The organism is Synechocystis sp. PCC 7509, from assembly GCF_000332075.2.
GTDB lineage: Bacteria > Cyanobacteriota > Cyanobacteriia > Cyanobacteriales > Chroococcidiopsidaceae > Aliterella.
Genome location: NZ_ALVU02000001.1, coordinates 4,072,765 through 4,188,107 on the forward strand (window position 1 = coordinate 4,072,765; position 115,343 = coordinate 4,188,107).

Sequence of the window (115,343 nt, forward strand, 5' to 3'; positions counted from 1 at the left end):
CAATACCTCAGATAAAGTAGGATGAGCGTGGACTAGATGCGCTAAAGTATGCACGGTTTGACGATTTGCGATCGCGGCGGATGCTTCATGAATCAAATCTGAGGCGTGTAAGCCAATAATATGTACCCCCAAAACTTCCCCGGTATCTTTGCGGAAAATTAGCTTTGCCATACCGTCGGCTTCTCCTTCGGCGATCGCTTTAGAGTTACCTTTGAAATAACTTCTCACCGCGCCCACTTCAAAACCTTCTTTACTTCCCAACTCTTTAGCGGCGGTTTCAGTCATGCCTACATAGCTAATTTCTGGGTGGGTAAAGGCGGCAGCAGGAACGCTATGATAATCAACTACTCGCTCATTTCCACAAATATTATCTACAGCGACAATTCCTTGACCTGAAGCCGCGTGAGCCAACATCATCTTACCGTTAGCATCGCCAATCGCCCACAAATGCGGTACGACTTCCCCAGCAGATAGCACCGCCATACTATCATTTACAGGAATAAAGCCCCGACGATCTAATTCTGCACCGACGGTTTCTAAACCAAGGTTTTGTGTAGCGGGGATGCGCCCAGTAGCCACTAAACAAGCATCAACTTCAATAGTGTCAATAACTTCTTTAGTTTTAAAATCAGCTAACTCAATTACTACAGGAGTACCAGGAGTAACAGTTTTTGCCATGACTCCTACATGAGTTTCAATATCGCGGGGAGTAATTAAAATTCGCTCTGCTAGTTTAGCAATATCTCTGTCAAAACCAGGCATTAACTGATCTAAAGCCTCAATCATGGTTATTTCGCAACCCAAAGCCGAGTAAATATCGGAAAACTCTAAGCCGATATAACCGCTACCAATAATTGCGATCCAGTTGGGCAAAGATTCTAATTTTACGCCTTGGTCGCTAGTAAAGACAGTTTTACCATCAATTTCAATTCCTGGCGGTACAAAAGGAACTGAACCAGGAGAAAGGATAATATCTTTAGCAGTGATAATCTTTTCGCCATTGTCTGTAGTTATCGCTACTTTTTGCGCTCCAGCTAACTGACCTCTACCCCGAATTATCTCTACATTGAGGCGTTTGAGGCTATTGGTTAAGTCTCCTTGAATTTTGGCTACAAGGTTATTGGCATGATCTGCGATCGCGCTGCGGTCAAATTCCACATTACCGACACTAATACCCAAAGATTTAAGGTGGTGAGCGTTGCGTAATTCTCTAACTCTACCCGAAGCTGCAAGCAGTGCTTTAGAAGGGATACAGCCTCTATTTACACAAGTACCGCCCATATCGGCTGCTTCAATAATTGCCGTTTTCAATCCGCAACTAACAGCGTGTAAAGCCGCGCCATGTCCGCCTACTCCAGCGCCAATAATAACTAGATCGTAATCAAATTCCTGACTCACGGCGATCGCTTCTCCTGGTACTTATATTCTCTATTTTCCTCTTTAGCGTGCGATCGTTGCAAGTACCTGCTATTTATCTCTAGGAAAAGTGGCTTGACTGTATGCTAGGTTTGAAACGCTGATTTCAGTCATTGTAAATATGGTGTTCCAAGTAACGACTCCTAACGCCGAAATCATATATCCCGACAGCGATGGCAAGCCAATGGCAGACAATACCAAGCAATTTCGCTGGATCGTGACTATCAAGGAAAATTTAGAGCTAATCTTTGCCAATCAATCGGATGTTTTTGTAGCAGGAGAGTTGCTTTGGTATCCAGTGGAAGGAAGTAGAACCCTTTGTCAAGCGCCGGATGTGATGGTGGTTTTTGGGCGACCTAAAGGCGATCGCGGGTCTTACAAGCAATGGACAGAAGCAAATATCAATCCCCAAGTAGTATTTAAAATTCTCTCCCCTGGGAATCGCTTGGGTGAAATGGCAAAAAAGTTTCAATTCTACGATCGTTATGGAGTAGAAGAATACTACATTTACGATCCTGATGATATCGATTTAACAGGCTGGCTGCGAAAAGAAGACAAGCTAGAAGTGATTAATGAGATGAATGGTTGGGTAAGTCCCCGCCTAGGGGTGCGGTTTGAAGTCGCTTCTGGGACTCTGGAAATTTTTAGAGCTAATGGTGAAAAATTTTTAAGTTTTATAGAGATAGATAGTTTACGCGCACAAGAACGACAACGGGCTAACCAAGAGCAACAACGGGCTGACGAGGCAGTTACTCAACTAGAAGCCGAGAAAAAGCGTAACGAAGCCTTGGTTGCAAAATTACGTGAAATGGGAATCGATGCAGAGCAAATTTAGCTTTGCTTGTGCTAAAGAGCGATCGCATGACAATCCAACTTGCCTGTTAAGATCGATGCTGATTAACTATATAAAAAATTAATTGTGACTGTTAAACCAGAGTGGTTGCGCGTGAAAGCTCCTCAGTGGGAGCGCGTCGGGAACGTTAAAGAAATTCTCCGAGATTTAAGCTTAAATACTGTATGTGAAGAAGCTTCTTGTCCAAATATTGGCGAATGCTTTAACGCAGGTACAGCAACATTTTTAATTATGGGCCCAGCTTGTACTAGAGCTTGTCCTTATTGCGATATTGATTTTGAGAAAAAGCCCAAACCGTTAGATATCACCGAACCGGATAGACTAGCGCAAGCAGTACAGCGACTAAAATTAAATCATGTTGTTATTACCTCGGTAAATCGGGATGATTTAACCGACGGTGGTGCAAGTCAGTTTGTACGCTGCATTGAGGCAATTAGAGTTACATCACCCCAAACCACGATTGAAGTATTGATTCCTGACTTGTGCGGAAATTGGCAAGCTTTAGAAACAATCTTACAAGCCGCGCCAGAGGTACTAAATCACAATACCGAAACTGTACCGCGTCTGTATCGTCGCACTCGTCCTCAAGGTGATTACGATCGCACCTTAGAATTAATTAGGCGATCGCGCTCTGTTGCCCCAAAAGTTTATACTAAGTCTGGCTTAATGGTAGGTTTGGGCGAAACCGACGAGGAAATTCGGCAAGTAATGGTAGATTTGCGCTCAGTAGATTGCGATATTCTCACCCTAGGACAATACTTGCAACCAAGTCAAAAACACCTGCAAGTTCAAAGCTTTGTCACTCCAGAACAATTTGATGATTGGCGGATTTTTGGCGAAACTATCGGATTTTTACAAGTAGTATCTTCTCCCCTAACTCGTAGCTCCTATCACGCCGAAAAAGTTAGAGAATTAATGCAACGTTACCCGCGTAAATAGCCGTGCGCCAAACAAAAATAACTGTTTTGGGTGCGGGGGCGTGGGGAACAATTTTAGCCAAACTAGCCGCCGCCAACGGTCACAACGTGGTTTTATGGTCGCGTAGCGGTGCAATGGGGTTAGAGGAAGCTATAGACGGCGCTGAGATAGTTTTATCGGCGGTGTCTATGAAAGGAGTAAGAGCCGTAGCTACAGAAATTCAATCATTGCCTATCAAATCTCAAGCAATTTTTGTTACTGCCACTAAAGGGTTAGAACCATCTACAACCTCAACCCCGGCGCAGATTTGGCGCTCTTGCTTTCCTACCCATCCTGTAGTTGTGTTGTGCGGGCCAAATTTATCTAAAGAAATTGAGCAAAACTTACCCGCCGCAACGGTGGTAGCTAGTACCGATATAGGCGCGGCGGAAATAGTACAAGAAGCTTTTTCATCTTTGCGCTTTCGGGTTTATACAAATTTTGACCCCCTGGGAGTCGAACTTGGGGGGATACTAAAAAATGTGATGGCGATCGCATCGGGGGCTTGTGATGGTTTACAACTAGGTACAAATGCTAAAGCGGCACTCCTGACGCGCGGACTTACAGAAATTGTCAGAATTGGTAACAATTGGGGAGCAAAAACCGAGACTTTTTACGGTTTATCCGGTTTGGGTGACTTGCTGGCAACTTGCAATAGTCCTTTGAGTCGCAATTATCAAGTAGGTTATCAATTATCTCAAGGTAAAACTTTAGAGGCAACTTTGGCTAGTTTAGAAGGAACTGCCGAAGGCGTAAATACCGCCAAAGTTTTGATGCAACGCGCTAGGCAACACAATATTTCTATTCCAATTACCACCCAGGTACATCGGTTGCTAACAGGTAAAGTTACACCAAGACAGGCACTAGAGGAGTTAATGCTGCGCGATATTAAGCCAGAAATATGATAGAAGGGCGATCGCGCTTACAAGTAAGTATTCTAACTACAGGGTAGGATAAGGACGAAGGCTAGTTTAGCTTTCAAGTATTCTCCTCACACCTATACCGAATTCAAATGGAATGGCAAATAACTGATGCCCAAAATTTGGCATTAATTGACCGTGAAATTGGCGATTATAAGTTTTCACCCGCCCAGTACGAAATAGTTAGACGGGTAATTTATGCGACGGGAGACTTTGAATATAAATCTTTAATTAGATTTAGCGATCGCGCTTTGCCTGCCGGGGCTGCCGCCTTAGCTGCTCGTAGTACGATTATTGTTGATGTCCCCATGGTACAAGTAGGCATAACTTCCCATATTCAAAAAACTTTCGCAAATCCCGTTTATTGCAGCGTAGAGGGTCATAATTGGAGTACCAAAGAACTATCTACCAGCGCCTCTGGGGAAATTGAAACTTTGGCTAGAAGATATCCCGAAGCCATTTTTGCGATTAGTCAAGGACAAGCAGCATTGACGGCGCTACTAGAATTAATTGAAGCGGAGGAAATTAGACCCGCTTTAGTCATTGGTACACCCGCAGGATTTATAGATGTAGATGTCGCTAAACAGCGCTTAAATGATTCAAACGTCCCTCACATCCGAATCGATGGGCGCAAAGGCAGCGCAGTAGTCGCCACAGCTATTATTAATGGTTTAGTAGAACTAGCTTGGCAGGCTTACGGACACGATGACGATGAAAACTAATTAAAAAGCAAGCAATTTTTGGTCGGAGTAACTACCATAAACCTAGCAGAGCAAATTTAGGGTACAAAAGCGCTCAATTATGGTAGTAACAACTTTCCCACAAACACTACTCCTAAGTACCGAAGAACTACATCAAATCAACGCCTACTGGCGAGCCGCAAATTACTTATCTGTCGGGCAAATATATCTTTTAGACAATCCCTTACTGAAAGAACCTCTCAAGATAGAACATATCAAACCAAGGCTTTTAGGTCACTGGGGAACAACCCCAGGGCTGAATTTTATTTACGTCCACCTCAACCGTTTAATTAAAGCTCAAGACTTAAACGCAATTTACATAGCTGGCCCCGGTCATGGTGGGCCGGGAATAGTAGCAAATACTTACCTAGAAGGAACTTATAGCGAAGTTTATCCCCATATTTCCCCGGATTATGAGGGAATGCGAAAACTATTTAAGCAATTTTCTTTTCCTGGCGGTATTCCTAGTCATGTTGCACCAGAAACCCCCGGCTCAATTCACGAAGGGGGGGAACTTGGTTATTCACTATCTCACGCTTACGGTGCAGCCTTTGACAATCCCGACTTGATTGTTGCTTGTGTTGTGGGTGATGGGGAAGCCGAAACGGGCCCCTTAGCTGCTAGTTGGCATAGTAACAAGTTTCTTAATCCGGTAACGGATGGGGCAGTTTTACCGATTTTGCATCTAAATGGTTATAAAATTGCTAACCCTACCGTGCTGGCGCGAATTAGTCACGAGGAATTAGAAAGCTTATTTATAGGCTACGGCTACAAGCCTTATTTTGTGGAAGGTTCAGAACCGGAAACCATGCACCAATTAATGGCAGCAACTTTAGAAAAAGCGGTTTTTGAGATTAAGGAAATTTGGCACGAGGCGCGGACTAAAGGCTTTACCGTGCATCCTCAGTACCCGATGATTATTCTCAGATCCCCCAAAGGTTGGACCGGTCCCAAAGAAGTCGATGGTAAAAAAACTGAAGATTATTGGCGATCGCATCAAGTCCCATTTGCGGAAATGGCAACCAAGCCCGAACACTTAAATTTGCTCGAACAGTGGATGAAAAGCTACAAACCCGAAGAACTGTTTGACGAAAACGGTTCATTAATGCCAGAACTTGCGGCTTTAGCACCCCAAGGAAGCCGCAGAATGGGGGCTAATCTCCACGCCAACGGGGGTTTATTACTTAAAGGTTTAAAGTTACCAGATTTTGCTAACTACGCGGTAGACATTGAGAGTCCGGCGACAATCATGGCGGAAGCTACCCGCGTGATGGGTGAGTTTCTGCGGGATGTGATGAAGCAAAATATGGAAAGCCGCAACTTTAGAGTGATGGGGCCCGATGAAACTGCTTCTAATCGACTCAATGCTTTATTTGAAGCAAGCGATCGCACTTGGGCGGCGCAGATTCTCCCGGAAGACGATCATCTTGCTCCCGATGGTCGAATTATGGAAATATTGAGCGAACACACTTGTCAAGGCTGGCTAGAAGGCTATTTACTGACAGGGAGACATGGATTTTTCTCTTGTTACGAAGCTTTTATCCATATTATTGATTCCATGCTTAACCAACACGCCAAATGGTTGAAAACTACCCGACATATTCCTTGGCGTAGACCGATTGCTTCTCTCAACTATTTGCTAACTTCTCACGTATGGAGACAAGACCATAACGGTTTTTCTCACCAAGATCCGGGCTTTATCGATCATGTGATGAACAAAAAGCCGGAAGTAATTCGAGTTTATTTACCCCCCGATGCCAATACCTTGCTATCTGTAACCGATCATTGTTTGCGGAGTCGTAACTATGTAAATGTGATTGTTGCCGGAAAGCAACCCGCCTTACAGTATTTGGATATAGATGCGGCAATTAAGCACTGTACTACAGGGATTGGAATTTGGGGTTGGGCGAGTAACGACCAAGGGGTAGAACCCGATGTAGTTATGGCTTGTGCGGGGGATGTCCCAACTTTAGAAACTTTGGCGGCGGTGGATTTGCTTTACAAAAACTTCCCCGATCTTAAAGTCCGGGTAGTAAATGTAGTTGATTTAATGAAACTTTTACCAGAAAGCGAACATCCGCACGGTTTGAGCGATAAAGACTTTGATTCTATCTTTACTCCCGACAAGCCAATTATCTTTGCTTTTCATGGCTACCCTTGGCTAATTCATCGCCTCACCTATCGGCGCACCAATCACCACAACATTCATGTCCGGGGCTACAAAGAAGAAGGAACAACTACTACGCCCTTTGATATGGTGGTGTTAAATGAATTGGATCGTTTTAGCTTGGTAGATGATGCGATCGATCGCGTACCCAAACTTAAGTACACCGCCGCCTACGTCAAACAGATGTTGCATGACAAACTAATCGAACACAAGCATTATATTGACAAGCATGGCGAAGATATGCCGGAAATTCTTAATTGGCAGTGGGGTTATTATAGCGATTCACAAAAAACTACTCCGCCAAAAATTGACAATTCGAGCAGTTCTACGCCTTCTCAAGAAGGTGGCGAAGGTGCGGCTAAGTCTGGCTCTTAGCTTGACCTTAACCCCTTTGCAAAAATCTAGGATACTTACTGATAAGACCCTTTTGCAGGGGGTTTGGGGGAGGCAACTTCCCAATGGGGGACTACCAACCAGACCCCCCATATTTGGTTTTTCTTAAAGTAAGCTAATAAGTTTTATCTAATCTATATAACGCCGCTTTGAAGGCGATCGCGGTTTTTTCTTCTTAGGACGCACTTCGCCTGAATCATCCCCCCCTAGCCGACGGCTAACATCAACAAACATATCTCTTTGCAAACAGGGATAGTCACTTACCCACAACTTGCGACTAGGAATATACAAGTCGGTAACTTCATCAATATCGCTCAAGTCTGGACTGTTTGAAAGCAATACCATTTCTACTGTTTGATTTTTGGCGATTACTTTATGTTCTTTCCGCAATGGCACTTGAACAGTAGTCATAAACCCTGATTCGTCGCCAACTTCTAAGTTTAATCGGCGTTCGCGGTTTTCAATTAATACAAATTCTCCAACCTCATTGACGTTTTCCTCGGTACTAATTAATTCTTCTGTGAGAAATATATCTAAGATCCGACCGCGAAAAAAGCCAGCATAAGGATAGCGGCGATATTTTTGATTGCGTAAACCCGCCCGATATACAGGTTCCCAAAACCAGTAAAGCCCACAAACTAGCCCCACACAAAACAAAACTGCCCCAAAACTCCTGCCTAGTATAAATTCCAGCACTAATACAACTAATACACCCACCACAGAAAATAATAGCCGCCGCAAAAAATCCGCAGATTTGCCCCAGTAGTATTTGTATTGTTCAGCAGAGGCAATTCGAGGGATAACTTGTTCAAATTTCTGGCGCGTGAGAGGAACTAACATTAGGGAGTTTGGTAAAACGGCTTATAGGATCTTTTCTAACCCATAAATCAAGGACTTTAACAGCAGTACCTTACGAATAGCGAGTAATACTCCCGGCATATAACAAGCGCGATCGCTCGTATCGTGACGTAAAGTATAAACTTGACCTGCTGCGCCAAAAATTACTTCTTGATGAGCAATTAATCCTGGTAAACGGATGCTATGAATCCTAATTCCTTCCTTTGCTAAACTACCTCTAGCACCGGGTAACTTTTCGGTTTCTTCTACCAAAGCCGGGTTAAAGGGTTTGCCCATTTCTGCTAATATTTCTGCCGTTTGAATTGCTGTACCGCTTGGTGCGTCGGCTTTTTGATTGTGGTGTAGTTCGATAATTTCCACATGATCGAAGTATTGAGAAGCAGCGACGGCGGCTTGTTGTAGTAAAACCATTCCAATTGAGAAGTTAGGAATAATTAAGCATCCTGTGCTGGCTTTATCAGCAAAATCCGCTAGTTCGGCGATTTGCTCGGTACTTAAACCCGTTGTCCCTACTACTGGACGCACCCCATAAGCGATCGCCGACCGAATATTATTGTAAATAGAGCTTGGGTGAGTAAAATCTACCATCACGGCGGGCTGTTTTTCTTGCGCCGCAAAGGCAAGCATTGGCTCAAACTGATTAGTAATCGGGATTTCTAACGGTTCGCTTAAACCTGCTAATTCCCCCGCGTCTCGATCTTGGTATTGGGGATTGCGGTCAACTGCGCCCACTAAAGTCATATCTGTTGATTGGGCGATCGCGCGGATTACTTCACGTCCCATTTTACCCGCCGCACCGTTGACTAGCACGGGAATCGGAGCTTGTGCCATGTGTTCTAGATTCTCTTTTTATAGATGCTCGTCTCAACTTTAGCAGAAAGAAGACTTTACGCTAATTTTAGGACGGACTTCGCGAGTGTCAATTAAAATCAAATATTGTTACGCTCGAAACAGATAGAGAGTTAAATCATTAATGATGACAATTTTGCGTAAATTTACAATATTGTTTTTGTGCCTAACTTTGAGTGTGACAACTCTTGGCTGTGGTGGCGGTAACCAAACCGTGCGCCAAAGTCCCAACACACCCCAGCAATCGGCAGCACCTACAAAAATTGCTGATGGGAAATATCCCGTACAGCAAGCAAGTTATAGCGATGCAAATGGAGAATACGAGTTATTTTTGCTCAATACTCCCCCCGGTCAACCGCCGAGTTTTCGCACGACAAACTTACAAATGGCAAGGTTAACCGATGAAGAAATTAAAAGCGGTGAAAAAAGCTATCTGAATGTAACCAACGGACAGCCAGCAATGCACCTCACCGAAGACTTCAAAATTGAGTACAACCACGCTGTAACTGAAAATCAAGTCAACCCCCAAACCGGACAACAAGAAACCGTTGTCGTGCGCCGCGAGAATAGCTTTTGGAGTCCCTTTGCTGGCGCTTTGGCAGGTCAGGCGATCGGTAGCTTGCTATTTAGACCCCAATACTACTTTCCACCTGTCTATCAGCCTGGTGGTGGCGGATTAAGAGGTTTTGGCGGTTATGGTAATTCCTACGATCGCGCTGTCACCAGTTATCGGACTCGTTACAATGCGCCACCTTTGGAAGTCAGAAATCGAACTAATTTTCGTACTACTGGCGGGATTAGAAGACCGTCATCTTCAACGGTACGCCGTTCGCCAAGTTCAAATACAGGTAGCCGTTCTAGTGGTTCTGGTTTTGGCTCTAGCACTTTACGTCCTTCTGGTAATTCTAATTCCAGCCGTGTTAGGCGACCTTCGTCGGGTAGTTTTGGGAGTGGGAGTCGTTCTAGCGGTTCTCGCAGTCGTTCTAGAAGTCGGCGTTAAATAATCAAAAAGGGAATAAAACCGTAGGGGCGCAATGCATTGCGCCCCTACTATGTTCACCATTGATTTAGAGAACGCTATATTCCCTTTTTTAATTACGGTGTTTGCCAGATTCTTTGATGATATTGAGCTATATCTGCATAAGGATCGGGGACTGGGTGGCTGTGGTCATGATGGTGATGATGGTGTCCATGACCGTCAGAGTTGTTTACTCCCGCCGCTAGACGAAATTTGCACATTTCACAGTTCATCTGCACTTGACCTAATTGAGTTTCAATTTCTCGCTCTCGCAACACAGAAAATAACTGCGGATGCAAGCCCATTTCTGGCAAACAATCAATTTTTATTTCTGGGTGTTGCTCCTGTTGGGCAAAAGTAAGATCAAAAATCTTTTTGACTAATACCCCTGTAAATAAAAAGTAGGGCAAAACAATAATTCTTTTGGGGTTGTAAAGTCGAGCGCGGCGAAATCCTTCTTCTAGGCGAGGGTGGGTAATGCCGATAAAACAGATTTCGACGGTGGAATAACCGCTACCTTCCCAAAGAATCCGGGCTAGTTTGTACAAGTCGCCGTTGGCATCGGGGTCACTAGCACCACGTCCAACAAATAATAATACTGTATCCGCGCGATCGCTTTTATCCATAGCATCAAGTTCCGCCAGCCGCGATTTCCATAACTCCACAATCCCCGGATTGATGCCAAAATGCCGCCCATAATGAAACTTTACTTGGGGATGCCGAATTCTCGCTCTATCTAATTCGTTAGTAACATCAAATTTGTTATGCCTAGCTGCAAATAACAAAATAGGCAATACAGATAGTTCGGTATAACCTCTTTCTACACAAAAATCTACCCCTTGTTGAATTGTTGGTTCTGTTAGTTCCAAAAAACAAGGCAGTACCGGTCTAGAAATATCTAAGGCTTGATAAGCCGCCGTAAAATCTAAAAAGCTTTGCCGTCCGCAGTCGTCTTTAGTGCCATGACCAATTGTCAGTAAGGGACGATGGAGCGGTAACGGTGGTAATTCTAGAGGTGGCGGAGAATGTTCTAAGTTTGTTGTGTTTATAGCAGTCATTGAAAATAATTATCCTTTCCTGTGCGACGCAGGAAATAAATTGAGCTAGTGACAATTTCGGCATCCTGGCTAACGGTAACTGAATTTAAGACAATTACAGACTCGTTTACAGTTGCGGCACAGCCCCGGACTTGCACCGGAGTTTCCCTAGTTGTCACTGGTAGCGTTTTATTGCTTAGTTATCTTAACCGATTTAGCTTAATTCAAAATCCGGGGGAGGGGGTAAAAAGCTTTATGACCGATTAATTGCAGCGATTAGAGGTTCAACAACTTTAATTTATTTTCTGTGGCGATCGCACATCAGCGACAATTTTTAGTTATCTAAATATGCTGACAGTTGTTTAATAACTAAATTTGTAAATTCAACAACAATTCAGCGACTTTTGAGCATAATTGCGCCTAAATATTTGTTTTACTTATAACTGCGATAATTTTTTATAAACCAGCCCTTGGGGGGAATATTGCTTTAAAGAAAGCAGCGATCATTAGCATAGAAGTAATAAATGTCTCGGCTCAGGGACTTGATTGGTAAAACTTTTAAATCACAAAACAAGTTTTTAAACTGAACTTGCTTAGGAGTAAAGAAAAAATTAGATTATTTCCTCTACATATTAATTGAGCAAATGAAGCGGCGGATTAAATGCAGGTAAAAGTAATATTTTTACCTGCAAAAATCTACAAAAGTTGAACAAAAGGAATCTACAATTTATGAAGTCTTCTAGTCTATCTAAAAATGTCTGGGCAAGTGCTGTTATTTTTGGTTTTGCTACTTTGCTAGTAATGCCTGTTTCTGCTCAAGATAGCCCCAGTACAGGTAGCACGACCGGAACTACTACCACCACCCCCAGTACAGGTAGCACGACCGGAATCACTGAAACCACTCCCAGTACAGGTAGCACGACCGGAATCACTGAAACCACCGAAACCACAAGCCCCAGCACGACCGGAACCGCCACTACAACCCCCAGTACAGGCACGACCGGAACTACTACAACCCCCAGTACAGGTAGTACCGGAATCACTGAAACCACCGAAACCACAAGCCCCAGCACGACCGGAACCACTACCACAACCCCCAGTACAGGTAGCACAACCGGAAGTCCTACAACAGGGACAACGACGATACCTGGAACAAGTAGTACTACGACAGATACAACAACTACAACGACGACTCCTGGAGGTAGTACGACTGAAAGCGTACCAAGCACTACAACGGGTACAGACACAAATACTGGAGCAGCCACTACTTATCAACAAACTAGCCCGACAGCAAGTAGCGATCGCAGTTTTGACTGGGGGTGGTTGGGATTGTTAGGTTTAATTGGTTTAGCTGGTAGGCTTGCTAAACATCAAACAACTACTGTTTATAGCGATCCTTATCAGACAACTGGATCTAAACACTAAAAAATTGCTTTTTTAATAACGCTTCTATTTAACAGCTAATAACTTTATTAGCTGTTTTGAGCGATTACGCCCACCTAGTTTTCGAGCAATTGCTATTATCAGTTTTTGCCAGATCAAAACTAACTGGCGAAGAAAGTTTCTGTGTTGATATCCAAGCCTTGACGACTTCAATAATTTATTAGATACACGTCTTTTTAACCTTTTTTTTGTGCGTCGGCGGAGCATCTGTGCTATTTGGATTGTTTCTCGTTCTTGCTGAAAAAGGTCTATTTTTTTTGTAGCTAGAACAACTAAACCTGGTCTTTTGTAATGAATGTAGGGAATTGCTATTAATTTATGCCTAAATATTTTATGGGAAATTTGCGGCGCGTTTTGGTCGCATTTAATTTCATTAGCTGTGACTTTTAACTCAAATAGTGCTGCCTCTAATTGCTCAGATAGTAAGTTGACTTTTTCTACATTTACCAATAATTTTTGCCAGCCGCTAATTAATTTTTGCGGCTTTTCTCTGTTCAATTGGGGTGACAATGGCTCTATAGAACTACAATGCAATGTTTTTTCTGTACCTATAGCAACAAATTTACGCATGGTTAGACGGCTTGTAAACCAAATACATTTATGCCATTACAATAGTACAAATGAACTATTAAAGCAAGAAGATGTTAGCTAGAAGCCGCACTAAGATCAGCATTGCGAGTCAAATAACCATCTTCCATATCGACAATGCGATCGGCTATATCGAGAATGCGGTTGTCGTGAGTCACCATCAAAATAGTTGAGCCTTGCTCTTTGGCGAGGCGCTGCATAATTTCTACGACATCGCGTCCAGATTTTTTGTCTAAAGCGGCGGTAGGCTCGTCTGCTAGAACAAGTTTGGGATGATTTACCAAAGCACGCGCGATCGCAATGCGTTGTTTTTGTCCGCCCGAAAGGTTGTCTGGATAGTAGTTGATGCGTTCTCCCAAGCCCACCGCTTGCAGCATTTCTGTAGATTTTGCTTCAGCTTGTTGCTTAGAAATGCGATCGTTTAGTTCGATTGACATTTGGACATTTTGCCTAGCACTCAAAAATCCTAGTAAATTATGAGCTTGAAAAATATAGCCAATTTGTCGCCGCATTTGCACTAATTTATCTTCATTAGCGCCGTTCAATTGCCGATCTAGAAGTGTTAAATTTCCCTCTTGAACTGAACGCAAGCAACCAATCAAGCTTAGTAGTGTAGTCTTCCCGGAACCCGAAGGGCCAGTCATAATGACAATTTCTCCAGCATTTATGCTGAGATTAATGTCAAATAAAACTTGTTTTTTGATGTTGCCTTTGCCGTAATAATGATTAAGATTTTCAATTGCAATTACAGGTTCTACCATATTCTTTAACTTTTTTTAACTAGAATATATCCGCAGGATCGGCAGCTTGGAGTTTACGGACGGCGATCGCACCAGAAGCACAACACATAATTATAGTTAAAATTACAACAGTTATCGCCCGTTCTGCGGTCATAGCTATTGGTAACAATGTGGCATTTTTTGCCATAGCATATTGAAACATGGCAAACCCAAACCCTGGAATATAACCTAAAATTGCTAAAATTAAAGCTTCTTGAAATACTACAAGTAGTAAGTATTTTTGAGTATAGCCCATTGCTTTTAAAGTAGCGTATTCTGGCAAGTGATCGGAAACTTCACTATAAAGAATTTGGTAAACAATCACTGTTCCTACAATAAAGCCGATAATTGTTCCTAAAGTAAAAATAAATCCGATGGGGGTACTACTTGACCAGTAAGCTTTTTCAAAATCGGTGTATTCTTGTTTAGTTAAAATCTTGATATCTTTGGCTAAATAGGTTTTTAATTGCTCTTTAACTATTTTTGGATCTGCGCCAGATTTTAATCTGATTAATCCGATATCAATTAATCCGCGCTGCCTTTTATCAGCAAATATTTCTAAAAAATTGCGATCGCTAGTAATTATATTTCCGTCTGCTCCAAAAGACGCGCCTAATTCAAATATTCCACCTACTTTAATTTGCCTGCCTGCGACTTCCGTTGCCACTATTTTTCCCTTATTAAAATCTGTAGTAACATCTCCAAATTCTGGTCTAGAACCGCGATCGAATAACACAACATCCGGCAACTTAACTTTATCTAATTTTTCGGAAACCCCAGGCAAAGCAAACAATCGATCTTCTGGGTTTATCCCAATTACCTGAATATTACGCAGCTTGCGAGTTTGGGGATTTTTCCAGCTAGTAAAATCTAAATATATTGGATGTACAGATTTTACAGATTGCAATCCTAATGCTTGATACAAACGCCTTTGAGAAAAGGGTTCCATTGAAAGTAAAGCATCAGATTGAGGATTAATCAGTACAATATCTGTCTCTAAACTGTCATGCAGGCGGACATTAGAATTAAACAATGCTTCTCGAAACCCAAGCTGCATAAACATGAGAATATCTGCAAAAGCAATTCCTGATAGAGCAATCAAAAGCCGAGGTTTTTCTCTAGTTAATTGCAACCATGCCAAAGGGATTTTTTTAAACATTATTTTTTTAATAGTTAAATATTAATTGCGACAACAACCTTGGCATTAGTCAAACCAGAAACTTTCCGACTAGATTGAGATTCGAGATTAATTTTAACTTCAACAACTCTAGCATCTACATCTGCCGATGGATCACTATCAATTACATCTTGCTTGCCAACTAGCCTACCAATTTCTGTTACCGTCCCCTTAATTTCGCCATTAAAAGCCCGATTATCGCTAGTAACAGTTGCTTTTTGTCCGAGACGAATTTTACTAATATCTTCCTCCAGGACTTCAGCTACTACTACCATTGAATCAGTTCTACCCATTTCCACAATGCCCTCATTACTAATATTTTCTCCGGGCTTACTATGGATTTTCATAATTTCCCCAGTTTGGGGCGCGGTAACATAAGTCAATGCTAATTGAGCTTGAACTTGCTTAACACCAGAAATTGCGCTATTAACTTCTGCTTGGGCTATTTGCACATCTACCGGGCGAACTTCGGTAATTTTATTTAGAGTGGCTTTTGCTTCATTAATTTGCTGAATTAAAGTAGCAATGACTCGCTCTTTATTTGCTCTAGCTTCAATTAGCTGCTGCTGAAGGATTCCGACTCTTTCACGACGGGTAGCTTGACTTTCATTGACTTGTTCAGTAGTAGTTACTGCACTCAATCGTCTTTGTTCTAATTCTTGAGCAGAAATCGCCCCACTACTATATAAATCTTGATAGCGTTGCAGATCGCTTTGAGCATTACGTCGTTCAGCTTCGGTACGCGCTACTGTGGCTTGGAGAGTTTCATTTTGCCCTTGTAGTTCAGCTTGCAAACGGGCAATTGTAGCATCATTGGCTTTATTTTCACCACTCAATTGAGCTTGCAAACGCGCGATGGTTGCTTGCTGTGCTTGGATTTCGCCTATTTGCGCCCCAGCTTTGACTTTGGCTAGATTAGCACGGGCAACTTCTACTTGTTGTTTGACTGCGTCTAAATCCGCCGCCGTGCGATCGCGATTGTCTAAAATTGCCAGTATTTGTCCAGCCATAACTAATTGCCCAACTTTGACTAATACTTTTTCAACCCTAGCTCCCGTACCTTGAGCCGAGCTTGGAGCAGACACCTTAATTACTTCTCCTTGAGGCTCCAGTCGTCCTAAAGCGATCGCCGATTCAATTACAGGAGTAGGGATAACTACAGGGGTTGTAGTAGCTTGTGGCTGCAATGCTTTAAAAGCCACTGCACCAACGATCGCACTAGCGACGACAGCTAAACCTATCTTCCAGCGATTTTTGGGCTTTAAAGACTCTACTTTTTCGATTGGTTGTTCGATCGTGCTAGACATGGCGATCGCTTTTCTATAGATTAAAAACTTTACCTTTCAAACTTTAAAGTACAACTTACGCTAAGTATCCGCAAGCAAAGTAATCTATTACCGATAAATAGTGCATATTTTCTAGTTTGTCGTAATTATCTGCGAGAAATACTATCGATAAATACTTTACTCAAAGTCATCTTACCAAGGAAAAGCCATTTGTTCCGGTCGGTGCAGCAGGAGCTAAACTCATTGATTATCCGGGTATTGGTGAGTCTCAAGAGCGCGACGAAGAATACCGTAAACTGTATAAAAAGCTTCTTCCAGAGTTGGATGTAGTTTTGTGGTTAGTTTAATAGAGATATTTTTCAAATCCCGTGACTTTTGCCAACTACCCAATGACGGCGAAAAAAGCGCGATAAAGCTGTTTCTTCTAACGATAGGTAAATTGGGCGACCGTGCGGACAAGTTCGGGGGTTACGAGTTCTTTGCCATTGGTCTAAAAGAGTCTGCATTTGCTCTAAACTTAAGGTTGTACCATTGCGGATTGCACTGCGACAGGCTACAGCAACTTGCGCCGTTTGTAAATCTCCACCCAAACTAAGCTCTAAAAGTGCCTCAGCGCAGTCTTCACGCTCTACTAATAGTGCTGGTGCGTTACGAACTGCCCACACATTATCACCAAAAGGCTCTATTTCTAATCCAATTCGTTCTAATTGCAGAGTTTGCACTGTCGATAAATTGTTGAGAATAGCTGGCGTTTCTAATTTTACTAACTTCCAGTTGGTCAGCAATTGGTCGTACAAAACCCGCTCGTGAGCAATGTGTTGTTCTACCAGCCACAAGCCCCCCGGATGCTCCACCATAATGTAGGTATTGTGGACTTGAGAAACCGCTTTTAAACTAAAACTTGCTTCTATTTGTGGTACTGGCTTCACGCCATAAGTACCTTGGGCTTCGGCGGCTTTAATTACTTTCCCTACCCGTGCATTATTTACTTGTTCGCCCAAAGTATCGCTATTGAGGCGCAAAACTTGCTCGATGGCTTGGCTAACTTGTTCTTGCCAATGAGTAAGATTATTTAAGTAAATTTCGGTTTTAGCGGGGTGACGATTCCAATTAACTTGATTGGGACTGATTTTGAGGTGCAAAAAACAAACTGGATAGCGATCGCGTGGTAAGGTCTTTGCAGTGGTAGCTAAAATAATTTGCTCTATTTCCGGCAACTTCACCATTCGCCCATTTACAGCCACTTTTACCCAATCTGGGCGATGGCGATGACATCTATCGGGTAAACCTAGTACCAATTGCAAAAGCCCCAGATTTTCTACTCCCAGTTGCGGCACTTCAACTTTTAACTGCTGCAAGTCACCTACTCGCAATTGACGAACAATTTGCGGTAATAGCTGTTGTGTACCTACCCCAGGACTCAGCGCAAACCACTGACGGTCATCTAGCCACACTACCCAAGTTATTTGAGGATGACATAAAGCAATTTGTCCGATAGTTGTTTGAATTGCCTTTGTTTGTTGCGCTAAAGTCGGCAACCCTTCCCGACGTTCCCACCACGTACCAAATAGATTGTCTACTGTAACTACTGTACCCGGTGCGATCGCCACTGTTTCTATTTCTATGGGTTCTCCTTGGGGACAATAAGTAACTCGCCAAGCTTCATCGCTGGTTTGTCCGCGACTGAGAACTTCTAAATCAGCCAGTTGCGCCAAACTATGCAAAGCTTCTCCGCGAAAGCCCAAACTATTAATTTGCCACAAGTCTTCGCAGTTGCGGATTTTGCTAGTGCTATGAGCGGTTGCTGCTTGCTTCAAATCTTCAAGCTTCATTCCACAACCGTTATCAGATACCCGCACCCGCCACTGTTGCGCCCATACAGAGATGACAATCCGCGTTGCACCCGCATCTATAGCGTTTTCAACAAGTTCGCGCACCACCGCCGCCAATGAGTCAATTACTTCTCCAGCAGCGATTAGGTGTACAACTTCTATAGGTAAAGTTTGAATCCCAAAAGTCATTTTATCTAGGTTTACCCATAAAGACAGAAGACACACCAAATTGGTATGTCTTTTGAGTAACACTATTTTTTTATTGTAGTATTTCCGTTAATTCTCTGAAGCGGAAGGGCGGCTAAAAATTGGTGACAAGAAAGCTACCAAAACCCCAATTAAAAAGCCAGAGATATTCCGAACTAATGGCAACCAATCGGAGGTACGGGTAATTACGGGGGCAATTCCAAAGGCTAGAAACAAAATTCCCCATAATGGCGAGAAAATTAACGCCCATTGCCAGGAAAAACCTTGTCCTTTGCTGCGCGATTGTCCTGCAAATCCACAAATTACCCCACCAAGTACCGAAGTAATCAACGTCAAAATCCACTGTTCGCGCGGTAATCCTGGTACAACTCGGCAACCACCTTGACGCAAACAACCTTCAATTGAGCCAATTGCTTGAATAATTGCTTGATCTTCGCCTTCTTCCCGCACAAAATATAAGTTGCCGAAGCGCGTCTGCAATTCTATCCAAAAGGTACGGGGCAAAAGGTCGTAAACCGCATCGCCAATACTAAAATTAAGTATATTTCCGCCTCGTGAATCGGCTACAAGTAATATACTTTTTTCATCTAAACCCCAAAAACTTTTTACAGCAGTTCCCGGCGTGCGATCGTATTGAGTCAAAACCCGCAATTTCCAGCCTGTTTCGGTTTGAAAAGCATCTAATTCTGCGGCTAACTTTTCTTCTTGGACGCTAGTTAAGGATTTTGCTAAATCAATAATTGGGGTTGGTGTTGTGGGAAGTAAATCAGGATTATTAAAGGCTAATGCCGTAGGTGTAAGGTTAGTCCATACTGCCCCTGCTAAAAATATTGCACAAAAATATACGAAAATTCGTTGCCAAGAAAAACGCTGCATGAGCAATTCTATTAAGTATTTTTAATTTGAACTATTTGTAAATAGTCTTCAGTATTGAAAACTAATATTTCTTTACATTTGTTTACTTTACTCTAATGTAGGTATCCTTGGCAAAACTTTACAAACCCAATCAGTGGAGTTTTTTCACGGGTTCAAGGCGCATTAACACTGTAATCAAAGCTACGCCTACCAAAGCGCCGCCAATATGAGCCACATGATCTACCCCGTCAGTAATTCCAGTTTGGCGAAATTCAAACAATATCCGTTCAACTACAAACTGTCCAAGAATGATAACTTCCAAAACTCTGCGCCAATGCCAGCTTAATTTGATTAAAACGCTAACTACAAACAAGCCAAAAACTGCCCCGGATGCTCCCAAAGAGTAACCCGCACTGCTTCCGTGAAATAGAAAGCTCATGACGCTTGCGCCCAAGCCACAGATTAAATAAGAACTAACAACTCCAATAACTCCTTCTTCTTCTTCAACTAATTTGCCAAAGATGTAGAGAAAAAATAGGTTTCCTGAAATGTGCGCCCAGTTAGCATGACAAAACATTGCTGTGAAAAATTGATACCAGGAGGGAGAAGAAAAGTTTAAGTATAAATTACGAATAAAGCCAAGATTTAACCCCTTGTCAGCAATAAAAATAACCAAGTTGATGATAATTAAGGCAAAAACACCGTTATAAGTGTTTTTTAGCTTATTTTTTCCAGTCTGATTGTCGTCTAGCAGCATAAAAGTAATTTTCCTTTAAGATACAAGCACTCATCACAGATTATCGGCAACTACTCATCTTCTGGATCGTTCATGATTGGGGCTTTTGGGCGAGAATTATTAACTATTTCTACATCGTCGCCTAATTCATTTTCTTGGATATATTCAAGGCGATCGCTACTGGCTAACAATTCTCTTTGACTAGGAGAAAGGCGACTAGAGGGACGATTAAAAGTTTTCCAAGCCGTCGTCATCCCCGCAAACACGCTCCGGGTACTAAGTTCAACTTTTTGCGCTTGTTTTTTTGCCCCGTCAATACTGCGATCTACTTGCTTAACTACCTGGCTGGCACTTTTCACCCCATCGCTAACATCGTCGGTTAATTCGCTAATTTCTAAACCTGTAAGCCTGATTGCTTCAAGAGTTGGGGGCAAATCGCGCCTTAAAGTATCAAACAATTTTTCGGCACTACGAGCCGCCCGCGCGACTTCTTGTAATGCCGGAATTGCTGTCACCAAAACCGCCGTAAGACTGACAGCAACTAATAAAATGGACAATCCAAGCCAAAATATAGGATCGATCACAGGATTTTATGCAACTACAGGCGATCTAGCATAGGTGGTTCGGGCGTAACTTCGTTGCCCTTCAAAATTTGACTTTCTTTTTGGCTGGCTTCCACACCCGCAGAAATGGCATCGCGCAGACGTTCTAAAGTGCCATCCCAATTACGCAACGCGGATTCAGAAAGACGATCTGCCTGAATTTGGACGCTGGTGGACAAATCTTCGGCTAATTCTGGCAACGCATCGGCGGATTTTTTTAAAAATTGACGAGTTTCCTTACCTGTGCGAGGAGCCATTAGTAAACCTGTGATAGTTCCGACTGCTGCACCTAGCAATACGCCGCCAATAAATGTTCCCGAACGGTTGTTAGACATTGTTTCGCTCTCTCCTTACACCCATTTTAGGCTGATTTTTTTCTAGTGATGTGCGATCGCATTTCGGCATTCAGTCATTAGGATACTTTAGAGCTACAGTTTACACCCACTATTTTCTAAATCTTGGCGTTTGTCGTCTTATAAAAGCTGTATTTGGAAAAGAAAAACGCTGCCATGCTTGTTGTCCAATACTTAAAAGCGATAAAACTTGTCTTACGCGTTGAATTTGAATCTGTAACGGCTCGTTTCTTTGTTTTAGCTGATAAATCCCCATTTGCCCTTTATAAATAGCATTAGGTGTCCCGGCTAAGGCGGCCCCGGTGCTGCGATTGATAGCAATTAACTTATTATTTAGGCGCTGGAGCTTTTGCCGCAAAAGCCATACACGCCTAGCAATATAGAGTAGTATCAACGCAATTAAAACATTAATAATGACGATAGTTACAACCATAATTTGAGTATTGTTTAGATTAGAATCAGCAATAGCTCTATCAAAATTACAAATAAGTTTCCCCAGGGCGCAAAGTCAGAACTTCTACGCCATCATTGGTTACAGCGATTGTATGCTCAAACTGTGCCGATAAGAGGCGATCGCGTGTCAGCGCCGTCCATTTGTCGCTTTGTACTTCCGATTCCCAAGTTCCTTCATTAATCATCGGCTCAATAGTAAATACCATCCCCGCTCTCAACCTTTTGCCTTTTCCTCTCGTGCCATAATGAGGCACTTGAGGCGCAGTATGAAAAATATTACTAACACCGTGTCCAACAAATTCGCGCACCACCGAAAAACCTTCAGCTTCAGCATATTCTTGAATCGCTGCGCCAATATCTCCAATCCGCGCATCGGGCTTAACTTCCATAATTCCCCGACGCAGACATTCTTTAGTTACTTCAACGAGCTTTTTTGCTATAGGTGAAGGCGTACCAACAAAGAAAGTTTTAGAAGTATCCCCATAATAACCATCTAAAATCGGGGTTACATCTATATTAATAATGTCACCATCAGCAAGAATTTGTTTAGCATTGGGGATGCCGTGACAAATAACTTCATTGACGCTAGTACAAATAGATTTAGGAAAACCATGATAACCAAGCGGTGCGCTTTTGGCATTGTGCGCTTGCGTCCACTTTTCCGCCGCATCATTTAGTTGTAAAGTGCTGACTCCTGGCTTTACCATCGGTTCTAAATAGTCTAATAATTCTGCCGCTAGTTGTCCCGCGCGGCGCATTTTTTCAATTTCTCGATGAGACAAAAGAACGATTGTTTCGCTACCCATGCAATTAATTTCCTGTATTCCTAACTAAATGCTAACTTTTCGAGGCTAGTCTCGGTACAGAAATTTTCTTAGATTGGATAAGATGTACAATGAGAGGTTTGAAACGAAAAAATAATTGTAGGCTGTATGGCTAAAAAGAACATGATCGAGCGCGAGAAAAAGCGCACTAGAACCGTAGAAAAGTATGCTGAAAAGCGACAAGCATTATTAGAACAGTTCCAAAATGCCCCCAACCAACGGGAAAAACTAGCTATCCACAGACAAATTCAGCAGTTACCCCGCGATAGCTCACGCACTCGCCACCGTAACCGTTGTTGGGTTACAGGTCGTTCTAGAGGTGTTTACAGCGATTTTGGTTTATCTCGCAACGTTTTCCGCGAGTGGGCGCACCAAGGCTTATTACCAGGGGTAGTCAAGTCTAGCTGGTAGTTTTAAAACCCCTTTCTGTGCTGGAGAGGGGTTTTATTTATTGTCCACAACAGCGATCTATACCCAGACTATCTAAAAGTAAATCGCTAACAGCATTGGCGATCGCAAACTCTCCATAAAAGCTTTTAGAAAAGTCAAATGCCTGCATCTCTGTAACAATCGCAATTACCAGACTTCCTAGATCGTTTTCCCCTTCCATTCTTTGTCTCACAAAAATCTGCGCCGCTCGCTTTGCGATTTGCTCGTTGACTGGTTCGGGTAAAAATTCTTCATTTAGCCACCGCTCTAGAGAGCTTCGCAGCCATTCCCCCTCTTGTATGGGGTCTTGAGGTGGTGGAAGGGTAATTGCTTGGATTGGTTCAGCCATAGTAAGATCCCAGATTTTGGCTTTTTATACATTATCGTGCCAGGGGCATATATTTTTGGCTCGTAAGTTATAACAATTTGCATTGCAGGTGCGATCGCTCTAACCTTTGCTGGTGGAGATAGAATAAAAACTTTACCTAAATTTCTAGGTTACGCTGAAAGTGCGATCGGTAAAGTAGTCTTATTATGAACATTGTTATCCCTGAAGAAATCTTGCAAGCGTCGCAGCTTACCGAGGGTGAGTTTCGCCAAGAGATTGCTTTGCATATGTTCCAGCAAGGTCGTTTGACGTTGGGTTATGCAAGTAAGTTAGCAGATATGTCTCTCAATAATTTTCGCCAACTCCTTAAACAGCGAAGTATCCCGCTTTACTCTTACGACGTTGAGGATTTTGAACTAGATTTGAAAAATTTACGAGAGTTAGGACGGTTGTGATTGTCATTAGCGATACATCAGCAATTACAAACTTGGCAGCAATTGATTATTTACAACTTCTGGCTCAACTCTACAATCAAGTCACAATTCCTGAAGCCGTGTATCGTGAACTCGCGGATATCGATCCTCCAGTTCCAGGGACTTTAGAAGTCCAAACGGCTAATTGGCTAAAGGTTAAACAAGTCGTTGATCGTGAATTTGTTGAACGTTTAATTGATGAAGTAAGGCTAGATCCGGGAGAATCTGAAGCGATCGCACTTGCCTTAGAAATTAACGCAGATTTATTATTAATTGATGAACGTCGTGGTAGAGCCGAAGCTGACCGTTTAGGAGTCAAGATTACTGGATTATTAGGTATTTTAGTTGAAGCCAAACAGAAAAATTTGATTGTTGCCGTAAAACCTTTGATGGATGCCTTAATTGCTACGTCGCAGTTTAGAGTATCTTCAGCCTTGTACAACCAGATTCTAAATATAGTGGACGAAAATTAATTCACAGTAAAAGCCAGTCTTGGCATACTTGCAACAGTAATTATTAATTTAAAAGCGATCGCCTAAATATTTCAAGAAATACGGACGTTTAGAAAAAAGTTTTAGATGGTTGCGATTGCAAAATAACCGAGAAGGATAATAGAGGATGAGGAACGAAACAGAAAACAATAAATATGAGCTATGGTCGTCTGCAACTGAAGGCTCAGAAACCTTCTTCCCTGCTGATAATAATAGCGTTAAGGCTATTCTAGCGCCCGATGCTAAATTGGTTTGTGTGATCGAAGCAACATCGTGGAACGAAGCTCAACAAAAACGATATGATTTCATGGGTTGGGGTTATTACAAGACTTTTGAAGAACAGGCATAACAGCAAAAAAGACGCAACCGCAAGTGAACCAACTGTAACTGAACAAAGCACTGCACCCGACCGCTAAAAATCCTCCGTTTCGCTTGTGCCTTGCTCCAATTTAGGCTTTGGCAGCAAGTAAGCTTGGTCTTTAGGCTACATATTTTCTGTGTAGAAGCGCGATCGCACTTCTTCCTACAATCGTTAAATTGAGCGTACCGTATTGATAAGCGATCGCAGAAGGAAGCCTATGAAGAATAATTCAGAGTTAGAAGATGAACTCCAGCCGGAATATGACTTAAAGAGTTTAAAAGTCAGAAAGTTAGGGAGTGGACGAAAAAGCTTCGGTGAGGCGGTTGTTCGTCTAGAACCTGATGTAGCGAAAATGTTTCCAAGTGCTGACTCCGTGAATGAAGCGCTACGATTTTTGGTCAGAATTACACGAGAGAATCAGTCTTTTGCACCTATACAGCCGCCTAATTCGGTTGAAGCGGATAGTTAATCATAGATGCGATCGCACTTTGTTAAGCAGAATTAGGCAAGCGCGATCGCATTTACATTAACTACAGTAATAAGCGATCGCATTTGCATTAGTTACAGTAATAAGCGATCGCATTAATGACATAAATACAACGAAAAAGAAAGTGCGATCGCCGGATACTTAATCTCGATTAGTAACCTAGGCTTAAAGTAAGATTTGATTTCAAAGGAGGCTTTCAACAATGCCAGAGCAGATAGAGAAACGCTTAACCCATTTAGAGGCTGAAGTTGCACGACTTAAACACAAAGTAGAAACTGATTTGTCCTCAAAACCTTGGTGGGAAAAAATCGCTGGCACCTTTGCAGATAACTCAGCTTATGATGAGGCGATGCAGTTGGGGCGCGAGTATCGTGAATCTTTCCGCCCAAATTCTACACATCCATCTAACGAGTAATGTATATTCTCGATACGGATCATTTCAGCGTTTTGGATCGTGGAGGAGTTCAAGCCCAACATCTGTTGCAAAAGCTGGCAAGTGTCGATCGCTTGCTGGTGGCAACAAGTATTATTAGCTACGAAGAACAAATGCGAGGCTGGTTAAGCTACATAGGCAAAACCCAGACTATTGAAAAACAAGTTACAGCCTACAGAGAGCTAAAGCGGCAATTAATCAATTACTGTACAATTCCAGTTGTTGAGTTTGATGAGCAAGCAGCCCAAGAATTTCAACGACTAAAGAAGTTGTATCCAAGGCTTGGTACAATGGACTTAAAGATTGCCGCGATCGCACTGGTAAATGAAGCAATTCTATTAACTCGTAACAGTTCTGACTTTGGGCAAATTGCCGGGTTAATTATGGAGGATTGGACGTAAAAATTTCTAAGCAACTTCGCATTGATTCCATAAATACAACAGGGTAGGAAGTGCGATCGCACTATAGGAATAAGCGATCGCATTAATTCCACAAATACAACAATCAATTTTAATTAGCGTACTACAAACAAAGTAAAACTTTCTTAAAGGTACAAGCTATTATGAATATTTGTGATTTACTTTTCGTGTATGACTTTACCTTCTAATTTCGATAAGCTGGTTGAACAACTCAGCAATGAACTAAACAATCTCGATATTGAGTTATACCAAGCGATTGAGTTAGTTAGAGAAAAGATTATTTTATTTCCAGATAATATAATACTGATACAGCTATTTTCTACTCTTAATAACTATGCTATGTTTGCAGAAAATACTAAAAGACAAATTCAAGAAACTCTGCAATTACTCGCGGTCAAAGAAATACCATTTGAGTAAGATATTCAAGAAGCAGGAGAAGATTTATCTGAACAATTAGGTAGAATTTTAGAAGCTAAAGTAGTTGTAAGTAATATCAAAATACGTTTGGAAAATTAGCTATGAATATTGACCCAATGAATGAAACAGAATTAACCGAAATTCTTAAAATTGCTCAAGAGGGAGAAATAAAACTTAAAGAAATGAGTGACTATGCTACGCTCATGGCAGAAAAATGGAGAGCTAAAGCTCACAATCTCGAAAAAAATGTCTCAAAAAAAGATACAAAAGTCTAATAACTATAGCTGCTAGCGATGAAGCGATTAGCCGTTAATATACAAACTTTCTGGGATAAAGTGCGATCGCACTTTATATTAGTTACAACAATAAGCGATCGCATTTGCATTAGTTACAGAATAAGCGATCGCATTCATTCCATAGATATAACGAGAAAGCAAGTGAGAAGTCTTGTACATTGATAAACCCCAGAAGTCAAACACTTAAACTTGATTGAGATACCATAAAATCAATTCCAGTTACATTTTTTTCCTATGACTACATTGCCAGAGATTGAAACAGCTATTAAACAATTACCCGAAGGCGATGTTCGTCAACTCTCCGCTTGGTTACAAGAGTATTTAAACTAGAGGTGGGCTCGGCAAATTGAAGACAATTTAGGCGCGGGTAAACTGGACAAGCTAATTGCTAAAGTAGAGTTTGATATTGCCGCCAATAGAGTCAGGAATATTGATGAAGTCCTTTACAACACCTGATTTTTGGCAAGCATATTCAGAACTAGATCCAGAAATGAAAGCACAAGCTCAAAAAGCTTATCAACTTTGGCAACAAAATCCCCTGTATCCTTCCTTGCACTTCAAAAAGGTTGATAATAATTTGTGGTCTGTACGAATCGGTGAGGGGGTTTGAGCATTAACTTTGAAAAAAGGTAATGATTACTACTGGTTTTGGATTGGCGCTCATGACAAATATGAATCGCTGCTCAATTAATTGTAGGTATAAAATTTAGACTGATTGGCGGCTAGTCTAACTACTTTCTGGGATAAAGTGCGATCGCTTTAATTCCATAAATTCCAGAACGAAGGAAGAAATGCGATCGCACTCCTAGCAAATAAAACTTCCTGAAGCGAGGCGATTGGCATAAAATTTACCCCCCCTCATAACTATTCAAACATCCTTTAAGAACGCTCCACTAGCAACAGCCTCAACCTATAACAGTTGTTTGATTGCTTCAGCTAGCTTGAATTGAGCTTGCCCACTATAAACAGATATCAAGAGTCACACCTGAACATAACAGTAAGACTTTCACCTACATCTGTCTAAGAATTCAACCATTTCTATGTAGAATTGGTTGGAGTAGTTATATACGGGCTAATTACCGTGATTCACTACTCAACAAATCTCATGATTGGATCTAGCTCAACAATTATCTATCAAAATTAAGATATCTAGTTTGACACAGTAAGGAGTACCCACAATTATGCTGGCCTACGTTCTGGCATTAGCAGTCGGTCTTGGTAGCTTTGCATTATACATGGCTGCCTTCTTTTTTCCAGAAGTACACCGCAAAAATGATTTTATTTGGAGTGGGGTAGGGCTATTTTACGCTTTAGTATTATGGGTGTATGGCGATCGCATTAGTGGCGGGTTATTACTCGGTCAAGGAGCGAGTGTCGCTTTGTTAGGTTGGTCTATTAGTCAAACTTTGCAGTTGCGCCGCCAGCTTACCCCTATTGCCCAAAAAACTGATTTGCCAAGTACCGCCAACGTTACAAGTATGGTGCAAGACAAAGTATCAAAATCTGTTCCGGCGGTAACTTCAGGAATTGAAGGTGTTTTTAACAGTTTAAAAACCAAATTTCAGCAGCTATTGAATAAACCGATTCAATCTAAAACTCCTGTTGCCAATAAACCTGTATCGACTCCTAAACCGCAGGTAGAGGCAATAGTAGAAGTAATTGACAATCGCACTACTCCACCAGAACCCACAGTAGGAGTAAAAACAACCCCAGAAGTTGCACCACTTGTTATAGACACGGTAGAAATTACCGAAGCAACTTCAGAAATAGAAACTACTGCGCCTCCTTTAACCGAAGAAGAAGCAATTTCTCAAGCTGTAGAAACTGTTTCCATCCAAATAGAAGAGCAAACCCCCATAGTAGCCGTGCCTCCTCATCCGCCCGATCCAGAGCTTGTAGAAGCGGCTATTAGAGACGCACAGGAAAAGCAGCAACCCGTATCGCCGCCAGATCCAGAAGTGCCAGAAAACCCATCACCTAGCTAATAAAACGGGTGTTGTGGATAAGGAAGTAATGAAAATGCTCCCTTATCCTTTTTGATTTAGCTTCTAAGAAGCTAGTCAAGTGATTAAACCTGGGTGCATAGCGTAAAACTTCCAATATCGAGAACAAATTAGCACTGCTTTCAAGTCGAGGTTGAACTTATACATTCCTAACCAGTAAAATATATTTGTCGGCGCAGAACAATTAGAATTGTAATGAGTCAAGATAATGCCGCACAAAAAAATAGCAGTTACTACTCTTTGCTAGGGTTGCATCCTTCCGCGTCAGTTATAGAAATTCGTCGAGCCTACCGAGAATTAAGTAAGCACTACCACCCCGATACCACCAAATTATCTACAGAAATCGCCACTTCCAAGTTTCAAGAGCTTAACCAGGCTTATGCTACCCTCAGCAATATTGAAAGACGCATCGCTTACGATTATGTCATTGGCTATTCGCGATTATCGGTAATTCAAGCGCCATCTTACTTAGATCGCTCCGTCCGCGATCGCACTAGCCCACCCGCAGCCCGTGGCACTGAAGAATTTGCCAATTCCTCCGCTTATCTCGATCCAACAGATCGCCCTTTATCGGCGGGAGAAATATTTGCTTTGTTTATTTTAGGACTAACAATAGTTGGTTGTCTGATTTTAGCGATCGCTATTGGCTTACTTCGCGGCGACAAAGCTTGGCAACCAATATCAACCACTTCCTCACAGCTTGTTATCCAGCAGTTTACAGTTATCGTAAAGATTGCTTTACAATCACTCAGCAATTTTCCCTAGAAATATCTATATTTTTACCTTGAAGAAGCTACAACTAAGCACCTATCCAACAAAACCTAGCTGCGGTAATAGTTTAAGCAGGACTTTCTATTTTCAAATCTATTTTGGTTGATGGAAAGTTGATTTTAGCAATTTCTTTTTTGCTTGCGCCGACCTACACACGACTTAACCCGAAATAGCTTAATAAAGTCGTAATGTGATGTTTGTGACATCGATCTATCTTATGGTAGAAATTGGATTCTTAATGAATAATTTAGAATTTTTATGTAGCCTTTGCTACGGAATAAGTGTTATGTTAGGATTAACAAACAAAAAAACTAATAAAACAGATAAGTAATCATGAACAGAAACAGACAACAAGCCGCAAAGCAAGCCTCCGATGCTCACCGCGTAAATATTCAAAGAAGTTTAGAGCATCGCCTGCAAGTTGCTAGAGCTAATGGAGACGAACAGCTAGTACGGCAGCTAGAAACAGAAATGAGCTATTTCAACTAAATAAACCCCATAATCAAAATTTCATCCTCTCCGATCTTGCTCTAGGTAAGTTGGAGAGGATATTTTTGTTGTTATAGACAAGGATCGCGAGCTTAAATTAGCTTTTGAAAAAAGATTAAAGTTTCGCTCCCTAACCCCGGTTTTTTGGGGATACCAAACTCTTAGCCACTTCCTATTGGGGGTTCGGGGCTATCCATATTTCATAACTTAAAAAGGATGGCGACAGATATCCTTAAAAAAAATTAAAACTCAAACTCAACACATTCCAAACTATTTCTAAGTCACGGTTATACTGATTAGTTGAAAGTATATGTTTAACCTACCCTTGCATAGTGAGGAACTGTTTGATGAGAGAAAGAGCAATGGCTTTAATAAAAACACTGCGGTGGATTTTAAGCCGGAATGCAGGGCGAATTGGTTGGAATTTATTTCTAGCTTTTATTCCTTTAGGTTTGAGTTTTTGGTTGTTTCGTCGCGGGCGATCGCGTTCTTTTACTTGGTGGTTGGTGTTTGTCGTTTTCTTAGCTTTTTTACCCAACGCACCTTATATTTTGACTGATATTATTCATCTTATTTATGATGTTCGCGATGTTAATTCTGTATGGACAGTTACTTTAGTTGTTTTTCCTTTGCACATAATATTTATTTTGTCTGGGTTTCAAGCCTATGTTCTATCTTTGATTAACTTAGGTTATTATTTGCAACGCATTGGCAGGAGCAAATCGATTGTAGCTGCGGAGTTATTTATTCATGCTTTGTGTGCCGTTGGTATTTATTTAGGCAGATTTCCACGCTACAATAGCTGGGATTTACTCGCTAAACCGGATGACTTAGTAAGTACGGTAGTAGAAGATTTGATCGGTAAAATTCCCTTGGCAATCATTTTTATTACTTTTGTAATAATTACCATCTTGTACTGGCTTTTTAAGCAGATAACCATAGCAGTATTATGGCAGCGAGGCGCAATAGCTTTTTATCAACCTGATAATACATCAATTACCCCTCAACAATAAATGACTATAAACAAGAAAAAACAGTCTTAGTCCTAAAACTCAAAAAGGAAGTACGAAGCGATCGCGGTTCCTTTTTTAAAGATGCTTACATTTCTTTAGACTACTAGGTTTAGCAACCGACAGATTTGAAACTTTTATAATTGTTTCTTTAATATATTGTTTAAACTATTGCACTCGGATATATCCTGAAAGTGCGATGTAAGCATCTTTTGTGATTATAATTACCTGAAAAAAATTGCTTTTAAAACGGTGCTGTAATTATTTGGATAAAAATTCAAGTAACATAAGTTTATGAAGATATGTCAGTATATTCTAACATTTATTATTTTTATTTGAAATTAAATAAAGGTTTAAATATTAAGCCTTAGACTATTCAACAAATAGAATTGTTTAAATTCTAAGTTTGGGGTGCAAGCTACAAAAAATGCCGAAAAAATCTACCACGGAGAAATATTAGCTCTTATTTTGGTTCAAAACTAACTAGCACAAAATTCAGCCATATTATTTATTGGGTAGTTTTAAGTTGGGTAGTTAAACATCAAAACAGGAGAAGACCTTAGCAAAACCAACTTATTCCCAGGAGGACAAGTGCGATACTTTAAAAGACGACGAGGTTGGGTTCTCGGCGCTGCACTGTGCTACATAATAATATCGATAATAGTAGTTACTCTACGTGACACAGTAACAATGGCACAAGTGGGAGGTGTATATAATAAGCCGACCAACTCTAGCCCCATCGCTATGTCGGCAGATAATAAACTGGTTTGGTCGGTTAATCCAGATAATGATACGGTTTCAGTTATCCGCACCGATACAAACGAATTGATCAGAACTATTAGAGTAGGAGATGAGCCGCAGAGCGTTGCCCTTGACCCTACAAACCAGTATGCCTATGTTGCCAATGCAGCCAGCAATACGGTAACAGTAATTAGAATCATTAATCCTAACCCATCTACTTTTAACGCTGGTATAGACACGAGCGTTGGTATAAACGGACATATAAAGACTGGTGCAGAGCCGTTTAACATTGTATCTTCACCTAATGGCAAACGTATTTTTGTTGCCAACAGCAGTCAAGACACAATCACTGTTATCAATGCTACCAACCGCACGGTGATTGGCAATGTTAACTTGCGTAATAGTTTATGTAATATAGGGGGTACTACTCGTCACTTTCAGCCCCGTGGTCTGGCAGTAACCCAAAACAACACTAGACTATACGTCACCCGCTTTTTGTCGTTTACTAAAGCAAACGGTGTTCAGGGCAATGATCGTGGCGAGGAAGGAGTGGTATGTCGGTTGAACATCAACACCAACTCAACTAACATTGGTGACTACCTCCCAGCATCGGCAATTCGTATAGCCGCTAGCGACACTGGCTTTACTATTGATGCTAACAGCGATGGAACGGCAGACCCCACCGCCGCTTATCCCAATCAACTTCAAAGCATAGTTATTCGCAACGGACACGCTTACCTGCCAAATATTGCCGCCTCTCCCTCTCGTCCGCTCAGGTTCAACGTTGACACCCACGCCTTCGTGAACCGAATTGACGGCATCGGCGGTACTGAGTCTGACGGTGGAGCAATTAATATGCATCTAGGGGCGCGCAATCCAGAATTAGGTAAGAAGAGGCTGTTTTTCGCCAACCCGTGGGCGATCGCTTTCACTAACCAGAATTTTGCTGGTAAAGCTTATGCAGTTTCATCGGGCAGCGATTTGCTGGTGAAGCTGAATGTTGCAAATAACGGCGTACTGAGCTTTACCACTGACGGCGACACAACCCGCTACATTGACTTGAACAACCCGGCGGTTCTCAAGACCGCCGGGGCAAACGCTGGTAAGAACCCTCTTGGTATTGTCATCAACGATGCTGGTACAGTTGCCTACGTGATGAACTACATTTCCCATAACGTTTCGGTAGTTAATCTGAATGTTGATCGCGTCGCTAAGGTTATCCAGACCAGCGCTCTCCCAACACCAGGCTCGCGCGATGAAACTGTCGAGGTTGGGGGAGAAGTATTTTTCTCCTCCCGTGGCAACTTTGTTAGACCAGGGGGTACAAATGTGTCAACCCAAGAACGGCTTTCTTCCGAAGGGTGGCAGAGTTGCGCCAGTTGTCACTTTAACGGACTAACTGACGGTGTAGTGTGGCAGTTTGGTACTGGGCCACGCAAGTCAGTACCACTCAATGGCACTTTCAACCCAAATAATCCCAACGAACAGCGCATTCTAAACTACTCGGCAATCTTTGACGAGGTTCAAGATTTTGAAAATAATATTCGTAACGTTTCTGGGCCTGGGGGATTAAACTTGCAAGGCTTGCCGCCACGGGCGTGTATTGAAACAACTCCTGTAGCAAGCAGTCCCAGCAATAACGATCCGAACCACGGTTTATTATTTGGTGACAATGGGAACATTAACATCTCACCTTGTGAGATTAATACGTTTTTGACCAAGCGGAATCTTGGGCGACAGCAACATAAAGTCCAGCTACCAGGTAGCAATATCCAAGTGTCAGCCCTTGATGCCTTAAATCAGTGGGTGCGTTTAGCGGTTCGTACACCTAATCGACCACTGACAACACTTGAGCTGACCTTTGGCGGTGGTAATCCCGCAGGTGGTGTTAATGAATCTCAAGTCTTAGCTGGAAGGCAGTTGTTTCAATCCGCCAATTGCCTTGCTTGTCATAGTGGTGGGAAATGGAGTCGAAGCACGAAAAACTTTGGTTCGCCACCAGCAGTTGCTCAAGTTGCGATTGAAACCGATCCGAACGCGGCGGGAGTCCCACCAGATCCAAATGGCACACAGTACCTATTTCAATTTCTGAGTAATATCAAATCGTTTAATCTCAATGTTCCTGGAGCAGGTAATCCCATAGCTGGTCAACCGCAGATTGGAGCCGTTGAGAAGGACACTAATAATAGAGATGCTTTAGGCTTAGACTACAATAACGACGGCAAAGGCGAAGGTTATAATATTCCATCGCTGCTAGGTATTCACTCTTTACCACCCTACTACCACAACGGTGCTTGTGAAACTCTAGCCTGTGTAGTTGCGGATATCGATCACCGCACCGCAGGGCTACCCGTTGGCGCAGCCGATCCCCTGGCAACGGCATCTGCTCGTAACAACCTTGTACGGTATTTAGAGTCAATAGACAAAAATACACCGCCACCAGCCTAAGTTAATTTAGAACAAACAAAAGCGGGCTATATAGCCCGCTTTTCAATTAGGCGTTAGTAGTAAAAATAATATCTACAGTTACTTTAGCTAATTCACCGGGTAGAGTCGAGGGGGAGGCTGATGTCACAAATATTTGACACCAAAATATCGGGAATATATCGAGCAGTCCCAAAGTACCAAAAGTGTTTGTCACCTTTTGTCACTGTCCGAATGAACCCTTACGGAGAGCTAATTTCAGCCTTTGAACTAGAGCTTTTAATTTTATTAGTAAAAAATCGATAAGTAGCTCATTGGGCAAAGATTTGGTAATTCAGAAATGATTAAAGTTTTTGGAGTCTGACAGAGGAGGGCTAATAGTGAAGTTCAATAGCAGCTAGTATAAAATACTCATGTAGCCAAGCTTGAGGTGTTAGAGCGATCGCAGTTGTTACCCTAAAATCAAAAACAAACTCTAATGAAATATTATATTGTCGATGTGTTTGCCCAGGAAAAATATAATGGCAATCAATTAGCCGTATTTGTAGATGCTGGAAGTCTAACCAGTCACCAAATGCAACGTATAACCAAAGAAATCAACTATTCTGAAACAACTTTTATTACTAATAACCAAAGCCGCGAGGGTGGCTACGACGTTCGGATTTTTACCCCAGCGCAAGAACTTCCTTTTGCTGGTCATCCGACTTTAGGGACTGCATACATCATTCAACAAGAGATTGTTAAGCAACCTGTGGAAAAAGTTACCTTAAACCTAAAAGTTGGGCAAATACCTGTAAGTCTGCATTACTCCGATAATTCTGTAGACTTGCTGTGGATGCAGCAAAAACCGCCGATTTTTGGACAGAAATTTGATAAAGAGGCGATCGCACAAGTATTAAATTTACCCATAAACGATATAGATAGTAACTTCCCGATTCAAGAAGTTTCTACAGGCTTACCAATTATAATCGTGCCTTTAAAAACCTTAGCCGCCGTTAAAAAAGCCAAGGTAAATCTAGAACTGTATTTTGAATTGATTAGTAATACGGAAGCTAAGGCAATTTTGATATTTTGCCCAGAAACCTATCATCAAGAAAATAATCTAAACGTGCGTGTATTCTGCGATTACTTCGGTGTTCCCGAAGATCCAGCGACAGGAAGCGCTAATGGTTGTTTGGCTGGATATTTAGCGAATTATGCTTATTTTGATGCGGATTCTATTGATATTCGCGTCGAGCAAGGTTATGAAATTGGTAGAGATTCACTTTTATTGTTAAAAGCTCAAAAAACAAACGCAGACATTGATGTTTTTGTTGGCGGTAAAGTAATTATGGTAGCTAAAGGGGAATTTGTCTAAAAACGTGGATCTCAAGCAACGTTTATACGATCATCTTATTCAACTGGTAAGGGAGCGCGATCCTTACTTCTCTACGGCTGGGCATTTTTTCGTTCAGCAATACATCTTGCAACAATTGCAACAGTGGGGAAGGGTGGAAATTCACGAGTTTCAGGTAAATGGACGCACTCATAAAAACCTAATTCTGCATTTACCCGCCGCTAATGGGAACAACAAGCCACCGATTTTAATTGGCGCACACTATGACGGCGTACCGGGAACTCCAGGCGCAGATGACAACGCGACAGGGGTTGCAGCTTTATTAGAATTAGCAAGAATCTTTGCAACCCAACCAATTAAGTACCCGCTTCAGCTAGTTGCTTTTGATATGGAAGAATACGGCTTATTGGGTAGTATTGATTACGCCACTAAATTGCACAGCCAACAGCAACCATTACGATTGATGATTTCTCTAGAAATGCTGGGTTATTGCGACTCTGCTCTCGGTTCGCAGCGCTATCCGTCGCCTTTAGAGAAGATTTACCCAAATACGGGAGATTTTATTGCTTTAATTGGTAATTTACCAACAATTCCCGACTTACTCAGCTTAAGTGGGAATATACGTAAACACGGTACAAATTGTCAATGGCTACCTGCACCTAATCGCGGTCTAATTGTTCCACAGACACGCTGGAGCGATCACTCGCCCTTTTGGGATCGAGGTTATAAAGCAATTATGGTAACGGATACCGCCATGCTGAGAAATCCTCATTATCATCAAGAAAGCGATCGCATTGAAACTTTAGATTTAGACTTTTTTACTGGAGTTTGCAACAGTTTAGCTCAAGCCATACCCTTGTTATAATTTAGCGGTTTTAAAAGTGTTGCATTGCTCTACATCTCCCGTTTGGATTCCCTGTTTAAACCAGCGCACTCTTTGAGCAGAGCTACCATGAGTAAAGGATTCTGGGACTACATAACCTTTAGATTGACTTTGCAGGCGATCGTCCCCAATGCTACTAGCAGCATTTAACGCTTCTTCTATATCCCCTGCTTCTAAAACTTGGCGCGAATTTTGGGCTTTATTTGCCCAAATCCCGGCAAAACAATCAGCTTGCAACTCTAATCTCACAGAAAGTTGATTTGCTTCAACTTCACTAACTCGACTTTGCAAAGAGCGGACTTTATCAGATATTCCCATAAGGTTTTGTACATGATGTCCAACTTCATGAGCAATTACATAAGCTTGAGCAAAATCTCCTGGTGCTTGCAGACGCTCTTGCAAATCTCGGTAAAAACTTAAATCTATATACAATTTTTGGTCAGCAGGACAATAAAAAGGGCCAACCGCCGCTTGAGCAAAACCACAAGCTGATTCTACTCTATCGGAAAACAGCACTAAAGTAGGCTCTACATAGTTTGCCCCCATCTCTTTAAATAACGGTTTCCAAGTATCTTCAGTGTCTGCTAAAACTACCGAAACAAAGTCTGCAAGGCGATCGCTTTCGGGGGAAGTTTCCCTATTTACAGCAGTGGGATTATCATTAGTAGGTGCGACTTGCTCCAAAATTGCCGGATCTACACCTAAAAACATAGCAATTAGCGACAACACAAGAAATCCAATCCCGCCGCCGACTACGGGACCCGAAACCCCCACACCGCGACGATCTTCAACATTGCTACTTCTTCGCCCAAATTCCCAACGCATGGCAACTTCCCCCTTGACTTTAATTGCAAGTTTGATTTAATACTACTAAAACTCGCAACCTACTTGAGTCTTATTTGTTTGCTTTTGAGCGGTACGCACAGCGACAGATTTTAGCAACTTCTAGCGCTGGAATGATTTTAATTTGTTGCAGGTTTGAAAAAATAGTCTTGCTTAAGGCTTTAAATAATAAACGCAGATATGCCGCAGTATTTTGGACAGTTAGGGACAGTTGAACAACCTTGGTCAATTCTTGGCGCTGTAGAAACTATCAAAAAAGAGCGCACTTCTATACAATTACACTTTGATAGTGCTTGCCTAATTATTACAATACTTGCAGCAAACTTAATTCGCGTCCGCCTAGCACCAAAAAGCGACTTTATGCCCCGTCGGGATTGGGCTGTAACAATAGACGATAGCGAATTTGCAATTGTACCGTTCGATCTCGTCGAAAATGACGAAGTTATCGAAATTACTACCGAATTAATTAAAGTTAGAGTTAACAAAAATCCTTGTCAGGTTAGTTGTTATGACTTGTGCGATCGCCCTTTTGCTCAAGATATTACTCCTATGGGCTGGCGCTCTGGCGGTGTAGCAGCATGGAAAAAAATTGAAGAAAACGAACATTTTTATGGTTTTGGCGAACGTACAGGCTTATTAGACAAGCTCTCCGAGCGTAAAACCAACTGGACAGTAGACGCTTTGGATTACGGATCGCTTAGTGATGAGATGTACCAGGCAATTCCATTTTTTATAGCATTGCGTCCTGAAGTTGCTTACGGAATCTTTTTTAATACTACTTTTTGGAGTCAGTTTGATATCGGTGCAGAACAACCGGGAGTTTTGCGAATGGAAACGCGGGGACAAGAACTAGACTATTACATTATTTATGGCGCAGAACCCGCCCAAATTTTAAACACCTACACTCAACTTACAGGCAGAATGCCAATGCCGCCAAAATGGGCGCTAGGCTATCATCAATGTCGCTGGAGTTACGAATCGGAAACAGTGGTACGCCAAATAGCTAAAGAGTTTCGCGATCGCCGCATACCTTGCGATGTAATCCATCTCGATATCGACTATATGAACGGCTATCGCGTGTTTACCTGGAGTCCCAAACGCTTCCCTAATCCCGCCCAATTAGTCGGAGATTTGGCAAAAGATGGCTTTAAAACCGTAACAATTATCGATCCAGGGGTTAAATACGAACCCGAAGCCGATTATCACGTATTTGATAGCGGAGTAGCTAAAGATTACTTTGTCCGCAAAGCTGACGGACAATTATTTCACGGTTATGTCTGGCCCGAAAAGTCTGTTTTTCCCGATTTTATGCGCTCCGATGTGCGTCAGTGGTGGGGTGACTTGCACCAAAACCTTACTAATATCGGCGTAGCAGGAATTTGGAACGATATGAACGAACCTACCATAAGCGATCGCCCGTTTTCTGAACCAGGAGAAAAAATCTATTTTCCTTTAGATACACCCCAAGGATCAAAAGACATTGCAACACACGCCGAAGTCCATAACCTGTACGGTTTAAACATGGCTAAAGCAAGCTATGAAGGTTTAGAAAAACACCGTCCTAATGAGAGAAGTTTTGTATTAACGAGATCGGGCTATGCTGGGGTGCAACGTTGGTCATCGGTATGGATGGGTGATAATCAATCATTGTGGGAACACTTAGAGATGTCTTTACCCATGTTGTGCAATATGGGCTTATCGGGTGTTGCTTTTGTCGGCTGCGATATTGGCGGTTTTGCGGGAAATGCAACGGCGGAATTATTTGCGCGGTGGATGCAGGTAGGAATGCTTTACCCCTTTATGCGGGGACATTCGGCGCTGTCTACATCTCAACACGAACCTTGGGCTTTTGGACTTCGCACTGAAAACATTTGCCGCACATACATCAATCTGCGTTACCAATTACTACCCTATTTCTACACGCTATTTTGGCAAGCCGCAACCACAGGAGCGCCGATTTTACGCCCACTTTTGTACCATTTTCCCAATGATTCAAAAACCTACGAACTATACGATCAAGTCATGCTAGGCGATTCTATTATGGCTGCTCCCATTTATCGCCCAGGAGTCGAACATCGGGCGGTTTATTTGCCCCAAGGTACTTGGTTTGATTGGTGGACGGGGGAAGTTTACAAAGGAGAATGTCATATTTTGGCACACGCACCTTTAGAAACAATGCCTTTGTATGTCTGCGCGGGGGCAATTATTCCCCTGCAACCAGTGATGCAGTATGTAGATGAAAAACCCCTTGATTCTTTAACCTTACGGATTTATCCAGGAAACGGGGAATTTACACTTTATGAAGACGATGGACATAGTTTTGCTTATAAAAACGGCGAATTTGCAACTACAACTATTCGCGTATACGAAGAAGAACAGCAATATATAGTAGAAATAAGCGATCGCGTTGGCAATTGGCAACCCACAACACGAGAAATAATTGTTGAATTAGTAGGTATTGGTCAAGAAAGTTTTATTGATAATGGTACAGCGCGGAGTTTGCGCTTTGATAGAGTGAAATAGGCGATCGCTTTGTCTATTGCAAATTAGTTTAAAAAAGTATGGATCAAGCTTCTATGAAGGATGTCCCTAAAAATATGCGAAGAACAGGGATGCTCCTTTTTCGAGATGCATTTATAGAATCATTACACGGCGAAAAGCTAATGTGTGTTGTACATCTAGCTCATGCAGCAGAAATTTTGCTGAAAGCTCGCATAGCGCAAGAACATCCGCTCTTAATTTTTTCAAAACTGCCTAAGCCTAATGATGATACTCTGACACTGATTGATTTGCTAGAAAGCGGTCGCACTCTATCTTATGAAGAATTACCTGACCAGTTATGGGCAACTACAGGAATTAAAATTGAGCCAGATATTCTTACTCAACACCGCAAATTTGGTAAGCTAAGAAATCAAATCGTTCACTTTTCGATGGCAAATGCTAACACGCTAGACGTGTTAGCAATACGTTATTCACTGGAAGTGTTAGATCCTTTAGTAGAAAGCTTTTGGGGGAAGTCAGTAATTGATTTCATAACAAAAGATCCCCATGATTATTACGCTATGTTTGTAGGCTCTGGACAACTCGAAGACTTAATCAGGAAAGTCTCTACAATAGATCAACGGTTAAGACGATTGTTGGGGGATGCGAGTAAAGAAGCTTGGGAGAGACTGAATACACATCTTGAAGAAAGCAAAATGTTGGATAGAGCTAGAACTGATGAAGATTGGGAAGCTTTGGCAGTTTGGGAGGAATCACAGGCTGATCCTATTAAAGAGGAACAGTACAAACAGCAAATGGAAGAAATGGTTAGCTGGCAAATTTTTCTTAATTCTTTTTAGTTAGCTCACCAAATTTAATGTGTATCTTGAACAGTAGCTTGTCAATGTGGAACGGTAAAACAGTACATAACTGTAATATAGGACAAAAGTTATTGTCAGCGCTGCTAAAGTTTTCTACCGTAACTAATTTGCTCTGTCAATTTACATACTTTCTGGGATGAAGCGCGATCGCATTTATTCCCCAAATACACAGGAATGCGATCGCACTGGCTGAATCTACAGGAATAAGCGATCGCTCCCAACTTCACCAAACTCAGGTTAAGCTAGGAAAGCTTACAATCATTAGAAAATAAACTCGCACTCGTTTAGACTAATGACATTACAAGAACTGCAAAAACAAGCACTGCAATTACCAACTAGCGATCGCTGGCAATTGGTTCAAACTCTTTTAGAGTCTTTAAAGCGCGACAGCCTAACAGCAAAACATGGAAATTTGTCTCGGCTTCGAGGGATTGCCAAAGGTTCGGGAACAGTGGATAACTCTAATTCTAAAGAGGATTATACTAGCTACCTAATTGAGAAGTATCAGTAATGCGTGTTTTGATTGATACTAATATAGTTCTTGACTTCCTTCAAGAAAGAGAACCGTTTGTAGAAAATGCAACGAGATTATTTGAGCTTTTTGATACTGGACAGATTGAAGGATTTATCGCAGCAACAACGATTACCAACATCTATTATATTGTTTGTAAAACAGCAGGAGCAGTTGTAGCTTCTGATGCGATCGCCCAAATCCTTGCAGATTTAAACATTTGTCCGGTGGATCGAGATGTATTAGAACAAGCCATTGCCTTAAACTTTCGTGATTTCGAGGATGCCGTGCAGTACGTTTGTGGGCTTGTGCATAATGTAGATGCGATCGTCACTCGTGATACCTCTGGGTTTATCGGTGGAGAGATTCCCATTTTATTACCTGAAGCTCTTAACGCTAGATTTGATTGAACGAAGCCTATAACTACACAAATACCTAGAAGAAGTGCGATCGCGCCTGCTAATTTGAATAAATAGGCGATCGCTTTGTTAGTGTAAGTTGGATCAAAAGTAATCGTCGCAGGTTGCGATTGGTGACATTGCCGCAAGTTAACCATAAAATCTGAGGAGGTGTTCCCAGACGACATACTAAATCTATAAAATCGCTGTCCTTTGTCATAATTACAGCATTGTCGGCTCGTGCTGCTTCAAAAATTTCGATATCTTGAGCATCCCTAAGTGCTAAATCTACCAATGCGGCAACTTCTAAATCAAAAGTGTCTGACAACCAAACTGCTAAAGTTGGAGGCAGTTGAGCATCAACCCAAATTTTCACGCCGTTAGTCTAGGAAAATCAGTGCATCGTGCTGCAAATATCAAGCTTGCTTGAATATCTGCAAGTTCTAAATCGGGGAAGTCTTCTAAAATTTCGCTAACACTAACGTTTTCCGCTAACATTTCCAAAATGTCGGTAACTCGAATTCGCATCCCTCGAATGCAGGGACGACCGCCACACTGACCAGGTGTTTGAGTAATGCGAGTGAGTAATCCTGTTGTTGAGAGCATGAGGGGGTGACTAAAAGTTACTTTATCTATTTTACGAGAAATTATGAGCATATATAGCTTTCTGAGTAGCGGGCGATCGCACTTTTAATAATTGCAAGTTAACTTAAAAGCGATCGCCATACAACAAAACCTTGGTTAAAGTAAAATTGGCAAATTGTTTGTGGAGAGAAGTTATAGTTGAACTCTAAAATCATCTGTCTCGGTTCAGGAGTTAGTAAGTAAGACCGCTTACAAATTAGCTATTTGTTTGGAACTTTGGCAACTCCTTTTTCGTACATTTTACTTATTGGAAATATTTACTATTGGCTCAAAAAGCGCCGTATTCCTTTCCGTCAATCTGTCTTGAATCGGTGGGTAATTACGTCAAGTATGGGGATTCAAAAAGCTAGGTACAGAGACGCAGACCAGCAAAACTATACCATCTAGTTTTAGAAACATCTTAAGCTTACGCGCTCAAAGGCAATCCTAAATATTTAATGAGTAGTAATTGTTTGCTACCAGTGAGCTTAATTTGTTGACAATTTGCTGTCTAATTAAGTCAACATACAAAGCTATTGTTAATAAATACTAATATTATGCCCCTTGGTAGAATCCAATGATGTGGTTTGAAACATTAACTGGTTTTCCTGAAAATTCCCCCCAGCAAGTCCGCGAAAATATATCTGTTGACGGGAAGACATTAAAATCTCATGTCAACGAGAAAGTTATAGTTTGCGGTGAACTGGAAACCCCAACTTTGGCAGAACTGAGAGAACGGGTAAATTTGAGTGGGCATCAAGGCGGAAAAATCTCGCTACGAGAAGTAGTTGCAAATGTCCAGCATTTGCATACAAACGAATCAAATGCTAATTCACTTTTTCAGGTGGCTTCCCAGTTCAATCTGCTGGAAATGGTATCTTCGAGTGTAACGCCTGAGCATGGTGTAGGAATTTATGAGCGCGATCGCACCCAAGGACCAGCGTGCGCGATCGCCGCAGGTGCAGGAACAATTTTTCGTAACTACTTTGCGATCGTTAATGGGCAAATCGGTCAATCTGCAACAAATCAAATCGATTGCCTTGCGGATATCGGAGTAGCATTAGGAAACTCTCTGAGCCGTCTTTGGAAAATGAGAAACGGTTATACTTTGGCATCGCATAACGGTTTAATTGAGATTGCGAATCGACTTAGCGCCTCAAGTGAAAATGAACTCGATCGATTGCGGCAGTTGCTACGCATTGGTATTCAGTGGAATACACAAGTGACGCTTAACGATACCAATCACCTAGTTTCACAGGTTTATTGCTCCGCCTTACCCGTTGCTTATTCTCCTCATGCTTCGGCTCTATGGGCAGAATTTGCACAGTTAATTTTAGAGGCATCTTATGAAGCAACAATTTGTACAGCAATCTTGAATTCCCTCCGCAATGGAAACAATAGATTATTTCTGACACTTCTTGGCGGCGGAGCCTTCGGTAACAAACCCGATTGGATTTTTGCAGGAATGCGACGTGCCTTGAATCTCTACAAATATGCCGATCTTGATATCGCAATCGTAAGTTATGGCTCATCCAATCAATCTGTCCGACAACTTATCAATGAATTAATGAAATAGGTAAAAGGCGATCGCACTGAAAACATTTGCCACACATACATCAATCTGCGTTACCAATTACTACCCTATTTCTACACGCTATTTTGGCAAGCTGCGACAACGGGAAATAATTGTTGATTTAGTAGGTATTGGTCAAGAAAGTTTTATTTATTGATGATGGTACAGCGCAGAGTTTGGGCTTTGATAGAGTTAAATAGGCGATCGCCCCAACACTTCAAACTCTGTTTTAACTATATAGGATAGATAATAGATGTAGTCTCCTAGCAGCCACCAAGAGAGTCAAAACTCTTTTACCTAATTGGACAATAGCGTAATGACAACTGTAACCGAGTCAGATATCAAAGAATTAAAAGACTTGATTATTGCTTTTAGAGAAGACACCAACAACCGATTTACCGCCATTGATAATAAATTTACCTCTATCGATAATCGTCTCACTGTGATTGAAACTCGTTTAGATGAGTGGCGAACCTCAATTGCTAAAATCCCCGATTTAGCTGAAAAGGTGGGAGAGCTAAAAAACTGGAGGCAAATCGGGTTATTTTTTGTGACTGCTTTTATTAGTTCTATATTTAGCGGTACAATCGGCGGGGTAATTGGTTGGCTACTTAGAAGTGGAAAAGCTTGATTGGCAAGGTAAGCCAAGGAATCTTTAATACAGTAGGCGATCGCACTTGCAACAGTATTTATCAGTTTAAAATTGAAAAATATCCCAACCCAACGGCAACCTATGCTAAAAACCATCGCCGGAACTTACCTTAATGGGCAAATTCATCTTACCGAGCTACCACAAGATGTTAACGAATCCCAAGTTCTTGTTACCTTTCTCGATCCTAGCAAAATCGATCCCGCCAAACTACACCAATTAATAGATAAGTTGGAAACAATTGCAGGTATTGGGCAGGGTTTTGACGAACTAGAACGCGGTCAAACTCGTCCCATTTTAGACTTTATTCAAGAAATGCAGTTCGTTGAGATTGAGGGCAGTGTAGACCCAACAAAGCCTCTAATCTATTTATGGGAGATTCTGAATTCTCATGGAGATGTTTACTATCGGTATGTTGGCAAAGCCTCTCGCGGCGCGAAGCGACCACGCAAGCACTATCGCCGTAACGTCAATAATTTGCTGCTTGGAAAGCCTTACCGCAGGAAAAAACCGAATGAGTTCCGACCTGTACATCGTGAGCTAGCAGAGGCTGTTAAGAGCGGTCAAACGATCCGCCTTTCATTTATTTGCAATGTATCACCACACGAAAATATTGATTTCATTGAACGCCAGTGGCATCAGCACTATGAATGTAGCAAGTACATTTAAGTTAATAATTAAATTAAACCAAATGACTTCGGCTTAATTTATACGTTGAACTATATATTTTCGGGTCGAAAGCGATCGCATTTATTCCACAGATATACAGGAATGCGATCGTGCGATTTGCATGAATGGGCGAAGTCTTTTACTTCCAAGGATGCCAAAATCAAGTTTAGATAAGTAACAAGTGCGATCGCTAACTTTCATCTCTATGAGAAGCCCAAACCATGCAACTTTAACGGGCTTGACTCCAGAGGAAATTAGCAACTTGCTGACTCCAACTATCGCCAATCCATCCCAGCAATTGTCCTGATTGGAGCAATTTCATGAGCTATCCGAGAGTATTTGCAGATTTCCATAATGCTGACAACACAGGACAGTTGCGGCTCAATTGTATTGGTACAATTGAAGACTTAGCACGTCAACAAATTAAATTACAGCTAGGTCAGTTATTGACACTCTACAGCGAAGAATTAGAAGTTGACGGAGTAGTTCAATACTCTGAATTAGAGAAGGTATGGGTGGCGCGGATTGATTGGGAGCGAATTCGTGGAGTTGAAAGTAGTTATGTCAGTCAAGTAAGCTTGTAGGCGCGTAGATAACACAATAAAACTGTTACAGCGATCGCATTTATTCCACAGTTACAAAAGGAAGTGCGATCGCGCTTGCTAATTTGGATGAATAGGCGATCGCATTTATGCCACAGATATAAAGAAATGCGATCGCGCCTGCTATTTTGAATGAATAGGCGATCGCTATTTTTTCATCTAATACTTTCTACAGGCTGGATATGATCAACTACCGAAACCACATCACAATCGAACCCAATAAACGCGGTGGTAAGCCTTGTGTACGTGGCTTGCGAATTACAGTTTATGAAGTGCTTGAGTATCTAGCTTCCGAAATGACCGAAGCAGAAATCCTCGATGATTTCCCCGATTTGACGCGAGAAGATTTGAAAGCCTGCATTGCTTATGCTGCTGACCGCGAACGTCGGTTTATGACTCCTCCATTATCTGCGTGAAGTTACTTTTTGATGAAAACCTGTCGCCCAAGTTACCAAACCTTTTGAGGGATCTTTTTCCTAATTCGCTCCACGTTCGAGATGTAGGTATGAAATCAACTATCGATCCTGTAGTTTGGGATTATGCAAAAGATAATAATTTGATGATTGTCTCAAAAGACGCGGATATGCACGACTTGAGTTTAGTGTTTGGCAATCCACCAAAAGTTATTTGGCTGAGGATGGGAAACTGTTCGACATTGCAAGTTGAAAGTTTGCTGCGGCGAAATTTTAACGCGATCGCATTATTTTATGAAGATGAGAATTTATCACTGCTGGCTTTGTCGTAATGTACCGATGGCTTTGGCTCTTTTTACTTTCACAGATACACAGCAATGCGATCGCGCCTGCTATTTTGGATGAATGGGCGATCGCATTAATTCCACAGATATACAGGAATGCGATCGCACTGGCTAACATTACAGGAATAAGCGATCTCACTGGTACATTGCTTGGCTCTAGAAAAACAGACAGCGTGTTAAATTAATTGGGTAAGGGCGGTGAGGCATTGCCAGAAATGATTTTTAGTGATGTAGTTGAGGCGATTAAAAGTCTTTCCATTGATGAAAAGCATGAAATTCAACTATTGTTGAAGCAATACCTACGTGAAGAACGCCGTGATGAGATATATAAAAACTTCAGCGCGGCAAAGAAAGAACAGCAAAAAGGTGAACTAAAATTTTCTGCCGATATCACAGAACTTAAACAACTGCTAGAGGAGTAAGCGTGGAAGTTAGTTTTAGTTCTTCCTTCAAACGTGCTTTCAAAAAACGTATTACAGGCAACGCAGATAAGACAGCAAGATTTTGGCAAAAGTTGGAACAATTTACTATAGACCCCTTCGCTCCCAGCTTAAAAACCCACAAGCTATCTGGTAGTCTCAAAGAATTTTGGAGTTTTAGCGTAGATTACGAGGAAAGAGTGTTGTTTTATTTTACAGAAGATGATAAGGCTGTGTTTGTAGACATTGGTAGCCATGACGAGGTGTACTGAACGCTTTGCTCCTTAGAAACCGTCGCTAAACAGCATTAATCTAGATATTTTCTGGGTAAAGCGCTAAGTTTTTTAGTCCACAGATATACAGGAGTGCGATCGCACTTGTTAATTTGAATGAATAGGCGATCGCATTTATTCCACAGATATACAGGAGTGCGATCGCACTTTTTAGTCAATGATTTATTAGATACAACGAAAGTTAAAGCGGTAAAGTATCTATTTGTCCTAAACCTATCAAAAATAGCGATTTGTTTAACACTTTAAAAGGGATAATACGACCAAAAGTTGCTCAATCTAGTTTTTGTTACACTCCATAAATTAGTTTTAGCAATTAGTCAATTAGCTGGAAATATTACTAACTGACTAATTAAACCAGTATTTATTAGCTAACAGCTATTGGCAAGCAAATAATCTTAGTTGCTTCCAAAGATGCTAATAAATCAGTCCAAGAGCAGTCAGCCAAGTTGTCGCGGATAACGTGAGCGGCAGCAAATCTCTCAACTGGCCCAAGTCCTACAACCCACATCCCCGCAGCTAAACCAGCTTCCGCACCTGCCGCCGCATCTTCTACAACCACGCATTCGCAAGGATCTAATCCTAGTTGCATTGCCGCATGGAGAAATACATCGGGTGCGGGTTTGTGGCGCTCCACACTGTAACCATCACTAATTGCGTGAATGCGACTTTTTATTCCCAATAATCCCGTTACTAAATGAGCATTTTTACTCGAAGAGCCGATCGCTATTTTGATTCCTGCCGCGTGTAACTGCTCTAGTAAAGGCAATACTCCGGGCAATAAATCCGCCGCACTTAAGTCTTGAATAAATGCCTCATAATAGCTATTTTTCCGTGCCATCATGGCTTGCAGATCGGCTTCGGGAATAGAAACGCCGCCGAATAAATGCAGCAAGGAATCTCGCCGCGACAAACCCCGCATTGCTTCATTAGCTTGGCGATCAAAAGCAATTCCTTCTTCATCCGCCAACTGTTTCCAACCTCGGTAATGATACTCGGAAGTATCTGTCAACACGCCATCCAAGTCAAAAATCACTCCTTTAATTGGTAACTGTGTAAAAGCAGGTTTTAAAGTCTCCGCAAGCTTTTCATTACCAAGGCTCAATTCTTCACCGCTATTAATATTTACCACTTTCACCTCTGTTATGCCGTCGTTACTTGTCAAATCGAACTCATAACTCTGACCATGCCAGTTAAGTTTAAAGTTTAAGCGCGTCCAACCTGGAGGTAAATGGGGAGTTTCCACCATTGGGCCAGTTTCCGTTAACCGGACTCCCGCAAAACCAAAGATTACCGCCTGCCAAGTACCACCCGTAGAAGCGGCGTGTATGCCCTCGTGAGCGTTGCCCCGCACGTCTTTGAGGTCAACCAATGCCGCCCGCATAAAATGCTCGTAGGCTTCTGCTGTGCGATCCAAATCACAAGCTAGGATGGCGTGAATTGCTGGGCCAAGAGAAGAACCGTAGGTATGATCGGTGCGTTTGCTGTAGTAATCCCAATTTGTACGCAACAGGGCGCGATCTTCCCGATTTGCTAATGGAGTTTTTAAAGGCAGTTGGCGCATTAAATATAGCAACATTAATACATCTGGCTGCTTGAGTATTTGCCGTTGGTTTGTTTCTTCAATGCCTAAAATCGCTTGCATTGATGTAGTTCGTCCATTGTATTTCGACAAATCTTCATCAATTAAGTCAAAAAATCCCTCACATTGCTCGATTAACCCAGTTTCGGGATCGTGCAGTACAAGCAAATTTTGGGCGATGTGATGCCAGTGCTGCAAGCGTTGGGGAGTGAGATTTAGTTTTAGCTCAAGTTCCGTTGCTTTAGACGGATAATTTACTTGCAGCCAACCTAAGACAGCAGACGCAGTTTCCATATGCCACTGCACCATGCGGTTAGTAAAAGCGTTATTGTTTACGTGTTCGTGGTTTTCGTCGGGGCCAATTACATCACGAATTTCATAACAATCGCGTTCTTTATTCCATTCCACTCGGCTACCCCAAAATACGGCGGTATCGAGGATAATTTCGGCGCCTTGCTGCTGCATCCAAGGGCGATCGCCTGTGGCTTGCCAATACTGCCAAACTCCGTAAGCGACATCGGTTGTAATATGCAACTCAATATCTCCGCACCAAATCCTTACTGGCTGACCATCGGGGCCTATTACCCATCGGGGGGTTACTTCGTCTCCCGTGCTGGCACTTTCCCAAGGATACATCGCTCCTTCATAACCTGCTTCCGAGGCTTTACGTCTTGCGCCATCTAAGTTGTGGTAGCGATAAGATAGCAAATTTTTCGCTACTTGGGGTTGAGTAAAGGCAAGAAAAGGAACAATAAATATTTCTGTATCCCAAAATACGTGACCGCGATAAGCGTAACCCGATAGAGTTTTAGCCGCAATACTTACTCTGTCGTCGTGACGGGGTGCAGCAATGAGTAGTTGAAATAAGTTGTAGCGAATTGCTAATTGGGCTGTGAAGTCGCCTTCAATTACAACATCGCAATCGTGCCATAATTCATCCCAAACAGCGCCATGAGCAGCCAAAAGCGTTGAATAGCTTTTAAAACTTGCTAAATGCTGACAGGCGGTTTGCTCCGGCTGAGAAACTTGCCTAGAAGTAAAGACTGTAACTGTCTTTTCTAAAGTAATAGTTTGTCCTTTGTGAGCAATAAACTTTGTTTGTACACCCAGATTGCCTTTTGATTCTAAGTTGGCGGTTACATCTGTATCTGCCGTACAAGTTAGTTTTGTTGCTATCCCTAGTTCAATTTTTGACTTCAAACAGTGCAGGTGTAACCAAGCGCTGTTATCTGCAACTCCTTCTTGTAATAACTCCCAATGCTTAACTCCTTGGTTATCAGGGTAGGCGTTAAGGCTGGCGTTTACTTCTATGACTCCGCTAAAATCTATCGGTGTAATGGCGCAGCGCACAATTAGCAAATGTTCATCTGCCATACTAGCTAGACGTTCAAAGTGCAACTTTACTGTGTTACCTGCGGGACTACGCCACAGTACATAACGGCTTAGTATGCCCCAATGTAAGTCTAATTGGCGCGTGTATTCCAACACTTTGCCTTCCGCTAGGCTAAAAACTTCGCCAGCGATAGTAATTTGTAACTGTAACCAGTCAGGACAATTAACTAACTCGGTATAAACTACCGGAACGTCGTCATACACGCCATGAATAAATGTTGTGGCGTTTTCGCCAAGGTAGCCTTCTTCAAAGGTTCCTCGCGTTGCTAAGTAGCCGTTTCCTATGGTAAACAGCGTTTCTTTATGATGTAATTCGGACGGCGAAAATTCTGTTTCAATGACGTTCCAAGCGTTTCGATCCATGACTTGTATATCTCACTAAATAATTTGTTAGTGTTTTGATTGCTCTATTTAGCATTCCCTTGAAGCTAAATTTTTCAGCGATTGTTGCAAAAAGTTTACAAAACGCAACAAAGTAGGTTTTGAGAAATTTTATTTATACCTATGCTTCAATGACTACGCGCAAGTTTCCGCGTTTTCTCGCCACTCGACAAGCGGTAGTGCTGCCAGAGCGTTCAAATTCTAAGTCAAGTACAGTATTACCAACACGCAAGTTGTGTATAGACAACTGATTGATTGATTCTGGCAGCGCTGGATCGATGATCCGCAAGCGGTTATTTACAGCATCCGGCACTAAATTTACCATCATATGCAGTAACTGAAAGATACTTCCCGTTGCCCAGGCTTGGGGAGTGCAAGCAACAGGATACTGTACGGGGGTGTTGTTGCCGTTGCGCTCGTAGCCGCAAAATAATTCTGGGGGACGCTCGTAAGATTGCATTAAAGTCATATCTAGCAAGCCTTGAGATACTTCTAAAGCTTGCTCTACAAGTCCTAAACTCCGCAATCCCATCGCAATTAGGGAATTATCGTGAGGCCATACCGAACCGATGTGATAGCCCATTGGGTTGTATGCTGGGGACAAACTACTCAGCGTCCGAATACCCCAACCGTTAAACATATCTGGCGCTCGCAGTCTTTCGGCGACGCTACTAGCCCGTTCGGGGGTAAGGATGCCCAAAAGCAGGCAGTGACCGGGATTTGATGTGATACTATCTACTTGATGTCCTTCGCCATCCAAAGCCAAGGCACAAAAATGTTGGTCTTCCATCCAAAAGTCGCGGTTAAATCGGGCTTTGAGTTCTTTTGCTTCTTCTAGCCAGCGATCGGCTAAATCAATGCGCTTTTTCATCCGGGCAATTTCTGCTAACCTAATTTTGGCAGCGTAGGTATAAGCCTGCACCTCAGATAAGATAATTGGCCCAGTGGCTATTTCTCCTTTACGATTGACAATGCAGTCGCCCGAATCTTTCCAGCCTTGGTTAGCAAGTCCGCGCCGCGATTTACGTAGGTAGCCAAGATACCCTGTTTCCTTGCTGTTGCGATCGATCCAATCCATTGCGGAAATCGCATTACTCCACAATTTGTCTAGAGTTTCTTGATCGTAAGTCCATGCGTAATACTCCGCGTACAACATCAACCACAGGGGAGTAGCGTCAATTGTGCCGTAGTAAGGAGTATGAGGAATTTCTTGACAACGAGCCATTTCTCCTTGGCGTAACTCGTGAAGAATTTTACCGGGTTCTTCTTCCCGCCAATCGTCTTCTACTTTGCCTTGGTAGTGCGCTAAAAGAGTTAAAGTTTCTTTAGCGATTTGGGGGTTCAGCATCAAAGTCTGAGAAGCAGTAATTAAAGAGTCCCTCCCAAATAGTGTTGAATACCAAGGTACTCCGGCGGCTACAGTTTTATGTTTGCCAAAGGTTTGACGCAACAAATACAAATCTTGTTCAGCGCGTTCAACTACGCGATTAAAGGTAGCTTTATCGGAGCGAATTTGCGTGATTTGTTCGCACCAATGCTTTTCTTCGGAAGATTCGGCGGCTTTAGCTTGTCCTAATGTTGCCGGAGCGCTGGTAATTGTTGATGAGGAGCTATTATTTACCAGCATTTGCAATCGATAACCCAGCTTTTGCGTTTCGTGAGAACCTAGTTCTATTTGCCACAGCGCTGTATAACCTTTAAATTGGTCTGGGGTGCGATGCTGAAACTCAATCACTGACTGCATCAAAGATTTGTCTAAGCCTTGGTAAGCAAGTCTTAGGTTTTTTGGCGGCGTGTCTTCGTCCTGGATGGGAGTAAGTTCTCTTAATAGCTTGCCTTGTTTTTCCCGGTGAGCGCCTCTAATTTCAAACAGATCGACAAAATCAGAGTTGAAACTAATGCTAATTTCAAAGCTAATTGGACTTGTACTATAGTTTGAAACTTCTATTTCTTCAAACAGAGCGCCACTAACAGCAATTTCTCGGCGAATCCCTAGGGTGTCTGGTTTGAGACGATCTTCAATTAAAGGATTTGTACAGAGAATTGATAGTAAAAATCCTTTTTCGGCGGTGCTACTAAGTAATACAGGACTTCGCCCTTCTATTTGCAGTTCCAGACGACTCAGAAATCTAGTATCGTTGCAAAATAGCCCCATACTAGCGGTGCGATCGTCCATCAAGCAGCCCGAAATATTCCCTAGAGTGTCTGTAACTAAAAATACATCGTCATCTTTAATTGTCAGTGTCGGCTGCGGTCTTTCGCTAATTACACAGGGCCACTCGGTAATCGGGGCTTCTTGAGCAGGTATAAAAGTGATGCCGTCAACAATAATTTTGTCTGGTGTCGTGAGCGTATCTGCTGTCATTATCAAGTTTTCTGCTCTCTAGGGTTAGTTTTTTGTTTGCTACCAAAGATAGGTCTTTGCTGTACACTATTAACCGCTTGACTAAAAGTAAAAATACTTATTTTAACTTGACAAGTGCCAAGTTAAAAGTTAACTACCTTTTAAAGATAAAGTGATAAATCTACATTTTTGTTCATGACGAAAGTTTGCGTTTTTGAGTTTGATCTGCTGGTACTGACTTAAGTTTTTATACATACCCAGGCTTTTACTCTACTTTAGTCTGTGTTGCTAAATTAAAGCTCATAAACTATTGTAAATATCTTTAATATTTGTACACAACCAGTTAAATTTTTGTAGATAGTCAAACGCGCGATAGCGCCAGCGCGATCGCAGAGCATCGCACTTCTGTAGTTTATTGAAGCTAAGAATAATTCGCACGTTTAGTTAAGCAAGGGTTTTTAGGCAAATTCTCTCAGTAAGGAGTTCAAGCCTCATGCCTTGTTTGAGGTTCTAAAGCAAAAGTCGCCTTAGGTCTGGAAATCTAAATAATTAGAAGTATTACAAGGATTTTGAGCGATCGCAAAATCCTTGCAAACAGACGGCAACGCTAATTTTTCTCGCGGTTGGCGGAAGTTAGCGCTATTCCAAAAGCTCTGAGATACTGCTCAGTCATTGATTCAACACTAAAATGGTTGACAACATAATCGCGGCAAGTTTGGCGATCTAATTTATTAACTAATGAAACCGATTCAATCATTTTTTCCATAGAATGACAGACAAACCCGGTTTTTTCGTGAGCAATAACTTCGGGTACAGAACCTAAAGCCATACCAATGACAGGAGTTCCCGTCGCCATAGATTCAATCATTACTAGCCCAAAAGGTTCGCGCCAGGTAATCGGAAACAAAGTCGCCGTAGCACCGCTCAACAGCGCCACTTTTTCATCGTGGGAAACTTCCCCCAAATACTGAATTTGCTCCCCATCAATGTGCGATTCTAGCTGTTCTGCGTAAAAAGCGCGATCGACAGCATCAATTTTACCAGCCATTTTTAACGGTAAACCACTAGCACGAGCAATTTCAATTGCTTGCACGGGACCTTTTTCTGGCGAAAGCCGTCCGACAAAAGCAAGATAAGCAGGTTCGGTGGGGGTAGCATTAAAAGGATAAGCCTTAGTATCAATACCGTTGTAAACCGTATGAATGTAGTTTAAGCCTAACCGAGGTTCTCTTTGAGCTTCGCTAATACTAATATAAGGCTGCCAGGCAAACTGACGAAACATCTTTTCGTTGTCTGGGGTAAAAATCCCGTGCATGGTATGGACTGTCGGAGTTTTGACAAAACTGCTATAAGGAAGCGCCGCACAGCCAACATGAGAATGAATAATATCAAAATGATGTGCCTGTCTGTAGACATCGTGCAACATCATTTGTTCGTATAGCCCTGGCTCTTTAATATTAGGATCGAGTCTTAGGGCTTGGTCGTGAACGGATTTAAGTTTGCCTGTAGTAACGGAGTCACCAGAGGCAAACAAAGTAACTTCATGACCTTGGCGGACTAATTCATCACTAAGCAAGCTAACAATTAGTTCAATACCGCCGTAGCGAAAAGGGGGGACGCGCTCCCATAATGGAGCAATTTGAGCAATTTTCATAGGTTAATAGCGGCAAAAAATAGCAAAGCAAAGGCAGAAAACCCAAACTTTGCGATCGCGGAAAAGCGGGTAAACTTGTCACCCTAAGTTAGGGAAAACATCTTTAATCGAACCATTCCTTAAAGAAGATATAACATTGACAGGTATAGCAAATATAGAGTGTAGATCGAATTTGAGTAACTAAACCCGATAGAGCAAAGGTAAAAGACTTAACGCTTCTTAGGTAGGATAAATAAAGAAGATTAGTTAGGGTGGCTTTTTGCCCTTAGCCGCTATGATTCCCAATTCCAGATAGCTATAACAAGCAAAGCAAGCGAACTTCGGCAACTGGAAAGTAGTTAAGATGCAACGCGCAATGAAAGACAAGCTATGAGCATTTCTACGGTTTCCGTGTTGAGCGATCTGCTAAACGCCATACCCCAACTTCGACCTCAGCTTTATTTCAAGGCTTCTTTAACCGCTCTTTCCCATGCGATGGAAGATCGAGTATTAGCCGCTAATACTGACCATCCTTTGCTGATTGCTAGTTTTCAAAGGGAACGTTATTATCGCCAAGAAGCTCATCGTTACAGGCGCATTGCCCAAAGGACTGACCAAGTTTATGTGCTATCGGCTTTAGAAACCGATTTTACTAACGCTTCGGGTTTTTATGAAACGATCGCTTTTGATTTGGAAGATGCTTTAAGTCAAGAGTGGCATTTAGTGATAATTGGACAGCAATACGCAACTTGCTTGGTATGTAGAGAGCGGTTTATGAATCCCACCAAAAAGAAGTCGCCTTTGCCTAATAGTTTTGATATCGACCCATCGCGCCAATTTGAGGGCATATGGACGAGCGATCGCACTGTTAGTTTTAAAGCTGCGGAATTGTTATTAGCAAGAATTCTTAGCTACAGACCAGAATTAAGTAGCAAAATCGAGCAAGCACGAGATAATTTTGGTTTAGCCCGTCCTCCTAAGCGGAAATCGTTAAAAAAATCTCAGCCTAAAACTGTCTCAGAGCTTGGCTTTTCCACCATCGATCCCGATCCTTTTGTGCAGCGTTTGGTGACTTATTTGCAAGCAGGGCAATATAAATTATTAAAAGCTTACGGTTCAATCGCCGAGCAAGAACGTAAAGAGCGCCTTGTCAACTCAATTACCGCCGCTATTCGGCGCGGAAGTAACAACGGACAACCATTGCATCCCCAGGAAATTCTCGCTGTAGCGGTGGAAGAATTAGGACAAGCATTATTTGTGTGTCGTTGTTTAATCTACCGCGCGGCAGCAACGGAAACAACGGCAACTATTACTCACGAGTTTTTAAAGCCGGGGATAACATCTATTGTTGGACAAACTTTACAACTGCAACAGCATTCTTTATTTCAAGAAATAGTGCAGCACAAAGAAAGTATAGCGATTGTAGATACCCAAACCGACGATCGCATTACCAGTTCCGTAACTCTAAAAAGGATTGTAGAACTCTTTGCTCTGCGTTCTTGGCTAATAGTTCCCGTGCTATACCAAAGTAGGTTATTAGGAATTATAGAGTTGCATCATTGCGGAGCTATGCCTCATCCCTGGCAAGAAAACGAAATTTCCTTAGTGGAAGCGATCGCAACTCAAATCGCCGCCGCCTTAATTCAAGCCGAGGCTTACGCTAATTTAGAAGACCTTAACCAACAACTAGAAGCCCTCGATCGCACTCGTAGCAACTTAATCGCCATTACCGGTCACGAATTGCGGACACCTTTATCGACAATTCAAGTTTGCCTTGAAAGCCTAGCAACAGAGCCAGATATGCCTTGGGAATTGCGCGAAGTCATGCTCAGTACCGCCTTATCGGACTCCGAACGGATGCGGAAATTAGTGCAAGACTTTTTAACTCTTTCCTCTTTAGAAAGCGGACAAGTCCAATGGCATCCCGAATCATTATCTTTAGAGGAATGCGTAGAACTTGCTTTAAGCCGGACGCGTAGCCGTGTCAGCGTGGAAGATAAACCCAGAATCACCAGCCAAGTATCCGAGCAATTACCTTTAGTTAGAGCCGATGGAGATTGGCTAGTAGAAGTCATATCTAAGCTACTAGATAACGCCAGTAAATTTACTCCCCCTCAAGGAGAAATTACAATTTCCGCCGCTTGCCAAGATAAAAAAAACCTCGTAGTTACAGTCACAGATACCGGACGCGGAATCGAAAATGGGCGACTAGAACTTGTCTTTGACCGCTTTTATCAAGAAGAAGGTTCTTTGCGCCGGACTGTGGGCGGTACAGGGTTAGGGTTGGCAATTTGTCGCCAAATTGTTCATGGTTGGGGCGGTCAAATTTGGGCAGAGTCTATCGGTAAAGACCAAGGTAGCAAGTTTCATTTTACAATTCCGATGGCGATTTCTAAACCCGTAGAACCGCGTAGTAGTAAAAAAGCAAAGAAGTTGTAACGGTTTCTTGCATAGACGCAATTAAAGCGCGAAGTCAGTGATACGATGCCCTAAAACGGTTTGCGAGAGTCATTTATGGCAGAAGAACTTTCTGGACAAACTCCGATATTTGGCGGCAGCACTGGCGGCTTGCTAACTAAGGCGGACAGAGAAGAAAAGTACGCGATTACCTGGACTAGCCCCAAAGAGCAAGTATTTGAAATGCCAACGGGTGGCTCTGCCATCATGCGGCAAGGCAAAAACCTTCTATACTTGGCTCGTAAGGAGTATGGAATTGCGATCGGTGGTCAGCAATTGCGGACAAAGTTCAAAATTACGGACTACAAAATCTACCGGATTTATCCTAGCGGCGAAGTGGAATACTTGCATCCCAAAGATGGCGTATTCCCTGAGAAAGTAAATCCAGGTCGGGAAAAAGTTCGTTATGTAGACCGCAATATTGGCAGAAACCCCGATTCAGCTAAGTTGAAGTTTAGCGGCATTTATTCTTTTGACGCAGAACTACCAAAATCACCAGAAGCTAAAAAAGCTGGTTCTTAAAGCTTTAGTAGCCAATAACTGGTTAGTTTAAATTAGTCTCGGTGTTCTATTACCGAGGCTGATTTTTTTGTAATTATGGGATTTTTTGCCCTCAAAAAACTGTTATGATCTTTCCTAATTTTTCTCAATTTTCTGAGCTATCGACTATTGGCAATTTTGTACCCGTGTATCAAGAATGGGTGGCTGACTTAGATACCCCGGTTTCAGCTTGGTATAAAGTTTGCTCAGAGCAGCCTTATAGTTTTTTGTTGGAATCAGTAGAAGGTGGGGAAAATATCGGGCGTTATAGTTTTTTAGGCTGCGATCCGTTATGGATTTTAGAAAATAAGGGCGAATTTACTACCCAAACTCATCGAGATGGCACTATTGAAACCTTTACGGGCGATCCGTTTGTAACTTTGACTCAATGTATCAAATCTTTTCACCCGGTCAAGTTGCCGCAGTTACCGCCCGGAATTGGGGGTTTGTTTGGCTTTTGGGGTTACGAGCTAATTAAATGGATGGAAAAGCGCGTCCCCATTCATCCGGCGACAGAAGACGATTTGCCCGATGGCTTGTGGATGCAAATAGACCAATTACTGATTTTTGACCAAGTAAAGCGGAAAATTTGGGCAATTTCTTACGCAGATTTGCGAGATCCAAATGTGGATTTGCAACAGGCTTATCAGCAAGCGGGCGATCGCGTTACTGCCCTAATTAGCAAGCTACAATCACCCCTCGACACCAAAAACACCGTTTTAGACTGGAATCCGCCGCAAAGTTCTTCTCAGCCTCTAGAGTACGTTAGTAATATTTCTGAGGCAGATTTTTGTGCTAATGTCCAAACTGCCAAAGATTACATCAAAGCTGGGGATATTTTTCAAGTTGTTTTATCTCAGCAACTAAAGGCGCAGTATACGGGAGAACCTTTCGATCTTTATCGCTCTTTACGGCTAATTAATCCATCGCCTTACATGGCTTATTTTAATTTCCAATCTTGGCAGATAATCGGCTCTAGTCCTGAAGTGATGGTAAAAGCGGAAATTGACCCAATGGGAGGAATTTTAGCTACTTTGCGCCCTATTGCTGGTACTCGTCCGCGTGGCAAAACTCCCCAGGAAGACGCAATGCTAGCTCAAGAATTGCTGCAAGATCCTAAAGAAATCGCCGAACACGTTATGCTCGTTGACTTAGGGCGCAATGACTTGGGTAGAGCCTGTATTTTTGGGACGGTAAAAGTTGACGAATTAATGGTAATCGAGCGCTATTCTCACGTCATGCACATTGTGAGTAATGTAGTGGGACAACTAGATCCCAACAAAACCGCTTGGGACTTACTCAAAGCTTGTTTTCCGGCGGGGACAGTAAGCGGCGCACCGAAAATTAGAGCAATGGAAATTATCAACGAACTTGAAACAAGTAGACGGGGTGTATATTCGGGGGTTTACGGCTACTACGACTTTGAAGGACAGTTAAATAGCGCGATCGCAATACGGACTATGGTACTACGCGATCGCACCGTCAGCGTCCAAGCAGGGGCGGGTATTGTGGCAGATTCCGACCCCCAAAAAGAGTATATAGAAACCTTAAATAAAGCTAGAGGTTTAATAGATGCAATTCGCTGTCTTCAAAACAATAAATGAAGCTAAAATCTTTAGGGCGCTGGCTAATTCTCGGCGCGGTGTTATTTTTCTTAGCCAAAGCTCTTAAAGACAATTGGCAAGAAGTAGCGCAAATTAAAATAAGTTCTACAGGCTGGCTTTATTTAGGTAGTGCTTTAGGAGTAACGTTAGTCGCACATATTTGGACAGGGTGGGTATGGAGTTGGATTTTTCAGACTCTCAATCAAAAAGTTAGCGGTTTTTGGGCTGTTCGAGTTTACCTAACAACAAATATTGCTAAATATATTCCTGGTAATATTTGGCATTATTACGGGCGGATTCGGTTAGCAACAGAAGCGAATATTCCCACTAGCATCGCCACAATAAGCGTTTTATTAGAGCCGCTAATACTAGCCGCCGCCGCTTTAATTGTCGCTTTAGTTGGAACATCGCAAAATAGACTATTGCAAGTTTTTATGAGTGCGATCGTTTTAATTGCTATTCATCCGCTCATTCTCAATCAAGGTATTAAGCTTGTTAGCAAGCTCAAAAACAAAGGTGATAATCTCCAGAAGATCGAGCATTATCCTTTTTTACCCTTATTAGGCGAATTAGGCTTTTTAGGATTGCGAGGCGCAGGGTTTGTGTTAACTTTTACGGCGCTACATTCAGTCAATATTAATCAAATTCCGATTTTAATTAGTAGTTTTAGCCTAGCTTGGTTGCTTGGTTTAGTTGTCCCTGGAGCGCCGGGAGGAATTGGCGTATTTGAAGCCACAGCTACTGCATTACTTGGGGCTTTATTTTCTCCCGGACTTATTTTGAGTGTTGTAGCTTTGTACCGTCTAATTAGTATTTTGGCGGAAGTTGTGGGGGCGGGATTGGTTTGGGTTTGGGATAGATTTGCTAAACCTGCTTAATTTTTTAACTTTGCTTAAACACATACTCATCAAATTACACAAATGCTGGCAAATCCTTATCTACAAGTAACAAAAACTTGCCCAAGCTCTTTAATAAGTTTTAATTCCCCCAAGTTTAGCAAAATTAAAATTGCGCTAAATCTCAATGTACAATTGAACTTTAAGACTTTATGTTGAATATAAAAAACGCGATTATTAGGGGTGATAGTCTTCAAATCTTAAAACAATTTGAAGATGAATGCGTTGATTTAATTATTACTTCACCACCTTATTTCCAACAGCGAGATTATGGAAATGGTGAACTTGGAATAGGAAACGAAACAACGGAAAACGATTATCTGGAAAATCTACTAAAGGTTTTTAACGAATGTATTAGGGTTACTAAAAAAACAGGCTCAATTGTTTATAATCTTGGAGACAAGTACTTAAATGGTAAACTGTCATTAATTCCTTATAAATTTGCTATCAAAGCCAATGAAAATAACAGTGCTTTTCTCATTAACCAATTAACTTGGGCAAAGCTAAATCCAACACCGCGCCAAGAAAAACGAAAATTGATTCAAGCAACCGAGCCTTTTTTTATTTTCGCCAAGTCCAAAGATTATTATTTTGATTTAAAAAATTATTTAAGTCATTTAGATGATATTAATAAAAACAGTAATAATAAGCCATCGGAAAATCTGGGTAAAAAGTATTTTCAGCTAATCCAAAATTCCGATTTAAGCGAAAATGAAAAAATAAAAGCCAAGCATGAGCTAAACGAAGTAATCAATTTAACTCATAAAGGTGAGATTGTTGGTTTCAGGATGAAAATACGAGGTATCCATAAACTAGCATACGGGGGACAAGACGGTGGACGAAATAATCAAATAAAGAACAATGGTTTTACCATTATTAAAATTTTGGGCAATCGTATGAAAAAAGACGTTATTGAAAGTCCTGTCGAAATTACAAAAAACAATCATCATCCTGCCGTTTATCCTTCATATATTATTCAAGAATTAATTAAACTTTTAAGCAAAGAAGGAGATATAGTTCTCGATCCATTTTGCGGAAGTGGAACAACCTGTCTAGCAGCAAAAGCTTTAGGTCGAAATTTTACAGGAATCGAAATAAATTCAAAATATGTAAGTCTTACAAATCAAAGACTAAAACAAGCTTCTATTCAACAAGAATTTTTTATATGAATCCAATAGACATACTTGAAGAAAGTTATCTAAAAGCATTAGCAAAAGCAAATAACGAAACCTCCAAGGAAATTTCAGACAACATCAAATCTAGCGTAAATATATTTATTGAAAAAATTGACACTGACAAATCTTTGATTCAAGTAATTATAACTAGCCTTTTAAAGAAGATAATTTCACCAGAACAAGATATACGTTACCACATGAAAAAACTTGAAAATGGTTACTCAGCTAGAGGCTTAGATACAAAAGTTACAACACCTTTTTTTAAAAAATACTTTCCGACCTATGCTAACAAGGAAACTGCCTTTTTAACAAAAGCCACTCGTGCTGAAATTGTTTGGAATTTAACGGAAGGTAAAAAGCTACCTTTTAGAAGCAAAAATTTAATCGAGCCATTCTTAGCTTTAATGGATAAAATACAAAATTTGTCCTTTGATCTGAGAGATTGTTTAACTTATATCCTGTTTCGACTTCATTTTCTCTCTAGACAACATCAAACGGTTTTTGATGAAACTTTGGAAAATATTTACTTCTCAGATGTATTAAATATAAACAGTGTAATAGCTATGTTGACAAAACATTTTGACAGCAAACTAGGTTCGAGGCTGCCTGTAATTGCTATTTACTCAGCATATATTCAATTATTCAAAACTATAAAACGATACGAAGGGAAAGTTTTAAAACCTTTAAATGTCCATACTTCTGCCGACAAACACGGTTACGGAGATATTGAGATTTGGAACAACGACGAAACACCTTTTGAAATGATTGAAATTAAACACAATATTGCTATTGACCGTAACTTAGTTTTGGATGTCGTAAAAAAATCAACAGAAGTAAAAAAATAGCATATTGAAATTTGGCAAGCGATATTGAAAGAATATCAATTAGAAACTTGATAAATAAAACTTTAGCAAAATGCAGGTTACAAGATTTACCATTATAAATAAAACTTTCCGTCGTTCTTATTTGTATACGCGGTAAGTTAAAGTTGCGCGATCGCTTTCAAACGATAGATAATTGCGATATCTTGCGATAAGCTACCCAATCAGTTATAGCTATTTCTGCTGTACCTTAATCCTTTCCTATAAGTCTATGAATCAAATTGATTTAGCCTTTAGTTCTGCCCTTACTCAAGCGCAATTAGTTAATAGTCGCCAAGTATCGCCTTTAGAATTAGTAAACCTGTATTTACAACGTATTGAGCAGTTAGATAGCCAGCTTGGTAGTTATTTTACGGTAATGGCAGAAAGTGCGATCGCTGAAGCTAAAGTTAAAACCGAATTATTAGCTAATAGTCGCACCCAATTACCGCCTTTTTTTGGCGTACCCATAGCAATTAAAGACCTTAATCCCGTTGCTGGGGTGCGCTGTACTTACGGAACTCCGGCTTTAATGGACAATATAGCAACCTACGATGATGGTGTCATTACCCGCCTCAAACAAGCTGGATTTATTATTTTAGGTAAAACGGCTACTTCTGAACTTGGTTCTTTTCCTTACACTGAACCAATGAGTTTTCCACCGACGCGCAATCCTTGGAATTTGGACTATACCGCCGGAGGTTCTAGCGGCGGTAGTGCGGCGGCGGTGGCGGCGGGTTTATCTGCGGTGGCGATTGGTTCAGATGGCGGCGGTTCGGTACGCGGCCCAGCGTTTTGCTGCGGACTGGTCGGGATTAAGCCTTCTAGAGGGCGTATATCTTACGCACCTGTGGGGGATCTTTTAAGTGGAATTCCTGCTATAGGGTCTTTGACGCGGACGGTAGCCGACGGAGCGGCTATGCTTGATGTGATGGCGGGTTATGTAACGGGCGATCCTTATTGGCTACCAGCGCCGGAAACATCGTTTTTGAGCGCTGCAAATCAAACCCCAAAACCTTTAAAAATTGCTTTCTCTACCAGCATCCCGCCGTTAGGAGAAGTTGAAAATCAGTGCAAACAAGCAGTTTTAGATACAGTCAAAGTTTTAACAGATTTAGGGCATAGTGTGGAACAAAGTTGTCCCGATTTTACGGGCTTGACTGAACCATTTACGACTGTATGGCAAGCTGGGGTTGCTTATTCAGGTATTCCCAAACAAGTATTGCAACCGATGAATCAATGGCTTTACGATCAAACAGGTTCGGCGGGAGATTATTTGCGGGCAGTGGCACAAATGCAAGTAATCGCTCGAAAAATTGTGGCGTTTTTTGACACGATTGACGTATTAGTTTTACCTACTTATATGCACCCAACTATTAAAGTTGGCGAGTGGGCAAATCTTAGCCCCCAGGAGACTTTTGAGAAAATTATTAATTGGGTTGCACCTTGTCCGCCTTTTAATGCTACTGGACAAAGTGCGATCGCACTACCTACAGGTTTTGATTCGGTAGGTTTACCCCTAGGCATTCAATTAATTGGTCGTCCCGCCGCCGAAGCTACAATAATTAGTCTTGCAGCACAGTTAGAAGCTGCTAATCCTTGGAATCAACATCGCCCCAACTTTGTGTAGAGACATTTTTTAAAATATCTCTACAGATTTATTGACTTCTAGTCTTTTTTCATCCAACTAAACATCGCTCGTAAATCTTTACCAACCTCCTCAATGGGGTGTTCGGCTTCCTGGCGGCGCATAGCTGTAAATCCGGGCTTCCCGGCTTGGTTTTCCAACACAAAATCTCGCGCAAATTGTCCCGATTGAATTTCTTGCAAAATCTTCCGCATCTCTGCTTTAGTTTCGTCGGTAACAATTCTCGGCCCGCGAGTATAATCCCCGTACTCTGCGGTATTAGAGATGCTATCACGCATTTTTGCAAGTCCACCTTCTACAATCAAGTCAACGATTAGTTTAACTTCGTGCAGACATTCAAAATAAGCTAGTTCTGGTTGGTAGCCGGCCGCTACAAGGGTTTCAAAACCTGCCTTGATTAAGGCGCTCAATCCGCCACACAGTACCGCTTGTTCGCCAAATAAATCGGTTTCGGTTTCTTCTCTAAAAGTAGTTTCCAGTACCCCCGCGCGAGTACCACCGATACCTTTAGCATAAGCCATCGCGCGATCGCGCGCTTGCCCACTTGCGTCTTGATATACGGCAAATAAAGCCGGGACACCTTGACCTTGTTCGTAAGTCCGGCGAACTAAATGCCCTGGCCCTTTAGGCGCTACCATAACAACATCAACATCTTCTGGGGGGACTACTTGACCAAAGTGGATGTTAAAACCGTGCGCAAAAGCGATAACTTTTCCCGCCGTTAAGTGTGGTTCAATTTCTTGCTTATAAATAGTTTTTTGCACTTCATCAGGGAGCAAAATCATAATAAAGTCAGCACTTTTTGCCGCATCAGCGACGGAATGCACGGGAATACCTGCGTTTTTAGCTTTCTCCGCAGACTTACTACCCGGATACAGCCCGACAATTACGTTCATACCACTATCTTTGAGATTTAGGGCGTGAGCGTGTCCTTGAGAACCATATCCAATAATTGCAATGGTTTTTTGAGCTAATAAATCTAAATTGGCATCTGTGTCATAATACATCCGCGCCATAATAACAACTCCCTCTGTGCAAGTATAATAATTTAGTGCAAACCGTTAATTTTACCGCAGTTTTTACCTTAAATTGTTGTTTGCGGAGAACTTGGAGTAACGGTAGAATTTCCCCACACAACTCAATAATTGCTTTAACACCAATATCTGAACATTAAGATAACTCTATAAAAATTGATTTTAATTAAACTAATTAGAGTCAAACATGACGATAGACTACGATTGTTTTCGGCAAAATTCACGATCGCAAATAGACGCAGGAAAAAGCGGGATAATTCTTAAAAATCGAGTCAATTAAATATGACGACCTTGCTAATAACTAATTGACTCTTGTTCAGGCAAGGCATTTAGGAGGTTTTATGTCAGAAAAGGTGAAACTAGGGACTTGCAATGTTGCCATTGTCGGTCCCTACTTGAGCGGTAAAACCAGTTTGTTTGAAAGTTTGCTATCCGTTACTGGAGCAATTTCTCGTAAAGGTAATGTTAGGGATGGCTTTACAGTCGGAGATAATGCTCCCGAAGCCAAAGAGCGCCAAATGAGCGTTGAAGTTAGCGCGGCTAACACTAAATATGGAGATATTAGCTTTACTTTTATAGATTGTCCAGGTTCAGTAGAATTTGCCCAAGAAACCTATAACGCGCTGATGGGTGTAGATATAGCCGTCGTTGTTTGCGAACCAAGTAGCGATAATGGTCATGGACTGCATCAAAAAGTCCTGACTCTTGCTCCTTTATTTAAGTTTCTGGATGACTGGGAAATTCCCCACTTAGTTTTTATTAACAAAATGGATCGTTCCAGCACAAATTTTATTGATGTGTTGCACGCGCTAAAATCTGTTTCTAGTCGTCCCGTTGTGCCACACCAGTACCCCATTACTGAAGACGAACATATTAGCGGATTTATCGATCTAGTTACAGAACAAGCTTATCATTATCACCCCGGCGCGGCTGCCGATGAAGTGGCATTTCCCGCCGCTTTAAAGTCACAAGAACAAGCCGCGCGTACAGAAATGCTGGAAGAACTAGCAAATTTTGACGACCATTTGTTAGAGGAATTGTTAGAAGAAATTAATCCCTCCGCCGAAGAAATTTTGCAAGACTTGAAGCTAGAATTAGGCGCAGATTTAGTTGTTCCGGTATTATTTGGCATCGCAGAACTTGATTATGGGGTGCGTCCGTTATTAGAAATGCTGTTAAAAGAAGCCCCTACGCCCGAAACTACTGCCCAACGGCGCAATATTCCTAAAAATATTGCTACTCCTTTAGCGCAGGTGTTGAAAACTTATTTCACTCCCCAAGGTGGGAAAATGTCCCTAGTAAGGGTGTGGCAAGGTGAATTAACAGAAGGTATTGTTTTAAATGGCGTGCGTGTGGGGGGATTATATCGGTTAGTCGGACAGCAACAAAAGTCTGTAAATACCGCCGAAGCGGGAGAAATCATTGCTATTAGCCGCTTAGAAGGGGTCAAAACTGGGGATACTCTAACAACTAATGGCGATCGCTTTTCATTAGTCAAAGCTGCTAAAATAACTCCAGTTTACGCAATAGCGATCGCTCCCCAAAACCGCAACGATGAAGTAAAGCTCAGTAGCGCCTTGACTAAGCTTTCAGAAGAAGACCCGGCTTTAGCTTGGGAGCAACACGGCGATACTCATGAAGTTATCTTGTGGGGTCAAGGGGAAATTCATTTGCAAGTTGCCTTAGATAGGTTGCGACGCAAATATAACTTGCCAATGGCGACTCATTTACCCCAAGTACCTTACAAAGAAACCATCCGCAAACCTATTGCTTCAATTCACGGACGTTATAAGCATCAAAGTGGCGGTCATGGACAGTTTGGCGATGTTTATTTAGAAATTGAACCTTTGCCTAGAGGTGGGGGTTTTAACTTCCGCGATACGATTGTTGGGGGTGTTGTCCCAAAACAATACATCCCTGGGGTAGAAATGGGTGTGCGGGAGTATTTGACGCGTGGTAGTTTGGGTTTTCCAGTGGTAGACGTTGCGGTTACTTTAACTAGCGGCTCTTATCACAGCGTAGATAGTTCGGAGCAAGCTTTTAAACAAGCGGCGCGAATTGCCATGCAAACGGGAATGGCGAAAGGCGAACCAACTTTACTAGAACCCATTACCAAAATTGAAGTATCCACACCCAGCGAATTTACATCCAAAGTGCTGCAACTTGTAAGTGGTAAACGAGGACAAATTTTAGGCTACGAACCAATAAATGATTGGCAAGGTTGGGATAAAGTTACAGCTTACTTACCTCAAGCGGAGAATTTCAACTTTATTATAGAGTTGCGAAGTCTTACTCTTGGTGTTGGCTCTTTTCAATGGCAATACGACCATCTCCAAGAAGTACCCGAAAAAGTAGCCGAAAAAATCTTCAGTCCTAAATAAGTGCTTGCGGTACGGGCTACCCAGCCCGTACATTAATACAAATATATTCTTTCTAAATTATGAGCGATGCACAAATTTGGTATATTGTCAAGTTATCGGGCGGCAATTGTGAAATAATTGCGACTGAACCATCGGCTACGGAAGTAGAACAAAAATGGGGCCCTTTTCTATCCAAAGAAGACGCGATCGCGCGGCGGATTGGTTTAATTCGTGCTGGTAAGTGTCAGCCAGTGTAAAACTAACGCACAGCTTCGGCTCTAGGGCTGCGCTGTGCCGCTATTTGTTTAGTTAGTACCGATAAAGCCTTATCGTATTGAGGATCTCCGGGAGTGCCTACTTTTGTGCGATCGCTTACTAACTTTTCTTTTTGTTTTTCGGTTAGTTCCAATACCACATCGGGCTTAATTCCGGCTTTATTGATATCACGACCGTTAGGAGTAAAGTATTTAGCGATCGTTACTGCCATTCCTGACTCACCATCGCCTAAACTTCGTACCGACTGCACTAAACCTTTCCCAAAAGTTTTCGTCCCAACTAACACACCGCGTTTATTGTCTTGTAATGCGCCAGAGAGAATTTCACTAGCACTAGCCGAGCCACCATCTACTAATACCACTACTGGTTTATCTGTAAGGGCGCGATTGTTGGCTTTTTCTAAGTCTTTTGTGCCGCGCCTATCTACCGTAGAGACAATTGTGCCTTCATCTAGCCACATTTGGGCAATTTCAATACTAGAGTAGAGCAAGCCGCCGGGATTAGAACGCAAGTCTAAAATATATCCGGCTACGTTTTTTTTCTCCAAATCTTTGATCGCGTTACGCATTTCTGAGGAGGCGTTAGCACTAAACTGATTTAGGCGAATGTATCCAGTGCCGCCGTTAGGACTATTTTGATAGCTGTAACGGACTGGGTGCAGTTCAATTTTTGCTCTTTTGACGCGAAACTGCCTTTGCTGTTTGTTTCGCAAAATAGTAATATTAACTTCTGTCCCTGGCTTGCCGCGAATTAATGATACTGCCTCATTAATATTCATCCCCTGAGTGCTTTTATCGTTAATTTTGGTAATAATATCTTTAGCCAAAATTCCCGCCGCCGCCGCCGGAGTACCTTCCATTGGGGCAATTACAGTTATTCTCTTAGTTTTTTCATCGGGGGCGATTTGAATGCCAATTCCCGAAAGTTCCCCAGAAGTTTCTACTTGCAAACTCTTAAATTCTTCCGGGTCCATGAAGCGAGTATAAGGATCTTCTAGCTTCTCTAGCATTTGGCGGATGGCTTTATAGGCATCCTGTTTAGTTGTATAAGTGCGACTCAAATATTCTTTACGGATATTTTGCCAATCTACTTGATTAAATGTCCCGTCTACATAACTGCGATCAATAACTTGCCAAACTTCATCTACTAATTGTTTGGGACTTTCTTTAAAAAAAGCTTTACCTGGCGAGTAAATGCCAGAAATATTGACAGCGAATGCCGTTAACATTGCTGCGGTTGCACCTATAACAAGCCCTTGTTTTGAAATTGCCATAATGACTGCTGTAACCAGAGAAAAATACTCGTAGGTTGTAAGTAAGCCCAATTTAACACAAGTGGCTAACAAGGGCTTGCGTAGTAACTCTTAGCTGTTGTTTTAGGGGTCGATCCAGCGATCGTCAGCTTTGATTAAATTAATCAATTCTTTAACCCCTTCAGCTTCTGGGACTTTTTTAATTTCTTCTCTACCCCGATACAAAGAAATATAGCCTGGTTGCTTGCCTACATAGCCGTAATCAGCATCCGCCATTTCTCCGGGCCCGTTAACAATGCAACCCATAACGGCGATATCTAAACCCGTTAAGTGTTTGGTTGCTTCTCTAACTTCATGCAATACTTCTTCTAAATTAAACAGCGTTCGACCGCAGGAAGGACAAGCAACGTACTCTACCATTGTTTTTCGCAATCCCAAAGCTTGCAGGATGCTGTAACAAACGGAGATTTCTTTTTCTGGGGCTTCGGTGATCGATACTCGGATTGTATCGCCAATTCCATCAGCTAAAAGTGGTGCTATACCCGCCGTTGACTTGATGCGTCCGTACTCTCCATCTCCGGCTTCGGTAACGCCCAAATGCAAGGGGTAATCCATCCCTAATGCGTCCATACGCTGCGCCATTAAGCGGTAAGCTGCTACCATTACCGGGACGCGGGAGGCTTTGAGGGAAATTACGATATTGCCAAAGTCTAGAGACTCGCAGATGCGGATAAATTCTAGCGCCGATTCTACCATGCCTTCGGGAGTGTCGCCGTAGGTAAATAGCATTCTTTCGGCTAAAGAGCCATGATTTACACCGATTCTCATTGCTTTTCCGCGATCGCGCAACGATACTACTAATGGTGCTAAGGTTTCGCGGATTTTTTCCCCAATCTCGTCAAAGTCTGCTTGGGTGTAGTCGCTAGTTTTTGGTTTTTCAAATACGTACAATCCTGGATTGATGCGGACTTTATCAACGTGCTTGGCAACTTCTAGGGCGATTTTCATGCCATTATGATGCACGTCTGCAACTAAGGGGACGCTTTGGTACGTTAGGGCTAATTTTTGTTTAATTTCTGCTAAAGCTTTGGCGTGAGCCATACTCGGTACAGTAACGCGGACAATTTCGCAGCCAATTTCATGCAGGCGACGAATTGCAGCTACTGAGCCATCTATATCTAAGGTGTCTTCATTAATCATCGACTGCACCACCACCGGATAGCCGCCGCCAATGATGATATTACCAACTTTGACGCTTCGAGTTTTGCGGCGGTGAATGGTGGTGTCTAAGGTTGCTGGGTTTGTCAGGGTTTGCATAACCTGTAGGGGATAAATGGGGTAAGGGAGACACCGACAAAGTAACTATTTTGTCCCGTTTAAGATTTTAGCGCGAACTTAACGCCCGAAAGTAAAGATTTCTGAAAAACTAGGATAGATGGGGAATAATTGAGAAATTGCCTCTATTTTCAGTTTTTGGGCGATCGCTAAAGCCATAACATTAATTAATTCCCCTGCTTGAGGACTAATAATTGTTGCTCCTAATATCTCTCCGTTACGGCGAACAACTAATTTATAAATTCCGGTAGTTTCTTCTATTAATTGCGCCGCCGCTACACTTTTAAAATAATGCTGTACTACGCTAACATTGTCGCTGTAAAGTTGTTTTGCTTTGGTTTCTGTAAATCCCACTTGAGCTATTTGAGGATTGGTAGCAATTGCCCAAGGAATACTTTGATAATTAGTTTTTATTTTTGGCAATAATAAAGCATTGTTTACAGCAATTTTTGCTTCGTAATTATTAATGTTAGCGTCAGAATAACCCCCAATTACCTCGCCACAGGCATAGATTTGAGGATTTGTAGTTTGCAAAAATGAATTTACTTCAATACCTCGTTGATACGATTTCACTTTTACGGCTTCTAAACGTAAGTCTTTAATATTAGGTTGATAGCCAGCACACACCAAAATCTCATCAGTTTCAATAGCTTCATTCCCTACTTGAATCCATTTTTTACCATCTAGTTCTTTGATTTGGCTGATAGTTTTTTCGGTGAGTACCCGCACACCGTCAGCTTCCAAGATAGCTTCGACTAAGTAAGATATATCCGCATCTAAACTAGGTAAAATTTGCGCTGCTGTAGCTATTAAAGTAATCTTAAAACCCAATTTACTTAAAATTTGCGCCCAAGTAATACTATCGGGATTGTTACCAATTATTACCCAATTTTTCCCGCTATCTACAGCTAATTGCTGCCCAATATTTGAGGGAGTAAAATAACTGGCATCCAGTCCAATAGTTTTTGGTATAGCGCCGGTAGCAATTAGATAAGAACGAGCAATAAGTTGGCGGTTGTTAGCTTTAATTAGCAATTGGCGATCGCTAAACTCTGCATTGCCAACAATTACATCTACTCCCAACGCCGCGAGTATTGCCAAAGAATATTTTTCCTCTACGTTAGCAATAAAGTTTTTTACCCATTGCCTAACTTCTTCCCAACTAAGAGGTGTTTGGTAAGTAGAAGGGATAAAAAATTGTTGGTGATTCTGCCTAAGCTGATTTAAAGCATGAGGTATAAGGAAATTAAATAGTGTTGTTTCGTATGGTTCGATAAGAGCAACTTTTTTATTTTGCTCCATCGCCCAAATAGCTGCATAACGTCCTGCTAAAGAACCACCAATAATTACTAAATCGTAATCCGCCATAGGTTTTGTTAGGTAATGGCGTTAATTAATTATAGATTGGGCGATCGCTTTGACTAATTGCTCGTTGTCGCACTGCGACTTCACCGCTACTCGAAAATAGCTGTCGCCAAGCTCTGGAAAACTCAGACAGTCGCGGATTAATATCCTGTGTTGCTGCAATAAGCGCTCCTGAAGCTGTTTAACCGAGCTATTGGAGTGTACCAGTAAAAAGTTTGCCGCACTTGCCCAAGGCGTTAATCCTGGCAATTGAGACAAGCTTGTAAATAGCCAGTCTCGCGCCGTTGGTAGCCAGTCCCAAGTTTGCTGTTGAAAAGCTGTATCTTGAATAATTGCGATCGCCGCCGCCGCCGCCAAAGTGCCGACAGACCAAGGATCGCGCCTAGATTGCCACAATTTTAATCGGTCGGGGTGAGAAATCGCATAACCCATTCTTAGCCCTGGTAAACTGTAAAACTTAGTTAGCGATCGCAAAATTACTAAATTGGGATATTTTTCCACTAACGGGATTAGGCTTTGTTGCTGCTCTGGCGGCAAAAAATCCATAAAAGCTTCGTCTACCACAACTAAGGCAAATTCTTCTAAGTAAGGTGCAATTGAATCCAGTAAAAATAACTTACCACTAGGATTGTGGGGATTATTTAGCAATAGCCCCCGCTCCAAGGGAGAGTAGGAGTGGAGGCTTGATTGCTCAGATAACAGAAAAGTGCTATCGCAATGCACGTAAGCAGAATCTAACTTTTGCTGACCAAAAATCGGAAACTGGTGGATATTGGCATTAAAAGCTTCAAGACTGCGCCTATAGTCTCCAAAAGCTGGCGTAACTAAAGCCGTAACTGCAAGAGTTGCTAAATCCCAGCCTGCCCAAGTAAGTAATTCTGCCGAGCCATTGCCCGGCAAAATCCAATCGGGGGATAATTGATGCAATTTCCCTATAGCCGTCCGTAGTTCCCAATAGTCTGGATCGGGGTAATGGCTAAGGTTCGCCAGATTAGCAACGATGGCAGAAATCGCACTAGCTGGTGGTCCTAAAGGACTAATACTGGCAGAAAAGTCAACAATTGCATCCGCAGGACAGCCCGACATTGCTGCTGCCCAGGCTAAATTCCCTCCATGTCCAGGCTGTGACAAGCTTTTAGTCGTCTCCTTTGGGTGCTACTTTCTCTCTAAACAATTTGCCTGGAGAAAAAGCCGGAACTCTTGTTGCGGGAATACTCATCTTTTCGTTAGTTTTGGGGTTGCGTCCTTCGCGTTCTTTGCGATCGCGTCTTTCAAAAGAGCCAAAGCCTACTAGAGTTACTTTGTCTCCCGTCGATACCGCGTCCACAATTGAGTCTAAAGCAGCGCTGAGTACCGCATCAGCTTGTTTTTTGGTTACATTAGCTCTTTCTGCTACTGCGTCAACCAATTCACCTTTATTCATTATCAATCTCCTTAAGAACTACAGGCAAAATTTCGCCCTGTGGGATAAATAAACTGAATTTAACTCACAATCGCTGAAACTTGTGTAAATTCGATATTTCAATGAATCATTCTAAGGTGCGATCGCCTAATTTGGATCGATGAAACCTTTAAGATATATGGATTTGGCGACTTCTTTTGTAATTTTTGCTTATCAATGCTGAGAAAATGCCCAATTTTGCCACTCAATCGAACTAATTACACCAAAATATGGTATAATTGTGAATTTTTTAGAAAAAACCATTATATAGAGACACAATACTTAACCAATTACCCATTACCCATTACCCATTACCCATTGCTGACGTTGAGCTTCGTATAGTAATAAAGCGGCGGCGATCGCTACGTTTACCGATTCCACCCCAGCATTTAAAGGAATACTTACCTGTTTGTCAGCAATCTCTAACAATTGATTTGATAATCCTGCACCTTCGTTCCCCAACAAAATTAAAGTCGGACGCTGTAAGTCCAATTCCCAGTAAGTTAATTTTGCATTGGCAGTAGTAGAGACAATTTGTATTCCCGATTTTTGATAATCAAGGCAAGTGGCGCTTAAGTTGTCACTTACTGCCATTGGTAAGCGAAACCATTGCCCAGCACTTGCTCTTAAGACCTTGGGATGATCTAAATCTACACTATCGCTACTCAACCACAATCCCGCTGCCCCCGCCGCCGCACAGGTACGAATAATTGTGCCTAAATTTCCTGGATCTTGGACGGTTTCTAATGCTAGTAATAAACCCTTGCAGGGCAATGTTTCGTGAGGATCTTTACGCTTTGCTGTGGCAATGATGCCATCAGGGTTTACCGTAGTTGCGATTACTTTCAATACTTCGGCGCTAACAATTTCTAGGCGATCGGTTTTTAAAACCAGATTTTCCCATAGATTTTGATGATTTGCTTGCCATTGCTCAGTACAGCAAACGCTGACTAACGGATAATCAACGGCACAAGCAGACTCAATTAGATGAGTTCCTTCTAGCAAAAATAAATTTTGTTCTTTGCGTTCTTTTGCCGAATGGAGTTTGCGGAGTTGCTTGACAAAGGGATTTTGTAGACTTGTCAGCATTGGGGGGTTTTGGCTGTAGAATCAATGCGGAACCCGGGACTTGAACCCGGAAGCCTTGCGGCACTAGAACCTGAATCTAGCGCGTCTGCCAATTCCGCCAGTTCCGCTTACTAAGTCTTTTTGGAGACAATTTGTAATCATCCATTATATACAAACTCCTGTCAATAGCTACGTAAGTAAACAGAAGTTTTGCGCTCTATAATTTACGAGGAATTTAAACTAATTTTGCTCATGGCAGTATAAACACGAGGAGCAATACTACCTACAAAGTGCAAATCTCCGAGAATTTTCTAGTTTTACGGATGGCGATTATCAATGTAGAATCAAGACCAAATTCCCATATGTAAAAATACTCAACAAATTTCGGAGGCTAAAATTATTACTACTAATCCCATCTCTATCAAAATCCCCAATTCCCCAGAAGCCGACCCATCAGTATTACAAATCTGGGGTGGAGCGCCACTAAAAGGTCACGTCAGAATTAGCGGTGCCAAAAATTCAGCTTTAGTCTTGATTGTTGCCGCCTTGCTTTGCTCGGAAGATTGCCGCCTGCGTAACGTTCCGGCGCTAGTAGATGTAACGCTAATGGGGGAAATTCTTTTGTCTTTGGGTGTGAAGATTACCCAAACTGGCGATGTTTTAGATATAAATGCCACTACCATTGGCAAATCTCAAGCGCCCTACGAGTTGGTTAGTCAGTTACGAGCAAGCTTCTTTGCTATTGGCCCATTGCTGGCACGCTTAGGAGCCGCTTGCGTACCCTTGCCTGGTGGTTGCACTATTGGAGCAAGACCTGTAGCTTTGCACGTGCGAGGGCTGCAACTAATGGGCGCTGACGTGCAAATAGAGCATGGCATGGTCAATGCCTATATTAAGGGCAATAGAAAAAGATTAAAGGGAGCAAAAATTTATTTAGATTATCCCAGTGTCGGCGCAACAGAAACGTTGATGATGGCAGCAACTTTAGCTGACGGAGAAACAATTATTGAAAATGCCGCTCAAGAGCCAGAAGTTGTAGACTTAGCCAATTTCTGTAATGCGATGGGGGCAAAAATTCAGGGTGCAGGGACAAATACTATAGTTATTTGCGGTGTTCCTCAATTGCATACTGCTGATTATGCGATTATTCCCGATCGCGTTGAAGCGGCAACATTCTTAATCGCTGGAGCAATTACTTATTCTGAACTAACTGTTTCTCCAGTTATCCCCGATCATCTTACTGCGGCGATCGCCAAGTTGCGCGATATTGGGGCGCAAGTAGTCACCGATTCCCCCGACTGTCTGCGAATTATTCCCGGAAGTAGCCTCCGAGGTACAGACATTGAAACTCTGCCTTATCCTGGCTTTCCGACAGATATGCAGGCGCAGTTTATGGCACTACTTTCGCTAAGTGAAGGCAATAGTTTAGTTTCCGAAACCGTATTTGAAAACCGTTTGCGTCACGTCCCAGAATTAAACCGCATGGGCGCAGATATTCGCGTTAAAAACAATCATGCGATTATTCGTGGTGTACCGATGTTATCGGGCGCACCAGTTGTAGCTACAGATTTAAGAGCATCGGCGGCTTTAGTTTTAGCGGGTTTAGCCGCCCAAGGCAAAACTACAATTCAAGGATTGCATCATTTAGATCGCGGTTACGAACAATTAGAAAATAAGTTGTTAAAAGTCGGAGCTAAATTGCAACGATTACCTCAATCACAGGCAAATATTAGCCCCGTCAGTGCAATTAATTCTGACGCTTTGATTCCGTCTTAATGGTGTAAGGAGTGAGGGGCTTTTACTCCTCACTATATTTATTAATTGTTAAAATTACATATATTAGCTAACGGATTATGAGCGGACAAACTTCTACTTTGACAATGCCACTTATGGGAGCGGATGTAGCCACTAACTACGAGCAAGCAACAGTGGTTATTTTACCAATTCCTTATGAGGCTACAACTACTTATCGTCGCGGTTGCGAACAGGGTCCCGATGCAATTTTAGAAGCCTCGCAGCAAGTGGAATATTACGACGAAGAATTAGATCGAGAAACTTGCAAAGAAGTGGGGATTTTCACAGCAAGGGCGATCGCCGATACGCGCAATTTACCCAAAATCACTGCCGAGGAAATGCTGCAAGTTACCCAAGAAACCGTCTTTAAGCTAATTAAAGATAACAAATTTGTGATTGCTTTAGGGGGCGAACACAGCATTACTACAGGAGTAGTCGAAGCCTATCGTCAAGCTTACCCCAACGAGGCGTTTACAGTAGTTCAAATTGATGCTCATGGAGACTTGCGCCACGAGTACGAAGGCTCAATCCATAATCACGCTTGCGTGATGCGGCGAATTGTTGACATGGGTTTGCCTACGGTGCAAATTGGGATTAGAGCTATTTGTAAAGAAGAAGCAGATTTAATTAAAGCAAAAAACTTGACAGTTTTTCGGGCGCGAGATATTGCTGGTAGTACCGATTGGATTGAAAAGGCGATCGCCTCTATTCCCACAAAAAAAGTATTTCTAACTATTGACTTAGACGGCATCGACCCAACTTTAATACCTGGAGTTGGTACTCCTGAACCTGGGGGCTTGACTTGGTATGAGTTGACGGTGTTTTTAGCTCAAGTATTTGCTGCTCGTGAAGTGATCGGCTGCGATGTAATGGAATTAGCACCAATCGTTGATTCAGTAGTTTCACAATTTACAGCAGCGAAATTAGTTTATAAACTGATTGGATATCAGTCACACACTATCTAAATTTATTCCTAACTTTATTAAATTAACAATCATGACTTCCCTAGAACTAACTCCTACAGCTATTGGTAGCTACGCCCCAGACTTTGAAATTAGAGGTACCGACTCTGAAGTTCACCACTTAGCTCGTTATTTAGAAAAGTTTAAAGCGGTGGGTGTTGTCTTTATGGCAAATAACTCCGCCGATGTCAAAATGTATGTAGAGCGATTAAAAAACTTGCAAACTGCTATGCAAGGACAAGGTTTTACTCTTATTGGCATCAATCCTCACGATGGCAACCAAGATCCAGAGGAAAGCTTTGAGAATATGAAAAAGTTTGCTATCGAACAAAAATTAAATTTTCCCTATTTGTGGGATTCAACTCAAGACGTGACGCGCAGTTTTGGCGCACCTACAATTCCTATGGTATTTTTGCTAGATGCTACGAGCAAAGTCCGTTACCGGGGCGCAATTGACGATAATAACCAAGCAAATGCAGTTAAAAGTAAGTATTTAGAAGTAGCAATAACCGCCTTAATGAAAGGAGAAGCAATTGAAATAACTGCAACCGAAGCTGTAGGTAGTGAGGTAAGGTGGCGCTAAGATTTGGGAGAACTTAAGGGACAAATATAAAAAAGCATCGCTCTACTGCTATCTTAAGTTGGAGGCAAGAACTGAAAAAAAATTAATGTGGCATGGGTAAACCTTACGGACGCATTCTCCTAAAACTGAGCGGCGAAGCTCTCATGGGCAACCTGGGCTACGGAATCGATCCAGCCATTGTTGAAGAAATTGCCGCAGAAGTAGCAGAAATTGTCAATAGTGGCGTTCAAGTCGCTATTGTAGTAGGTGGCGGAAATATTTTTCGTGGAGTTAAAGCATCGGCGGCAGGCATGGATCGGGCAACAGGAGACTATATTGGCATGATTGCTACGGTAATGAATGCCTTGACTCTCCAAGACTGCTTAGAAAGGCTGGAAGTGCAGACGCGGGTACAAACAGCGATCGCTATGCAGGAAGTGGCAGAACCCTATATTCGGCGGCGGGCTATTCGTCACTTGGAAAAGGGGCGAGTAGTTATTTTTGGGGCGGGTTCGGGAAATCCTTTTTTTACTACCGATACCACCGCAGCATTAAGAGCGGCGGAAATCGATGCAGAGGTGATTTTTAAAGCCACAAAAGTTGATGGCATCTACGATAGCGATCCGAAGCTTAATCCCCACGCTAAACGCTATAAAACGCTTAATTACGTCCATGTTCTCGCTCAAGATTTGCGGGTAATGGATAGTACGGCGATCGCTTTATGTAAAGAAAATAATATTCCGATTCTTGTCTTCGATCTGTCGGTGAGGGGTAACATCCAACGGGCAGTGATGGGAGAATCAATTGGTACTATTGTCGGAGGTTTTTGTGAAGTTAGCTGAAGCTGAAAGTACGATGCAAAAGAGTGTAGATGCTACTCTGCGCTCTTTTAATACTATTCGCACGGGACGCGCGAATGCGTCATTGCTGGATAAAGTAACGGTAGATTATTATGGCGCTCCTACGGGTTTGAAAGCGCTGGCAAATATCAACGCCCCCGATTCTAGTACGATTTTAATTCAACCTTACGATCGTACAACGTTGAATATGATTGAAAAGGCGATTTCCTTGTCAGATGTAGGTTTAACAACTAATAATGATGGCACGGTGATTCGGCTGAATATTCCACCGTTAACAAGCGATCGCCGCAAAGAATTCGTTAAATTAGCAACTAAGTACGCGGAAGAAGGGCGGGTAGCAATTCGTAGCATTCGCCGCGATGCCATTGATTCGATTCGCAAGCAAGAAAAAAATAGCGAGCTATCGGAAGATGAGTCGCGCGATCGCCAAGAGGATCTGCAAAAACTGACGAATAAGTACATTGCCAAAATTGACGAGTTATTAGCTGAAAAAGAAAAAGATATTATGACGGTTTAAGTTTTATTTTAGAGACTTGTGAAGCGGCTTCCAGTTACGGGAGTCGCTTTTAATTAGAAAAGGATTTTTTTGAGCAATGCTAACTTGCCTTGGTAAGGCGGATATCGCAATTTGAAGTCGAGGCGAAAAGATTTATTTAAGATGCTTTTGTGGTGCGAAAAAGTATCAAAACTTGCTTTGCCATGATAGCTACCAATCCCACTATCGCCGACACCACCAAAAGGTAACGTTGAAACGCCAAATTGCATTAGTGTATCGTTAATACAAATTCCCCCTGATGAGGTTTGGTTGCATACTTGTTGTTGCAAGGTTTTGTTTCTGGAAAAGATATAGATTGCTAAGGGTTTGGGTTGATTATTGATAATTGCGATCGCACTGGCTAAATTGTCGTAAGCAATAATAGGTAAGATTGCCCCAAAAATCTCTGTCTGCATTACCGGATCATCTAGGGATACATTATCTATTACCGTGGGCGCAATGTAACGCTCGGCGGCATTAGTTTCGCCACCCATAACTATTTCTCCTTTAAGCAAGTTAGTAAGGCGGGTAAATTGCTTGTCGTCGATAATTCTGGCGTAGTCGGGGCTAGTTTCTGGATTGTCGCCAAAAAATTCCTTTATATACTTGGCAATAGCTACTAACAATTCTTGCTTAATTGCCTGATTTACTAACAAATAGTCGGGAGCAATACAAGTTTGCCCCGCGTTAAGAAATTTCCCCCAGACAATTCTTCTAGCTGTAACTTCAATATCAATATCTGTATCAACAATACAAGGACTTTTGCCACCAAGTTCTAGAGTAACGGGCGTTAAATTTTTGGCGGCGGCTGCCATAACAATTTTGCCGATGGCGGTACTTCCGGTAAAAAATATCCGATCCCATTTTTCTTCTAGTAGCTGTTGACTTATCTGTTTGTCTCCTTCTACTAGAGCTAGATAAGATTCGTCAAAATATTGACCAATAATCTTTGCTAATACGTGAGACGTGTAAGGTGCATTTTCTGACGGTTTTAACGTTACGCAGTTGCCTGCTGCGATCGCACCTACTAAGGGTGATATTATTAATTGCAGGGGATAGTTCCAAGCTCCAATTATTAACACAACTCCCAAGGGTTCCGCGTGAATACTACCGTAACCGGGAAATTGTTCTAAGGAAAGCTTGACTTTTTTGGGCTGAGTCCATGACTTAATATGTTTTAGTGCGTAATCAATTTCTTTTGTGACTATAAGCTCGGTGAGATACGCTTCAAACTGGGGTTTATTTAAGTCGGCTTTTAGCGCTTGGGCAATTATTTCAAAATTTTCTACTAGGGCTTGCTTTAACTTTTTTAGTTGGGCAATCCTAAAGTTTATGTCCTTTGTTTTACCACTGCTGAAATACTCGCGTTGTTTGCGGATAATTTCACTTATAGCTGTTTGAGTAAACATTTTTGGTTGAAAAAATTATTAATTTAGTTTACAAAACCTCTTGTAAATTATTGACTTTTTTGATATTATATTTATAATAGAAATTTTGCCTAAAATATTATTTGTGTCACCATTCCCATTATAACATTTTAACAAAAACTCTAGGTTTTGTCTAGCTAAAACTAACTCAATAAAACATTTTTTTCAAAACAAGATAATTTTTTACTTTTTCAATTTAGCTAAAAAATAGCTAGATAGAAGGTAAATTATTAAGCGGGTAGATAGACAATAAAAACACTACCCTTGCCAGGTTCGGAGTGAAGTTGAATTAAACCTTGATGAGCTTCAACAATGCGCCGAGACAAATACAAACCCAAGCCACTACCAGAACGTTTGTGACTTCCTTGGCGAAAACGCTCAAACATAGTTGCTTGTTCATCAATGGCAATACCTGAGCCTGTATCTTCGACCTCGACTGCTAAGTAAGCCGTCGCTTGTTGTTTTGCAGAAATAGTCTTGGGAGCAACCGCAGGGTTAAGGCGAATAGTAATAGAACCTTTGTCAGTGAACTTAATGGCATTACCAACTAAATTAGTAAATAAGCGATGAAGTTCCAAGCGATCGCCCATAACTTTATTAATTGGCAATTGTTCGTCAAATTCGGCAATAATTGCTATTTGTTTTTCCGCCGCCAAGGGAGTAAGTTCGTTAATGACTTCTTGCAGCAACGGGCGTACATCTATGGGGAAAAAGCTTAAAGTTTTGCGTCCAGCTTCAAATCGATAAACTTCAAGTAAAGTATTGACCATTTGCAGCAGATTTTGATTGCTACGTGCCATAGTGGCGATCGCTTCTAGCATTGTTGGCGAAAGTTCTCCCAATGCACCTTGCTGGAATAGCATCAACATCCGATCAGCAGCTACTAAGGGAGTGCGTAAGTCATGAGTAAGACGAGAAACATAATCTTCTCTTTGGCGGGCTATTTGATCGCGCTCATCTACACTGTGCTTTAGACGCAACAAGCTTCTTACTCTTGCTAATAATTCATCTACTTCTACAGGCTTGCGGATGAAATCATCGGCTCCCATATCCAAGCCTTGAGCGACACTAGGTTTATCGTGAGCAGTAATTAACAAGATGGGAATAAATGGCAGCTTAGTATTTTCACGCAGGCGTTTAGTAACTTCAAACCCATCCATTCCCGGCATCATTACATCTAGTAAAACTAAGTCGGGAGGAGAAAGTTCAATTTGTGCTAAAGCAGAAGCACCATTTTCGGCAGTAGTGATACTGTAGCCTTCTTCTTCCAAAATTGTTTGGATCAAAAAGACGTTATCAGGAGAGTCATCAACAACAAGTATTTGGTCTGTAGCAGCTAAAGGCAAACTCATGGAGGGAGGGTTGTTAACTAATTAAGTTTTATAAATATATCTTCTACCTGTATCATTTTTTCCTTTGAGAGCACAATTAACCTCTTACTTACGAAAGATTATTTATTACTTAATCTACTTCTCATGACGGTTGACTTTTAGATTTTAACTAAAACTGTTATTTATAAATTTACTATTTGGAGTAGAGTTTAAAAAATTGATAAATAAATCTAATTCAAAATTATTAGCTATTATTGTTTGCAACTTCAGTTTTGAGACATTATTTAGGCTTTTTGACAATAATATTTTGGATACAAAAGTTGGCAAGGCGAATAAATGTATTAACAAGTTAACATAAAAATTATTTACTGTAGCAGTTTTTACAAAAGATAGATTTGATTGGTGGCGCAATTCAACTTTGCGAAAAACACAATTCAAAGCTAAATTAAAAGCGCATTTTCAAAAAAATAAGATGGCGCTACCCACTTTTACCAGAGGACGAAAAAGAAATAGCCGCTACAAAATAAGCGATCGCTCCTTGCGTCCCTCTTCCCTGGTGTTTGCTAGTATTTTATTCCTAGTTTTGGGTGGTTTGGGGTGGGTTTGGTCAGTAATGCTGACCAAAGGTTATGTAGCTATTGGTGGCGTTCCTAGTCCAGTAATTGCTAGCTTTTTGCAAAATGAAACAGCAAGAGATGCGTATTTTGATGGAAACACCGAACAACTACACGCGCAGATACAAAAAATGAATTTAGCCGAAAAATTAAAACCTTATTACCGCCCTCAATTTGAGGACGAAGCTAAATTAGACCTATATACTCATCAAATTCTCTACGATCGCACGGGCTACATTGGCAAAGATTACCAAGCGAATCCTCAAGGAACTTTAAGTTTAAAAAAATCAATTAAAACAGAAAGTAGCGTTGGGCTAAAGGTAAGACGGTAGCAGCCTCGCAAGTAAGCAATTGTCCATCGGCTCGAACTTGATAAGTTTCGGGATCTACTTCCATGTGAGGGGTTGCATCGTTTAGCTTCATAGCTTGCTTAGTTATTTGCCTAGTTTGCGAAACCGCCACAGCCATTTTTTGCAAATTTAGCTGAGTCGGAATCTCTCGTTCTAGAGCAGCTTTAGAGACAAAAGTTAGACTGGTACGAGCAATTGCGCCGCCAAAACTGGCAAACATCGGACGCATATGTACGGGCTGGGGGGTAGGAATACTAGCATTAGCATCGCCCATTTGCGCCCAGGCGATCGCGCCGCCTTTGAGAACTATTTCGGGTTTGACTCCAAAAAATGCTGGTTTCCACAAACACAAATCCGCCAATTTTCCAACTTCTACCGAACCTACATGAGCAGCGATACCGTGAGTAATCGCGGGATTAATAGTGTATTTGGCAATATAGCGTTTTGCTCTGTAGTTGTCATTGTGGGGGCTATCTTCCGCTAATTGACCACGTTGCACTTTCATTTTGTGCGCCGTTTGCCAAGTACGAATAATGACTTCTCCCACTCGTCCCATTGCTTGAGAATCGGAGGAAATCATGCTAAAAGCGCCTAAATCGTGCAAAATGTCTTCGGCGGCAATAGTTTCGCGGCGGATGCGCGACTCAGCAAAAGCTACATCTTCAGGGATAGCCGGATCGAGATGATGGCAAACCATCAGCATATCGAGGTGTTCGTCTAGAGTATTAAGAGTGTAGGGGCGGGTAGGATTGGTGGAAGACGGCAAAACGTTACTTTGTCCGCAAACCTTGATAATGTCCGGTGCATGACCGCCTCCAGCCCCTTCTGTGTGATAGGTGTGGATGGTGCGACCAGAAAAAGCGGCGATCGTTGTTTCTACAAATCCGGCTTCGTTGAGAGTGTCGGTGTGAATTGCTACTTGTACATCGCATTCATCGGCGACGCGGAGACAAGTATCGATGGTGGCGGGGGTAGTTCCCCAATCTTCATGGAGTTTTAAGCCCATTACCCCGGCGTTTACTTGTTCGACAAGTCCTTGAGGCTGGCTGCTATTACCTTTACCCAAAAAGCCAATATTAACCGGAAAAGCATCCGCCGCTTGTAGCATTCGGTGAATATTCCATACTCCAGGAGTGCAAGTCGTGGCGTTTGTCCCCGTAGCTGGGCCTGTACCACCGCCAATCATGGTAGTTATTCCTGATGAAACCGCACAATCAATTTGTTGGGGACAAATAAAGTGAATGTGGCTATCAATTCCCCCGGCGGTAAGAATATTACCTTCCCCGGCTATTACTTCTGTACCTGGGCCAATAATAATATCTACATTGTTTTGAATATAGGGGTTGCCAGCTTTGCCAATTTTAAATATGCGCCCGTCTTTGATGCCAATATCGGCTTTAACAATTCCCCACCAATCGAGAATAAGCGCGTTGGTAATCACTAAATCCACCGCGCCATCGGCGTTAGAAATGGGAGATTGTCCCATGCCATCGCGGATTACCTTTCCGCCACCAAACTTGACTTCATCGCCATAGGTAGTAAAGTCTTGTTCTACTTCAATAAATAACTCTGTATCTGCCAAACGAATGCGATCGCCTACCGTGGGACCGTAAGTTTGGGCGTAAGCGCTGCGATCCATGCGGTAGCTCATATAGTCCTCTATTTATCTAACGATCCGTTAATTTTATTATTAAATCCGTAGACTTGGCGACTACCTGTATAGGGGACTAAAGTTACTTCTTTTGCGTCTCCTGGTTCAAAACGAACGGCTGTCCCGGCGGGAATATCGAGGCGCATTCCTTTTGTTTGTTCACGCTGGAAACTTAAAGCTTCGTTGACTTCGTAAAAGTGAAAATGAGAGCCAATTTGAATTGGGCGATCGCCAATATTTGCTACAACTAACTTTATTGATTGAAGTCCTGCATTTAGTTCGATTTCTCCTGGTTGGACGATTATTTCTCCGGGAATCATGGTTTTAACCTATGTAATGTAAGGAACTGACTAAGATGCGTCTGTGTCTATTACCTCTATTGGCATCTCGCCAAGCTAGAGATAAAGGTGATAAATTTAACCTGTGCAAATAGTTTTGAAATTAACCTAAATTCAACGTTCAGTCAAAAAAATGAAATTAAGTATTCTTGTTATTGCTACTATACTTGCTCCTCTAGTAGGCGCGACCTTTCCAGCTATAGCTTACAGCCCGGAAGATTTGGAGCAGTTAAAACAAACAGGTTTATGTCCGAGGTGCGATTTAACGGGCGCTCCCCTCAATGAACTCGATCTTAATGGGGCTAACTTACGAAACGCTAATTTAAGTCAAGCTAATTTATCTCAATCTAATCTTGTCGGCGCAGATTTGAGCGAAACTAATTTGGAGGCTGCCAATTTCACAAGTGCTAACTTAACTAGCGCTACTTTTACGGGTGCTAACCTCCGATCGGCTACTTTGGAAAATGCTAATCTGACTCGTGCGGGATTATTTGCTACCAATTTAGACGGCGCTAACTTCAAAGGTGCAACTACAACTTATGCTAACTTTCGCGGCTCTAAGTTCCGGCTAACAACTTCCCCTAGTGGTTTAGTAACTTCAGATCGCCGTTATTGGTAGTTACAGAAGAAATTTGTTTTGGATGTTAGTTTTTACCCCTATTGGGGATTACTAGCTACAGAACTTTATTTATCTGTAACTAAAATGAACGTTAAATATTTAAGCGCGATCGCCTTTACTGCTATTTGTCTATTGCCGGGAATTAGTTATGCTCAAGAACAACAAGACTACGCTTGTTTTTTTACTACTGAGTCTGGTCGCACCGTTGATTTTTCCCAAACGTCTCTATGTGGCGCTCAAAAAGCTGCTCCAAAAGTAATCGCTAATACCGACGAAGCATTTTTAGCAGAGTATAAGCGTAATGCCATGCAGTACGCCCCAGTCCGCGATAGTCTGCTAGCTAATGCGGAGCAATCACCACAAGTAAGCAGCTTGCAAGCTCAAAAAGTTTGCAGCGACCTAAAATCGGGACTTTCTCTCGATGAAATCAAACGAAAGCAGGCTACAGAAACCGTCGAGCAATCAAGTATAGTCAATGCACAGATTATTAATAACTTAGCTACCAAATATTACTGCCCTAAGGCGGGTAAGTAATTTAAAAATACGTTCTTAGCTGTTAACAATTCTTTATGATGGGGGATAAGCCGCTCGATTAATGGATTCATGCTAACTCGTATTCAAGAACTGGCAGAAAAACTGCGCGATCGCCTAATTGAAATTCGCCGCCATATCCACACCCATCCCGAATTAAGCGCCCAAGAATATAAAACTGCTGCTTTTGTTGCCGGGGTTTTATCTTCTAATGGGGTTCGGGTTACTGAAACAGTAGCTAAAACTGGAGTTATCGCCGAAGTAATTGGCAATGGTACAGACGCGCGATTATTGGCAATTCGTACAGATATGGATGCTTTGCCCATTGAGGAACGCACAGGTTTAGAGTATGCCTCGCGCGAACCGGGAATCATGCACGCCTGCGGACACGACGTACACACGACCGTAGGCTTAGGTACGGCAATAATTTTGGCTCAACTAGCAAGCGAATTACCAGGTAATGTGCGGCTATTGTTTCAACCTGCTGAAGAAATTGCTCAAGGCGCTAGTTGGATGATTGCTGATGGGGGAATGGATAAGGTGACAGCAATATTGTCTTTGCACGTTTTTCCATCGATTAACGCTGGATCTATTGGTGTCCGCTATGGAGCGTTAACCGCCGCCGCCGATGACTTGGAAATAGAGATTATTGGAGAGTCTGGACATGGTGCTAGACCTCACGAAGCCATTGACGCGATTTGGATTGCGTCGCAAGTTATTACCAATCTTCAGCAAGCAATAAGCCGCACTCAGAACCCCCTGCGTCCGGTAGTGTTGAGTATTGGACAAATTAACGGCGGTAGAGCGCCAAATGTAATTGCCGATCGCGTAAAATTGTTAGGCACAGTGCGAAGCTTGCACCCAGAGACTCGCGCTAATTTACCGTCTTGGATTACTAATATAGTTTCTAGTGTTTGCGATAGTTATGGCGCTCGGTATCATGTTAACTATCGTTCCGGCGTGCCATCAGTTCAAAACGATTTAGCTTTGTCGCAGCTAGTACAGACGGCGGCGGAGGAAGCTTTGGGGAGCGATCGCGTTTTGGTACTTACAGAACCCTCATTGGGGGCGGAAGACTTCTCTATGTACTTAGAACACGCCCCTGGGACAATGTTTCGCTTGGGAGTGGGTTATAAAGATCGCGCTCTTAATTATCCTTTGCATCATCCATTGTTTGATGTGGATGAATCGGCAATTATTACCGGAGTTGTGACGATGGCTTATAGTGCTTACAAATATTGGCAACAAGGTAAATAATCACTTATTTGTAGCCAAAATAACGAATTGAATCTATCGAAAGCAGTAGTCTAACAAACAAGTGCGATCGCTATCCCTGTTGTGATGTGGGGGCGATTTAATACTGCGTTGTAAATTTTTTAATTGCGATTATGACTACTACTCAAGACTTTCCCAAAGTATCGAGATTAGATGAAATTCCGCACCCATTAGAACCGCTTACGACAGAAGAAATTGCTGCTAGTGTAGCAATTATTTGTAACGAAGTTAAGCAAACAAAATATCTAAGATTTGTAACTATTGCCCTGAATGAACCGCCCAAAAATGAAGTTATTAACTTCAAAAAAGGTACGGCGTTTAATCGAGAAGCTTTTGTAATTTTGTTAGATAATTCTACAGGAGTAGTAGCGGAAGTTGTTGTATCGCTAACTAATAAAAATATTGCCGCTTGGAAAGAAATGCCGGATGTTCAACCATCCATTATGCTTGACGAATTTATTGAATGTGAGGCGGCAGTAAAAGCTAGTCCAGAATTTTTAGCAGCCATTGAAAAAAGAGGAATTACCGATCCAGAATTTGTAATTATTGATCCTTGGTCGGCGGGTAATTTTGGGATAAAAGAAGAAGCCGGACAACGAATTGTCCGCGCCCTTTGTTGGGTTCGTTCTAGTGCTAATGATAACGGTTACGCAAGACCAATTGAAGGTGTGATTCCGGTAGTTGACTTGAATAAAATGGAAGTCCTCACCGTTGAAGATTATGGTGTTGTGCCTTTACCGCCGCAATCGGGTAACTATAGTAGAGAATTTGTTACTGATTATCGAACGGACTTAAAACCCCTTGATATAATACAGCCAGATGGAGCGAGTTTTAAAGTTGAAGGACATAAAATAAGCTGGCAAAAATGGCAATTTAGAATTGGTTTTACTCCTAGAGAAGGGCTAGTTTTATATACAATTGGTTATGAAGATAAGGGAAAGTTAAGACCAATTATTTATCGAGCTTCTTTAGTAGAAATGGTTGTTCCTTATGGAGATCCAAAAGAGCCACATTTTCGCAAAAATGCCTTTGATGTGGGGGAGTATGGAGTAGGAACTTTAGCTAATTCTTTGAAGCTTGGTTGCGATTGTTTGGGCTATATTCACTATTTTGATGCGGCAATGACAAATAGCCGGGGGGATGTAGTAACTATCCCCAATGCTGTGTGTATGCACGAAGAAGATTATGGGATTTTATGGAAACATACAGATTGGCGCACAGAAGAAACAGAAGTTAGGCGAAGTCGTCGATTGGTGGTTTCTTTTGTGGCAACGGTGGCTAACTACGAATATGGTTTTTTCTGGTATTTTTACCAAGATGGCACAATTCAATATGAAGTAAAGCTGACGGGGATTGTTAATACTACAGCAGTCATGCCTGGGGAAACAAATAAGTATGGAACATTAGTTGCACCCCAACTAAATGCACCCAATCACCAGCACTTTTTTAATGTTCGCCTAGATATGAATTTAGACGGCGAAAATAACTCAGTTTACGAAGTAAATACTGAAGCCGAACCAATTAGTGCAGATAATCCTTACGGTAATGCTTTTGCGGCAAAATCAACGCTTTTAGCTACAGAACTTGCGGCGCAACGAGTAATTAATCCCATGTCTGGGCGTTACTGGAAAGTAGTTAATCCTGACGTACATAATAGCCTAGGTCAGCCTGTGGCATACAAAATCATGCCAGGGGAAAATATATTACCTTTTCTGCATCCAGAATCATTCGTAATTAAACGGGCTGGCTACCTAAATAAACATTTGTGGGTGACACCTTATAATAAAGCGGAGAATTACCCCGCCGGGGCTTATCCCAACCAACACGCAGGCGGTGACGGGCTTCCAGAGTGGACGAAGGCAGATCGGCACATAGAAAATACTGATGTAGTAGTGTGGTACACCTTTGGACACAACCACATTCCTCGCCCGGAAGATTGGCCAGTCATGCCTACATCTTACATCGGATTTATGTTGAAGCCTGTAGGATTTTTTGATGCAAATCCGGCGCTAGATGTACCACCATCGGCGGCAAAACATAGTTGTCATTAATCTTGTGTAGAGACTTTGCAGTGCAACGTCTCTACAAATCTGTACCCAAAATAATTAGTTTTACAGGTAAAAATAATGGTGAAGGAATTAGTTGCAAGTCCGAAAGAGCGTGCAGTTTCAGGTTTGCGATCGCAATGTTTGGCTTTTCCCGAAATTATTGCTCAATCTGTTGCCAATATTGCCCCTACAGCTACGCCGACGGTCAATTTGGGCTTGGTATACGCCAGCGCCGGTAATGGCACTTGGTTAACTTATGTAATTGCCACCATTGGGTTAGTATTTGTGGGAATGAATATCAACCAATTTGCGCGACGTTCTGCTTCTCCTGGTTCATTATATGCCTACATTGCCAAAGGATTAGGGGCAACGGTGGGAGTAATATCAGGCTGGAGTTTGGTACTTGCTTACCTCTTTACAGCAATGGCGGTTTTGTGCGGTTTTGCCAATTATACAAATGTTTTAGTTAGTGCTTTGGGTATTCAGTTTGCACCAATGTTTCTGTATGCAATTTGTGCGGGAATTGCTTGGTACTGTGCTTATAAAGATATTCAACTATCAACAATTTTGATGCTGGCGATTGAAGCTTTGTCTGTAGGGATAATTTTACTATTGGCGGTGGTAATTTTATTTAAACAAAACTTTGCTGTCGATATGTCTCAGTTATCGCTGCAAAACGTTAAACCAGAAGGGTTACAACTAGGTTTAGTCTTGGCAATATTTAGTTACGTCGGGTTTGAAAGTGCTACAGCGTTGGGAGATGAGGCAAAAAAGCCTTTGCAATTTATCCCCCGCGCGGTGATTTTAAGTACGGTGCTATCGGGCTTATTTTTTATCCTGCTTTCTTACGTTGAAGTGTTAGGCTTTCAAGGATCTGCTACACCTCTTAATCAAAGTAGCGCCCCTTTAAATGACCTAGCAAGCGGTGTAGGGGTGGGATTTTTTGGGTTATTAATTACAGTAGCGGCGATCGTTAGTCTTTTTGGTTGCACTCTTGCCAGTATCAATGCGGGAGCAAGAATTTTGTTTACGATGGCACGACATGGGATATTTCATGCTTCCATTGGCAAGGCACACGATGCTAATGGTACGCCTCATATAGCAGTTACCATGTCATCGCTATTTGTGTTTCTTGTCCCAGCTTCGATGTCATTGTTTGGCTTAAAAATCTTAGATGTGTATGGATACTTAGGAACGATCGCAACTTACGGGTTTTTGGTAACTTATATTTTGATTTCCATTGCTGCACCGATGTACTTGTATCGGGAAGGAATACTTAAATTTATGGATGTGGCGACTTCAGTTATTGCGGTTTTATTTATGTTAGTCCCCGTAGTAGGCAGTCTTTACCCCGTCCCAGCATCGCCTTTCAACGTTTTTCCTTACTTGTTTTTGATGTACCTTGTAGTAGGTGGCGGTTGGTTTATGATGTTGCGCCTACACTCGCCGGAAATTATTGAGAACATGGAATTAGAACTTGAGAAAATCCATACCAAGTTTAACGAGATGAAAAAAGTTTAAAAAAACATCCTTCTTCCACAAGAAGGATGTTTCGTAGGGTGGGGAATTGCTAAATTGGCAACCAATAATAGAGTAAAAATTATTAAGGTTATGGCATCATCTACACCATTGCAAGGCACAGAATTAGTTGACTGTGCGAGAGCTAATGCTAAACAGGGAATTGCAATAGCAGCGCTACAATGTGGCTATGGTGACGATCTCAACACTTTTTCTGCCCACCTTAAGGCCGCTTGTGAGCAAATGAATTTGCAAGTTAAAGAATTAAGTGAATTGATTACCGACCAAGATATAATTCTGCAAATTGGTACGGGAGAAGTAGTCGCGCCAGATACTGCTTCGGAACTGTAGGTATTGGCATTGTTGAAGGTGTGAAAGAGGGAGACAAGGAAAAATTTTATATAAATAATCAAGGTTTATGTAACTGAGTTGTAGGGATGAGTAGATAGTTAAGGCGATCGCATTTCACCCTAAAATCAACTTTGGACTTGTTGTTACTAACCTGTGAAAACTGATACCCTTTTCTATTATTTATTTCAAGAATTTCCTAGTATATTTTTTGAATTAATTGGTCAATCAGCCTCTGTTGCTGACGATTATCGATTTACATCTATCGAACTAAAACAAGTTGCCTTTCGCTTAGATGGACTTTTTTTGCCGCCACTAGACAAGCCAAATTTACCAATTTATTTTGTCGAGGTGCAGTTTCAGCTAGACGAAACCTTTTACTATCGCCTATTTGCCGAAATCTTCTTATATTTGTATCAATACAAAGTTGTGAATAATTGGCAGGCGATTGTAGTTTATCCTCGGCGGAGTGTTGAATCGGTGCAACCTGTACCTTATCAATTTCTTTTAGATAGCGATCGTATCCGTAGAGTGTATTTAGACGAACTACAGGCAAATCAATCGCTTGGGGTGGGAATTGTCCAGCTAGTAATAGAAAGCAACAAAAAAGCTCCAGCGAAAGCCATAAACCTAATTTCGCAAGCAAGGCAACAAGTAACAAATGAACAACTTCAACAGCAAATCTTAGAATTTATAGAGACAATAGTAATATACAAATTTCCTAATCTCAATCGTCAGGAGGTAGAAGCAATGTTAGGGTTAGACCTGATTAAAAACACTAGAGTTTACCAAGAAGCACAAGAGGAAGGCAAGTTAGCAGGCAAACTAGAAGGCAAACTAGAAGGCAAACTAGAAGGCAAGCTAGAAGGCAAGCTAGAAGGCAAGCTAGAAGGCAAGCTAGAAGGCAAACTAGAAGGCAAACTAGAAACCGTACCCCGATTTTTAAAAATAGGGTTGAGCCTAGAACAAGTAGCAGAAGCACTCGATTTAGATATTGAAGTTGTCAGACAAGCTGCATCAGAGCAAAAGTAAGTTAAATCGATCGCTCTTGCTTATACTTGTTTTATCCAGTCAAATCCTGCAAGTATAGATTCAGCAGTTATACGGGGACATTTTATGGATAAATATATGTTAAGTGCGATCGCTCAAGCAAAGCAAGGATTAATGGAAGGCGGTATTCCTATAGGTTCGGTGCTAGTTAAGGATGGCGTAATTATCGGACAAGGGCATAATAAACGAGTCCAAGATGGCGATCCGGTTACTCATGCAGAGATCGATTGTCTGCGGAATGCGGGTAGAATTGGCTCTTATCGAGGGACAACTTTATACTCCACTTTGATGCCTTGCTATCTCTGCGCTGGAGCGGTGGTGCAGTTTGGCATTAAAAAAGTTATCGCTGGAGAATCGCAGACTTTCCCCGGTGCAGAAGACTTTATGAAGTCTCACGGAGTGGAAGTTATCGATCTAAATTTGGCTGAATGCAAGCAGTTGATGAGTGAGTTTATTCATAATCATCCCCAATTGTGGAATGAAGACATCGGAATGTAGAGACGTTGCGGTGCAACGTCTCCTCTAGTAATCGCCACACATCTAAGAGAAATTTATTTAAAATTAGCAATAGCGCAGCGCTAAGAATGATCGCACTTAAACTAAAACAGGCTTTTCTTGTTTCTTTAATTGCGTAACTACCATTTGCATATTTGCTGGCGGCGCGACAGTCAACCCGCGCCTTGTTGGTTTAATTGGACGATTATTTACTAACTTCAATTCGCAGCTAGTCAAAATAGTCGCCAGTGCCAACTTCATCTCAAACATGGCAAAGGCTGCACCAATACATCTACGGTTACTCCCCCCAAAAGGTAAGTATTCGTAAGGTGAAAATTGCCTTTCTAAAAAGCGCTCCGGTTTAAACTTTTTCGGTTCAGGATAAATATCTTCTCTCTGGTGGGTGAGATAAGTAGAAACTAATAACAATGTACCGGGTTCAAATTGGTAGCCCATAATTTCCATCGGTACTTTTACCACTCGCGGAAAGGGAGTTATCGCAATAGGATAGATCCGCAATGTCTCGCAGCAAACCGCATTCAAATAAGGCAAACGTGCAATATCGCTAAAATTAGAACCCGCAGGTAAAGTTTTAAGTTCGTTTAGTAGTTTTTCTTTAACTTCGGGTAACGAATCAATCCAATACAACGCCCAAGATAAGGCGGAGGCAGTGGTTTCGTGTCCGGCAAATAGTAATGTTATTAATTCGTCTCGCAATTCTTCATCAGTCATTGCTTCCCCTTGTTCATCTCGCGCCGCTAAAAGTAAACTGAGAATGTCATCGCGGTTAGGATCGTTCTGCTGTCTTCTTTCTCTAATTTCTGTTATCAGTAGACTATCAATTTGCTGTTTGAGACGTAAAAAACGCCCCCAAGGACTCCAAGCACCCCAGTCTTTTTGTAATGAAGTAAAAAATAGCAATAACGAACTTACGGGAGATCCCACCGAATCTAACATAGTTGTTAAAACTTGCCTCAATTGGTTAAATCGTTCTCCTTCATGGATACCAAAAACAGCGTTAAGAATCACTTGCAAAGATATTTCTTGCATTGACGATCGCACCTTAAAGGCTTTTCCTACCTGCCACTGACTAATTACTTGTTCTGTAACGTTATGAATTAACTCCCCATAAGTGCGTAAGCGATCGCCATGAAAGGGCGGCATTAATAATTTTCGCTGCCGTTGATGTTTTTCTCCTCCTAGCAAAATCATTGAGTGTTCGCCTAATAGTGGCAACAATATATCGTTGGCGCTATTTGTATCAAATAATTCTGCGTTTGCGGTGAATATTTGTTCTATCGCTTGGGGATTAGTGAAATAGACAACTAAAGGCGATATATTTTTGGAAATTGTAAAACTTTCTCCATATTTTGCCGCCCGTTCTTCAAGCACTTTAAACGGATTAAAAATCCACTTAATTGTACTGATCCTCCGCATTAAAACTGAATTACTTGGGCCATCTGGAATTGTCATAGTTTTTATCTTTAAATTTTTAGGTTGATTACTACTTTGTTAAGCTTTTGCTAATTTTAACTTTGCCGATCAGTTCCACTTTTGTACTTATCAAATACCTCTTTTAGTTAAGCAATTCTTATTAATAAAACTCTTGACTTTTGTTAAACAAATATCGTATTATGAGATTGTATTGATCTAACTAAATGCTTGTTAAGAGCAGGTGAGTTAGGTGCGTGACGGACAATAGTCCGTTGCGCGGGATGAGTTAATTTAGAAGTTATTTTTAATTGCTCCTCTTGCTTGTAAAAAATCAATTAAAACATCTTTAGTGGGCATAGATGACTGCGTCCCCGACGTTGTTGATGCGATCGCCCCAGCAGCCGCGCCCCAAACCACTGCTTGTCGTAATGGTAGCCCTTCGACTATTGCCGCCGCTAAACCGCCATTAAAAGCATCTCCCGCCGCTACGGTGTCTACCGTTTCCACCGGGAAAGCTGGAACAAAAAATGTTTCCTCCTTAGTGGTACAAATTACTCCTTTTACTCCTAGTTTAGCGATCGCGCATCCAACACCGCGCTGCAATAAAATATGGGTGGCTTTAGTTGCCGATTCTATATCAATTACAGGAAATCCTACTAACGAACCGATTTCTGTTTGATTGGGCGTAATAATATCAACTAACGGGTAAAGTTCGGCAGGGATATCTTTTAAAACTGGTGCAGGATCGAGAATTACTTTTACTCCCAAACGTTTAGCAGCTTGGGCAGCTAATAGAATAGTTGGCAAGGGAACTTCAAACTGCATTAGCAAAACCCGACAATTGGGTAGTAAGCTAATTAAGTTTTCTACATCGATGCTATCTACACGCCCATTAGCACCAGGAATAACAATAATTTGATTTTCCCCCGCATCATCAACACTTATTAGCGCTACGCCACTACTAATATTTTCATCTATAAATACATTTTCTGTATTTACTCCTACAGATTGCAGAGTTTCAAGTAATTGGTTGCCAAAACTATCGTTACCGACACGCCCTACCATGTAAGTATCAATTCCTAGCCGCGCCATTGCTACAGCTTGATTTGCGCCTTTACCACCAGGTAGAGTAAAAAATTCGTGTCCTAGTAAAGTTTCACCAGGTACGGGTAATTTTGGCGTTTTAGCAACTAAATCCATATTAATGCTGCCAAAGGCGATCGCGCAGGGGTTATTGCTCATAGTTATTTAATTATTAATCAAGTTAATTGTATGTCTTCTAAGTTTATTACTGTAATTCATTCAATTCCTTCTAGTGGAGCATTAGAACAAAGTGTATTATGCCATTATCAAATTGACAAACTTCAAAGCTGCCGATTACTTAAACGAGGACTGAATGACACTTACTTAATAGAGACAGAACAAAAGCAATATATCTTGCGAGTTTATCGCCATAGTTGGAGAACTAAAGAAGAAATTGATTTTGAACTAGAACTATTGAACTTTTTATATAAAGCTAATGTAGCGGTTTCTTATCCACTTGAAAAAAGAACAGGTGGTTTTATAACGGCAATTGCTGCTCCTGAAGGGACTCGTTATACTGCTTTATTTTCTTATGCTCCTGGTAAAGTAGTAGATAAAAAAATAAATAGCGAACAAAGCCGCAAGTTAGGAGAAACCGTTGCAACTATTCACCAAGCTACGGACAACTTTAAGAGTAGTTTTAACCGCCCTGAATTGAATAGCGAATATTTATTAGATTCTTCTATAAATGCGATCGCACCCTTATATAAACATAGAAAAAATGACATTGATTACTTATACAAACAAGCTGAAAACCTTAAAAATAATTTAATAGCATTAGACTTACCAAACTGTTCACCTTTTTATGGGATCTGTATAGGCGATGTTCATGCAGGAAACACTCACTTTAATCAACTAAATCAACCAACATTATTTGACTTCGATCAATGCGGCTATGGCTGGAGAGTTTTTGATATTGGAAAGTTTATAAATACAGCAATTGTTTGGAAACTAGAAAGTAAAATTATAAGCTCATTTTTAGAGGGTTATCAAACAATTCGTCAATTAAATGAAATTGAACTTAGAGCAATTCCTATGTTTACTAAAATCGCTCACATTTGGGTAATGGGAATTAGTGCAAGTGTAGTTGGAGATGTTTTGCCTTACGGTTGGTTTACTGATGATTGGTTGGATAACAAGCTAGAGTTATTTAAGCAACTAAGTGATTGATATTCAAACACTTATTACATCTTCATACACTTCTGTCATTGTGAGTTGTAAGTTCACCGAGTCCAAAATTACGCCATCATTTTTACCCAAAATATATTTAATCCAGTTATTATCTTTATCTTTGCGATAAAGTTCTACCTCTACCTCATCTTGACTAACTAATACATACTCCTGTAAAGCCTCTATTTTCTTATAAGTCAGCAATTTTTCTCTGCGATCTATATTTTCTGTGCTTGGTGATAATACTTCAACAATTAGACAAGGTTTAGTCAAAAAAAACTTTTCTGTATCCTGAGAATTACAAGTAACCACTACATCAGGATAATAAAATACATTATCTGTTTCTACCCTGACTTTCATATCAGAAGCGAAGACTTGACAACCACTTCCGCGTAAATGATTCTTTAATCTATTGTGAATATTTCCAGTAATCAAGCTGTGTTCGCGGCTACCTCCCGTCATTGCAAATACTTGTCCATTCAAATATTCGTGACGAATTTGGCTAGAGTCTTCTACTTTCAAGTATTCAATTAAGTTTATGTAGGTTAATGGTGCTTGCATAGTTTTAAACAGTAAACTTATCTATTTAATCTTAACTTGTACTGAGCTTAACTAACAGAGCGAACAACTTTACAAGGATTACCTACAGCTATTACATTTGCAGGGATATCTTTAACTACAACACTACCTGCGCCAATTGTCGTATTATCGCCAATACTTACACCCGGACAAACAATCGCCCCGCCACCGATCCACACATTATTACCAATATTAATTGGTGCAGCTAGTTCTTTTTTAGTTTGGCGAATTTGGGGATTTGTGGGGTGGTAAGCCGTGTATATTTGCACGTAAGGAGCGCATTTAACATTGTCTCCAATATGGACGGTGTTGCAATCAAGAATTACACAACCATAGTTCATGTAAAACTCATCTCCCACATAAATATTGCTGCCATAGTCGCAATGAAAAGGGGGAATAATTTGAATTTTTGCTTCTATTTTACCGAATAACTCTTTAAGAATTTGAAAGCGCAAATCTGGTTCGTCTACGGTTGTAAAATTGTACCTTCTTAGTAGCCGAGATGCGCGTTTACTGTCGGCGGCTAATTCAGAGTTTTCTGCTAAATACAACTCTCCCGCCAGCATTTTTTGCTTCTCTGTTTTTTCCATCATTATTAGTTTTTAGCTCTACATCTAAAATCACAAATAATGTAACGATTTGATAATAAACATCAACTTTCATTGCTTGCAGAAGTTAATTATAGCACTTATCAAAGTTATTTTTATACGTCTTAAAGAGGAAGCTTTTGGTAAAAATATTATTGTATTTTTGAAAGTCATAGAAACTTGAATACTTGTTCAAACTGGTAATTGTCTCAACCAACTAAAGATTTTTATAAAAATAGCAACCTATTTAGTAGCAAGATTGTTTTGGCGATCGCATTCCATGAAACTAACGTCAGTTCGGCTTATAAAAAAGTATTTTCGGCTGATTAGTGTTGCTTTAGCAATCCTTGTAGGCATAACGTTTATATTCATCGTGCCAGCCAAATCCCAGCAACCCGTTGTGCTGAACTTGTTAATGACTGCCCCCGATGCCCAACCTTGGCAGCAAGGTATTGTGAAAGACTTTGAAACCAAGTATCCAGGGATTCGCGTCAATGTAATTGAAGGGCCAAACGCCACCAATTTACTAGAAGACCTTTATACCTCTGCGTTTATTTTGGGCGATTCTCCTTACGATTTGGTCAATATGGACGTAGTTTGGACACCCAAATTTGCGGCGGCGGGGTGGTTAAAAGACTTAAGTAATGAATTTTCTAGCGACGAATTAGCCGTATTTTCGCCCAACGATATCGAAGGAAGCCGCTACGAAGGCAACCTCTACCGCGTACCGATTCGTTCTGACGCGGGAGTGCTGTACTACCGCAAAGATTTACTCGCCGCCGCCGGATACAAACCGCCAGAAACCTTTGACGAATTATTAAAAATCTCTCAAGCTATACAGAAAAAAAATAAAGACACTTGGGGCTATTTATGGCAAGGTCGGCAATACGAAGGATTAGTTGCCATGTTTGCGGAAGTTTTGGAAGGATATGGCGGTTTTTGGATAAATCCCACAACTTTAGAAGTTGGATTAGACCAACCTGAGACAATCCAAGCTATAGAATTTCTCCGCAGTACGGTAAAAACTGGAGTATCGCCGCCGGGAGTAACTACCTACCAAGAAGAAGAAACAAGACGAATATTTCAAAGCGGTAAAGCGGTATTTTTACGCAGTTGGCCCTATGTTTGGCCGTTAGCAAATGAAGATAGTTCGCCCATTAAAGGCAAAATTGGCATTAAACCAATGGTTAGCGCCCCCGGAAAAAGTGCCGGAACTTGTTTAGGTGGCTGGGGTTTAGGGATTGCCAAATCTTCCCCTCACCAAAAAGAAGCAATGACAGCAATTCGCTACTTTACAAGTAATGAAGCGCAGCGCAATTTTATTTTAAAAGCTGGTTATGTACCCAGTAGACGGGAATTATTCAGCGATGCCGAAATAGTGGCTAAATATAGCTATTACCCGCAATTACTAGAAATTGTTGGCAGTTCCGTGTTACGCCCTGCGATCGCTCAGTATGCCCAAGCCTCAGATATTTTGCAACGTTACCTCAGCGCCGCTTTAACTAATAGTCTGACTCCCGAACAAGCTATGAAAGCCGCCGCCAAAGAAACACGGCTGTTATTAGGCAAATAAAATTATGAAAACCGACACCATCCGCCGCCGAGAACAAAACACTGCCTGGATAATGCTTTTACCAGCGCTGCTGCTGCTTTTGCTTGTATTTGCTTACCCAATTGCGCGGGCTTTTTGGCTAAGTTTGTTTACACAAAATTTGGGTACAAAGCTACAAGCAGAGTTTTCTGGCTTAGATAATTACGTCCGCATGGCAGGAGATGGGCGTTTTTGGCAGAGTTTTTTAACTACTAGCATTTTTACAACTACTTCTGTTTTGCTAGAATTATTGCTAGGAATGGGCATTGCTTTAGTATTAAATCAACGCTTTTTAGGTCGCAGTTTAGTCCGCACCAGCGCGATTTTACCTTGGGCTTTACCTACAGCTTTAATTGGACTGGCTTGGGCATGGATTTTTAACGACCAGTTTGGCGTAGTTAACGATCTTTTACTGCGATTAGGGTTAATTACAACAGGGATTAACTGGCTGGGTGAGCCAAATTTAGCAAGAATTGCGGTAATTTTTGCCGATGTGTGGAAAACAACGCCTTTTATTAGCATTTTACTTCTAGCTGGATTACAATCAATTTCCGCAGACCTTTACGAAGCCCACGCTATTGATGGCGCAAGTCCTTGGCAGAGTTTTCGCCAAATTACTCTACCTTTATTAATGCCCCAAATCTTGATTGCGGCGCTGTTTCGATTTGCTCAAGCTTTCGGGGTTTTTGACTTAATTGCTGTAATGACTAATGGTGGCCCTGGGGGTGCAACGGAAGTAGTATCGCTGTATATCTACTCTACAGTTATGCGTTACTTAGACTTTGGCTATGGTGCGGCATTGGTAGTTGTAACTTTTTTATTATTAGTGGTGATGGTTGCGATCGCAAGTTTCTTGTTAAGTAAATCTCGCCCTACTAAAGGAATGGCTTAAATATGGCAGTAATTTCTAAAAAAGCCGCAACTATCAGTTTTTCCTGGCAAAATATTGTTTTAAGCGTCGCAGTTATCTTAGTTACTATATTTTGTCTAGCACCGATACTGTGGCAAGTATTGACATCTTTTAAGGTTAACGAAGATATTGCCGCGATTCCTACTAAATATTTTCCCAGCCGTTACACCTTAAACCATTACATCGAATTATTTGCGCGGCGACGGTTTTGGGCATACATCCTCAATAGCGCTTTCGTGTCCATTACTTCAACTGTGGTGGCTTTGGCCATTGGTGCGCCTGCGGCTTACGCTTTAGCTAGGTTGCGCCCTTGGGGAGGAAAAGTAATTTTAGCCGGGGTTTTGATTGTGACTTTATTTCCCGGCATTTTATTATTTTTAGGTTTATTAGAAGTAGTCCAAGCTTTGCACTTAGGAAATAACTACTTATCGCTAATTATTCCTTACACAGCCATCAACTTACCTCTAACTATTTTGGTATTACGCAGCTTTTTTGAACAGTTACCCAAAGATTTAGAAGATGCGGCAAAAGTTGATGGTTACAACACTTGGCAAATGCTAACGCAAATATTGTTACCGATGACTATTCCAGCTTTGGTAACTACAGGGATTTTGACCTTTATTTTTGCTTGGAATGAGTTTATTTTTGCTTTAACATTTATGACCCGCGACGAATTAAAAACTATACCCGTCGCGGCGGCGCAATTGGGCGGTGCTTCCGTATTTGAGATTCCTTACGGGCCGATTGCGGCGGCTACAGTTATCGGTACTTTGCCCTTAGTAATGCTAGTTTTGTTTTTCCAACGCAAGATTGTTCAAGGTCTAACGGCGGGTGCGGTGAAGGGATAATAATTTTACAAATTGGGTAGATAAAAACTTATGGCTAAACTAGAACTTATAAACATCAATAAAACCTATAGTACAAAAGTTGTCCCCGTCAAAGATATTAGCTTGAGTGTGGATGATGACGAGTTTTTGACTTTATTAGGACCATCCGGTTGCGGTAAATCTACTACACTGCGCCTAATTGCGGGATTAGAAGAACCTACAAGGGGAACAATTAAAATTGGCAATGTAGACGTAACTAATACTAGACCAGGCGATCGCAATATTGCGATGGTCTTTCAAAGTTACGCCCTATATCCCCACCTCACCGTTTACGAAAATCTTTGTTCAGGACTCAAACTAAAAAAAACTCCCATAGCCGAAATTAGACAAAGAGTTGCCCAAGCGGCGGAAGTTTTGGGACTAGACGCGGGTTTAATGAACCGCAAACCCGGACAACTCTCCGGCGGACAACGCCAACGAGTAGCCGTTGGTAGGGCTTTAGTGCGTCGCCCGGATGTATTTTTGTTAGATGAACCCTTAAGTAACTTAGATGCGCTGCTGCGCGAACGAGTCCGCGCTGATATCAAACAAATATTTGCCGCCCAAAAAGTCCCCGTAGTTTACGTCACTCACGACCAAACCGAGGCGATGACCCTTTCAACCAAAGTCGCAGTTCTAAACAATGGCTACGTGCAGCAGCTAGACCCCCCAGAACGCATATATAGCCATCCTGCTAACCAATTTGTAGCCGGATTTGTAGGCAGTCCGCAAATGAATTTACTTACTTTGCCATGTCTTGGACGTTATGCAATGTTGGGTGACTTCAAAATTAATTTACCTAAAAATATAACAACCGTACCGCCACAAATTGTTTTAGGTATTCGTCCCGAAAACGTCCGCATTCCACAACCAGGAGATACGCAGATAATTCAAGGAAAAATGTTCTTGAGAGAACATTTAGGTATGCACGATTTAGTTAGCGTCAAGGTCAATAGTTCGCTAAGCGAAGATATTACAGTCCGGGTTTTATTACCTACAGGTCAAAATTGGAGTGATAGAGATATTACTTTAGCACTGCCTGCTCAAAATATTCATTGGTTTGACGTGCAAACAGGAGATGCTTTATTTAGACAGAGTTAATTTTGCGTTGTCCAAAATCTTTTATAGGGGCGAATGCCAGCAGCGCCCCTATAATGTTTCTAGAGATTTCTATTAGTTGATTGCAAAAATATTACAGTCTTGCACATTGGTCTTCTTTATTACCTTGAACGATATTTCTTCCTCCAGTTGGAGTTGGATTATTCTCTTTGCACTGCAAGTTACCATTAATGCGATTACTCCCAATCAACACTCCTCTTGTGTTTTGAAATGCTTGCAAGTCTGCCCCAATTTTGTTGTTTCGTGCTGATAGAGATCCAGAATTTGATTCAAATTGCAAACTACCATTAATAGTATTTCCGGTAATAGTTGCAGCTTTTCCTTGCTTAATTTGAATGCTACCTCCAATGGATGAAGCAGAGGTAACATTAACTAAAGCTGCATTTTCAGCCTGAATATTGCCGATGACTCTAATGCCAGTTGCAGTAAGTTTGGCATTTGACCCTACAACAATATTGCCTTGAACTCTAGTAGCATTGAGCCTACAAGAAGCACCATCTGGAACTTTTAAGTTATCAACAGTCACAGCACCAATTGTTCCGCGACAGACTCTTTCTTCAGCATTGCTCACTTCAGGAAATACAAGATTGCTGCCTGCCAATAATGCGATCGCAGAAAAAACAGAAATCGTTTTCATAATTCAAGCCCAAACTTAACTACAAGTAAATTCTTAAGACCGATGACTCTGTTTGACTGACAAGAGTTCCTTGTCAAAGTCTGAGGAGGTGCATAGTATCTTTCTGAAAGTCTTGCTAGTAATAGCTTCTCTTTCGCTCAAACAAGAAAAAACGCTTCAGTCTTCTACCTCACCAAGACTGAAGCTATAACAGAGATGACTATTTAGTAACTAATTCCGGCGGTTCTACCGTTTCGGTTTCTGGTGGCAAACCGTACATTGACCTATAGAGATTCACGTACTCTTTAGCCGATTGCTCCCAACTAAAGTTTTGACTCATACCGCGTTGCTGCAATGCTTTCCAGTTTTCTTTATACTGGAACCCCTCCCAAGCCCGTACCATACAGGTATAAAGGTCTAAGGGTTCATAGCGGTCAAAGCAGTAACCTGTACCCGTATGGTTACTAGGGACATGATGAGTAACTGTATCAACAAGTCCACCCGTACGCCGGACAATGGGGACGCATCCGTAACGCAAAGCTAACATTTGACTGATACCGCAAGGTTCAAACCGACTAGGCATTAAGAAAGCATCGCTACCCGCGTAAATCCGCCGCGCGATCGCATCGCTGTAAAGTAAATAAGTTGCCATCCGTCCGGGATAGCGCGAAGCAAGTTGCCATAACTGAGTTTCGTAGTAGCGATCGCCTGTTCCTAACAATACAAACTGAGCATCGGTATAAGCAAGAAACCTGTCTAAGGTTTGCAATACTAAATCAATCCCTTTTTGTTCGACTACTCTTGTCACCATTCCCACTAAAAACGCCTTGGAATTGATTTCTAAACCAACTTCTTCTTGCAAAGCAATTTTATTCGCAAAACGTTTCTCTAAAGTGTCAGCATCAAAGGTTTGGGTAATATATTTATCATTGGCGGGGTTATACATTTCTGTATCAATCCCGTTAACTATTCCCGATAGTTTACCGCTAATAAAAGACATCAAACCTTCTAGAGTTTCGCCATAAGCCGGGGTTTTGATTTGGGCGGCGTAGGTGGGAGAAACAGTATTAACGCGATCAGCAAACTGTACCGCCGCCGCCATTGTATTATGTCCTTGCATATACCAAGGACACCAAGTAATTTTTTCTAAATACCAGCGCCAAGGCCCTTGATAGGCGAGGTTATGAATTGTAAAAACTGTCATGATATCGGGAGATTGATTCATCCACACCGGAATCATGCCTGTATGCCAATCGTGACAGTGGATAATGTCTGGTTTCCAATAATTCCAGCAAAATTCCGCCGCGCCATTGGAAAATAGTGTAAACCGCCAATCTTCATCATCTCCACCATAAATCCGACGTGGCGAGAAGTTGGGATGAGAAAATAAATATAATGGTACGTCTGTACCTGGTAATACTGCTTCGTGGACGGAAAAAGACTCAAACATTGCCGCGCCATACCAAACGGGTTCGGAAGGAATCGGCATTTTATCAGGCAAAAAACCGTAATAAGGCATGAATATTCGCACATCATGCCCCATTGCTCTTAGGACTTTTGGCAAAGCCCCAACTACATCCCCCATTCCGCCGACTTTAGCAACGGGCGCTGCTTCGGCTGCAACAAATAGAATTCGCATGGTGATTTTGGCGTTTTCTTTAAATTAGTACCGTCATCATATTAGAGTTCGGAGAAAAATCGGGAAAAGAGGTTAAAAGGTTGAAAATTAGCGAAAGTTCGATCCCCCCTAACCCCCCTTGAAAAAGGGGGGAAAATATCTGGAGGTCTTACTTTTAAGCGAAAATCCTCTTAAACTCTGATTTGCAGACAATTTATTTTAGCCTCGTTGGACTGCTTCAAATATTGTCTCTAAAATCTCCTTAGCGCCTTGTTTTCTCAAAAGCTGGGCTAACTCAATTCCCACATCTTCCGGTGCTGCAACTTGACCTGTTACTGTACCAGTAACCACTTGCTGTCCGTCAACACTGGCAACAATTCCGGTCAAAGTTAAGTTTTCTCCATCTATAACAGAATTAACGCCAATGGGTACTTGACAGCCGCCTTCTAGTTCTCGTAAAAAAGCTCGCTCTGCTAAAGTGCGATCGCGTGTTGGTGCGTGTTCAATGGCTTTAAGTAATGCTAATACTTCTGTATCATCGCTGCGACATTCAATCCCTAAAGCTCCTTGTCCGACTGCATGAAGGGAAATTTCTGGCTTTAATATTTGACCAATGCGATCGCCCATTCCTAATCTTTGCAATCCCGCCACTGCTAAAATAATTGCATCAAATTCGCCAGAGTCGAGCTTTGCAAGCCTGGTAATTAAATTTCCCCGAATATCTTTAAACGTTAAATGGGGGTAATGGTGACGCAATTGAGCTAAACGGCGCAAAGAAGAAGTCCCAATTACTGCCCCTGGGGGTAATGTCTCAATTTGCAAGTCGCGGTATTTTTCATGAAATACCACCGCATCGGCAGGATTTTCGCGTTCAGTGACAACGCCCAAAACTAAACCACCGGGTAAATTTGTGGGTAAATCTTTTAGTGAATGCACGGCAAAATCTATTTCTTGCTGCAACATCCCAACTTCAAGCTCTTTAGTAAATAAACCTTTGTCACCAATTTTTGCTAGAGCTACATCTAAAATTTTGTCGCCTTGAGTTGCCATTGTATGAACTTCAAACGTGCGATCGGGATAAGCTTTTTGTAACTGTGCTTGTACCCAGTGAGTTTGCACCAAAGCTAATTGACTAGCGCGAGAACCAATCCGAATTGTGCGGGGAGGACTAGAAACAGTTGCAGACATATAACAGCAATCTAATAGAAAATTTAATTACACGATCTAGCCTACCGCAGCGATCGCTCCTCGCCATGTAACTAAACATCAATTTTTATGCAAAGTCCAACAATGATTGGTTGTTTCCTGCCAGTGTGGCAAAATTATAAACGGTATCTTTGACAAATTTTTCTAGGTAAGTGTAAGTGAGTCCAACCCCCCTAGCCCGTCGCGTCGTATTTCCTTTTACGGCAATTGTCGGTCAAGAAGAAATGAAACTAGCATTATTATTAAACGTTATCGATCCCAAAATTGGCGGCGTAATGATTATGGGCGATCGCGGTACGGGTAAATCTACCACAATCCGGGCGCTTGCTGATTTACTCCCAGAAATTACGGTAGTTGCTGATGACCCCTTTAATAGCGATCCCAAAGACCCCGATTTGATGAGCGACGCTATCCGCAGCCAGTTAGAGCAACAAGTAGAACTTGCTGTAGCCCAAAAAAAAGTTCCGATGGTAGATTTGCCTTTAGGCGCTACCGAAGACCGAGTTTGTGGCACTATTGACATTGAAAAAGCCCTGTCGGAAGGAGTCAAAGCTTTTGAACCGGGGTTACTTGCTAAAGCTAATCGCGGCATTCTTTATGTTGACGAAGTCAACTTATTAGACGATCACCTTGTAGACGTGCTATTAGACTCGGCTGCAAGCGGCTGGAACACTGTTGAACGAGAAGGAATATCTATTCGTCACCCCGCCCGATTTGTGTTGGTTGGTTCGGGCAATCCTGAAGAAGGAGAATTGCGCCCCCAACTGCTCGATCGCTTTGGAATGCACGCCGAAATCCGTACCGTCAAAGAACCCGCTTTACGAGTGCAAATTGTTGAGCAGCGCACAGAATTTGACCAAAAGCCCCAAGAGTTTTTAGTAACTTACGAGCCTCAGCAAGTAACTTTACAACAACAAATTGTTAGCGCCCAGCAGCTTCTACCTTCGGTAAATCTTGACTACGATTTGCGGGTAAAAATTTCTCAAGTCTGTTCGGAATTAGACGTTGATGGTTTGCGGGGTGATATTGTCACTAACCGCGCTGCTAAAGCTTTGGCGGCTTATGAAGGACGCACCGAGGTGACTATTGACGATATCCGTAAAGTAATGACTTTGTGCTTGCGTCACCGCTTGCGAAAAGACCCTTTAGAGTCTATTGATTCGGGCTACAAGGTAGAAAAATCTTTTAACCGCGTATTTGGATTGGAATCAACAACTGATTCTCAAACAAATGGTGTTGGTCAAACTAAAACCAATGTCCGCTAATTGCCCATGAGAATCTATCGTTTTTGGCTAAATGCCTTAGTTTGGTCAAGCCAGTATAACCCCGCCGCTTTTATCGAATTATTGATGCTATTTCTGGCGATGGTTTTACTGGTAATTTGGGGCTTTGTTCCTCATTGGGCTTATTTGGTGCTGTGTTTGAGTTATGGAATTGGGGCATCGGTTTCGATATCGGTTCGGGAGGCGATCGCTCATTCTCCCCAGGCTCAAGCGGCTCAAGTTACGACTGTAGTATTAATTATTACTAGCATTTATGTTTTATTTACTTGATTTTGGGCTTTAGAGAGATGCAAAAACCGCGCTCAAGCTTTTAACTTGCAATTGAGTATTCTGTAAGAAAAACCAAGATATGGGGGGTCTGCCCCCCAAACCCCCCATTGGGGGACGGCTTGCCTCCCCCAAACCCCCTGCAAAAGGGTCTTATCGATGGGCATCCTAGTTGTGTTTGCTCTACACAGTTACTGATTGAGCGCCCAAAATACATCAATAAAAAAATATAGAAAGTAAGTAATTAAGTAACTAAGTAATTAAGTAATTAAGTAATTAAGTAATTAAGTAATTAAGTAATATGAGATTTGTTTCCGATCCACCCATTTCTGTCAAAATTCGCAAGATGAAACAGCGAGTACGGTGGCAAGATAAAGCAATTACTGAGCGGGGTATTGACCAAACTAAACTTGTTTTGGGCGATCGCACTCCTGATAACCCAAACTTCTCATTTTTGGTGGTGGGAGACAGTGGCGCTGGCCCTCAAGGCGGTCACAACCCCCAAAGGCAAGTTGCCTTGCAAATGCTAAATCATAAAGATTCTAGCCGCTTTGTCCTCCATACTGGCGATGTTATCTACCTCGTTGGTTCTAGCGAATACTATTACAAAAACTTTATCAAGCCCTATCGAGAATTTATCGTCGGTGGCGAACATCCTAAAAAAATTGATTACGACAAAATGGTTTTTAATAAGCCGTTTCTTCCCGTTCTTGGCAATCATGACTACTACGATTTGCCGTTTATTTACGGGCTAATGGCTCAAACTGCTTTGCCTTTGCGCCGCTTGCTACAGTCAAAGCTAGATATCGATATTGGTTGGCATGGTTCTCACCAGGGTAAAGCCTACGCTCAAGCGTTTATGGACTATCTTAAGGATTTTGAAGATGAAAAAGAGCTAGTTCGCCATCTCGATCGCCACTATACGGCTAAAACTAACTCCGGGCGATGCCTTTATTACGAACCGGGCAACTTTACTCGTTTACCTAATCGCTATTACAGTTTTCAAAGTGGGGGAATAGACTTTTTTGCCCTCGACTCTAATACTTTTAATTCGCCTTTACCTTTATCTAAAGATTTGGCGGGAATTGAGGAACGCCATAAGTTAGAACAACGGCGCGATCGCCTAGAACGCGAAAAATTATCCTATATTGAGGAGTCTACTCGGCTTAGTTCGGCAAATTCTGAACAATTAGACGATCTGCGTACCAAAATTGAACAGCTAGACGAGTTGCGTAATGATATTGATAAGCAATTAGCCGCCGATGAAACTACTGTAGTTGACACTGAACAATTAGACTGGTTTGCTAATAATTTAATTGCATCGTGGCAGAATCCCGAAGTCCGAGGACGGGTAGTTTACTTTCACCATCCCCCCTACGTTACTGAAGCAACTAAGTGGCATCAAGCACAAACTATTGCTGTACGCGATCGCTTTCGTGAAGTTTTAAATAAAGTTGCAAGGGAGCTTGGCTCTTTAAAGGGCGATCGCCCTTTAGTAAACTTGGTTCTAAACGGTCACGCCCATTGTTTAGAATATCTCCGTACAGGCAATACCGGACACGCTGATGCTCATATTAATTGGATTGTTTGCGGTGGTAGTGGTTTTAGCTTGCGCCGTCAACGTAATGAAGGAGTCGAATTAACCGAAACTCCTGGCGGTAAAGTAAACGCTAGAAGTCTCTTATATATCGGTCGTGAAGGTCAAGGCTCCCAAAAACGCCGCCCTTACTCGTTTTTACGGATCGATGTTCTTGATGGCATTCCGCCCAAATTTGTGATTAGACCCTTTGTGGTCGAGCGTTTTCAAGGAAAATGGAGCAATAGCGAGATTGAGCCATTTATTGTTTAATAGTAAGCAATGCGATCGCGCAATTGCAAAATAAGGAGCAATCCAGTGAAAAAACTGATGAAAGTATTAGCTTTGGCGATCGCGTTGTCTAGCCTAACTATGCCGTTAATAGCTCCTACCCAAGCACAAACACAAATATCTCCGGCTCAAGAATTACAAAAACTCCTTCAGCAAGCGGTTGAACAAACCGAAGCTGGACAGTTGCAACCGTCGCTCGATACGCTGCAAAAGGCCTTAGTTCTTGCCAGAAGACTAAAAGACACAAAAACCGAATCGGAGATATTAACGGCAATTGCGTTAACAAAAACTGTCATAGCTGCGGTGGCTGGTTCGACTCCCACCGCTCCACCTCCTCAAACTTCATCGCTCATTGAACAAGGTTTGCAGCAAACAAAACTTGGAGAACCGAATAAAGCGATCGCAACTTTTGAACAAGCGTTGACTTTAGCTCGGCAAAGTAAAGACAAACAAACGGAAGCTACAGCACTCCTTGGTATTGGGCTTAATTATGGCAACATCGGACAATCGCAAAAAGCTTTAGAATTTTACAATCAAGCTCTCCCAATTTTTAAAGCAACAAAAAATCGCGGGGGAGAAGCTACAGCTTTAAGCAATATTGGGGAAATTTATCGCGCTACCGGAAAACCCCAAAAAGCTTTAGAAGTTCTGAATGTTGCTTTGCCAATTTTTAAAGAAATTCGCAGTCGCGCCCAAGAAGGCAGCACTTTAAATAGTATTGGTGCAGTTTACAACAATATTGGGCAGCCTCAAAAAGCTTTAGAATTTTATAACCAAGCTTTATTAATCACTAGAGAAGTTAATAATCCTGGTCAAGAAGCAACAATTCTCAATAATCTGGGTAAAGTTTATCAAGAAACAGGCGAACCCCAAAAAGCCTTGGAGTATTACAATGGCGCTTTAGTAGCTAGTAGACAAATCGGTTATGCCAGCCAAGAGGCTACTACTTTAAATAATATTGCGGGAGTGTACTTAGCAACGGGGCAACCTCAGCAAGCATTAGATGCTTTAAACTTAGCTTTACCAATTGTCCAAAAAATCGGCGATCGCCCAAAACTTGCCGGAACTCTAAATAATCTGGGGGAAGTTTACAAGGAAATTGGACAACCCCAAAAAGCCTTAGAGTATTACAACCAAGCTTTACCCATTGCCAAAGAAGTAGGCGACAGATCGGGAACTGGCATTACTCTAAATAATATTGCGGGAACGTACTTAGTAACCGGAAACCCCCAAAAAGCCCTAGAATTTTACAATCAAGCTTTGCCAATATTTAAAGAAATAGGCAACCGCACCCAAGAAGCCACGACTATTAACAATATTGGTGAAGTCTACAACACTATTGGGCAACCACAAAAGGCTTTAGAATACTACAACCAAGCTTTGCCAATAGTTAAAGCCGCCGGGGATTCAAGGCTCGAAGGTACGGTTTTAAATAATATTGGCGGAATCTATACCAATATCGGACAACTCCAAAAAGCCCTAGACTTTTACAACCAAGCACTGCCACTATTCAAAAAAGTTGGCGATGTGGCACAAGAATCTACCACTTTAAATAATATTGGAGTTACTTACAATGCCTTGGGACAGCTAGAAAAAGCCTTAACTTATTACAACCAAGCTTTGCCAATTCTTCAAAAGGCAGGCGATCGCCCGGTGACGGCTACTACCTTAAATAATATTGGGGAAGTCTATCGCAATCTTAAGCAACCTCAAAAAGCTTTAGAATTTTACAACCAAGCTTTGCCGATTTATAAAGAAGTTGGAGATGTTAGCGGCGAAGCTGTCGCTTTAAATAATATTGGTTTAGTTTATTACCAAAGCAAACAGCAAGAGCAGGCGCTAACTTATTACAACCAAGCTTTGCCCATCGTGCAGAAAATCGGCGATACCAGAACTGAAGCAGCGATTTTTGGCAATATTGGTACACTTTATCGAGATACAAATCAACCTATTGAAGCAATTAAAAATCTAGAAAAAGCTGTAGAAATTACTTTAAAAATTCGTAGCGGATTAGAAAAAGCAAACCGCCAACAGTTTTTAGAAAGTAGTAACGGTAGGGGAGTTGGCTTAATTAGCTTACTTATAGACCAAAATCAAGGCGATCGCGCCTACCAATGGGTAAATGTTACTACTACCGCCGATCTTGCCGATTATTCTCGCTTAATTGATGCCAAAGTTGCGAACCTTGAAGCACAAAAAGCTATCGAACAATGGAATCAATCTAACCGCCAGTTAGAAATATTACGCCAACAATTGCAAGCAAAGTTTTCCATTGAACTATCAAGTCAAGTTGATAAACTGCAAACCCAAGTTAATCAACAAGCGGAAACCATCGCCCGTCGTTTTCCTGAAGTCGCTGAACTATTTGAAACCACACCCACTGATATCGCCAAGTTACGGGCAAATATCCCCGCCGGGACAGTAATTATTCAGCCAGTCTTGCTTACAGGAGTTAGTAACGTCCCCGATACAATTGCGCTATTTGTTGTAACTAAAGATAAAGTTACAGTTACAAAGCAACCCCTTGATATCAAAGCTTTTGATGCTTTAGTTACGCAGTATCGTCAAGAACTAACTGACGTTAGATTCCCCAAAAGATTTCGCGCGACAAGTACCAAACTCTACGATATTTTGATCCGTCCCGTAGAAGCTCAAATTGCTAAGGCAACTCAATTAAGTATTATTGCTACGGGAAAACTACGTTATATCCCTTTTGAAACCTTAATAGATAACAAAACGGGTAAGTATTTAATTGAAAAGTATCCCATTAATAATCTCACCCGTCTTTCTAGTCGCTCTTGGCAACAACCGCTAAATAAAAAGTTAAATCTGCTGGCTTTGGGCAATCCTTCCCCTAACGATGGACGTAATCTTGCTGGCGCGGAAGCTGAAATAAAAAGTATTACACCTCTATTGCCAAGTCAAACCTATTTAAAAAAACAAGCTACTTTAAGTAATTTCCGCAACCAAGCTCCCCGTTTTTCTATTCTGCACTTAGCAACTCATGGCTGTTTCCAACCCCAAGGCTGCGCTGACTTAAAAATGTCAGCAAATACTTTATTATTTAGCGATCGCACTCTCAATATTGCCGATGCAGCATTACTTGGACTCAAAAATACTGATTTGGTTGTATTAAGTGCGTGTCAAACCGCCTTGCAAACCTCTTCTAATGGTGAAGAATTTGCCGGAATTGCTTATTTATTTGAACGGGCGGGTGCTAGAAGTGCGATCGCCAGTCTCTGGTTAGCTAAAGATGAAGAAACAAAACAACTCATGGTTGAGTTTTACAAAAATCTCAAACAAGGTAAAACTAAAGGCGAAGCTTTGCGGAGTGCGAAACTCATCCTAATTACCAAGCATCCTTTGTATTGGTCGCCGTTTATCTTAATTGGTGATGCTCACTAAAACAAGTTTATTTTTTAGCAGGTTCTAAGCGGACAATCCGCCCATTGCGATTACTTCTGTATACCCACGTACGATTATTTCCCGACACCACCACACGCCAACCTTCTACCAAAGCTTGAGTGCAGATTTCATCAGGTTTAGCAATTCCCAAGCAGCCATTTGACCAAGTTTGGCGACTGTAACGAGTAATTTTTAGTTTTTCTGGAGAAATTCCGGTTTGCTTAGATAAATCTGTAATTACAGCACTGGCAACGCGATCGCTCAAACTCTCGACTACCGCAGGCTTTTGAACTTCTGCTTTTGCTGTCTCTACCGGGAAAAAATTGGCGGCTAAAATTATTATCGCTGTCAAAAATAATAGAGCGATCGCTCGCTTTAAAACATAATTCATATTTAATTGCCGCTTTAACAGACAGACAACGCCACAATGTTAATTTGTTTCTTAATATTAGGCGGTTTTCGCATCGGCAACTATAGACTTTTAAAATCGTCAAACCATAAAACTTAAATTTGCCCCAATGATGTTGAAGTTACACCGATTAAAGTCTGAATTTATTTTAGTAATTGCTTTGGGCTTCTGTTTAGTGATGATGTTGCAAAGCGGCTCTGCGCAGCCGCTAAAAACTGCTAAAACTGAGTTGCGGGGCGTGTGGATGACAAATATTGATAGTGATGTGCTATTCAAACGCGAAGTCTTAACTGCGGCGTTGCAGAACTTAAAAACCCTAAATTTTAACACCGTCTATCCCACCGTTTGGAATTGGGGATATACCTTGTATCCTAGCCCCGTAGCGCAAAAAGTAATCGGGCGAAGTCTCGATCCAGAACCTGGATTAAAAGGGCGAGATATGCTCAAAGAAATCGTCACCCAAGGACACCAGCAAGGGCTAGATGTTATCCCCTGGTTTGAATTTGGCTTTATGGCTCCTGCCGATTCAAGTTTAGCCAAGCGTCATCCCAATTGGCTGACAAGTCGCCGCGATGGTAGCCGCGTTTGGGCGGAAGGTAAACACGATCGCGTCTGGCTCAATCCTTTTCATCCAGAAGTGCAAAACTTTATTCAAAGCTTGATTGTCGAAATTGTTAGTAAATACGATGTGGATGGGATTCAATTTGACGATCACTTTGGTTTGCCTTCGGAGTTAGGCTACGATCCTTACACCGTGAACTTGTACAAAAAAGAGCATTTTGGCAAAAATCCTCCAGCCAATCCTCAAGATCCCCAATGGTTGCGCTGGAGAGCAGACAAAATTACCACCTATTTGCAACGGGTATTTAGAGCTGTCAAAGCCCGCAAGCCTAAAGTCATCCTTTCTATGGCTCCCAACCCCCAGCGCGTGTCTTACGACTTGTTTTTAGCTGATTGGCAGAAGTGGGAACGCCGAGGGTTAATTGAAGAATTAGTTTTGCAAGTATATCGCAACGACCTAAATGTATTTATCAAAGAATTAGCTTATCCAGAAGTGCAAGCGGCTAAAAAACATATCCCTGTCAGCGTAGGGATTCTATCGGGGTTAAAAGATCGCTCCGTACCAGCAACCCAAATCCAAACTCAAGTTACCGCTAGTCGAGAGCGCAACTTTGCCGGGGTATCATTCTTTTTCTACGAAACCCTGTGGAATTTAAGCAGCGAAAAATCGAGCGATCGCCAAAATGCCTTTAAACACATTTTCCCCGACCAAGTAAAAAGACCAAACCTATTAGCGGGCTGGAAGGGATGAGTGTTATAAAATTTACACAGGGTTTTATAGTTTAGCTGTAAATTAAAACAATAAAATGCGATCGCTTTTAGCGCTAAAAGCGATCGCATTTTTGCAAAAATCCGGTAAGTCCATCAAAACTTTTGTATTTATATGCCAACGTTAATCGCTATTACCAAAAAAGTGAACATCAAAACTTGTTTTATCGGTTTGGGGTTAGGTATCTTAACAACGACAGGTTTATTTTTCCCCGCACCTGCTATCTTGTCTGCGCAATCTACGGCAGAAGTTATCATTGCTCAAGCACAAAAGCCTATAGAACGCAAACGTATTGCGGTATTAGATTTTGATTTTGCCAGCACTAGCGGGACGGGCTTTTATTACGATTGGCTAGGAATAGGGCCAGCGAAGGGTGTAAGTGACTTACTAACTAATGCTCTAGTTAAAGATGGCACTTACATCGTTTTAGAGCGCAGCAAAGTTGAAGAAATACTAAAAGAACAAAATTTTGGCGCTTCAGGGCGGGTAGATGCCTCTACGGCGGCGCAAATTGGCAAAATATTAGGAGCCGACGCTGTCATAATTGGCACAATTACGCAATTTAACGTAGAACAATCGAGATCCGGTCTTAATCTTGGCGGCTTTTTAGGCGGTCTAGGAGGTGGGAAAGAGAAAAATAAAGCGATCGTGCAAGTCAATTCCCGTTTGGTGAGTACGACTACGGGCGAAATTTTAGCCGTTGCGGAAGGAGAGGGTAAAGCCGATAAAAGCGGTGGCGGTATTCGATTTCGTGGTATTAGTGGCGACACAAGTACCAATAATGTAGATAGTTTGTTGAGTGCGGCGGCGGAGTCGGCGATCGCCAAAATGTCTGGCGAACTTGTTACCGCCAATAACAAATTAGCCACCTTACCGTCAGTTGTACCTACCGTCAGCGCTATAGTTGCCGACATTACAGGTAACTTGATTACCATCAATAAAGGTTCAGAGTCGGGCTTTAGAAGCGGGATGAATCTTTCTATTGAGCGGGTAGTCAAACAAGTTAAAGATCCCCAAACAGGTAAAGTGTTGCGCTCGATTACTTCTCCCATCGGCAGAGTAGAATTAATCGAAGTTAGTAACGGTTACGCCACAGGTAAAATAGTTTCTGGATCGGGGTTTAAAGTGCAGGATGTAGCAAAACCCGTACAGTAATTCTAGAATGCGCGATCGCATTTATCTAAGGCGCGATCGCTTCTTTTGCAGATATTGCATAAACTCGGACGGTTTTATTCCACATAAAAGTATTTTTTTCGTAAGTCAAACCAACTTTTAAAGCTACTTTTTGCGATGCTATATTATCTGGATCGATCAGGGATATTAAGCGGTTTGCCCCTAATTTTTCCAAGCCATAATCGCGGCTAAAACAGGCGGCTTCGGTGGCTAAACCCATACCCCAGTATTCTTTTGCTAGCAAATAGCCAATTTCAATTTCTTCAGTGCCATCAACTAGCTGAGGTGTTAATCCGCACCGCCCAATTAACTTATTATTCATTTTATAAATTGTCGCCCACAATCCCCATCCTCTTTGCTCGTAAAACTTAAAAACTCTTTCTTCTAGCCACTGTTTTGTACTTTCATAAGTATAAGTGCTACCAAAAAATTTCATCACCACCGGGTCTGTATAAATTGCTGCCAAGTCGTCCAGATCGTCTAGTGTTATCTGCCGCAGAATTAAGCGAGATGTTTGGGCTACAATCATTTTTGCAGAAAGCCTGAATAAAGTTAGTTGATAAATGCGATCGCCGCAAAATCTACTTGCTATTTTTACTTAAATATTTTATTCTCTTATGTTGGTTACGAGTAGGTTCTTTATTTTTTTAGCGATCGCCCGCTCGTAGCAGAAAATCTAAGTAATTTACTTAACTTTACTTCCAATAAATATTTGATTTTTGAGTTATTAATAATAAATTCTAAATTACTAAAAAAATATAAAACTGTCATCCCTAAATAGGCAGAAAAATATTAAAATTTTTCCCTGTATTATTGTTAATAGTGAAAAGTTTTAAAAGTCGTCTTTAGATGTTTAATAATTGTCTACTTATGACAAAATACTAGATCAAGTCAAAAATCAACTTGATATTTTTTTAATCAGGTTTACATCTACTACTCACAAAATTCATGCAAATTAACAATCGGATGATTACTCAAGCTGAGTATGCAAAAACTTTGCGTCCTTTTCTTCCCGCTCAGGCTTTTGAAAGAGATCCGAGTAAAATCT

General features: G+C 41.7%; 118 protein-coding genes, 1 tRNA gene, 1 pseudogene and 1 riboswitch (2 of these 121 only partly in view). Of the genes and pseudogenes, 74 read left to right on the top strand and 46 right to left on the bottom strand.

All coding sequences use genetic code 11. The annotated features are described in order from the left end of the window. Nucleotides 1-1,398: the 5' portion of a dihydrolipoyl dehydrogenase gene (lpdA, locus tag SYN7509_RS0220310; protein ID WP_009633641.1), read on the bottom strand. Its footprint begins 33 nt before the window's first position; 1,398 of the gene's 1,431 nt are visible here — the first part of the coding sequence; it begins with the start codon at nt 1,396-1,398; its stop codon lies beyond the left edge, outside the window. 139 nt (nt 1,399-1,537) lie between these two features. On the opposite strand from lpdA, the gene SYN7509_RS0220315 reads away from it, so the two are divergent. The 5 genes from SYN7509_RS0220315 to SYN7509_RS0220335 all read left to right on the top strand — a co-directional run bounded on the left by SYN7509_RS0220315 (nt 1,538) and on the right by SYN7509_RS0220335 (nt 7,428). Then, nucleotides 1,538-2,251 carry a Uma2 family endonuclease gene (locus SYN7509_RS0220315; protein WP_009633640.1) on the top strand — a complete coding sequence of 238 codons (714 nt, stop codon included), beginning with the start codon at nt 1,538-1,540 and terminating at the stop codon, nt 2,249-2,251. An 84-nt stretch (nt 2,252-2,335) separates the two neighbouring features. Further along, on the top strand, nt 2,336-3,208 hold the full coding sequence (gene lipA, locus SYN7509_RS0220320; RefSeq protein WP_009633639.1) for a lipoyl synthase: 873 nt from the start codon (nt 2,336-2,338) through the stop codon (nt 3,206-3,208). Between the two features lie 2 nt (nt 3,209-3,210). Then, on the top strand, nt 3,211-4,131 hold the full coding sequence (locus SYN7509_RS0220325; RefSeq protein WP_009633638.1) for an NAD(P)H-dependent glycerol-3-phosphate dehydrogenase: 921 nt from the start codon (nt 3,211-3,213) through the stop codon (nt 4,129-4,131). Between the two features lie 107 nt (nt 4,132-4,238). Next, a complete protein-coding gene (locus SYN7509_RS0220330; RefSeq protein WP_009633637.1) occupies nt 4,239-4,868 on the top strand; it encodes a precorrin-8X methylmutase in 630 nt (209 codons plus the stop codon). Between the two features lie 79 nt (nt 4,869-4,947). Next, the gene (locus SYN7509_RS0220335) at nt 4,948-7,428 is read left to right on the top strand and encodes a phosphoketolase family protein (protein ID WP_009633636.1); all 2,481 of its coding nucleotides are present in this window, start codon (nt 4,948-4,950) and stop codon (nt 7,426-7,428) included. A 147-nt stretch (nt 7,429-7,575) separates the two neighbouring features. Here the strand turns inward: SYN7509_RS0220335 and SYN7509_RS0220340 are convergent, their stop codons facing one another. Further along, entirely contained in the window at nt 7,576-8,286 is a 711-nt protein-coding gene (locus SYN7509_RS0220340; RefSeq protein WP_009633635.1) for a hypothetical protein, read from the bottom strand. 21 nt (nt 8,287-8,307) lie between these two features. Beyond that, entirely contained in the window at nt 8,308-9,135 is an 828-nt protein-coding gene (dapB, locus tag SYN7509_RS0220345) for a 4-hydroxy-tetrahydrodipicolinate reductase (protein WP_009633634.1), read from the bottom strand. A 142-nt stretch (nt 9,136-9,277) separates the two neighbouring features. Between dapB and SYN7509_RS0220350 the strand changes: the two genes are divergently transcribed. Then, nucleotides 9,278-10,153, top strand: coding sequence for a hypothetical protein (locus SYN7509_RS0220350; RefSeq protein ID WP_009633633.1), 876 nt, complete (start codon nt 9,278-9,280; stop codon nt 10,151-10,153). A gap of 95 nt (nt 10,154-10,248) precedes the next feature. Here SYN7509_RS0220350 and SYN7509_RS0220355 read toward each other — a convergent pair whose 3' ends face one another. Further along, a complete protein-coding gene (locus tag SYN7509_RS0220355) occupies nt 10,249-11,229 on the bottom strand; it encodes a sirohydrochlorin chelatase (protein WP_009633632.1) in 981 nt (326 codons plus the stop codon). Nucleotides 11,230-11,271: 42 nt separating this feature from the next. After that, a riboswitch (cobalamin riboswitch) is annotated at nt 11,272-11,437 on the bottom strand. Nucleotides 11,438-11,937: 500 nt separating this feature from the next. On the opposite strand from SYN7509_RS0220355, the gene SYN7509_RS30250 reads away from it, so the two are divergent. After that, a complete protein-coding gene (locus SYN7509_RS30250; RefSeq protein ID WP_051482605.1) occupies nt 11,938-12,633 on the top strand; it encodes a WGxxGxxG-CTERM domain-containing protein in 696 nt (231 codons plus the stop codon). A 24-nt stretch (nt 12,634-12,657) separates the two neighbouring features. On the opposite strand, the gene SYN7509_RS0220370 is transcribed toward SYN7509_RS30250, so the two are convergent. The 11 genes from SYN7509_RS0220370 to map all read right to left on the bottom strand — a co-directional run bounded on the left by SYN7509_RS0220370 (nt 12,658) and on the right by map (nt 22,325). Continuing rightward, complete coding sequence (locus SYN7509_RS0220370) at nt 12,658-13,221, bottom strand: hypothetical protein (protein ID WP_009633630.1); 564 nt, start codon at nt 13,219-13,221, stop codon at nt 12,658-12,660. Nucleotides 13,222-13,295: 74 nt separating this feature from the next. Further along, nucleotides 13,296-14,000: a DevA family ABC transporter ATP-binding protein gene (locus SYN7509_RS0220375; RefSeq protein ID WP_009633629.1), complete on the bottom strand. Its 705-nt coding sequence runs from the start codon at nt 13,998-14,000 to the stop codon at nt 13,296-13,298. Between the two features lie 19 nt (nt 14,001-14,019). Then, nucleotides 14,020-15,177 carry an ABC transporter permease DevC gene (devC, locus tag SYN7509_RS0220380; protein WP_009633628.1) on the bottom strand — a complete coding sequence of 386 codons (1,158 nt, stop codon included), beginning with the start codon at nt 15,175-15,177 and terminating at the stop codon, nt 14,020-14,022. A gap of 14 nt (nt 15,178-15,191) precedes the next feature. Continuing rightward, nucleotides 15,192-16,502, bottom strand: a complete 1,311-nt coding sequence (locus SYN7509_RS0220385) for an HlyD family efflux transporter periplasmic adaptor subunit (RefSeq protein WP_009633627.1) — start codon at nt 16,500-16,502, stop codon at nt 15,192-15,194. Nucleotides 16,503-16,840: 338 nt separating this feature from the next. Then, nucleotides 16,841-18,502, bottom strand: a complete 1,662-nt coding sequence (gene mutL, locus SYN7509_RS0220390) for a DNA mismatch repair endonuclease MutL (RefSeq protein ID WP_009633626.1) — start codon at nt 18,500-18,502, stop codon at nt 16,841-16,843. A gap of 87 nt (nt 18,503-18,589) precedes the next feature. Then, on the bottom strand, nt 18,590-19,396 hold the full coding sequence (locus SYN7509_RS0220395) for a TPM domain-containing protein (RefSeq protein ID WP_009633625.1): 807 nt from the start codon (nt 19,394-19,396) through the stop codon (nt 18,590-18,592). 130 nt (nt 19,397-19,526) lie between these two features. Then, complete coding sequence (locus SYN7509_RS0220400) at nt 19,527-20,132, bottom strand: rhomboid family intramembrane serine protease (protein ID WP_009633624.1); 606 nt, start codon at nt 20,130-20,132, stop codon at nt 19,527-19,529. Between the two features lie 50 nt (nt 20,133-20,182). Next, nucleotides 20,183-20,695, bottom strand: coding sequence for a hypothetical protein (locus SYN7509_RS0220405; protein ID WP_009633623.1), 513 nt, complete (start codon nt 20,693-20,695; stop codon nt 20,183-20,185). Nucleotides 20,696-20,709: 14 nt separating this feature from the next. Continuing rightward, entirely contained in the window at nt 20,710-21,048 is a 339-nt protein-coding gene (locus tag SYN7509_RS0220410) for a YtxH domain-containing protein (protein ID WP_009633622.1), read from the bottom strand. Between the two features lie 109 nt (nt 21,049-21,157). Next, the gene (locus SYN7509_RS0220415; RefSeq protein WP_009633621.1) at nt 21,158-21,499 is read right to left on the bottom strand and encodes a hypothetical protein; all 342 of its coding nucleotides are present in this window, start codon (nt 21,497-21,499) and stop codon (nt 21,158-21,160) included. A gap of 46 nt (nt 21,500-21,545) precedes the next feature. Then, nucleotides 21,546-22,325 (bottom strand): type I methionyl aminopeptidase, encoded by a 780-nt coding sequence (map, locus tag SYN7509_RS0220420; protein WP_009633620.1) that lies wholly within the window; start codon nt 22,323-22,325, stop codon nt 21,546-21,548. A 126-nt stretch (nt 22,326-22,451) separates the two neighbouring features. On the opposite strand from map, the gene rpsN reads away from it, so the two are divergent. Beyond that, nucleotides 22,452-22,754: a 30S ribosomal protein S14 gene (gene rpsN, locus SYN7509_RS0220425; RefSeq protein WP_009633619.1), complete on the top strand. Its 303-nt coding sequence runs from the start codon at nt 22,452-22,454 to the stop codon at nt 22,752-22,754. Nucleotides 22,755-22,791: 37 nt separating this feature from the next. On the opposite strand, the gene SYN7509_RS0220430 is transcribed toward rpsN, so the two are convergent. Further along, nucleotides 22,792-23,121, bottom strand: coding sequence for a hypothetical protein (locus SYN7509_RS0220430; RefSeq protein ID WP_009633617.1), 330 nt, complete (start codon nt 23,119-23,121; stop codon nt 22,792-22,794). A gap of 185 nt (nt 23,122-23,306) precedes the next feature. On the opposite strand from SYN7509_RS0220430, the gene SYN7509_RS0220435 reads away from it, so the two are divergent. From SYN7509_RS0220435 to SYN7509_RS0220505, 14 genes are all read left to right on the top strand, one after another. After that, nucleotides 23,307-23,555, top strand: coding sequence for a UPF0175 family protein (locus SYN7509_RS0220435; RefSeq protein ID WP_009633616.1), 249 nt, complete (start codon nt 23,307-23,309; stop codon nt 23,553-23,555). Continuing rightward, nucleotides 23,552-24,046, top strand: a complete 495-nt coding sequence (locus SYN7509_RS0220440) for a PIN domain-containing protein (RefSeq protein WP_009633615.1) — start codon at nt 23,552-23,554, stop codon at nt 24,044-24,046. The genes SYN7509_RS0220435 and SYN7509_RS0220440 overlap by 4 nt, the downstream gene beginning before the upstream one ends. A 145-nt stretch (nt 24,047-24,191) precedes the next feature. Next, on the top strand, nt 24,192-24,413 hold the full coding sequence (locus tag SYN7509_RS0220445; protein ID WP_009633614.1) for a hypothetical protein: 222 nt from the start codon (nt 24,192-24,194) through the stop codon (nt 24,411-24,413). Nucleotides 24,414-24,802: 389 nt separating this feature from the next. Beyond that, nucleotides 24,803-24,955, top strand: a complete 153-nt coding sequence (locus SYN7509_RS30255) for a hypothetical protein (protein WP_158506173.1) — start codon at nt 24,803-24,805, stop codon at nt 24,953-24,955. A 159-nt stretch (nt 24,956-25,114) separates the two neighbouring features. Continuing rightward, nucleotides 25,115-25,327 (top strand): hypothetical protein, encoded by a 213-nt coding sequence (locus tag SYN7509_RS0220455; protein WP_009633612.1) that lies wholly within the window; start codon nt 25,115-25,117, stop codon nt 25,325-25,327. Further along, nucleotides 25,327-25,746 (top strand): type II toxin-antitoxin system VapC family toxin, encoded by a 420-nt coding sequence (locus SYN7509_RS0220460; protein ID WP_009633611.1) that lies wholly within the window; start codon nt 25,327-25,329, stop codon nt 25,744-25,746. The genes SYN7509_RS0220455 and SYN7509_RS0220460 overlap by 1 nt, the downstream gene beginning before the upstream one ends. Before the next feature lie 189 nt (nt 25,747-25,935). Beyond that, nucleotides 25,936-26,181, top strand: coding sequence for a hypothetical protein (locus SYN7509_RS0220465; protein ID WP_009633610.1), 246 nt, complete (start codon nt 25,936-25,938; stop codon nt 26,179-26,181). Nucleotides 26,182-26,282: 101 nt separating this feature from the next. Further along, entirely contained in the window at nt 26,283-26,456 is a 174-nt protein-coding gene (locus SYN7509_RS30510; RefSeq protein WP_009633608.1) for a hypothetical protein, read from the top strand. 454 nt (nt 26,457-26,910) lie between these two features. Next, nucleotides 26,911-27,087 (top strand): type II toxin-antitoxin system RelE family toxin, encoded by a 177-nt coding sequence (locus tag SYN7509_RS26515; RefSeq protein WP_009633606.1) that lies wholly within the window; start codon nt 26,911-26,913, stop codon nt 27,085-27,087. A gap of 571 nt (nt 27,088-27,658) precedes the next feature. Beyond that, nucleotides 27,659-28,462: a Ycf66 family protein gene (locus SYN7509_RS26520; protein WP_009633605.1), complete on the top strand. Its 804-nt coding sequence runs from the start codon at nt 27,659-27,661 to the stop codon at nt 28,460-28,462. Nucleotides 28,463-28,675: 213 nt separating this feature from the next. Next, on the top strand, nt 28,676-29,245 hold the full coding sequence (locus tag SYN7509_RS0220490) for a J domain-containing protein (RefSeq protein ID WP_009633604.1): 570 nt from the start codon (nt 28,676-28,678) through the stop codon (nt 29,243-29,245). A gap of 339 nt (nt 29,246-29,584) precedes the next feature. Beyond that, nucleotides 29,585-29,740 carry an arginine synthesis PII-interacting regulator PirA gene (pirA, locus tag SYN7509_RS30515; RefSeq protein ID WP_009633603.1) on the top strand — a complete coding sequence of 52 codons (156 nt, stop codon included), beginning with the start codon at nt 29,585-29,587 and terminating at the stop codon, nt 29,738-29,740. Nucleotides 29,741-30,102: 362 nt separating this feature from the next. Then, nucleotides 30,103-30,753: a DUF1361 domain-containing protein gene (locus SYN7509_RS0220500; protein ID WP_148298031.1), complete on the top strand. Its 651-nt coding sequence runs from the start codon at nt 30,103-30,105 to the stop codon at nt 30,751-30,753. 687 nt (nt 30,754-31,440) lie between these two features. Next, nucleotides 31,441-33,939 carry a beta-propeller fold lactonase family protein gene (locus tag SYN7509_RS0220505; protein ID WP_071994170.1) on the top strand — a complete coding sequence of 833 codons (2,499 nt, stop codon included), beginning with the start codon at nt 31,441-31,443 and terminating at the stop codon, nt 33,937-33,939. Nucleotides 33,940-33,985: 46 nt separating this feature from the next. Here the strand turns inward: SYN7509_RS0220505 and SYN7509_RS30520 are convergent, their stop codons facing one another. Next, nucleotides 33,986-34,132, bottom strand: coding sequence for a hypothetical protein (locus SYN7509_RS30520; protein WP_192819843.1), 147 nt, complete (start codon nt 34,130-34,132; stop codon nt 33,986-33,988). A 261-nt stretch (nt 34,133-34,393) separates the two neighbouring features. Here SYN7509_RS30520 and SYN7509_RS0220510 point away from each other — a divergent pair, with 261 nt between their 5' ends. Next, nucleotides 34,394-35,272, top strand: a complete 879-nt coding sequence (locus tag SYN7509_RS0220510; protein WP_009633599.1) for a PhzF family phenazine biosynthesis protein — start codon at nt 34,394-34,396, stop codon at nt 35,270-35,272. Then, the gene (locus tag SYN7509_RS0220515) at nt 35,265-36,116 is read left to right on the top strand and encodes a M28 family peptidase (RefSeq protein ID WP_227501516.1); all 852 of its coding nucleotides are present in this window, start codon (nt 35,265-35,267) and stop codon (nt 36,114-36,116) included. Before SYN7509_RS0220510 ends, SYN7509_RS0220515 begins: the two co-directional genes overlap by 8 nt. Here the strand turns inward: SYN7509_RS0220515 and ypfJ are convergent. Next, the gene (ypfJ, locus tag SYN7509_RS0220520) at nt 36,111-36,959 is read right to left on the bottom strand and encodes a KPN_02809 family neutral zinc metallopeptidase (protein WP_009633597.1); all 849 of its coding nucleotides are present in this window, start codon (nt 36,957-36,959) and stop codon (nt 36,111-36,113) included. The genes SYN7509_RS0220515 and ypfJ overlap by 6 nt on opposite strands. A gap of 198 nt (nt 36,960-37,157) precedes the next feature. On the opposite strand from ypfJ, the gene SYN7509_RS0220525 reads away from it, so the two are divergent. Next, entirely contained in the window at nt 37,158-39,500 is a 2,343-nt protein-coding gene (locus SYN7509_RS0220525) for a glycoside hydrolase family 31 protein (RefSeq protein WP_009633596.1), read from the top strand. Between the two features lie 38 nt (nt 39,501-39,538). After that, nucleotides 39,539-40,318, top strand: coding sequence for a hypothetical protein (locus tag SYN7509_RS0220530; protein WP_028954464.1), 780 nt, complete (start codon nt 39,539-39,541; stop codon nt 40,316-40,318). Nucleotides 40,319-40,422: 104 nt separating this feature from the next. On the opposite strand, the gene SYN7509_RS30260 is transcribed toward SYN7509_RS0220530, so the two are convergent. Beyond that, complete coding sequence (locus tag SYN7509_RS30260; RefSeq protein WP_158506174.1) at nt 40,423-40,569, bottom strand: hypothetical protein; 147 nt, start codon at nt 40,567-40,569, stop codon at nt 40,423-40,425. 62 nt (nt 40,570-40,631) lie between these two features. Here SYN7509_RS30260 and SYN7509_RS0220535 point away from each other — a divergent pair, with 62 nt between their 5' ends. Further along, complete coding sequence (locus SYN7509_RS0220535) at nt 40,632-40,850, top strand: hypothetical protein (RefSeq protein ID WP_009633594.1); 219 nt, start codon at nt 40,632-40,634, stop codon at nt 40,848-40,850. Further along, nucleotides 40,850-41,260 (top strand): type II toxin-antitoxin system VapC family toxin, encoded by a 411-nt coding sequence (locus tag SYN7509_RS0220540; RefSeq protein ID WP_009633593.1) that lies wholly within the window; start codon nt 40,850-40,852, stop codon nt 41,258-41,260. The genes SYN7509_RS0220535 and SYN7509_RS0220540 overlap by 1 nt, the downstream gene beginning before the upstream one ends. Before the next feature lie 49 nt (nt 41,261-41,309). Here the strand turns inward: SYN7509_RS0220540 and SYN7509_RS0220545 are convergent, their stop codons facing one another. Together SYN7509_RS0220545 and SYN7509_RS0220550 are read right to left on the bottom strand one after the other, a co-directional pair. Continuing rightward, nucleotides 41,310-41,624, bottom strand: coding sequence for a DUF5615 family PIN-like protein (locus SYN7509_RS0220545; protein ID WP_009633592.1), 315 nt, complete (start codon nt 41,622-41,624; stop codon nt 41,310-41,312). After that, nucleotides 41,621-41,854 carry a DUF433 domain-containing protein gene (locus SYN7509_RS0220550; protein WP_028954465.1) on the bottom strand — a complete coding sequence of 78 codons (234 nt, stop codon included), beginning with the start codon at nt 41,852-41,854 and terminating at the stop codon, nt 41,621-41,623. Before SYN7509_RS0220550 ends, SYN7509_RS0220545 begins: the two co-directional genes overlap by 4 nt. Before the next feature lie 595 nt (nt 41,855-42,449). Here SYN7509_RS0220550 and SYN7509_RS0220555 point away from each other — a divergent pair. The 10 genes and pseudogenes from SYN7509_RS0220555 to SYN7509_RS0220605 all read left to right on the top strand — a co-directional run bounded on the left by SYN7509_RS0220555 (nt 42,450) and on the right by SYN7509_RS0220605 (nt 46,813). After that, nucleotides 42,450-43,448, top strand: coding sequence for a hypothetical protein (locus SYN7509_RS0220555; RefSeq protein ID WP_009633590.1), 999 nt, complete (start codon nt 42,450-42,452; stop codon nt 43,446-43,448). An 18-nt stretch (nt 43,449-43,466) separates the two neighbouring features. Continuing rightward, a pseudogene (locus tag SYN7509_RS31820) lies at nt 43,467-43,565 on the top strand (hypothetical protein); the annotation flags it as partial. Between the two features lie 196 nt (nt 43,566-43,761). Next, nucleotides 43,762-44,076: a hypothetical protein gene (locus SYN7509_RS0220560; protein ID WP_009633589.1), complete on the top strand. Its 315-nt coding sequence runs from the start codon at nt 43,762-43,764 to the stop codon at nt 44,074-44,076. Nucleotides 44,077-44,178: 102 nt separating this feature from the next. Then, nucleotides 44,179-44,763, top strand: a complete 585-nt coding sequence (locus SYN7509_RS30795; protein ID WP_009633588.1) for a hypothetical protein — start codon at nt 44,179-44,181, stop codon at nt 44,761-44,763. Between the two features lie 320 nt (nt 44,764-45,083). Continuing rightward, nucleotides 45,084-45,347 (top strand): hypothetical protein, encoded by a 264-nt coding sequence (locus SYN7509_RS0220580; protein WP_009633587.1) that lies wholly within the window; start codon nt 45,084-45,086, stop codon nt 45,345-45,347. A gap of 203 nt (nt 45,348-45,550) precedes the next feature. Further along, the gene (locus SYN7509_RS0220585; RefSeq protein ID WP_028954466.1) at nt 45,551-45,781 is read left to right on the top strand and encodes a DUF433 domain-containing protein; all 231 of its coding nucleotides are present in this window, start codon (nt 45,551-45,553) and stop codon (nt 45,779-45,781) included. After that, nucleotides 45,778-46,110, top strand: a complete 333-nt coding sequence (locus tag SYN7509_RS0220590; protein WP_028954467.1) for a DUF5615 family PIN-like protein — start codon at nt 45,778-45,780, stop codon at nt 46,108-46,110. The genes SYN7509_RS0220585 and SYN7509_RS0220590 overlap by 4 nt, the downstream gene beginning before the upstream one ends. Continuing rightward, the gene (locus SYN7509_RS0220595; RefSeq protein ID WP_028954468.1) at nt 46,110-46,307 is read left to right on the top strand and encodes a hypothetical protein; all 198 of its coding nucleotides are present in this window, start codon (nt 46,110-46,112) and stop codon (nt 46,305-46,307) included. Before SYN7509_RS0220590 ends, SYN7509_RS0220595 begins: the two co-directional genes overlap by 1 nt. Then, nucleotides 46,308-46,544 (top strand): hypothetical protein, encoded by a 237-nt coding sequence (locus tag SYN7509_RS0220600; protein ID WP_227501517.1) that lies wholly within the window; start codon nt 46,308-46,310, stop codon nt 46,542-46,544. A gap of 2 nt (nt 46,545-46,546) precedes the next feature. After that, nucleotides 46,547-46,813: a type II toxin-antitoxin system RelE/ParE family toxin gene (locus SYN7509_RS0220605; protein ID WP_009633583.1), complete on the top strand. Its 267-nt coding sequence runs from the start codon at nt 46,547-46,549 to the stop codon at nt 46,811-46,813. A 35-nt stretch (nt 46,814-46,848) separates the two neighbouring features. Here SYN7509_RS0220605 and SYN7509_RS30265 read toward each other — a convergent pair whose 3' ends face one another. The 4 genes from SYN7509_RS30265 to SYN7509_RS0220620 form a co-directional block, all read right to left on the bottom strand. Next, nucleotides 46,849-46,992, bottom strand: coding sequence for a hypothetical protein (locus SYN7509_RS30265; RefSeq protein ID WP_158506175.1), 144 nt, complete (start codon nt 46,990-46,992; stop codon nt 46,849-46,851). Between the two features lie 206 nt (nt 46,993-47,198). Then, a complete protein-coding gene (pgmB, locus tag SYN7509_RS0220610) occupies nt 47,199-50,168 on the bottom strand; it encodes a beta-phosphoglucomutase (protein WP_009633582.1) in 2,970 nt (989 codons plus the stop codon). Between the two features lie 139 nt (nt 50,169-50,307). Further along, nucleotides 50,308-52,551 carry an amylo-alpha-1,6-glucosidase gene (locus SYN7509_RS0220615; protein WP_009633581.1) on the bottom strand — a complete coding sequence of 748 codons (2,244 nt, stop codon included), beginning with the start codon at nt 52,549-52,551 and terminating at the stop codon, nt 50,308-50,310. A 586-nt stretch (nt 52,552-53,137) separates the two neighbouring features. Then, nucleotides 53,138-54,184: a glycosyltransferase family 4 protein gene (locus SYN7509_RS0220620; RefSeq protein WP_009633580.1), complete on the bottom strand. Its 1,047-nt coding sequence runs from the start codon at nt 54,182-54,184 to the stop codon at nt 53,138-53,140. Nucleotides 54,185-54,553: 369 nt separating this feature from the next. Here SYN7509_RS0220620 and SYN7509_RS0220625 point away from each other — a divergent pair, with 369 nt between their 5' ends. The 7 genes from SYN7509_RS0220625 (at nt 54,554) to SYN7509_RS0220655 (ending at nt 63,325) form a co-directional block, all read left to right on the top strand. After that, on the top strand, nt 54,554-56,602 hold the full coding sequence (locus SYN7509_RS0220625; RefSeq protein WP_009633579.1) for a DICT sensory domain-containing protein: 2,049 nt from the start codon (nt 54,554-54,556) through the stop codon (nt 56,600-56,602). A gap of 75 nt (nt 56,603-56,677) precedes the next feature. Then, a complete protein-coding gene (locus SYN7509_RS0220630) occupies nt 56,678-57,142 on the top strand; it encodes a photosystem I reaction center subunit II PsaD (RefSeq protein ID WP_009633578.1) in 465 nt (154 codons plus the stop codon). A 104-nt stretch (nt 57,143-57,246) separates the two neighbouring features. Next, nucleotides 57,247-58,764, top strand: coding sequence for an anthranilate synthase component I (gene trpE / locus SYN7509_RS0220635; RefSeq protein WP_009633577.1), 1,518 nt, complete (start codon nt 57,247-57,249; stop codon nt 58,762-58,764). Beyond that, nucleotides 58,761-59,642, top strand: a complete 882-nt coding sequence (locus SYN7509_RS0220640) for a lysylphosphatidylglycerol synthase domain-containing protein (protein WP_009633576.1) — start codon at nt 58,761-58,763, stop codon at nt 59,640-59,642. Before trpE ends, SYN7509_RS0220640 begins: the two co-directional genes overlap by 4 nt. Nucleotides 59,643-59,812: 170 nt before the next feature. Continuing rightward, entirely contained in the window at nt 59,813-60,829 is a 1,017-nt protein-coding gene (locus SYN7509_RS0220645) for a DNA-methyltransferase (RefSeq protein ID WP_009633575.1), read from the top strand. Continuing rightward, nucleotides 60,826-61,680 carry a hypothetical protein gene (locus tag SYN7509_RS0220650; RefSeq protein WP_009633574.1) on the top strand — a complete coding sequence of 285 codons (855 nt, stop codon included), beginning with the start codon at nt 60,826-60,828 and terminating at the stop codon, nt 61,678-61,680. Before SYN7509_RS0220645 ends, SYN7509_RS0220650 begins: the two co-directional genes overlap by 4 nt. A gap of 247 nt (nt 61,681-61,927) precedes the next feature. Beyond that, nucleotides 61,928-63,325, top strand: a complete 1,398-nt coding sequence (locus SYN7509_RS0220655; RefSeq protein WP_009633573.1) for an amidase — start codon at nt 61,928-61,930, stop codon at nt 63,323-63,325. 38 nt (nt 63,326-63,363) lie between these two features. Here SYN7509_RS0220655 and ilvC read toward each other — a convergent pair whose 3' ends face one another. Then, entirely contained in the window at nt 63,364-64,359 is a 996-nt protein-coding gene (ilvC, locus tag SYN7509_RS0220660; RefSeq protein ID WP_009633572.1) for a ketol-acid reductoisomerase, read from the bottom strand. A gap of 359 nt (nt 64,360-64,718) precedes the next feature. Here ilvC and SYN7509_RS0220665 point away from each other — a divergent pair, with 359 nt between their 5' ends. Next, nucleotides 64,719-66,758, top strand: coding sequence for an elongation factor G (locus SYN7509_RS0220665; RefSeq protein WP_009633571.1), 2,040 nt, complete (start codon nt 64,719-64,721; stop codon nt 66,756-66,758). Nucleotides 66,759-66,817: 59 nt separating this feature from the next. Continuing rightward, nucleotides 66,818-66,994 carry a hypothetical protein gene (locus SYN7509_RS30525; protein ID WP_009633570.1) on the top strand — a complete coding sequence of 59 codons (177 nt, stop codon included), beginning with the start codon at nt 66,818-66,820 and terminating at the stop codon, nt 66,992-66,994. Between the two features lie 2 nt (nt 66,995-66,996). Here SYN7509_RS30525 and ctpC read toward each other — a convergent pair whose 3' ends face one another. From ctpC to SYN7509_RS0220705, 7 genes are all read right to left on the bottom strand, one after another. Then, nucleotides 66,997-68,286 carry a carboxyl-terminal processing protease CtpC gene (gene ctpC, locus SYN7509_RS0220675; protein ID WP_009633569.1) on the bottom strand — a complete coding sequence of 430 codons (1,290 nt, stop codon included), beginning with the start codon at nt 68,284-68,286 and terminating at the stop codon, nt 66,997-66,999. Nucleotides 68,287-68,388: 102 nt separating this feature from the next. Beyond that, nucleotides 68,389-69,582: a (E)-4-hydroxy-3-methylbut-2-enyl-diphosphate synthase gene (ispG, locus tag SYN7509_RS0220680; RefSeq protein WP_009633568.1), complete on the bottom strand. Its 1,194-nt coding sequence runs from the start codon at nt 69,580-69,582 to the stop codon at nt 68,389-68,391. A gap of 78 nt (nt 69,583-69,660) precedes the next feature. Continuing rightward, complete coding sequence (locus SYN7509_RS26530; protein ID WP_009633567.1) at nt 69,661-70,968, bottom strand: dihydrolipoyl dehydrogenase family protein; 1,308 nt, start codon at nt 70,966-70,968, stop codon at nt 69,661-69,663. Between the two features lie 21 nt (nt 70,969-70,989). After that, nucleotides 70,990-72,096, bottom strand: coding sequence for a threonine-phosphate decarboxylase CobD (gene cobD, locus SYN7509_RS0220690; protein ID WP_009633566.1), 1,107 nt, complete (start codon nt 72,094-72,096; stop codon nt 70,990-70,992). 4 nt (nt 72,097-72,100) lie between these two features. After that, entirely contained in the window at nt 72,101-72,388 is a 288-nt protein-coding gene (locus SYN7509_RS0220695) for an HU family DNA-binding protein (RefSeq protein ID WP_009633565.1), read from the bottom strand. A 315-nt stretch (nt 72,389-72,703) separates the two neighbouring features. Then, nucleotides 72,704-73,495, bottom strand: coding sequence for a TrmH family RNA methyltransferase (locus SYN7509_RS0220700; protein ID WP_009633564.1), 792 nt, complete (start codon nt 73,493-73,495; stop codon nt 72,704-72,706). A gap of 25 nt (nt 73,496-73,520) precedes the next feature. Beyond that, a tRNA-Leu gene (locus SYN7509_RS0220705) sits at nt 73,521-73,602 on the bottom strand. A gap of 286 nt (nt 73,603-73,888) precedes the next feature. Here SYN7509_RS0220705 and murA point away from each other — a divergent pair. The 5 genes from murA (at nt 73,889) to frr (ending at nt 78,169) form a co-directional block, all read left to right on the top strand. Continuing rightward, nucleotides 73,889-75,250 carry a UDP-N-acetylglucosamine 1-carboxyvinyltransferase gene (murA, locus tag SYN7509_RS0220710; protein ID WP_227501570.1) on the top strand — a complete coding sequence of 454 codons (1,362 nt, stop codon included), beginning with the start codon at nt 73,889-73,891 and terminating at the stop codon, nt 75,248-75,250. 77 nt (nt 75,251-75,327) lie between these two features. Continuing rightward, entirely contained in the window at nt 75,328-76,233 is a 906-nt protein-coding gene (speB, locus tag SYN7509_RS0220715; protein ID WP_009633562.1) for an agmatinase, read from the top strand. 31 nt (nt 76,234-76,264) lie between these two features. Beyond that, nucleotides 76,265-76,813: a thioredoxin family protein gene (locus tag SYN7509_RS0220720; RefSeq protein ID WP_009633561.1), complete on the top strand. Its 549-nt coding sequence runs from the start codon at nt 76,265-76,267 to the stop codon at nt 76,811-76,813. 92 nt (nt 76,814-76,905) lie between these two features. After that, nucleotides 76,906-77,634: a UMP kinase gene (gene pyrH / locus SYN7509_RS0220725; RefSeq protein WP_009633560.1), complete on the top strand. Its 729-nt coding sequence runs from the start codon at nt 76,906-76,908 to the stop codon at nt 77,632-77,634. Continuing rightward, complete coding sequence (gene frr / locus SYN7509_RS0220730; protein WP_009633559.1) at nt 77,621-78,169, top strand: ribosome recycling factor; 549 nt, start codon at nt 77,621-77,623, stop codon at nt 78,167-78,169. Before pyrH ends, frr begins: the two co-directional genes overlap by 14 nt. Before the next feature lie 53 nt (nt 78,170-78,222). Here frr and SYN7509_RS0220735 read toward each other — a convergent pair whose 3' ends face one another. Together SYN7509_RS0220735 and SYN7509_RS0220740 are read right to left on the bottom strand one after the other, a co-directional pair. Further along, entirely contained in the window at nt 78,223-79,596 is a 1,374-nt protein-coding gene (locus tag SYN7509_RS0220735; protein ID WP_009633558.1) for an aldehyde dehydrogenase, read from the bottom strand. A gap of 248 nt (nt 79,597-79,844) precedes the next feature. Continuing rightward, the gene (locus SYN7509_RS0220740; protein WP_009633557.1) at nt 79,845-80,966 is read right to left on the bottom strand and encodes a hybrid sensor histidine kinase/response regulator; all 1,122 of its coding nucleotides are present in this window, start codon (nt 80,964-80,966) and stop codon (nt 79,845-79,847) included. Nucleotides 80,967-81,417: 451 nt separating this feature from the next. On the opposite strand from SYN7509_RS0220740, the gene SYN7509_RS26535 reads away from it, so the two are divergent. Next, nucleotides 81,418-81,891 carry a hypothetical protein gene (locus SYN7509_RS26535; RefSeq protein ID WP_009633556.1) on the top strand — a complete coding sequence of 158 codons (474 nt, stop codon included), beginning with the start codon at nt 81,418-81,420 and terminating at the stop codon, nt 81,889-81,891. On the opposite strand, the gene ureC is transcribed toward SYN7509_RS26535, so the two are convergent. Continuing rightward, nucleotides 81,851-83,560, bottom strand: coding sequence for an urease subunit alpha (ureC, locus tag SYN7509_RS0220755; protein ID WP_009633555.1), 1,710 nt, complete (start codon nt 83,558-83,560; stop codon nt 81,851-81,853). The genes SYN7509_RS26535 and ureC overlap by 41 nt on opposite strands. An 8-nt stretch (nt 83,561-83,568) precedes the next feature. Continuing rightward, nucleotides 83,569-83,880: an urease subunit beta gene (locus SYN7509_RS0220760; RefSeq protein WP_009633554.1), complete on the bottom strand. Its 312-nt coding sequence runs from the start codon at nt 83,878-83,880 to the stop codon at nt 83,569-83,571. A 151-nt stretch (nt 83,881-84,031) separates the two neighbouring features. Here SYN7509_RS0220760 and SYN7509_RS0220765 point away from each other — a divergent pair, with 151 nt between their 5' ends. The 8 genes from SYN7509_RS0220765 to SYN7509_RS0220800 all read left to right on the top strand — a co-directional run bounded on the left by SYN7509_RS0220765 (nt 84,032) and on the right by SYN7509_RS0220800 (nt 91,785). Beyond that, the gene (locus SYN7509_RS0220765; RefSeq protein ID WP_009633553.1) at nt 84,032-84,517 is read left to right on the top strand and encodes a pentapeptide repeat-containing protein; all 486 of its coding nucleotides are present in this window, start codon (nt 84,032-84,034) and stop codon (nt 84,515-84,517) included. Nucleotides 84,518-84,601: 84 nt separating this feature from the next. Beyond that, nucleotides 84,602-85,051, top strand: coding sequence for a DUF732 domain-containing protein (locus SYN7509_RS0220770; RefSeq protein WP_009633552.1), 450 nt, complete (start codon nt 84,602-84,604; stop codon nt 85,049-85,051). Nucleotides 85,052-85,120: 69 nt separating this feature from the next. After that, nucleotides 85,121-86,305 carry a M20 family metallopeptidase gene (locus SYN7509_RS0220775; protein WP_009633551.1) on the top strand — a complete coding sequence of 395 codons (1,185 nt, stop codon included), beginning with the start codon at nt 85,121-85,123 and terminating at the stop codon, nt 86,303-86,305. Nucleotides 86,306-86,436: 131 nt separating this feature from the next. Next, a complete protein-coding gene (locus tag SYN7509_RS0220780) occupies nt 86,437-88,374 on the top strand; it encodes a primary-amine oxidase (protein WP_009633550.1) in 1,938 nt (645 codons plus the stop codon). Between the two features lie 75 nt (nt 88,375-88,449). Further along, complete coding sequence (locus SYN7509_RS0220785; RefSeq protein ID WP_009633549.1) at nt 88,450-89,892, top strand: APC family permease; 1,443 nt, start codon at nt 88,450-88,452, stop codon at nt 89,890-89,892. A 90-nt stretch (nt 89,893-89,982) separates the two neighbouring features. Beyond that, nucleotides 89,983-90,240 (top strand): hypothetical protein, encoded by a 258-nt coding sequence (locus SYN7509_RS0220790; RefSeq protein ID WP_009633548.1) that lies wholly within the window; start codon nt 89,983-89,985, stop codon nt 90,238-90,240. Between the two features lie 153 nt (nt 90,241-90,393). Beyond that, nucleotides 90,394-91,269, top strand: a complete 876-nt coding sequence (locus SYN7509_RS0220795; RefSeq protein ID WP_028954472.1) for an Rpn family recombination-promoting nuclease/putative transposase — start codon at nt 90,394-90,396, stop codon at nt 91,267-91,269. An 84-nt stretch (nt 91,270-91,353) separates the two neighbouring features. Further along, a complete protein-coding gene (locus SYN7509_RS0220800; protein WP_009633546.1) occupies nt 91,354-91,785 on the top strand; it encodes a nucleoside deaminase in 432 nt (143 codons plus the stop codon). A 96-nt stretch (nt 91,786-91,881) separates the two neighbouring features. Here SYN7509_RS0220800 and SYN7509_RS0220805 read toward each other — a convergent pair whose 3' ends face one another. Further along, entirely contained in the window at nt 91,882-93,255 is a 1,374-nt protein-coding gene (locus SYN7509_RS0220805) for a cytochrome P450 (RefSeq protein WP_009633545.1), read from the bottom strand. Nucleotides 93,256-93,507: 252 nt separating this feature from the next. After that, nucleotides 93,508-94,458 carry a ribokinase gene (gene rbsK / locus SYN7509_RS0220810; RefSeq protein WP_009633544.1) on the bottom strand — a complete coding sequence of 317 codons (951 nt, stop codon included), beginning with the start codon at nt 94,456-94,458 and terminating at the stop codon, nt 93,508-93,510. Between the two features lie 30 nt (nt 94,459-94,488). Here rbsK and SYN7509_RS0220815 point away from each other — a divergent pair, with 30 nt between their 5' ends. Beyond that, nucleotides 94,489-95,469 (top strand): phosphotransferase, encoded by a 981-nt coding sequence (locus SYN7509_RS0220815; protein WP_009633543.1) that lies wholly within the window; start codon nt 94,489-94,491, stop codon nt 95,467-95,469. Nucleotides 95,470-95,472: 3 nt separating this feature from the next. Here SYN7509_RS0220815 and SYN7509_RS0220820 read toward each other — a convergent pair whose 3' ends face one another. Together SYN7509_RS0220820 and SYN7509_RS0220825 are read right to left on the bottom strand one after the other, a co-directional pair. Beyond that, nucleotides 95,473-96,030 (bottom strand): Uma2 family endonuclease, encoded by a 558-nt coding sequence (locus SYN7509_RS0220820; RefSeq protein ID WP_009633542.1) that lies wholly within the window; start codon nt 96,028-96,030, stop codon nt 95,473-95,475. Nucleotides 96,031-96,077: 47 nt separating this feature from the next. Beyond that, entirely contained in the window at nt 96,078-96,641 is a 564-nt protein-coding gene (locus SYN7509_RS0220825; RefSeq protein WP_304412704.1) for a sugar O-acetyltransferase, read from the bottom strand. Between the two features lie 198 nt (nt 96,642-96,839). On the opposite strand from SYN7509_RS0220825, the gene SYN7509_RS31430 reads away from it, so the two are divergent. The 5 genes from SYN7509_RS31430 to SYN7509_RS0220845 are packed head-to-tail and all read left to right on the top strand — an operon-like array spanning nt 96,840 to nt 101,103. After that, on the top strand, nt 96,840-96,965 hold the full coding sequence (locus tag SYN7509_RS31430; protein WP_255327320.1) for a hypothetical protein: 126 nt from the start codon (nt 96,840-96,842) through the stop codon (nt 96,963-96,965). 43 nt (nt 96,966-97,008) lie between these two features. Then, nucleotides 97,009-98,208, top strand: a complete 1,200-nt coding sequence (locus tag SYN7509_RS0220830) for an ABC transporter substrate-binding protein (RefSeq protein ID WP_227501518.1) — start codon at nt 97,009-97,011, stop codon at nt 98,206-98,208. A gap of 4 nt (nt 98,209-98,212) precedes the next feature. Further along, the gene (locus SYN7509_RS0220835) at nt 98,213-99,118 is read left to right on the top strand and encodes a carbohydrate ABC transporter permease (RefSeq protein WP_009633538.1); all 906 of its coding nucleotides are present in this window, start codon (nt 98,213-98,215) and stop codon (nt 99,116-99,118) included. Between the two features lie 2 nt (nt 99,119-99,120). Next, entirely contained in the window at nt 99,121-99,984 is an 864-nt protein-coding gene (locus SYN7509_RS0220840) for a carbohydrate ABC transporter permease (RefSeq protein WP_009633537.1), read from the top strand. Between the two features lie 30 nt (nt 99,985-100,014). Beyond that, nucleotides 100,015-101,103 (top strand): ABC transporter ATP-binding protein, encoded by a 1,089-nt coding sequence (locus SYN7509_RS0220845; protein WP_009633536.1) that lies wholly within the window; start codon nt 100,015-100,017, stop codon nt 101,101-101,103. A 91-nt stretch (nt 101,104-101,194) separates the two neighbouring features. On the opposite strand, the gene SYN7509_RS0220850 is transcribed toward SYN7509_RS0220845, so the two are convergent. The 3 genes from SYN7509_RS0220850 to hemC form a co-directional block, all read right to left on the bottom strand. Beyond that, nucleotides 101,195-101,758, bottom strand: coding sequence for a hypothetical protein (locus tag SYN7509_RS0220850; RefSeq protein ID WP_009633535.1), 564 nt, complete (start codon nt 101,756-101,758; stop codon nt 101,195-101,197). Nucleotides 101,759-101,957: 199 nt separating this feature from the next. Then, complete coding sequence (glgA, locus tag SYN7509_RS0220855) at nt 101,958-103,376, bottom strand: glycogen synthase GlgA (protein ID WP_009633534.1); 1,419 nt, start codon at nt 103,374-103,376, stop codon at nt 101,958-101,960. Between the two features lie 198 nt (nt 103,377-103,574). Next, complete coding sequence (gene hemC, locus SYN7509_RS0220860) at nt 103,575-104,543, bottom strand: hydroxymethylbilane synthase (protein WP_009633532.1); 969 nt, start codon at nt 104,541-104,543, stop codon at nt 103,575-103,577. A gap of 176 nt (nt 104,544-104,719) precedes the next feature. Here hemC and bchI point away from each other — a divergent pair, with 176 nt between their 5' ends. The 4 genes from bchI to SYN7509_RS0220885 all read left to right on the top strand — a co-directional run bounded on the left by bchI (nt 104,720) and on the right by SYN7509_RS0220885 (nt 111,383). After that, the gene (gene bchI, locus SYN7509_RS0220865) at nt 104,720-105,826 is read left to right on the top strand and encodes a magnesium chelatase ATPase subunit I (RefSeq protein ID WP_009633531.1); all 1,107 of its coding nucleotides are present in this window, start codon (nt 104,720-104,722) and stop codon (nt 105,824-105,826) included. 6 nt (nt 105,827-105,832) lie between these two features. Further along, nucleotides 105,833-106,114 carry a hypothetical protein gene (locus SYN7509_RS0220870; protein WP_009633530.1) on the top strand — a complete coding sequence of 94 codons (282 nt, stop codon included), beginning with the start codon at nt 105,833-105,835 and terminating at the stop codon, nt 106,112-106,114. A 298-nt stretch (nt 106,115-106,412) separates the two neighbouring features. Next, on the top strand, nt 106,413-107,960 hold the full coding sequence (locus SYN7509_RS0220880; RefSeq protein WP_009633529.1) for a metallophosphoesterase family protein: 1,548 nt from the start codon (nt 106,413-106,415) through the stop codon (nt 107,958-107,960). Between the two features lie 45 nt (nt 107,961-108,005). After that, a complete protein-coding gene (locus SYN7509_RS0220885) occupies nt 108,006-111,383 on the top strand; it encodes a CHAT domain-containing protein (protein ID WP_009633528.1) in 3,378 nt (1,125 codons plus the stop codon). Between the two features lie 7 nt (nt 111,384-111,390). Here the strand turns inward: SYN7509_RS0220885 and SYN7509_RS26540 are convergent, their stop codons facing one another. Next, a complete protein-coding gene (locus SYN7509_RS26540) occupies nt 111,391-111,774 on the bottom strand; it encodes a hypothetical protein (protein ID WP_009633527.1) in 384 nt (127 codons plus the stop codon). Nucleotides 111,775-111,901: 127 nt separating this feature from the next. Here SYN7509_RS26540 and SYN7509_RS0220895 point away from each other — a divergent pair, with 127 nt between their 5' ends. Both SYN7509_RS0220895 and SYN7509_RS0220900 read left to right on the top strand, forming a co-directional pair. After that, entirely contained in the window at nt 111,902-113,104 is a 1,203-nt protein-coding gene (locus SYN7509_RS0220895) for a glycoside hydrolase family 10-like protein (RefSeq protein WP_009633526.1), read from the top strand. Nucleotides 113,105-113,266: 162 nt separating this feature from the next. Next, the gene (locus tag SYN7509_RS0220900) at nt 113,267-114,277 is read left to right on the top strand and encodes a CsgG/HfaB family protein (protein ID WP_158506176.1); all 1,011 of its coding nucleotides are present in this window, start codon (nt 113,267-113,269) and stop codon (nt 114,275-114,277) included. 25 nt (nt 114,278-114,302) lie between these two features. Here the strand turns inward: SYN7509_RS0220900 and SYN7509_RS0220905 are convergent, their stop codons facing one another. Further along, nucleotides 114,303-114,824: a GNAT family N-acetyltransferase gene (locus SYN7509_RS0220905; protein ID WP_009633524.1), complete on the bottom strand. Its 522-nt coding sequence runs from the start codon at nt 114,822-114,824 to the stop codon at nt 114,303-114,305. A 419-nt stretch (nt 114,825-115,243) separates the two neighbouring features. Between SYN7509_RS0220905 and SYN7509_RS0220915 the strand changes: the two genes are divergently transcribed. Then, nucleotides 115,244-115,343, top strand: the beginning of a protein-coding gene (locus SYN7509_RS0220915; RefSeq protein ID WP_009633523.1) for a fatty acid desaturase family protein. It continues 983 nt past the right edge of the window; 100 of the gene's 1,083 nt are visible here — the first part of the coding sequence; it begins with the start codon at nt 115,244-115,246; its stop codon lies off the right edge, out of view.

Bases quoted from the DNA above. Each gene is read 5' to 3' on its own strand.
- SYN7509_RS0220490 (WP_009633604.1), top strand. From the start codon at position 28,676: ATGAGTCAAGATAATGCCGCACAAAAAAATAGCAGTTACTACTCTTTG.
- SYN7509_RS0220555 (WP_009633590.1), top strand. From the start codon at position 42,450: ATGATGTGGTTTGAAACATTAACTGGTTTTCCTGAAAATTCCCCCCAG.
- dapB (WP_009633634.1), bottom strand. From the start codon at position 9,135: ATGGCACAAGCTCCGATTCCCGTGCTAGTCAACGGTGCGGCGGGTAAA.
- SYN7509_RS0220535 (WP_009633594.1), top strand. From the start codon at position 40,632: ATGACATTACAAGAACTGCAAAAACAAGCACTGCAATTACCAACTAGC.
- SYN7509_RS0220385 (WP_009633627.1), bottom strand. From the start codon at position 16,502: ATGTCTAGCACGATCGAACAACCAATCGAAAAAGTAGAGTCTTTAAAG.
- SYN7509_RS0220330 (WP_009633637.1), top strand. From the start codon at position 4,239: ATGGAATGGCAAATAACTGATGCCCAAAATTTGGCATTAATTGACCGT.
- ctpC (WP_009633569.1), bottom strand. From the start codon at position 68,286: ATGGCAATTTCAAAACAAGGGCTTGTTATAGGTGCAACCGCAGCAATG.
- SYN7509_RS0220820 (WP_009633542.1), bottom strand. From the start codon at position 96,030: ATGCAAGCACCATTAACCTACATAAACTTAATTGAATACTTGAAAGTA.
- SYN7509_RS0220350 (WP_009633633.1), top strand. From the start codon at position 9,278: ATGATGACAATTTTGCGTAAATTTACAATATTGTTTTTGTGCCTAACT.
- SYN7509_RS0220850 (WP_009633535.1), bottom strand. From the start codon at position 101,758: ATGAAAACGATTTCTGTTTTTTCTGCGATCGCATTATTGGCAGGCAGC.
- SYN7509_RS0220455 (WP_009633612.1), top strand. From the start codon at position 25,115: ATGCCAGAGCAGATAGAGAAACGCTTAACCCATTTAGAGGCTGAAGTT.
- SYN7509_RS0220840 (WP_009633537.1), top strand. From the start codon at position 99,121: ATGGCAGTAATTTCTAAAAAAGCCGCAACTATCAGTTTTTCCTGGCAA.
- ispG (WP_009633568.1), bottom strand. From the start codon at position 69,582: ATGCAAACCCTGACAAACCCAGCAACCTTAGACACCACCATTCACCGC.
- SYN7509_RS0220645 (WP_009633575.1), top strand. From the start codon at position 59,813: ATGTTGAATATAAAAAACGCGATTATTAGGGGTGATAGTCTTCAAATC.
- SYN7509_RS0220655 (WP_009633573.1), top strand. From the start codon at position 61,928: ATGAATCAAATTGATTTAGCCTTTAGTTCTGCCCTTACTCAAGCGCAA.
- SYN7509_RS26515 (WP_009633606.1), top strand. From the start codon at position 26,911: ATGAAGTCCTTTACAACACCTGATTTTTGGCAAGCATATTCAGAACTA.
- SYN7509_RS0220530 (WP_028954464.1), top strand. From the start codon at position 39,539: ATGGATCAAGCTTCTATGAAGGATGTCCCTAAAAATATGCGAAGAACA.
- SYN7509_RS0220695 (WP_009633565.1), bottom strand. From the start codon at position 72,388: ATGAATAAAGGTGAATTGGTTGACGCAGTAGCAGAAAGAGCTAATGTA.
- SYN7509_RS0220785 (WP_009633549.1), top strand. From the start codon at position 88,450: ATGGTGAAGGAATTAGTTGCAAGTCCGAAAGAGCGTGCAGTTTCAGGT.
- SYN7509_RS0220895 (WP_009633526.1), top strand. From the start codon at position 111,902: ATGATGTTGAAGTTACACCGATTAAAGTCTGAATTTATTTTAGTAATT.
- SYN7509_RS0220540 (WP_009633593.1), top strand. From the start codon at position 40,850: ATGCGTGTTTTGATTGATACTAATATAGTTCTTGACTTCCTTCAAGAA.
- SYN7509_RS0220640 (WP_009633576.1), top strand. From the start codon at position 58,761: ATGAAGCTAAAATCTTTAGGGCGCTGGCTAATTCTCGGCGCGGTGTTA.
- SYN7509_RS0220460 (WP_009633611.1), top strand. From the start codon at position 25,327: ATGTATATTCTCGATACGGATCATTTCAGCGTTTTGGATCGTGGAGGA.
- SYN7509_RS0220630 (WP_009633578.1), top strand. From the start codon at position 56,678: ATGGCAGAAGAACTTTCTGGACAAACTCCGATATTTGGCGGCAGCACT.
- pirA (WP_009633603.1), top strand. From the start codon at position 29,585: ATGAACAGAAACAGACAACAAGCCGCAAAGCAAGCCTCCGATGCTCAC.
- map (WP_009633620.1), bottom strand. From the start codon at position 22,325: ATGGGTAGCGAAACAATCGTTCTTTTGTCTCATCGAGAAATTGAAAAA.
- SYN7509_RS0220595 (WP_028954468.1), top strand. From the start codon at position 46,110: ATGTACCGATGGCTTTGGCTCTTTTTACTTTCACAGATACACAGCAAT.
- hemC (WP_009633532.1), bottom strand. From the start codon at position 104,543: ATGTCTGCAACTGTTTCTAGTCCTCCCCGCACAATTCGGATTGGTTCT.
- SYN7509_RS26540 (WP_009633527.1), bottom strand. From the start codon at position 111,774: ATGAATTATGTTTTAAAGCGAGCGATCGCTCTATTATTTTTGACAGCG.
- SYN7509_RS0220760 (WP_009633554.1), bottom strand. From the start codon at position 83,880: ATGATTCCCGGAGAAATAATCGTCCAACCAGGAGAAATCGAACTAAAT.
- pyrH (WP_009633560.1), top strand. From the start codon at position 76,906: ATGGGTAAACCTTACGGACGCATTCTCCTAAAACTGAGCGGCGAAGCT.
- SYN7509_RS0220525 (WP_009633596.1), top strand. From the start codon at position 37,158: ATGCCGCAGTATTTTGGACAGTTAGGGACAGTTGAACAACCTTGGTCA.
- SYN7509_RS0220335 (WP_009633636.1), top strand. From the start codon at position 4,948: ATGGTAGTAACAACTTTCCCACAAACACTACTCCTAAGTACCGAAGAA.
- rpsN (WP_009633619.1), top strand. From the start codon at position 22,452: ATGGCTAAAAAGAACATGATCGAGCGCGAGAAAAAGCGCACTAGAACC.
- SYN7509_RS0220370 (WP_009633630.1), bottom strand. From the start codon at position 13,221: ATGCGTAAATTTGTTGCTATAGGTACAGAAAAAACATTGCATTGTAGT.
- SYN7509_RS0220375 (WP_009633629.1), bottom strand. From the start codon at position 14,000: ATGGTAGAACCTGTAATTGCAATTGAAAATCTTAATCATTATTACGGC.
- pgmB (WP_009633582.1), bottom strand. From the start codon at position 50,168: ATGGATCGAAACGCTTGGAACGTCATTGAAACAGAATTTTCGCCGTCC.
- SYN7509_RS0220550 (WP_028954465.1), bottom strand. From the start codon at position 41,854: ATGCTCTCAACAACAGGATTACTCACTCGCATTACTCAAACACCTGGT.
- SYN7509_RS0220700 (WP_009633564.1), bottom strand. From the start codon at position 73,495: ATGCTGACAAGTCTACAAAATCCCTTTGTCAAGCAACTCCGCAAACTC.
- ureC (WP_009633555.1), bottom strand. From the start codon at position 83,560: ATGAGCTACCGCATGGATCGCAGCGCTTACGCCCAAACTTACGGTCCC.
- SYN7509_RS0220415 (WP_009633621.1), bottom strand. From the start codon at position 21,499: ATGGTTGTAACTATCGTCATTATTAATGTTTTAATTGCGTTGATACTA.
- SYN7509_RS0220665 (WP_009633571.1), top strand. From the start codon at position 64,719: ATGTCAGAAAAGGTGAAACTAGGGACTTGCAATGTTGCCATTGTCGGT.
- SYN7509_RS0220445 (WP_009633614.1), top strand. From the start codon at position 24,192: ATGAGGAACGAAACAGAAAACAATAAATATGAGCTATGGTCGTCTGCA.
- mutL (WP_009633626.1), bottom strand. From the start codon at position 18,502: ATGACTTTTGGGATTCAAACTTTACCTATAGAAGTTGTACACCTAATC.
- SYN7509_RS0220410 (WP_009633622.1), bottom strand. From the start codon at position 21,048: ATGTCTAACAACCGTTCGGGAACATTTATTGGCGGCGTATTGCTAGGT.
- SYN7509_RS0220580 (WP_009633587.1), top strand. From the start codon at position 45,084: ATGAGCTATCCGAGAGTATTTGCAGATTTCCATAATGCTGACAACACA.
- SYN7509_RS26530 (WP_009633567.1), bottom strand. From the start codon at position 70,968: ATGGCGGATTACGATTTAGTAATTATTGGTGGTTCTTTAGCAGGACGT.
- SYN7509_RS0220825 (WP_304412704.1), bottom strand. From the start codon at position 96,641: ATGATGGAAAAAACAGAGAAGCAAAAAATGCTGGCGGGAGAGTTGTAT.
- SYN7509_RS0220780 (WP_009633550.1), top strand. From the start codon at position 86,437: ATGACTACTACTCAAGACTTTCCCAAAGTATCGAGATTAGATGAAATT.
- speB (WP_009633562.1), top strand. From the start codon at position 75,328: ATGAGCGGACAAACTTCTACTTTGACAATGCCACTTATGGGAGCGGAT.
- rbsK (WP_009633544.1), bottom strand. From the start codon at position 94,458: ATGAGCAATAACCCCTGCGCGATCGCCTTTGGCAGCATTAATATGGAT.
- SYN7509_RS0220505 (WP_071994170.1), top strand. From the start codon at position 31,441: ATGGCACAAGTGGGAGGTGTATATAATAAGCCGACCAACTCTAGCCCC.
- SYN7509_RS0220720 (WP_009633561.1), top strand. From the start codon at position 76,265: ATGACTTCCCTAGAACTAACTCCTACAGCTATTGGTAGCTACGCCCCA.
- ilvC (WP_009633572.1), bottom strand. From the start codon at position 64,359: ATGGCGCGGATGTATTATGACACAGATGCCAATTTAGATTTATTAGCT.
- SYN7509_RS0220870 (WP_009633530.1), top strand. From the start codon at position 105,833: ATGAGAATCTATCGTTTTTGGCTAAATGCCTTAGTTTGGTCAAGCCAG.
- SYN7509_RS0220905 (WP_009633524.1), bottom strand. From the start codon at position 114,824: ATGATTGTAGCCCAAACATCTCGCTTAATTCTGCGGCAGATAACACTA.
- glgA (WP_009633534.1), bottom strand. From the start codon at position 103,376: ATGCGAATTCTATTTGTTGCAGCCGAAGCAGCGCCCGTTGCTAAAGTC.
- SYN7509_RS30525 (WP_009633570.1), top strand. From the start codon at position 66,818: ATGAGCGATGCACAAATTTGGTATATTGTCAAGTTATCGGGCGGCAAT.
- SYN7509_RS26535 (WP_009633556.1), top strand. From the start codon at position 81,418: ATGGCGCTACCCACTTTTACCAGAGGACGAAAAAGAAATAGCCGCTAC.
- SYN7509_RS30510 (WP_009633608.1), top strand. From the start codon at position 26,283: ATGAATATTGACCCAATGAATGAAACAGAATTAACCGAAATTCTTAAA.
- SYN7509_RS0220625 (WP_009633579.1), top strand. From the start codon at position 54,554: ATGAGCATTTCTACGGTTTCCGTGTTGAGCGATCTGCTAAACGCCATA.
- SYN7509_RS0220510 (WP_009633599.1), top strand. From the start codon at position 34,394: ATGAAATATTATATTGTCGATGTGTTTGCCCAGGAAAAATATAATGGC.
- SYN7509_RS26520 (WP_009633605.1), top strand. From the start codon at position 27,659: ATGCTGGCCTACGTTCTGGCATTAGCAGTCGGTCTTGGTAGCTTTGCA.
- SYN7509_RS0220740 (WP_009633557.1), bottom strand. From the start codon at position 80,966: ATGAGTTTGCCTTTAGCTGCTACAGACCAAATACTTGTTGTTGATGAC.
- SYN7509_RS0220880 (WP_009633529.1), top strand. From the start codon at position 106,413: ATGAGATTTGTTTCCGATCCACCCATTTCTGTCAAAATTCGCAAGATG.
- trpE (WP_009633577.1), top strand. From the start codon at position 57,247: ATGATCTTTCCTAATTTTTCTCAATTTTCTGAGCTATCGACTATTGGC.
- SYN7509_RS0220775 (WP_009633551.1), top strand. From the start codon at position 85,121: ATGCTAACTCGTATTCAAGAACTGGCAGAAAAACTGCGCGATCGCCTA.
- SYN7509_RS0220815 (WP_009633543.1), top strand. From the start codon at position 94,489: ATGTCTTCTAAGTTTATTACTGTAATTCATTCAATTCCTTCTAGTGGA.
- SYN7509_RS30795 (WP_009633588.1), top strand. From the start codon at position 44,179: ATGCTAAAAACCATCGCCGGAACTTACCTTAATGGGCAAATTCATCTT.
- SYN7509_RS0220800 (WP_009633546.1), top strand. From the start codon at position 91,354: ATGGATAAATATATGTTAAGTGCGATCGCTCAAGCAAAGCAAGGATTA.
- SYN7509_RS0220805 (WP_009633545.1), bottom strand. From the start codon at position 93,255: ATGACAATTCCAGATGGCCCAAGTAATTCAGTTTTAATGCGGAGGATC.
- SYN7509_RS0220430 (WP_009633617.1), bottom strand. From the start codon at position 23,121: ATGGCTGAACCAATCCAAGCAATTACCCTTCCACCACCTCAAGACCCC.
- SYN7509_RS0220765 (WP_009633553.1), top strand. From the start codon at position 84,032: ATGAAATTAAGTATTCTTGTTATTGCTACTATACTTGCTCCTCTAGTA.
- SYN7509_RS0220435 (WP_009633616.1), top strand. From the start codon at position 23,307: ATGAACATTGTTATCCCTGAAGAAATCTTGCAAGCGTCGCAGCTTACC.
- SYN7509_RS0220845 (WP_009633536.1), top strand. From the start codon at position 100,015: ATGGCTAAACTAGAACTTATAAACATCAATAAAACCTATAGTACAAAA.
- SYN7509_RS0220355 (WP_009633632.1), bottom strand. From the start codon at position 11,229: ATGACTGCTATAAACACAACAAACTTAGAACATTCTCCGCCACCTCTA.
- SYN7509_RS0220395 (WP_009633625.1), bottom strand. From the start codon at position 19,396: ATGCAGCGTTTTTCTTGGCAACGAATTTTCGTATATTTTTGTGCAATA.
- SYN7509_RS0220560 (WP_009633589.1), top strand. From the start codon at position 43,762: ATGACAACTGTAACCGAGTCAGATATCAAAGAATTAAAAGACTTGATT.
- SYN7509_RS0220790 (WP_009633548.1), top strand. From the start codon at position 89,983: ATGGCATCATCTACACCATTGCAAGGCACAGAATTAGTTGACTGTGCG.
- SYN7509_RS0220500 (WP_148298031.1), top strand. From the start codon at position 30,103: ATGGCTTTAATAAAAACACTGCGGTGGATTTTAAGCCGGAATGCAGGG.
- SYN7509_RS0220620 (WP_009633580.1), bottom strand. From the start codon at position 54,184: ATGAAAATTGCTCAAATTGCTCCATTATGGGAGCGCGTCCCCCCTTTT.
- ypfJ (WP_009633597.1), bottom strand. From the start codon at position 36,959: ATGCGTTGGGAATTTGGGCGAAGAAGTAGCAATGTTGAAGATCGTCGC.
- SYN7509_RS0220615 (WP_009633581.1), bottom strand. From the start codon at position 52,551: ATGACAGCAGATACGCTCACGACACCAGACAAAATTATTGTTGACGGC.
- SYN7509_RS30255 (WP_158506173.1), top strand. From the start codon at position 24,803: ATGAAGCGCTACGATTTTTGGTCAGAATTACACGAGAGAATCAGTCTT.
- SYN7509_RS0220465 (WP_009633610.1), top strand. From the start codon at position 25,936: ATGACTTTACCTTCTAATTTCGATAAGCTGGTTGAACAACTCAGCAAT.
- SYN7509_RS0220735 (WP_009633558.1), bottom strand. From the start codon at position 79,596: ATGTTTACTCAAACAGCTATAAGTGAAATTATCCGCAAACAACGCGAG.
- SYN7509_RS0220835 (WP_009633538.1), top strand. From the start codon at position 98,213: ATGAAAACCGACACCATCCGCCGCCGAGAACAAAACACTGCCTGGATA.
- SYN7509_RS0220315 (WP_009633640.1), top strand. From the start codon at position 1,538: ATGGTGTTCCAAGTAACGACTCCTAACGCCGAAATCATATATCCCGAC.
- SYN7509_RS0220400 (WP_009633624.1), bottom strand. From the start codon at position 20,132: ATGCTGCTAGACGACAATCAGACTGGAAAAAATAAGCTAAAAAACACT.
- SYN7509_RS30250 (WP_051482605.1), top strand. From the start codon at position 11,938: ATGAAGTCTTCTAGTCTATCTAAAAATGTCTGGGCAAGTGCTGTTATT.
- devC (WP_009633628.1), bottom strand. From the start codon at position 15,177: ATGTTTAAAAAAATCCCTTTGGCATGGTTGCAATTAACTAGAGAAAAA.
- SYN7509_RS0220650 (WP_009633574.1), top strand. From the start codon at position 60,826: ATGAATCCAATAGACATACTTGAAGAAAGTTATCTAAAAGCATTAGCA.
- SYN7509_RS0220770 (WP_009633552.1), top strand. From the start codon at position 84,602: ATGAACGTTAAATATTTAAGCGCGATCGCCTTTACTGCTATTTGTCTA.
- SYN7509_RS0220340 (WP_009633635.1), bottom strand. From the start codon at position 8,286: ATGTTAGTTCCTCTCACGCGCCAGAAATTTGAACAAGTTATCCCTCGA.